Origin of the sequence: Streptomyces sp. SCSIO 75703, from assembly GCF_036607905.1 — a bacterium.
Taxonomy (GTDB): Bacteria; Actinomycetota; Actinomycetes; order Streptomycetales; family Streptomycetaceae; genus Streptomyces.
In genome coordinates this window covers 114,301-227,291 of record NZ_CP144555.1, presented here as the reverse complement: position 1 = coordinate 227,291, position 112,991 = coordinate 114,301, and the positions used below count along the sequence as shown (strand labels likewise).

The window sequence follows — 112,991 nt, the reverse complement described above, 5'->3', positions numbered from 1 at the left end:
AGCGCGCAGCGCCGCGACACCGGGTCGTAGACCGCGTACAGGCAGGTGGCACCGGTCTCGCCCGCGCCGTCCTCGCCGCTCTCCTCGGAGAGCCGGACCACCAGGTCGTCGAGGTGGGTGAGCAACTCGTCCGGGGTGAGGTCGATGTCGGCCAGGGTGCGCACGGCGGTGCGCAGCCGGCCCATGGTCGCGGACGCCTGGATGCCGTGGCCGACGACGTCCCCGACGACCATGGCGACCCGCATCCCGGAGAGCGGGATGACGTCGAACCAGTCGCCGCCGACCCCGGAGCGGGCCGCCGGCAGGTAGCGGGAGGCGGTCTCGACGGCGGGGCTGGCCGGGAGCGTCCGGGGGAGCAGGCTGCGCTGGAGCGTCAGCGTGGTCTCCCGCTCGCGGGAGTAGCGGCGGGCGTTGTCGATGCAGACGGCGGCGCGGGCGGTGACCTCCTCCGCCAGCAGGGCGTCGTCGTGGGTGAAGGCGCAGGGGTGGCGGTAGCGGGCGAAGACGGCGATGCCGAGGGTGGTGCCGCGGGCCTGGAGCGGTACGGACATCGTCGAGTGGATGCCGTACTCCTCGATGCGCGAGACGCGGACCGGGTCCCAGGCCCGCCACCGGTCGAGGTCGCCGGAGGGCACCGCGGAGACGACGGTGCGGCCGGTGAGCAGCGACTCGGCCTGCGGGGAGCCGGCCGGGTAGTGGTCCAGGCGGCCCGGCAGCGCCACCGCCTCGGGGCACCCCGGGGTGATGGACCGGTGGGCGGCGCGGCGCAGCGGGACCGGTGGTCCGGGCAGCCGGGCCGGTTCGCCGCCGTGCTCCTGGGCGTCGAGGAGGTCGACGCTGACGAAGTCGGCGAGCGTGGGCACGCACACGTCGGCCAGCTCCTGGGCCGTGCGGGTGACGTCGAGGGTGCTGCCGATGCGCACGCTGGCCTGGTTGACCAGTTGCAGCCGTTCTCGGGCGAGGTGCTGCTCGGTGACGTCGTGGGCGCTCACGCAGACCCCGCGCACCCGGCCGGCGGAGTCGGTGAGCGGGGAGACGCGGGCCTGCCAGGCGTGGGCGCGGGTCTCGCCGGGCGCCTGGTAGGAGGTCTGCAGGTCGGCCGGGCGCCCGGAGGCGAGGACCTCCCGCATCCGCTCCTCCAGCTCGGCGTTCTGCGGCGGTCCGCCGATGTCGGTGGGGCGCAGCCCGCGCAGGCGGTCGGGCGGCAGCTCGGTCAGCCGGGCCATCGCGTCGTTGATGCCGCGCAGCCTGAGCGACTCGTCGAAGATCATGGTGGCGCAGGGCGACTGCGTCAGCGCGGCCCGCACGAGGGGGTCGTCGGGCCGTTCGGGGCCCTGGTCCAGGGGGGAGACGACGAGCCAGTCGCCCGGGTCGCCCTGGTCGGGAGGTCTGCGGTGGGCCAGCAGCCACACCGGGACCCGGTGCCCGTCGCGGTGGCGCAGCTCCAGCGTGCCGTTCCAGCGGTCCTCGCCGGGCGGCGGGGGAGCGGCGGCGGGACCGCCGGCCAGCAGGGCCGCGGCGGGGCCGCCGACGACCTCGGCGGCGGTGTGGCCCAGCAGCAGCCGGGCGCCCTCGTTCCACTCGCGCAGGGTGCCGGAGGCGTCGACGACGGCCCGCGCCGCGGTGGCGTCGTCGAACGGGTTGACCGGGCTCATCCTCGCCACTCCATTGCGCACACTCACAGTGAACAGGCGCGTCACTCGGGTTTCCAGCGTAGGGCCTTTCTCCCGGATCCCGCGGCGGGCCGCGGCGGTTCCGGGCCCCCGGGCGGACCCGGGCGGCGCCCGTGACAAGGCGCGGAGGCCGCCCACCGGGCACCCGAGGGGGCGGGAACCGGCCGCCCCGGGAGGGTGACACGTCCGGTCCGCACCGTTGACGTCATGTCATGTCTGCTACAAACATGGGCCTTCCTGTCTTTGGGAGCGCTCCCATCGACTCGCGGAGTTCCCGGAGCGCCACCCGCATCTCCCCCGAGGAGCCCGGACGTGAAACGACGCAGAACCACGCTCGTCTGCCTGACGGCCCTGCTGGCCGCGGCCGTCACCGCACTGCCCGCCGCCCCGGCCGGCGCCGACGAGACCGAACAGATCAGGAACGGCACCTTCGACGGCGGCACCGACCCCTGGTGGTCCACGCCCAACGTCACCGCGGGACCGGACGGCGGCCGGCTCTGCGCCGACGTCCCCGGCGGCACCGGGCAGCGCTGGGACGCGGCCGTCGGCCAGAACGACCTCACCCTCGTCGCGGGGCAGTCCTACCGCCTCTCCTTCACCGCCGACGGCACCCCCGCCGGCCACGCGGTGCGCGCGGTGGTCGGCCTGGCCGTCGAGCCGTACGACACCTACCACGAGGTCAGCCCGCAGCTCAGCGTCTCCGGCGACACCTACGCGTACACCTTCACCGCGCCCGCGGACACCACCCGGGGCCAGGTCGCCTTCCAGCTCGGCGGCAGCGCCGAGCCCTGGCGGTTCTGCCTCGACGACGTCTCCCTGCTGGGCGGCGTGGCCCCCGAGCCGTACGTGCCCGACACCGGCCCCCGGGTCCGCGTCAACCAGGTCGGCTACCTGCCCGCCGGACCGAAGAACGCCACCCTCGTCACCGACGCCACCGCCCCGCTGCGCTGGCGGCTGCTGGACGCCCGGGGCCGGTCGGTCGCCGAGGGCCGCAGCGTGCCGCGCGGCACCGACGCCTCCTCGGGGCAGAACGTGCACTCCGTCGACTTCGGCTCCGTCACCCGCCGCGGCGAGGGCTACACCCTGGTCGCCGACGGGGAGACCAGCCACCCCTTCGACATCGGCACCGCCGCCTACGAGCGGCTGCGCCTCGACGCGGCGAAGTACTACTACACGCAGCGCAGCGGCACCCCCGTCCGCGACGACCTGCGGCCCGGCTACGGGCGCCCCGCCGGCCACGTGGGCGTCGCCCCCAACCAGGGCGACACCGAGGTGCCCTGCCGGCCCGGCGAGTGCGACTACGCCCTCGACGTCTCCGGCGGCTGGTACGACGCCGGCGACCACGGCAAGTACGTCGTCAACGGCGGCATCTCCACCTGGGAGCTGCTGAGCACCTACGAGCGCGCGCTGCACGCCCCCACCGGCCGTCCGGCCGGGCTCGGCGACAACACCCTCGCCATCCCCGAGAGCGGCAACAAGGTCCCGGACCTCCTCGACGAGGCCCGCTGGGAGCTGGAGTTCCTGCTGAAGATGCAGGTCCCCGCCGGACAGCCGCTGGCCGGCATGGCCCACCACAAGATCCACGACGAGCAGTGGACCGGACTGCCGCTGCTGCCCAGCGCCGACCCGCAGCCCCGGCGGCTCCACCCGCCGACCACCGCCGCCACCCTCAACCTGGCCGCCACCGCGGCCCAGGCGGCCCGCCTCTACCGGCCTTACGACCGCGCCTTCGCCGCCAGGGCCCTCGCCGCGGCCCGCACCGCCTGGTCGGCCGCGCTCGCCCACCCGGACCTGCTCGCCGACGAGAACGACGGCGTCGGCGGCGGCGCCTACCCCGACGACCGGGTCGAGGACGAGTTCTACTGGGCCGCGGCCGAGCTGTACCTGACCACCGGCGAGAAGTCCTTCGAGACCCACCTGCTGAACTCCCCCGTGCACACGGCGGACATCTTCGGCCCGCTCGGCTTCGACTGGGCCCGCACCGCCGCCGCCGGACGCCTGGACCTCGCCACCGTGCCCAACTCCCTGCCCGGCCGCGACGCCGTGCGCCGCTCCGTCGTCCAGGGCGCCGACCGCTACCTCGCCACCCTGAAGGCCCACCCCTACGGCCTGCCCTACGCCCCCGACGGCAACGTCTACGACTGGGGCTCCAGCGCCCAGGTCCTCAACAACGGCGTGGTCCTCGCCACCGCCCACGACCTCACCGGCAAGGCCGCCTACCGCGACGGCGCCCTCCAGACCATGGACTACCTCCTCGGCCGCAACGCGCTGAACATCTCCTACGTCACCGGCTACGGAGAGGTGAACGCCCACCACCAGCACAGCCGCTGGTACGCCCGTCAGCTCGACCCGTCCCTGCCCGCCCCGCCGAACGGCACCCTGGCCGGCGGGCCCAACTCGGGCATCCAGGACCCCGTGGCGCAGCGCCTCCTGCAAGGCTGCGTCGGCCAGTTCTGCTACGTCGACGACATCGAGTCCTGGGCGACCAACGAACACACCGTCAACTGGAACGCGGCCCTGGTCCGCCTGGCCTCCTACGTGGCGGACCAGGGCTGACCGGAGCGGCCCGCACACCCCTCGCGGTACCGTCGCGCCAAGGCTGTGACCTGCGCGTATTTACGGTCCAGTACCCAGGCGGTACCGTGGGGGCATGCCAGCTCTGAACGTGGAGTTCAGCGACCGCGAACTCGAAGACCTGCGGCAGATCGCCAAGGAGCGGGGAACGTCCATGAAGGCCCTGGTGCGCGAGGCCGCCGCCGCCGACATAGCCCGGCACCGGGCGCTCCAGGAGGGCGCGGAGGAGTTCCGCCGGTTCTTCTCCGCGCACGCCGAGGAGTTCGCCGCCGCCTTCCCCGACGACGAACCGCCCCCCGCCCGGGGCGAGGGACGGGCCGCCTGACCCATGCCGCCCCCCGCCCTCCACATCGACGTCCCCTGGCTGCTCCAGCGGCACGAGGAAGTGCTGCCGGAGCAGCCGGCGATCAACGACTTCTCGGCGCTGGTCGCCGCCGTCGCCCGGCACCGCGTCGACCCGCCCCGGCTCGGCGTCGACTCCGACCCCGCCTGGCGGGCCGCCGCCCTGCTGCACACCCTCGCGCTGCTGCGCCCGCTGCCCGCGGCCAACGCGCGCTTCGCCTGCGCCACGGCCGTCGCCTACATGTTCGCCAGCGGCGCCGGCATCGACCCGCCCTACGGCGCCCTGGTCGACCTCGCACGCGATCTGATGGCGGCCGACGCCGACGTGTACGCGGCGGCCGACCGGCTGCGCTCCTGGCAGATCTGACCCCGCGCCGGCCGCCTCCCGGCCGCGCCCGCGGAGCACGGCCGGATTCCGGCGGGACGCCCGCGCGAACGGGCCGGGCGGACCGGCCCGCCCGGCGCGGCAGCACATCGGCGCCCTTGTCCGGACACGGGTCCTGACCCTCATTCAAAGCCCGGACCGGGCCTTCTGGTCGCCTTGTTGACCAGGAGTGGTTTGTGCGAGAGTGAAGCTCTCGTGCGGGGGGATGAAGAACGGGTCTCGCACGGGCCCCCACGGACCGGGTCCGGTGCCGCCGCGGCGCCCGCCCCCTCCCCTCACCACGCCCAGAACGTGAAACCGCTCCGGACGCCCGTGTGGCGCACCGGACTCTCCGTGCCCCCGCGCGTGGGAAGGAACCCGCTCAGTGCCCACCCCCCAGCCCCCTCGTCCCGCCGGACCGCCCCCGGGCGTGCTCCCCGGCGAATCCGACGAGTTCCTGGCCGCCCTGCTCCGGGACGGTCCGGAGAGCGAGGCCGCCCGTGCCGCCGCGCTGCTGATGGCGCGGCACTGGCAGCCGGCCCACGACTACGCCGCCGTGTGCCTCGCCGGCTCCGGACGCGTCACCGCCATGGTCACCGCCGCCGCCTGGCACCGCGTCCTGGACTCCCTCGCCCGCGGCGAGCCGGCCATCGCGCTGCGCCCCCGGCTGCTGGTGACGGTGCGTGACACGGTCCGCCAGTGGGCCGCCGACGACCGGACCACCGCCGTCCTGCCCCAGGTGCTCAAGCCCGCGGGGGGACGCGGGATGCGCGCGGCCGCCACCCTCACGCCGGACGACCGCGCGCTCGCCGGCCGCGCCTTCGCCGCCCTGCCCGGCACCGCCCGCGCCCTGCTCTGGCACACCGAGGTCGAGGGCGAACCCCTCGACGTCCCGGCCCGGTCGCTCGGCATGGACGCCGACACGGCGGCGGCCACTCTGGAACAGGCGCGGGAGAAGTTCCGCGAGGCGTGTGTCCAGGCCCACCTGCAGCACGCGCCCACCCGGGACTGCCGCTACCACAACCGTCTCCTCGACGTCCCCATCCGCCGCGGCGGCACCCTGCTGCCCGAGGTGCGCGAGCACCTCGCCGACTGCCGCCACTGCCGCCACGCCGCCGACCAGCTCGGCCACTTCGAGAACCGGCTGGGCACGCTGATCGCCGAGTCCGTCCTCGGCTGGGGCGCCCGCCGCTACCTCGACTCCCGCCCCGGCCGCGCCGGCCAGGCCGGCGCCGGGAGCCGCGGACGCTCCCGGGCCCGCCGCTCCGGGCTGCTCGCCCGCTTCCCCCTGCCGCTGCCCCGCGCCACGGCGGGCCGCTCCCCGCGGTCGGCGCTGCGCGGGCTGGGCGCCGCCTCGGCCGGGGTGCTGGCCGTCGTCCTCGTCGTCACCGTCTGGTCGTACGACGGCGGTGCCGCCGACCCGGCCGCCTCCACCAGCGCCGCCGGCGGCGGCACCACCTCGGCGACGAGCCGGCCCAGGCCGCCCGGCGCCGCCAGGCTGCCCGCCGCGGCCGACCGCAGCCGCCTGCGCAACGTCGCCGCCGGCCTCTGCCTCGACCTGCGGGGCGAACCCGAGGCCGGTGCGGGCGCCCGGCTGGCCCCCTGCTCCGAGGCGTGGACGCAGCAGTGGACGTACGAGGAGGACGGGCTGCTGCGCAGCGTCGCCGACCCCGGACTGTGCCTGGACTCCCAGGCCGACGCCGGGGTCGTCATCCTCGGCGCCTGCGTCGAGCCGGGCGGCGAACGCGGTGACGACGTGCGCTACGACGTCTCCGCCCAGGGTGAGTTCGTACCGCGCCGGCGGAGCGGACTGGCCCTCGCCGCGAGCGCGCCCACCACCGAGGCCGACGTGGTCGTCGGCGTCCGCGACGGCGGCGACGGACAGCTCTGGCGGATCGAGCCCGCGCCGGCGGGGGAGGGGCCGCTGTCCTTCTCCGAACACGTCCTCCCGGCCGGCCGGGCCGCCGGGCTCCCGGTCGCCTGACCCTCCGCCCCGGGGGCCCTCCAGGCGGGCCGCTCCGTCACGCCGTCGGGTCCGGGGCCCCGCACCGGTGTGCCCCGGTGGCCCGCCGCCGTCCGCCGCCCCGCGACGCCCGGTCCACGCGGGGTGTTTCCGGCCGATCGGTGAACGCGCCGATCGCGCCATCCGGCCGCCCCTCGTGATCAAGAACCCCGCCGTTGCGGCCCCGGGACGCCCCGCATTGGTGACTTCACGCCACTGATTCAATACACAAGGTTACCGAAACCCATGGGGCCGGGATGAGTTCCGGCGGCGGACTCGGCAGACTCGCGCTCGCCGGCCCGGCACCCGACCGGGCCGGGCCGGCACCCCCGTCACGAGCGGAAGGAAGCACACCATGCGGAACACCGCGCGCTGGGCAGCGACTCTGGGCCTGACGGCCACCGCCGTCTGCGGGCCCCTCGCCGGAGCGGCACCCGCCTCCCCGGACACCGCCCCCGCGTCGCTCCACGCCCCCTCGGCCCTCGTGCTGACCGTCGGGCACGGAGAGAGCGCTGCCACCACCGTCCCGGTCCGCGCGGTCACCCTCGTCTGCGCCCCGAGGACCTCCGGAACCCATCCCGACGCCGCCCGCGCCTGCGCCGAACTGCGGGGCGCGGGCGGCGACGTCGACGCCCTCGGGGACGGCGGCGCCTTCTGCACCCAGGAGTACGCGCCCCTCGTCGTCACCCTCGACGGGGTCTGGGAGGGCCGCCGCGTCTCCGTGGAGCGGACCTTCCCCAACGACTGCGTCAAGGACGCCCGCGGCGCGGGCGTCCTCGCCTTCTAGCGCCACCCGCCGGGGCGCGCGGCAGCGCCCCGCCACAGACCGGGACCGCCGCCACCGCGCCGCACGACGGCCGCTCGCCGCTGGGGAGGGCGAGCGCCGCGGCGCGAGGCCGTGGGTCCCGCACCGGGGGCGGCGGACGGAGTGGGGCCGTCCGCCGCCCCCGGAACCCCGCCGGGCCCCGGTCGGCTCAGTCTCCGGGCTCCCGGGGGCCCGGTCCGCCCTCGGCACGGGCGCGGTGACTGGTGTCGCACCACGGGAAGCGGCGGCTGCGCCGGCAGGTGCACAGGGCGACCCGGAACCGGTCGGAGGACACGGTCGTCCCGTCCTCCAACTCGATCTCCACCGGGCCCTCCACCAGCAGCGGGCCACGGCGCCGGACGGTGATGCGGCGCGGGGCGCCGTCAGACGGGGAGTTCGGCACGGACCACCACCAGCTCTTCCTCGGTCTCGGAAGGGGACAGCAGACCCCGCTGCCGCAGCCAGTGCGCCCGGCCGTCCAGCACGGGCCCGAACGCGATGCGCCGCCGCCGGGTCACCGCCGACTTCAGCCCCGCCTCGCGCAGGTGGTCCACGGTCCGCCCCGGATCGCTCAGCCCCGACTGCACGAGCAGCAGCACGCCTCCGGGGCGCAGCAGCACCGGCGCCTGCCGGCAGATCCGGTCCAGGACCAGCCGGCCGTCGTGCCCGGCGTCCCAGGCCCGCGCGGCGCCGCGCGGCGGCCGGGAGCCGTCCGGGGCGGGGACGTAGGGCGGGTTGGTGAGGACGAGGTCGAAGCGCTCGCCCCGCACCGGGGTGAAGAGGTTGCCGTGACGGACCCGTACCCGGTGACCGGACCGGACCGCGTTGAGCCGCGTCACGCACACCGCGCGCCACGACAGGTCCACCGCCGTCACCCGGGCGCCGCGCCGCGCGGCGGCCAGCGCGAGGGCGCCCGAACCGGTGCCCACGTCGAGGACGGCCGCGCCGGGCGGCAGCGGCTCGTCGGACAGGGCCCGCTCCAGCAGGGCGGTGTCGTCCTGGGGGGCGTAGACGCCCCAAGCCGTCGTGAAGTGCACGGGGCACCAAGTACCCCCCTCACCGCGTCCCATGGGCGCCGATGCGCGGCGCTCACGAGGCGGGATGCCCGGGGGCGGGCGGCAGCGGGGTCCGCAGGGCGGAGCGGCCGGCCCGCCAGTCGGCCAGCAGCCGGGCGGAGAACCGGTCCTCCACGTGACCGGTGGCGTCGACGCCGAAGGCCACGTCGGCGGCGAGGTCCGGCTCCTCCTCCAGCAGGCCGCCGATCACCTCGTGGCGCACGATCTGCTCGTGGACCGCGTCGGCCTCCACGTGCTCGTCGTAGAAGTGCTCGGCGGCCGGGCCGGCGCCGGTGCGGCGCATGGCCTCGGCGAGCCGCCGCGAACCGGGCGAGGAGGTGATCTCGACCGCCGCGAAATGGCCCACCAGGGCGCCGCGCAGGGCCCGGTGCAGGCCGAACAGGGACATCAGGTTCACCGTCGCCAGGCACGCGGCCGGGGCGGCGTCCAGGTGGCGGCCGTACGCGGTGTCCAGGCCGAGGTCGGCCATCAGGCCGGCGAACAGGCGCGCGTGCACCCGGTCGGCCCGGCCGCCGCCGTACTCGTCGAACTCCACCGCCGCCATCGCCGCCTTCGCCCGCCCCCGCAGCCGGGGCAGCACCCAGGCGTGGGGGTCCGCCTCCTTCAGGTGGTAGAGGGAGCGCTGGGCCGCGTACTCGCGCAGGTGCCACAGCTCGCCCTCGTCGCGCAGGAAGTGGCTCACGCCCTGGCCGTCGACGGGTTCGACCAGGAGTTCCCCGACGGCCCCGGCCACGTCGTCGCGGGCCGGGACGCCGGCGCGCAGCGCGGCCAGGAAACGCCGCTCCAGCCCCGCGCGGGCGCGCAGCAGCTCCGGGTCCCACTCGCGTTCGGCGGGGACCCCGGCGAACCCCCGGTAGTGCGTCTCGTAGCAGAGGTACAGGGCGAGCTGGAGGTCGTCGCCGTACGGATCGGCGGCGTCGGCGGCGCCCGGCGGGGGCGGCGGCCCGGTCCCGCGCAGCCGGGCGGCGACGGCCGCGGAGAGCGGGCCCCGGGCCGGGGGCAGGTGCGGTCCTTCGCGCTCGTGTTCCATGGACGGCGAGTACCCGGCCCGCGCCGTGGCACCCCCGGAGCGGCCGGGGCGCGCTCACTCGCGCCCGGCGTCCTCCTGCGCCCCGGGGCCGGGCGAGAGGGCGTCGCCGGCCTCGCCGCGCTGGCGCCGCTCCCGCGCGGACTCCGGGTCCCGGGTCTCGGCGTCCTCGACCTCGCCCAGCACCTCCTCGACGGCCGTCCCGGGTTTCTTCCCCTCGGGGTCACCGTGGTGGGACACGGCCCGCTCCTCTCCTCGCCCGCGCGGGTACGGCCCCGCGGGCACCCGTCCGCGTGCCGCTCAGGCGAGCTGGCGGCGCACCAGTTCGTGCAGCCTGCCACCGGTGTCCGCCAGGAGGCGGTCCGGCGGGCCCTGCTGGACGATCCGGCCCTCCTCCATCACGATCACCCGGTCGGCGTCCGTCACGGTCGACAGCCGGTGCGCGATGACGATCCGGGTGGCGTCGAGCGCCCTTGTCGACTCGATCACCGTGCGCTGCGTCGCGTTGTCCAGGGCGCTGGTCGCCTCGTCGAAGAAGAGCACCCGCGGCCTGCGGATCAGCGCCTGCGCGATCATCAGCCGCTGCCGCTGGCCCCCGGAGACGGCCCCGCCGCCCGAGACGATGGTGTGCAGCCCCATCGGCATCCGCGCGATGTCCTCCGCGAGCCCCGCCATCTCGGCCGCCGCCATCACCTCCTCCGGCGTGTACGGCTCGGTGCCGCGGATGACGTCCAGGATCGAGCCGGTGAACGGCTGGGCGTGCTGGAGCACCACCCCGCACTGCCGGCGCACCGCCGTCGGGTCGAGCGCCGCCAGGTCCTGGCCGTCGTACAGGACGCTGCCCGACAGCGGCCGGTCGAAGCCGATCAGCAGCCGCAGCAGCGTCGACTTGCCGCAGCCGCTCGGCCCCACCACGGCGACGAACTCGCCCGGCCGCACCGCGAACGACACGTCGTCCAGGACCAGCGGCCCGTCGTCGGTGTAGCGGAACGACAGCCGCCGCGCCTCCACGGCCCCCGACAGCGGCCCCGGCCGGGTGCTCCCCGCCCGCACCTCCGGCCGGGCCCGCAGCACCGGACGGATCTCCTCCAGCAGCGGCAGCGCCGCCACCGCCGACACGAACGCGCCGGTCACCTGGGTGACGGAGGTCAGCAGCATCGTCACCGAGGTGTTGAACGCGAGGAACGCCGACGCGGACATCGTGCCGCGCGCCGGACCGGCCAGCAGCATGAACATCAGCAGCGTGCACAGCGGCAGGTAGACCGCGCCCAGCACCGCGTTGAGGTTCTTCACCCGGCCCGCCCGCTGCTGGAGCCCGCGGCTGTGCGCGAAGCGCTCCGCCCAGGCCGCGTACGCGTAGTTCTCGGCGGCGGCGACCCGCAGCTTGGGCAGCCCGCGCAGGGTCTGGAACGCCTGGTTGTTGAGGGTGTTGGTGAGCTTCACCAGCCGCCGCTGCCAGCGCACCTGCCACAGGCCCAGCGCGAGGAAGACCGCGGCGACCACGGCCAGCATCGCCAGCGCGGCCAGCGCCATCGGCACGCTGAACCACAGCAGCAGCCCCAGGTTCACCCCGGCCACCGTCACCGACTGCGCCACCGTCGGGCCGACGCCCGCCAGCAGCCGCCGGATCGCGCTGACGCCCATCGCCGCGCTGGCCAGCTCGCCGGTGGAGCGCTCGGCGAAGAACCGCGTCGGCAGCCGGAGCAGCCGGTCCCACACCGCCGGCTGGAGGGCCGCCTCGATCCGTCCCTCCAGCCGCAGGATGGAGAGGTTCTGCAGGAGGGTGAAGGCCGCCGCGACCACGCCGCTCACCATGACCGCCAGGCACACCCGGGCGATGGGCCCCGTCTGGGCCCGCGGCACGTACTCGCCCAGCACCCGGCCCGTCGCCAGCGGCACGAGCGCGCCGACCGCCACCGTCACCAGGCCGCTGAGCAGCAGCCGGGCCAGGTCCGCGCGGGTGCCCCGCAGGCAGAACCGCAGCAGTCCCAGCGGGCCGAGCCCCCGCTCGGGCAACGGACGGTAGAACATCACCCCGCGCGGCTCGAACTCCCCGGCGTTCGCCTTCTCCACCGGCGTCTCCCGCCCGGTCGCCGGATGCACGGCCACGTAGCCGCCGCGCCGCCACAGCAGTGCCACCGGCGCCCCCGACAGGGCCCGGTGCCCGACCAGCGGGCCGACGTCCTCGCGCCACCAGCGGCCCTCCAGCCGCACCGCGCGGGTCCGCACCCCGGCGGCCAGCGCGACACGCTCCACCGGGTCGAGCCGCTCGCTCTCCGGCCCCTCCCGGGCGGGCTCGGCGAGCGTGATCCCGGCCGCCCGGGCCACCAGCACACAGGCCGCGTGGGTGGCGTCGGCGTCGGCCGCCGTCGTCCCCCGGCCCGGACGCCGCCCGATCGACGCGAGCAGTGCCCGGTCCGCCCGTGCCCGCACCGCCTCCCCGGCCTCGATGCCGGCCGCGGTGCGCGTCTCGTGGCTGCTCTCCCGTTGCTCGATCCACCGGTCCAGCGTGGTCAGCAGCCGGTACTGCTGGTCGACCATGCTCTGCCACAGCGCCGGGTCCATCAGCAGGTCGGCCGCGGCCTCCTCGCCGTACAGCGCCCCGTACCGGACGCTGCCCGGCGGGACCTGCATCCAGAACACCTCGTCGTCGGCGCTCGCCCCGGCCCGTTCCCCGGCCGTCGGCGCCTGCACCAGCACGGAGAGCCCGCGGCCGACGCCCAGGGCGAGCGCGTACTCCAGCGGACTGCTCTGCGGCGGCAGGTACTGCGGGGTGCCGTGCTCGTCGTACGACCAGGTCTGGGTGCTCGCCGGCCGGTACAGCTCGCGCAGCCCGATCCGGCGCACCACCGCCTCCCGCAGCGGCCGGGCGACCAGGGTGTGCCGGGGCCCGGAGACCGGCCCGAGCAGCGCCGCGCCCGCCCCCAGCCGGCCCAGATGGTGCCAGAGCCCCTGCTCGGCGGCGTCGACCGCGAACAGGTCCACCGCGCCGGAGACCACCAGCCACAGCACCTGCGGCCCCTCCAGGTCCAGCCGCCCGGACCCGGGGCCCGCGACCGGCGCGCCCAGCGCGGCCAGCGCCCCGAGGACGAGGTCGTCCCGTCCCTCGTGCACGTCGGTCGTCATCTCACCGCTCCCTGACCAGCGCCGCGTACGCACCGCCGCGGGCCACCAGTTCCTCGTGCCGTCCGCGCTCCACGACCGTGCCGTGCCGCAGGACGACGATCTCGTCGCTGTCGCGCACGGTGCTCAGCCGGTGCGCGATCACCACGCAGGCACAGCCGCGCCGGCGCAGGTTGTCCATCACCACCCGCTCGGTCTCCGCGTCCAGGGCGCTGGTGACCTCGTCGAGGACGAGGATGCTCGGCCGGCGCACCAGGGCCCGCGCGATCTCCAGCCGCTGACGCTGCCCGCCGGAGAAGTTGCGGCCGTCCTGCTCGACCCGGCTGTGGATGCCGCCCGGCCGGCGCATGACCACGTCGTCCAGCACCGCGTCCCGCAGCGCCTCCACCACGGCCTCGTCCGGGATCGAGGGGTCCCACAGCGCCACGTTGTCGCGGACGGTGCCCTCGAAGAGGAAGACGTCCTGGTCGACGAAGGAGACGGAGGCCGCCAGCGCCCCGCGCGGGATGTCCTCCAGCCGCCGCCCGTCGATGCGGATCACGCCCTCCCACGGCGCGTACAGCCCCGAGATCAGCCGCGACACCGTGGACTTGCCGCTGCCCGACCCGCCCACCAGCGCCACCTGCCGGCCCGGGCCGACGCTCAGGTCGAAGCCGGTCAGCAGCGGCTGGTCGAGCGGGCTGTACCCGAAGGAGACGTTCTCCAGTTCGACGTGGCCGCGCAGGCGGCGGGTGGAGTCGCCCTCGCGCCGGTCGTAGAGCGGGTCCGCGCGGAAGTTCTCCACGTCCTTGAGCCGGGCCACGTCCGCCGCGAAGTCCTGGATGCGCCCGGCGACGCCGTTCAGCCGGGTCAGCGGGGCGGTGAAGCGGGTCACCAGCGCCTGGAAGGCGACCAGCAGACCCACCGACAGATGTCCCTCCACCGCGCGCAGGCCGCCGATCCACAGGATCAGCGCGCTGTTGAAGGTGGCGAGGGCCGGCGCCACCACACCGAGCCAGGCGCTCGGCACGCCCAGCCGCTGCTGCTCCTCCAGCGTGGTGGCGTGCTGCCCGGCCCAGGTGCGGAAGTAGCCGTCCTCGCCGCCGGTCGCCTTCAGCGTCTCGATCAACTGCAGTCCCGTGTACGCGGTGTTGGTCAGCCGCGCGGTGTCGGCGCGCAGCTTCGCCGTGCGGGTCGCGCGCAGCCGGATCACCACCCGCATCGCCACGATGTTGAGCAGCGCCACGCCGATGCCGACGAAGGTGAGCTGCGGGTCGTAGGTGTAGAGCAGCAGCGCGTACAGCACGACCACCACCGCGTCGACGCCGGCCGCGGCCAGGTCGCGGGCCAGGGTCTCGGCGACGGCGTCGTTGGACTGCAGCCGCTGCACCAGGTCGGCCGGACTGCGCTGGGAGAAGAAGGTCACCGGCAGCCGCAGCAGGTGCCGCAGGAAGCGGGCGCTGGACAGCGTGGAGGAGATGATCCGTCCGTGCAGCAGATTGGCCTGTTGCAGCCAGGTCAGCACCAGCGTTAGCAGGACGCACGCCGCCATCGACGCGAAGAGCACGCCGAGCAGCGAACTCTGGCCGCCGATCAGGAACGTGTCGATGTAGGTGCGGCTGAGCGCGGGCACCGCCGCGCCGACCGCCACCAGCAGCAGGCTCGCCAGCACCGCCGCGGGCAGCGCGCCCGCGGTGCCCCGCAGCCGGGCCGGCATCGCCCCGAGCACGCCGGGCCGGCGCCCGCCCCGGGTGAAGTCCTCGCCGGGCTCCATGGTGAGCACGACCCCGGTGAAGCTGCCGTCGAACTCCTCCAGCGAGACGAAGCGGCGCCCCTTGGCGGGGTCGTTGACGAACACGCCGCGGCGGCCGAACCGGCGGCCCATGCCGTCGTAGACGACGTAGTGGTTGAACTCCCAGAACAGGATGGCCGGCGCCCGCACCTCGGCGAGGGCGGCCAGGTCCATCTGCATGCCCTTGGCGGTCAGCCCGTGACTGCGGGCCGCCTTCAGCAGGTTGCTCGCCCGCGATCCGTCGCGGGAGACGCCGCAGGCGATGCGCAGTTCCTCCAGCGGCACGTGCCGTCCGTGGTGGCCGAGGACCATGGCGAGGGAGGCGGCGCCGCACTCCACGGCCTCCATCTGGAGCACGGTGGGGGAGCGGACCGCCTTCACCCGGCCCGCGGGCACCCGGCGCCGGGGCGGGGCGGCCCGGCGCCTGCCGCGTTCGCCGCTCACGGCAGCAGCCAGTCGAGGGGACGCCGCTCGGCCAGCCGGATCGACGCGGTGGCCTGGGTCATGGAGGTCAGGGTGAACGGGGGCCCGGCCGTGGACGACCAGGCGTAGCCGCTCTCGGTGGCCGGGGAGGTCTCCAGCCGGACCGTCACGGCCACCGGACGGCCGCCCGCGGTGTACTGCTCGCCGAGCCGGGCGTCCCCGAGGAACGCGCCGATGGACTGGGCCGTCTGCGCCGCGCGGTCGACCGAGTCCACCCGGCCGCGCAGCACCCCGTACTCCTGGGCGGGCACCGACTGGACCGTGAGGTCGACGACGGCCCGCGCGGGGATGCCGGCGGCGCTCTCGGCCGGCACGTACACCGTCGCGTAAAGCGGGTCGCCGGGGTGCGCGACCTTCTCCACCGAGGCGATGTCGGCCCCGGTGGTCACGATCTGGCCGACGGTGGCGCCGAGGGCGCTGACCCGGCCCGCGTCGACGGCGCGCACCACGGACTCGCCCTCGGCGGTGCGCACGCGGAGCACCTCGGCGCCCGCGTCCAGCCGTTCGCCCTGCCGGGCGAGGACCGCGGTGACCTGGCCGGCGACCGGGCTCTGGAGGAGGTAACTGCCCTGTCCGTGGGTGAGGACGGCGGGCGCGGAGACCGTCGGCGTCACCCGGCCGGTCACCGCCCACACGGACGCGGCGGCCATGGCGAGGACGGTCACGGACAGCACCAGCCAGCCCTGGGGACGGGCGAGGCGCACCGGGAGGTCGAGCTCCTCGGGCGACTGGAGCTTGGTGAGGGCCTGACGGCGGAACTGCACGGCGGACGATCCTGGAGTCTTTCCTCGGAGCGGACGGCCGAAGAGTCCCGGAGCCGGTGGGGCGGCTCCGGGACTCTTCGGCACGAGGACGCGGTCAGAGACCGGCGACCAGGTTGGTGACCGGGGCGGTGTTGAGACCGGTCACGCCCTCGACGGTGCCGACGCCGGTGTTGACCAGACCCGAGACCGGGGCGACGCCGTCCACCATGCCGGTGACGGTGCCGACGGCGTTCACGCTCAGGCCGCCGGAGACGTTGTCCAGCTCGGCGTCGGAGATCTCGGCGGTCTCGACCCGGGGGGTGGAGTTCATGGGGGAACTTCCCTTCATAGAGCTACTTCACAAGGGGGGGAACGGCCGCTCTGCGGACAGGGCACGGCCGCGGACGCGGACCCGGCGAACCCGGTTCAGGAGCTCGCCGCGGGCCCCGCGACGCGATGGATCAAAGCACGCACCGCATCCGCCGTTCCACTTAAACCCGGCCCCCACCTGGGAACTTACGAACTCCAGGCGACCAAGAGTGCAGGTCTGGCGACGGCGTCACGGCGAGTTCTTCACACCCTGCGCGCCCTCGGCACGCGCCGTCCCTTGCCCGTGCCGACGCGGATCGGGCACACCCGCACCAAAGGTGCCCACGTCCCTGCGGAGTTGTGTGAATCCTCCAACGACGGTGAGCGCCCTGGGTGCGGGATGTGCAGATTCACTGAAGCGGGGATTCCGCTCCGCGGCGGTGACGGAAGGTCCCCGGGCGGACGCGGAGCGTGCCGTCGGCGCGGCATTGAACGGTCCGTCAGGACGGTGCGTACCAACAGCCGTCCAGGCGCCCCGCGAAGCCGCCGGCCGGCGGCACGGACCCCGTCCCCCAGGAGGTCGAGAAGGTTGAGTCACCAGCGAATGCCGAAGCGCAAGGCCGCGATCGCGGCGGGAGGCGTGCTCGCGCTCGGCGCGGCGGCACTCCTGCTGCCGAACGCCGGCGCCTCGCAGGACGCCGCTCCGCAGGCCGGGGCGGCGGCGCCGCGCACCCTGAAGGCGGCGGACGCGACGGACCTGGCAGGCCGGGCCGCCGGACTCCTCGGCGAGTCCTTCGCCGGCTCCTACTACGACGCCGACGAGCAGCGGCTCGTCGTCAACGTGGCGCCCGGCGCCGACCGCGGCGCCGCCGACCGGGCCCGGCGGGCGGGCGCGGCCGTCCGCGAGGTCGGCAACAGCATCGCCGAACTGCGGGGCGGCGCGCGGACCCTGACGTCCGAGGCGAGCATCCCGGGCACGTCCTGGGCCATCGACCCGCGCACCAACAAGATCCTCGTCACCGCCGACAGCACCGTCACCGGCGACCGCTGGGACCGGCTGGAGTCCACCGTCGAACGGCTCGGCCCCGGCATGGCCACCCTGACGAAGTCGGCCGGCGCCTTCACGACGTTCGCCTCCGGCGGCGACGCGATATTCGGCGGCGGCGCCCGCTGCTCGCTCGGCTTCAACGTCACCGCGGGCGACGGCGCTCCCGCCTTCCTGACGGCTGGTCACTGCGGCGTCGGCGCCGCCCGGTGGTCCGACGCCCAGGGCGGCCGGCCGATCGGCACCGTCGACCAGGCGGTCTTCCCCGGCGCGGGCGACTTCGCGCTCGTCACCTACGACGACCCGGCGGCCGACGCGCCCGGCGAGGTCGACCTCGGCGACCAGACCCTGGCGATCGGCGCCGCCGCCGAGGCCACCGTCGGTCAGGAGGTCTTCCGGATGGGCAGCACCACCGGGCTCTCCGACGGCCGCGTGCTCGGTCTGGAAGCCACCGTGAACTACCCCGAGGGCACGGTGAGCGGCCTCGTCCAGACCGACGTCTGCGCCGAGCCCGGCGACAGCGGCGGCCCCCTCTTCACCCGCGACGGCCTGGCGATCGGCCTGACCTCGGGCGGCAGCGGCGACTGCACGGCCGGCGGCCAGACCTTCTTCCAGCCCGTCACCACCGCCCTGGAGGCGGTCGGCGCCACCCTCGGCGCGGACGGCGCGGCCTCCGGCACCGGTACCGGAGCGGACGGCACCGGCGACGCCCGCCAGGGCGCCGGACGGCACGGCGTCCCGCGAGCCGGCCACTGAGGTCCGGACGACCCCGCCCGGGGCGCGCCCGTGCGCTCCCCGGGCACGGCCCAGGACACCCGCTCAGCCGGTGGTGCGCAGCAGCAGCAGGGCGATGTCGTCACCGCGCTCGTCCGCGCCCGCGTACTCCCGGACGAGCCGGTCGGCCACCTCGTCCAGCGGCAGGTGCCCGACCTCGCCGAGCCGGCGCCCCAGGGCGGCCAGCGCGTCCTCCAGGTCGACGCCCGGCGACTCCACCAGCCCGTCGGTGTAGAGGGCCAGCAGACAACCGGGGCCCAGCTCCACCTCCGTGCCGGGGTACGTGGCCGAGGCGGTGATGCCGAGCAGCGGACCGCCCGCCAGGTCGAGCACCCGGACGTGCCCGTCCGGGCGGCGCAGCAGCGGCGGCGGATGGCCCGCCCGGGACATCACGGCCCGGCCCCGGGCCGGATCGAGCCGCAGGTAGAGACAGCTCGCGAACAGTTCGGTGCCCAGGTCGATCAGCAGCCGGTTGGAGCTGCGCATGACCTCCTCGGGCGCCTGGCCGACCGCCGTGTAGGCGCGCACGGCGGTGCGGATCTGGCCCATCAGCCCGGCCGCCGTGACGTTGTGGCCCTGGACGTCCCCGATCACCGCCACCGACGTGTCGCCGGCCGGCGCCAGGTCGTAGAAGTCGCCGCCGATCTGCATGCCCCGCGTCGCGGGCAGGTACCGCGCGGCGCTCTCCACGCCCGGCACCGACGGCAGCGACCGCGGCAGCAGCGCCTGCTGGAGCCCGTGCGCCAGCCGGTGCTTGGCGTCGTAGACCAGGGCGCGGTCCAGGGCCTGCGCGACCAGACCGGCCAGGCTGGTCAGCACCGCCCGCTCCTCCGTGGTGAAGGTGTGCGGCCGGGAGTAGGCCAGCACACAGGTGCCCACCGGCCGCCCGGACGCGATCAGGGGCAGGAACGCCCAGGCCGCGTGGCCGTCGCTCATCCCGCCGTGGGACGGGTACAGGCGGCGCAGTTCCTCGAAGGACTCGAAGAAGGCCGGCACCCCGGTCCGCAGCACCTGCGTCCCCGGCAGCGGCGTGGACAGCGGGACCCCGTCGAACAGCTCCACGATCCGCGGGTCGGCGTACCCGTGGTGGCCGAGCACGTCCAGCCGCCCGGCCCGGGAGCCGAGGACGACCAGCGCCTGGCTGCCCACGGTGGGGGCGATCTCGTCCGCGATGAGCTGGATGACGTCCTGCACGCCGACCGCCTCGGCCAGCGCACCGGTCAGGCTCACCACCCGCGAGAGGGTGACCAGCCGCGACGGGGTCTCCTCCCGGACGGCCGCGCCCTCGCCCCGCTCCGCCACCTCCCGGGCCCGGCTGATGCGCACGCTGAGCCCGCCGGTGCCCGGGTAGAGACGGAACGACAGCCAGTCGCCCGGCGGGCGCAGCGCGACGAAGGAGGTGGTGTGCCGGCTGATCAGCGCGGCCCGGTAACGGTCCTCGTAGACGGGGTCGTCGAGCCAGGGGGCCGCGCGCCAGAACGGGGTGCCCACCAGACCGGCCGCCGGGACGCCCAGCAGTTCGGCCGCGGCCGGGTTGGCGTAACCGATCCGCCCGTGCAGGTCGAGCGAGCACAGCCCGTACGGCAGCCGGGACAGCATCCGCACCGCCTCGGTGGCGCCGACGGTGCCCGGGGTGCCGCCGACCAGCGGACCGGCGAGCAGGTCCGGTTCCGGGCCCAGCGGCACGTTCGCCCGCTCCGCCCGCTCCAGCGCGCCGGCGAGCCGGGCGCAGGCGTCCAGGAGGCGGTCGCGGTCCTGCCGGGCCAGGTCCGGTGTGCCGGCCCCGGGCCAGGTCAGGAAGACCGCCCCGTAGGTGCCGTTCGCGGTGGCCAGCGGGAGCGCGAGCAGGGCGAACGGGTAGGGGAGCACGACCGCGATCCGCGGGTAGCGCCGGGCCATCTCCTGGCTGTCGCGGACCCACACCGGGCGCCGCTCGCGCACCGTGTCGGCCACCGGGACCCGCGCGTGCAGCGAGATCCGCTCCCACGGCGCCGCGAAGGTCCGCGGCAGCCCCGCCATCACCGCCATCTCCAGCACCGGCGGATCGGAGCCCAGCAGGTAGACGGCGCCGGCCTGCGCGTGCGCCTCGTCCATCATCGCGGCGAGCGCCGGCGACAGGACGGGCACGGGCGACGCCCCGGTGGCGGGGCCGGTCCCAGGGGCCGGCGAAGCCTCGGACACCACCGACCACCTCCTCACCCGGCCACACGCGTCGTCCCCTCTTCCCAATCTCCCTCTCGACGTCCGCCCCCGCACGGCGGGGGCGTCCTCCGCCACGCCCGGCGACAGGGCGCGCGCGGTGCGTTTCGGGGCGGACCCGCCGGGGACCCGGGTGGCCACGGATCATCCCCGTGCCCGGCAGGAAGAAGATGATGCCCCGTGACCACCGACCTTCCCGAGGAGGCGGCCGTCCGCCGCCCGGAACCCGCCCCGAGCCCCCCGGAGACCGGCTGGTCGCAGGCGCGCGCCCGGCGAGGCCACGGAGCGCCGCGCACCTGGCTGCCCGCCGTCGACGACGGCACCTGGACACCGGCCGCCGACGACGACCGGCTGCGCGTGACGCTCCCCGGCGCCGAGTCGCACATCGTCCGCGGCGAGGACTGAGAGGACTGACCCGGGCCTCCGCGCGCCCCGCGGCGGCGTCCGGCGGTGCCGTCAGCCCGTGGTCTCCTCCTCGTCCCATGCCTGGATCATGGTCTGTTCGGCGATCTTCCCGTCCCGCAGCGACAGCATCGACTCCGCGAGGACCCGCACGCCGTCGGGGTACGCGCACGCCTCGCAGAAGGCGACCCGGTCGCCCTGCACCACGCACTCCTCCACCGTGTGGGTCATGTCGCGGCTGTACACGTCCTCCAGCATCGCGGCGATCTCGTCGCGGCCGTACAGCACCTTGGGGTTGCTGGGCTGGGTGTGGCGGTCGACGACGCGGATGCGCGCGTCGTCGGTGTAGAGCGACACGAGAGTCTGCGGGTCGCCTTCCTCGATGCCCCGGCGCAGTGCTTCGGTGTCGAAGCCGGGTGTTGTGGCGGTGCCCATGGTGACCTCCTCCGAGAGCCGGGGCCTCGGCCCGAGGGGCACGGGCCGACGGGCCCTCTCCTTCGAGGTTGCTCCGCCGGCGCGCGGGGGGCAAGGCGGTCGCCCGACTGCTCCTGACGGGTGAGGGCGGCGGCCGGGCCGTGTCCGGCGGCGGGCCCGCCGCGTTGGCGATTACATGATCTCAACTCGACGTATCGCCGCCGCCGTCGGTCTCGCCGCCGGTGTCGCCGGTCTCGCCGCGCCCGTGGCCGGCGCGGCCGAAGCGGGCCCGCGGAACTCCGGCGGGCTCAGCCCGCTCTCCGCGCTCGACTCGCTCGCCGTGGGCGAGGTGCCCACCGAGCACCGGGCCGGGCTGCCCCGGCCGTCCGAACAGATCGGCAAGCTCAACGACCTCAACCAGCTCGGTCAGGTCACGGGTCTGGTCTCCCCGGTCTTCGGCGTCGTGCCCGCCATCCAGACCTGACGCCCCGGCCGTCCCCCGCGCGAGGCGGGCCGCCCCGGACCGGGCGCGGCCCGCCTCGCGCGTCACGCCCCGGGCGCGCGGCACGACCCGCGCGGCGGCGGGCCGCGGACCGGCGGTCCGTACGCCGCCCGCGCGGGCGGACCACCGCGGGCGCGGACCGGCCGCCGCCGATCGGAACCCGCCCGCCACCTTGCCCTTCGCCGATCGGTTCGGCGTAGGGTCGGGGTGAACCACGACGGTTTTGAAGAAGGGGCCAGCACCATGGCGCAGGAAGTACGCGGCGTGATCGCACCGGGCAAGGACGAGCCGGTGCGCATCGAGACGATCGTCGTGCCCGATCCCGGACCCGGCGAGGCCGTGGTGCGCGTCCAGGCGTGCGGGGTCTGCCACACCGACCTGCACTACAAGCAGGGCGGCATCAGCGACGAGTTCCCCTTCCTGCTGGGCCACGAGGCCGCGGGCGTCGTGGAGTCGGTCGGCGCCGGGGTCACCGACGTCGCCCCCGGTGACTTCGTGGTCCTCAACTGGCGTGCGGTGTGCGGCAAGTGCCGCGCCTGTCTGCGCGGACGCCCCTGGTACTGCTTCGACACCCACAACGCCGAGCAGAAGATGACGCTGGCCTCCACCGGACAGGAGCTCTCCCCGGCGCTCGGCATCGGCGCCTTCGCGGAGAAGACGCTCGTCGCCGCCGGCCAGTGCACCAAGGTCGACCCGGCCGTCGCCCCCGAGGTGGCCGGGCTGCTCGGCTGCGGCGTGATGGCCGGCATCGGCGCCGCCATCAACACCGGCGAGGTGGGCCGCGGCGACACGGTCGCCGTCATCGGCTGCGGCGGCGTCGGCGACGCGGCCATCGCCGGCTCCCGCCTGGCGGGCGCGGCGAAGATCATCGCCGTGGACATCGACGACCGCAAGCTGGAGACCGCCCGCGGTATGGGCGCCACCCACACCGTCAACTCCCGCGAGAACGACCCCGTCGAGGCGATCCGCGAACTGACCGGCGGCTTCGGCGCCGACGTCGTCATCGAGGCCGTCGGCCGCCCGGAGACCTACCGGCAGGCGTTCTACGCCCGCGACCTGGCCGGCACCGTCGTCCTGGTCGGCGTCCCGACCCCGGAGATGAAGCTCGAACTGCCGCTGCTGGACGTCTTCGGACGCGGCGGCTCGCTCAAGTCGTCCTGGTACGGGGACTGCCTGCCCTCGCGGGACTTCCCGATGCTCGTCGACCTGCACCTTCAGGGCCGCCTGGACCTGTCCACGTTCGTCACGGAGACGATCCGGCTCGACGAGGTGGAGAAGGCGTTCGCGCGGATGCACTCCGGCGACGTCCTGCGCTCGGTGGTGGTGCTCTGATGGCCGCCCGCATCGAACGCCTCGTCACCTCCGGCCAGTTCAGCCTGGACGGCGGCACCTGGGACGTCGACAACAACGTCTGGATCGTCGGCGACGACCACGAGGTCGTCGTCATCGACGCCGCGCACGACGCGGACGCCATCGCCGAGGCCGTCGGCGACCGCCGGCTCACCGCGATCGTGTGCACCCACGCGCACAACGACCACGTGAACGCCGCCCCCGCGCTCGCCGAGCGCACCGGCGCCGTCATCTGGCTGCACCGCGACGACCTCCCCCTGTGGCGGATGACCCACCCCGAGCGGGAGCCGGACGCCTGGCTCACCGACGGCCAGGTGATCGAGGCCGCCGGCGCCGATCTGACGGTCCTGCACACGCCCGGCCACGCACCGGGCGCCGTCTGCCTGTACGACCCCGCGCTCGGCGCCGTCTTCACCGGGGACACCCTCTTCCAGGGCGGCCCCGGCGCCACCGGGCGTTCGTACTCCAGTTTCCCGACGATCATCGACTCGATCCGGGACCGGCTGCTCACGCTCCCGGGCGAGACGAGGGTCCTCACCGGCCACGGCGACGAGACCACGATCGGCGCCGAGGCCCCGAACCTGGAGGAATGGATCACGCGCGGGCACTGACCCGGCACGGATCCCGCCCGCCGCGGAAAAGGCGACAGAGGATGTCCGGTTTCCCGGGCACTCTCGATCACGGGACACCACGTGGACGAGAGGAACGGGAGACCGGACATGCACGAGGAAGCGCGGCGGGCGGGGACGCTGACGGGCAAGGTCGCACTGGTCGCCGGGGCGACACGGGGCGCCGGACGCGGCATCGCCGTCGAACTGGGCGCGGCCGGCGCCACCGTCTACGTCACCGGCCGCAGCACCCGGGCCCGCCGCTCGGAGTACGACCGGCCGGAGACGATCGAGGACACCGCCGACCTCGTCACCGCCGCCGGCGGCCACGGCATCGCCGTCCCCGCCGACCACCTCGACCCGGACCGGGTGCGCGCGGTGGTCGACCGGGTCGCCCGTGAACAGGGCCGGCTCGACCTGCTCGTCAACGACATCTGGGGCGGCGAACACCTCTTCTCCTGGGACCGCCCCCTGTGGGAGCACGACCTCGACGACGGACTGCGGCTCCTGCGGCTGGCCGTCGAGACCCACGTCGTCACCAGCCACCACGCCCTGCCGCTGCTGCTGCGCCGTCCCGGCGGACTGGTCGTCGAGATGACCGACGGCACGGCCGAGTACAACCGCGACCACTACCGCGTCTCCTTCTTCTACGACCTCGCCAAGACGTCCGTCCTGCGCATGGCCTTCGCCCTCGGCCGGGAACTCGGCCCGCGCGGGGCCACCGCGCTCGCACTCACGCCCGGCTGGATGCGCTCGGAGATCATGCTCGACCACTTCGGCGTGACCGAGGCCACCTGGCGCGACGCCCTGCCCGGCGAACCGCACTTCGCCATCTCCGAGACGCCCCGCTACACCGGCCGCGCCGTCGCCGCGCTCGCCGCCGACCCCGACGTGGCCCGCTTCAACGGGCGCTCGCTCTCCAGCGGCGCCCTGGCCCGGGAGTACGGCTTCACCGACCTGGACGGCAGCCGGCCCGACGCCTGGCGCTACCTGACCGAGGTCCAGGAGGCGGGCCGGCCCGCGGACACCACCGGGTACCGGTGACGCACGGCCCCTGCCCGGCCGGGCACGGCGGCGGTAGCGTCGCTGCCCATGACGGAGACGACGCGGACAGGGCGTTTCACGGACCACGGGGCGCTCGTCACGGGCGCGGCACGCGGCATTGGCGCCGCCATCGCCCGCAGGCTCGCCGCGGAGGGGGCCCGCGTGCTGCTGACCGACGCGGACCTGCCGGCCGCGCGCCGCACGGCGGCCGGCCTGCGGGCCGAGGGGCTGGCCGTCGAGGCGTTCGCCTGCGACGTCGCCGACCGGGACTCCGTGGCGGCTGCCGTCGCGCACGCCGCGGACGCCCTCGGCACCCTGGACGTGCTGGTCAACAACGCCTACTCCTGCGCGCCCGACGCCCCGCTCGTCGAGGAGGAGGCGGAGGAGACCTGGGCGCGGGACCTGGACGTGACCCTGACCGGCGCCTACCGGTGCAGCCGGGCCGCCCTGCCCCACCTGGCGGCCTCCGGGCGCGGCGCGATCGTGAGCATCGGCTCGGTCAACGGCATCCAGGACTTCGGCAACCACGCCTACAGCGCGGCCAAGGCCGGTCTCGCCTCGCTGACCCGCACTCTCGCCGGTCACGGCGCCCCGCGCGGGGTGCGGGCCAACCTCGTCGCGCCGGGAACGGTGCGCACCACGGCCTGGGAGGGGCGGGACGCGGCACTGGAGGCGGTGCGGCCGCTGTATCCGCTGGGGCGGGTGGGGGAGCCGGCGGACATCGCGGCGGCCGTCGCCTTCCTCGCCTCGCGCGACGCGTCCTGGATCACCGGCACGACCCTGGTCGTGGACGGCGGGCTCACGGCGGTGCACGCCGGGTTCCGCGCCGCGATGGGGACGGTGGACGACGGTGACCCGCGGTGACCGCCGGGTGACGGGAGCGGCGGGGCGGCCGGGGTTTGCGCACAGCGCGTCCGGGCGCGCGTTCGCGGAGAGCGTGGTGCGAACTTGCTGCCAGATCTTGACAGATGAGGGAATGGACGTGATCAGCAACACGGTCTGAAATGTCCGTTTGGGTGGTGGTTGCTCACCCGGCCTTCACGTCCGGACCCGTATGCTTCACACCATGTCCACCACTGTTGAACCGTCTTCCGAGCGATCGGCTGCCGAGGTCAACGAGGAGATCCGCGCTCTGTGGCACCGATCGGGCGGGACACTGAGCGTCGAGCAGCGCGAGGAGTACCAGCGGCTCGTCCTGGAGTGGGCCGCCGCGGTCCCCGAGCGGGCGAAGGCCGCCTGACCGGCCCCTCCCCGTTCTCGGCGTTCTCGTCGTTCTCCTGTTTCTCCCGGTCCCCCGGGTTTTCCGGGTTCTCCGGAACGTCCTTCCGGCACCTCCCGCTCCTTCCGTGCCGGCCCGCCTCCGCCGGGCCGGCCCCTCGTCGGTGCCGGGTGCTCAGCCCCACAGCGCCGAGTACTGCCTGCGGTACGCCTTGCGGTCCTGCTGCGCGCGCAGCCACCGCGTCGCCACCAGCGTCGCGAGACTCCCCCCGATGACCAGCAGGCCCGGTCCGACGGCCCGCCGGCCGGCCAGGCGCGACAGCGGCGCCGGCCCCGCGACCCCGTCCGGCGCGGCCGACGCCCCGGGCGAGGTGTCCGCCGCGGCGGCGCCCCGCGCGTCGGCCGACGGCGCCGGGCCGGCCTCCTGCCGGGACCCGTCCGGCGCCGTGACGACCATGCCGACGCCGAGCGAGGCCAGCGCCTCCGTGACCGGCTGGAAGAACGTCGTGCCGCCCCGTGCGCAGTCGCCGCTGCCGCCCGAGGTCACCCCCAGGGCGATCCCCTCCGAGAACATCGGCCCGCCGCTGTCCCCGGGCTCGGCGCACACGTCCGTCTCGATCAGCCCGGACACCGTGCCCTCCGGGTAGTTCACCGTCGCGTCCAGCGCCGTCACCCGGCCGTCGCGCAGCCCGCTGGTACTGCCGCTGCGGAACACCCGCTGCCCCACCACCGCGTCCCCCGCCCCGGTGATGTGCACGCCCTTGCCGTCGCCGACCGCGACCACGTCGGCGCCGTCGCCCGCCGCGCCGTCCGCGTACTCCACCAGCGAGAAGTCGTCGCCCGGGAAGCTCACCGCGACGGTCCGGCCGACCTGCCCGCCGGTCCCGTCGCCGCCGAACCACACCGACCCGGTGGGCCCGCAGTGCCCGGCGGTCAGGATGAAGTCGCTCTTCCCGTCGGACACGTTGAACCCCGCCGAGCAGCGGCCCGCCGTGGACAGGATCGGCCGCGCGCCGTTGACGCGGGTCGTGAAGGTGCCCTCGGTGCGCTCCATGCGGACGAAGCCGCCGATCTCCCGCGCCACGTCCGTGAGCCGGGCCCAGTCGGCACCCGAGACGGTGCTGTCGCCGCGCACCACCACCTCGTTGGCCGCGTAGTCGAGCGCCCACGAGGTGCCGGCCACCCGGGGCGCGGCCCGCAACACCGCGACCGCCGACCGCAGTTCGCCCAGACCGTGCCGGACCGTCTTCGCCTCGGCGCCCGCGCCGCGCACCTCCTTCGCCGCCGCCCCGTCGGTGACCGCGACGACCGTGCGGCCCTCGGGGTCCACCCAGTGCCCTCCCGTACGGGAGGTACCCAGCCGCTCCACCAGCGCCGCGCCCGTGGCGGAGGCGGACGCCGCGGCGGGGGCCCGCGCGGCCCGCGCGCCGGACGGCTCGCTCGCCACGGCCCGGGTGACCATCGTCCCCCCGAGCAGCAGTCCGCCGACCGCCGCCAGCCGTGCCACCCGCCGGACGATCCGTCGTCGTGCGTGCCCCATGCCTGCGCTCCCGAACCCGACGCGCGGCGCCACCGCCGCGAAGGCGCCTCGTTCGTCGGCGCCCCCGCCTCCATACGGAACGGGGCGCCGCGCCGTTCACCCGCCGGCGCGATCCGCCCGGGAACGGACCCCCGAGGCGCCCTCGTCGCAGCGCGTGAGCGGGCCTACACTCCGGCAGCATGGACGAGGACACGACGCTGGCCCGGCTCGGCACCGGGTCCTATCTGCTGCTCACGAGCTTCCGCGGGAACGGCACCCCCGTCGCCACCCCGGTCTGGGTGGTGCGGGACGGGGACACGCTCGGGGTCTGGACGGCGGCTGCCTCCGGGAAGGTACGGCGGCTGCGCGCCCGGTCCGGCGTCCTGGTCGGCCCCTGCGACGTGCGCGGCCATCCGACCGGCGACCAGATCCCGGCGACCGCGCGGATCGCCGACGCGGACACCACCGCCCGCTACCGGCGCCTCATCGCCCGCAAGTACGGCGTCCTCGGACGGCTGACCCTGCTGGGCAGCCGGCTGCGCCGGGGGACCGCCGGCACGGTCGGCGTCACCGTCACGCTCACGCCCGACGGCCCCTGACCGGGCCTCAGGTCCAGGCGCGGTAGGGCTCGTCGACCAACTGGAAGACCGGTTCGCCGCGGACCGGGTCCTTCGCCGTGGAGAGCCGTACCCGGTCCCCGCTGTGGATGCCGATCAGCGGGCCCACGACCCGGCCGCGCAGCACGAAGCCCTCCGCCATCTCGATCAGGGACACATTGCGCGCGGCGGGGGTGTTGCGGTGCACCACCGTGGCGTGCCGCACCGTTCCCAGGCCCTCGCTGCGCTCGGTGCGCAGGTCGCTGCCGCGGCAGACGGGACAGATCAGGCGGTGGTACATCGCGGTGCGGCACCAGGCGCACCGCTGGAAGACGAGGGACTCGGAGTCGGGGGCGGCGGAGTCGAGAAGGCCCGTCATCGAGCCGGCGGTCTGTCGGACGACGCTTCCTGAGGGGTGGTACACGCTGGTCAACTCCCTGCACTCGGGCCGGACATCCCCGGCGCGAACGGCCGGGACACGCGGGTGCGCGGCTCGCGCCACCGTGCTGCACCCCGTCAGCGTATGGCACGCAGTGTCACCCGTAAAGGCACTCCGTATCACCTTCCCGCGGGCCGCGGCCCCTGACGGGCCCTCGGCCGGTGCCGCCGAGCGCCGCCCCGACCTCCCCGCACGGCCCACCGCGCCGCCGCCGCGCACCACGCCGCCCGGCGTGGCACCCGGTGCCGCGCGGCGGGGCCACGCCCCCTCCCGGCAGGGTCCGGCCCTCGCGTACGATCCCCTCCCGCACGTATCCAGGAGCCGCCATGACCGCCGTCCGCCCCCGCGTCCTCTACGTCACCGACCTGGCCTATCCGGCGCGGGGGCGGCGCTACTGCGACGAGGACATCCTCCTCACCTCCCGGCTGCGCTCCCACGCCGACGTCGCCCTGTGCCACCCGCGGGACGCGGCGGCCCTCCTGGACGCCTTCGACGCCGTCGTGGTCCGCAACTCCGGCCCCGTCCTCGGCTATCCCGAGGCGTACGAGGAGTTCCGCGCGCGGGCCCTCGCCACCGGCGCCCGCGTCTACAACCAGCTCACCGGCCGCGGGGACATGGCCGGCAAGCAGTACCTCCTGGACCTCACCGCGGCCGGGTACCCGGTCATACCGACCGTCGACCGCGCGGCGGACCTCGGACGGCTGCCCGAGGCCGCCGAGTACGCCGTCAAGCCGAAGCTGGGAGCCGACTCCGAGGGCCTGCGCTTCGTCCCCGCCGACGCGCTGGAGCGGGAGCTGTCCGGCGGGTCCGGGGACCTCCTCGTCCAGCCGCGCGTCGACTTCGCCTACGAGGTCTCCTTCTACTTCGTCGACCACGACTTCCAGTACGCCCTGTACGCGCCCGACCCGCACCGGCGCTGGGCGCTGGAGCCCTACGAGGCCGACGCCGACGACCTCGCCTTCGCCCGCCGGTTCGTCGAGTGGAACACCCTCGGCCACGGCATCCAGCGCGTCGACGCCTGCCGCGCACCCGACGGCGCACTGCTGCTGGTCGAACTGGAGGACCTCAACCCCTACCTGTCGCTGGACGCCCTCTCCGAGAGGCAGAAGGACGCCTTCGTCGACGCCCTGGTGGCGGCCCTGCGGCGGCTGCTCGCGGCGTAACCGTCCCGGCCGGGCCCGACCGGGCCCGCGACCTGCGGCGAGATCCGGGGAGGGGCCCTAGCTGTATTGACCCGCAGCGTTGTTGACACGGCTGATGGGCGGGTGTCCGTCCAGTGCGGTGTGGCAGCGGTGGTGGTTGTAGGTGTGGAGGAAGTCTGCCAGGGCTTCGGTCCGTTCGGTGTTTGAGGTGTAGGGCCGCAGGTAGGCCCATTCGTCGAGCAGGGTGCGGTTGAAGCGTTCGACCTTGCCGTTGGTCTGCGGCCGGTAGGCCCGGGTCAGCTTGCCGGTCGCGCCGAGCTCGGCCAGGACTGCCTTCCAGGCCAGGCCCTTGCGGTAGGCCCAGGCGTTGTCGGTCAGCACCCGCTCGATCCGGGTGATGCCCTGGCTGTGGAAGAACGTGGCCGCGCGGGTGAGGAAGCCCGCGCAGGTCGCGGTCTTCTCGTCGCCGTGGATCTCGCTGTAGGCGAGGCGGGTGTGGTCGTCGACGGCGGAGTGGACGTAGTCGAAGCCCATGTTGTTGCGGGTGGCCCGGCCGGCCTGGCGGCCCAGCGCTTTGTGACCGCCGCCGTCGGGGATCCGGCCGAGTTTCTTCACGTCGACGTGGATGAGTTCCCCGGGACGCTCGCGTTCGTAGCGGCGGATCAGCGTGCCGGTGGGGCGGTCGAGCCAGGCCAGGCGGTTGAGCCGGTGGCGGGTCAGGATCCGGTGGACGGTCGAGGCGGGCAGGCCCAGGATCGGGCCGATCCTGGCCGGCCCGAGCTTGCGGCTCTGTCGCAGGTCGCAGACGCGGGTTTCGACCGAGGCCGCGGTCCGGTGCGGCGTCGTGTGAGGCCGGCTCGACCGGTCGTGCAGGCCCGCCTCGCCTTCAGCCCGCCACCTGCGGATCCATTTGTGAGCCGTGGCCCGGGAGATACCCATCTCGGCGGCCACGTGAGCGACCGGACGGCCTGAGCAGACACGTTCGACCAGCAGTCTTCTACCGAAGACGGTCAGCCGGGCATTACGGTGGGGCACGAAGACCTCCGTGCGGTGAGTTCCTAGACAGCTCCCACCACACCGGAGGTCTTCGCCATGTTCAAGATCCAGCAGTGTCAACAACGCTCGTGATCAATACACCTAGCATGACCGGATGGACGCCTTCCTGCACCGTCTCGACCCCGAGATGGTCGTCGTCACCGCCACCGGGGGCGGGGAACGGGCGGGCTGCCTGGTCGGCTTCTCCTCCCAGTGCTCCATGGAGCCGGTGCGGTTCGTGGTGTGGCTGTCCGAGGTGAACCGGACCTACCGGGTGGCCCGCGACGCCGACCTGCTCGCCGTCCACCTGCTCGCCCGTCACCAGCACGCCCTCGCCGAGGTCTTCGGCGGCGAGACGGGCGACGAGGTCGACAAGTTCCGCCGGGTGCGCTGGCGTCCGGGGCGCGGCGGGGCGGCCGTGCTGGAGGACGCCGAGGCGTGGTTCGTCGGGCGGATCGCCGGGCGGGTGCCCGGCGGCGACCACGTGGGCTTCGTCCTCGACCCGGTGGAGTGGGGCGGACGCGAGCCGTCCGGGACGCCGCCGCTGCGGCTCGGCGACGCCCGTGCCATCCGGCCCGGCCATCCGGTCGAGCCGCCGGGCGGCTGAGCGGTCCCGCCGTCCCCGGCGGGGTCAGCGCGTCGCCGTGCGCTGGGCGGCCAGGGCCTCGGTGACCGCCCGCACACTGCGCGCGATGTGCTGCAACTGCCGCATCTCCGCCGCGTAGAGCTTGATCGTGTGCTCGATGACCGCCTCGGTCAGCCCCATCCGGGGCAGGTCGGCCCGCGCGGTCTGCAGCGCGGTGCGCGCGACCCGGATCTCCTGCTGGACCTGGAGCTGGGCGTGCCGGGCGAGCAGCACGGGATGGCGCATCAGCGCCGGATAGCCGCCGTAGCGGGCCGGCACCAGATCGCGCAGCCATCTGATCGCCGAGCGCTCCCAGTCGTGGCTGCCGGGGGTCTTGACCTGGCACGGCCAGTCCGGGCCGGTGCGGGTGGACATCACGGGCATGTTCATCGCCTTCGGGTGTGCGGCGTCGTGGTGTGCGGCGTCGTCGGGGGTGGTGCGACGGGTGAGGCGGCCCGGCCCAGGGGACGGCCGGGACCAGCGCGGGCGCTCGCGCAGGCGATGCCCGACCCGAACAGCCCCGGGGTGCCGGATCGGGTGGGAATCGGCGGTCGGGGATGTTCGCGCAGGTGCGGGCGCGATCCGTAGGCGGGGGACGCGGCCCGTGAGCAGTATTTATATATGCGTTGCGGTTGGCAAGGCGGATGAAAACATTCATCCCTGCCGGGTCCGGGGCGCCTGCCCGGCCCGTTCCGGCCCTTCCCGGGCCGCTTCCGCCCGCGGTGGCGCACCGGGTCAGTCGCGCAGGAAGAACTGGTGCCGCTCGGCGGCCCGCTCGTAGTCCTCCAGTCGGGCCCGGGTCCGCTCCGGATCGGCGTCGGCCATCGCCTGGAGCAGCGCCGCGCACATGACGCCGGGGGCCGCGTACGAGTCGAACACCAGCCGGGAGCCGGTGCCGGTGGCGAAGGCGACGTCGGCCTCGTCGGCCACCGGGCCGAGCGCCAGGTCGGTGACGAGGACGACCTTCAGCCCGGCGCCACGCGCCATCCGGACCGCCTCCAGCGTCTCGTGGGCGTGGCGCGGCATGGAGAACGCCAGCACCCAGGTGCCGCCGGCCTCGCGGGACTGGAGCAGCGCGTCGTAGGCGACGCTGCCGCCCCGGGTCACCAGCCGCACGTCCGGGTGGACCCGCCGGGCGGCGTACGCGAAGTACTCGGCGAGCGAGACGGAGATGCGCAGGCCGAGCACGGTCAGCGGGGTGGACCCGGCGAGCGCGCGGCCGGCCCCGATGACCCGGTCGGGATCGGCGAGGTCGCGGCGCAGCTCCTCCAGGTTGGCCATCTCGGCGTCGACGGCGGCCTGGAGCTCGTTGCCGCGGTGTTCCTCGGGGCCGGCGGCGGACCGGCCGCCCAGGGCCATCGCCTGGAGCCGCTCCCGCAGCGCCGGGTACCCCGTGAAACCGACCGCCGAGGCGAACCGGGTCACCGACGGCTGGCTCACCCCGACCCGGTCGGCGAGATCCGTGATCGACAGGAACGCGGCCTCGGTGAGGTGCGCGATCAGGTACTGCGCGATGCGCCGCTGGCCGGGGGAGAGGCGGGGCCGGTCGAACAGCGCCCTGAGCTGGGACGTGGCGGAGGGCTCCGCCTCCGTCGCCCGTCCCGAGGTGATGGCCGACGCCTCGGCGCGGGCCCGCTGCGACGACGGCACCGGCACGCCTGCTCTTTCTCCCACGCGGGTCAACATAACTCACCGCCCCCGCACACCCGGCCGCCCGCACGGAGCTGGCCGGCGCCCGCGGACCCGCACCGCGCCGCCCGCGGGGGATAGCCCGGCGCGGTGCGGGAACCCGCCGCCACGTGGGAACGCCCACGACGCGACCGCACGAGGAGCATCCGCCATGACCGTCCCGGAAGAGAACCGGCCGAAGACCGAGACCACCGACGAGGTGCTCGGACGGCGCGAGCAGGAGGAACCCCGCCCGGCGGGCGGCACAGGCCGGACCCTGCGCGAGGCACTGGAGGAGGCGCGCGTCACCCCGGACGACTTCGAGGAGAGGTGACCCGGACGCCCCGGCACACCGGCCGCTCCCCCTCCCGCACCCCAGGCCCCCGGCCGTGAGACGGCAGGCCCTGCCGGGAGGCCGAGGGCCCACGCCGGGACACGGGGCCGCGCCGGTACCGGCGACGCGCGCCGCCCGAGTCACCGCCCCGGCAAGAGCCGCGACCCCGCCGGGCCACCGGGCCCGCACCGGGAGACCCGCACCCCACCCCCGCCCGACGATCCCCGACCCCCGGCAGGTGATGACGCATGGGCGCCCTCAGCGCTCTGGAGAAGGCCCTCGAAGCCCGATGGGAGGCGCTGTGGGCGCGGCTGCGCGACCGGGACCCCGTCGAACTGCTCGACGCGCTGCGCGGCGAGTGCGACGGCAACGCCGTCGTCGCCCCCGGCGGCCGGGTCCTGGTCCCCAACGCCTACGACGTCGCGCTCGCCCGCGCCGTCCACGAGGAGCTGGGCCGCCGCGCCGGCCGCGTGGGCCAGATGCTCACCGACAGCCTCGCCCGCCACGCCGAGCGGCACGGCTACGAGTGGGCGGGTCCGCTCACCGTGCACGTCGGCACCTGCGAGGACCTGCCCAACGGCCGTTACCGGGTGGCGAGCCGGGTGATGCCGCACGTGAGCGCCGACGCGTTCCCGCACGCGGCGCCCCCGCCCGGCCCCGCCGGGCTCACCCCGTGACCACGACCAGGTCGGCGCGGTCCTCGGTGGCCGCGACCAGCGCGGCGTTGCGCCGGTCGGTGCCGAGCGCCCAGGCGACGGCGTCCGCGTGCGCCTTGCCGAACTCCTCGTGCCGCGCCACCAGGCGGCGCAGCCGCTCCCGCTCGTCGAGGCGGCAGAACCACACCTCGTCCAGGTGGGCCCGCACCCGCGCCCAGGCGCCGGTCCCGAGCAGCAGGTAGTTGCCCTCGGTCACGATCAGCCGGGCCTCCGGCGGCACGGGGACGGCACCGGCCAGGGGCTGCTCCAGCTCCCGTTCGAAACCGGGCGCGTACACCGTCTCCCCGTCGGCCTCCTCCCGCAGCCGCCGCAGCAGGGCCGCGTACCCGGCCGCGTCGAAGGTGTCGGGCGCCCCCTTGCGCCCGCGCCGGCCGAGCCGGTCCAGCTCCGCGTCGGCCAGGTGGAAGCCGTCCATGGGCACGTGCGCCGCCCAGGTGCCGCCGGCCCCGTTCAGCTCCCGTACCAGGCGGGCGGCGAGGGTCGACTTGCCCGAGCCGGGCGAACCGGCGATGCCGAGGACGGCGCGGCGCCCGCCCCGGGGAAGGCGGCGGGCGCGGGCGAGGAGGTCGTCGAAGGGCACGGACACACCGCCGAGTGTGCCACCCGCCGCACGGTGCCCCACTCGCGCCGCACGGTGCCCCACTCGCGCCGCAGGTGCCCCGGCCGTGCCGCGCGGTGCCCCGGCCCCCCGCGGTGGCGGGCGGCCGGACGCGGCGAATCCCGTGAATCGGTGGATTCCGTGACGTATGCCACCGATGGGAAGCGCTCCGGCGGGGAACTGGTCCGGGTATGACGACGCAGCTCGGTCTTCCCGACGACATCCAGGCGTGCCTCTTCGACCTCGACGGGGTCGTCACCCGGACCGCCGTGGTCCACGCCGCCGCCTGGAAGGAGACGTTCGACGCCTTCCTGCGGGCGCGCGACGGAGACGGCTTCCGCCCCTTCACCGACGCCGACTACGACGCGTACGTCGACGGCCGCCCCCGCGCCGACGGCGTGCGCTCCTTCCTCGCCTCACGCGGCGTCCACCTGCCCGAGGGCGACCCCGGCGACCCCCCGGACGCCCCCACCGTCAACGGGGTGGGCAACCGGAAGAACGCGCTGCTGCTGGAGCGGATCCGCACCGACGGCGTGGAGCCCTACGAGGGCACGCTGCGCTACATCGACGCCGTCCGCGCCGCCGGACTGCGCACCGCCATCGTCTCCTCCAGCGCCAACACCGCCGACGTGCTGCGCTCCATCGACGCCGAGCGGCTCTTCGACGTGCGCATCGACGGGGTCGTGGCCCGCGAGCGCGGCCTGCCGGGCAAACCCCGCCCGGACACCTTCCTCGCCGCCGCCCGCGACCTCGGCGTCGAGGCGTCCCGGGCCGCCGTCTTCGAGGACGCCCTCGCCGGGATGGACGCCGGCCGCTCCGGCGGCTTCGGCTACGTCGTCGGCGTCGACCGGGTCGGCCAGACGGACGCCCTCTACGCCCACGGCGCCGACCGCGTGGTCGGGGACCTCGCCGAACTCGGAGGACACGCGTGATCACCAACCGGACGTACGCCGTCGAGCCCTGGTCCGTACGCGAGACCGCGCTCAGCCTCGACCTGCTCGCCCAGAGCGAGTCCGTCTTCGCCCTGTCCAACGGGCACGTCGGCTGGCGCGGCAACCTCGACGAGGGCGAACCCCACGGACTGCCGGGCAGCTACCTGAACGGCGTCCACGAACTCCACCCCCTGCCCTACGCCGAGGCCGGCTACGGCTACCCCGAGTCCGGGCAGACCGTCATCAACGTCACCAACGGCAAACTGCTGCGGCTCCTCGTCGACGACGAGCCCTTCGACCTGCGCTACGGACGCCTGCGCGGCCACGAACGCGTCCTGGACCTGCGCCGCGGGGTGCTGGAGCGAAGCTGCGAGTGGACCTCCCCGGCCGGCACGACCATCCGGGTGCGCTCCACGCGCCTGGTCTCCCTCACCCAGCGGGCCATCGCCGCCGTCGAGTACCGGATCGAGCCCGTGGACAGCCGGACCCGGGTCGTCATCCAGTCGGAGCTGGTCGCCAACGAGAGCCTGCCCGATCCCGACGGCGACCCCCGCGCCGCCCAGGCCCTCCAGTCCCCGCTGGAGCCGGAGGAGCACTCCGCGCACGGGCTGCGGCTGCGCCTGGTCCACCGCACCCGGCGCAGCGGCCTGCGGGTCGCCGTCGCCGCCGACCACGTCGTCGACGGACCCGGGCACACCACCACCGCCGCCGAGAGCGACGCGGACGTGGCCCGGCTGACGGTCACCTCCGTGCTCGACCCCGGGCAGTCGCTGCGGGTGCAGAAGACCGTCGCCCACGGCTGGTCCGGCGCCCGTTCCCGGCCCGCCATGAGCGACCAGGTCGAGGCCGCGCTCGCCGCCGCCGCGCACGGCGGATGGGACGGGCTGGTCAGTGAACAGCGCGCCTACCTGGACGATTTCTGGGCCCGCGCCGACGTCGAGGTGCACGGCGACGAGGAGATCCAGCAGGCCGTCCGCTTCGCCCTCTTCCACGTGCTGCAGGCCGGCGCCCGCGCCGAGCAGCGGGCGCTGCCCGCCAAGGGCCTGACCGGCTCCGGCTACGACGGGCACGCCTTCTGGGACACCGAGATGTTCGTGCTCCCCGTCCTCACGTACACCGAGCCGACGGCCGTCGCCGAGGCGCTGCGCTGGCGCCAGGACACCCTGCCCGCCGCCCGCGACCGCGCCGCCCAGCTCGGCCTCGCCGGCGCCGCGTTCCCCTGGCGGACCATCGACGGCTCGGAGGGCTCCGCGTACTGGCCCGCCGGCACCGCCGCCTTCCACGTCGGCGCCGACATCGCGCACGCCGCGGTCCGCTACACCGCCGCCACCGGCGACACCGACTTCGAACGCGACACCGGACTGGAACTCCTGGTGGAGACCGCCCGGCTGTGGCGCTCCCTGGGCCACCACGACCACCACGGCGTCTTCCACATCGACGGGGTCACCGGACCGGACGAGTACAGCGCCGTCGTCGACGACAACACGTACACCAACCTCATGGCCCGCGCGAACCTCATCGCCGCCGCCGACGTGTGCGAACGCCATCCCGACCGGGCCGAACGGCTCGGCGTCGACGACGAGGAGGCCGCCGCCTGGCGGGACGCCGCCGAGTCCGTGCACATCCCCTACGACGAGGAGGCCGGCGTCCACGAACAGCACTCCGGCTTCACCCGCCACCAGCGCTGGGACTTCGCCGGCACCCGCGCCGACCAGTACCCGCTGCTGCTGCACTTCCCCTACTTCGACCTGTACCGCAAGCAGGTCGTCAAACAGGCCGACCTGGTCCTCGCCATGTACACCTGCGGGAACTGGTTCGACGCCACCTGCGACGAGGAACAACTCGCCCGCAACTTCGCCTACTACGAGCCGCTGACCGTACGGGACTCCTCCCTCTCCGCCTGCTGCCAGGCCGTCGTCGCCGCCCAGACCGGCCACCTGCGCCTCGCCTACGACTACGCCGCCGAGGCCGCCCTCATGGACCTGGCCGACCTGGAGCACAACACCCGCGACGGCCTGCACATCGCCTCGCTGGCCGGCACCTGGATGGCGCTGGTCGCCGGCTTCGGCGGCACCCGACGCGAGGGCGAGAGCCTCGCCTTCACCCCGCGCTTGCCGGAGAAGTTCAGCCGCCTCGCCTTCCGGCTCCAGTTCCGCGGCCGGTGCGTGCGGGTGGAGGTCGTCGCCGACAAGGCGACGTACACGCTGCTCAACGGCGAACCGCTCACCATCCGGCACCACGGCGTCCCCGTGCCGTTGGACGACGCCACCCCCGTCACCCTCGCCGTACCGGAGCCCAAGCGCCGGATCACGCCCGAACAGCCGCCCCACCGCGTCCCCGGCACCGGCGGCTGAAACCCCGCCGGGCGGGCGCACGAAGGGGGCGGATGGCGGAAACCAGCCTCTGCGCCCGCGCGCCGCGCGGGTTAGCTTGACCGTGATCCGCCCGCCTCCCGCCCACCGCGGGCGGGCCCGACCGAACGGCCCCGCCCCGGCGGGGGTGAGGGGCGACCATGGCCGACGGCGCACACGCGATGCTCGCCGGCCGCCGCCGCGCCCCGGCGCCCGGCGCCGGCCGCCCCTGGCACGACCGGGTCGACGCGCCGCTCGCCGCGGTGGCCGCCGTGTTCACCCTCGCCCAACTCCTCCTGGTCGGGCCCGCGTTCGGCCTCGGCTGGGACGAGACCGTCTACGTCAGCCAGGTCACCGCCCACCACCCGGCCGCCTTCTTCAGCGCGCCCCGCTCCCGCGGCGTCTCCCTCCTGGTGGCGCCGGTCGCCTCCTGGTCCACCTCCACCGTCCTGCTCCGCGTCTACCTGGCCGTCCTCGCGGGGCTCGCCCTCTACCTGGCGCTGCGCGCCTGGCGGGGCCTCTTCCCGGCCCGGGTGCGGGCCACGGCCGCCGCCTTCTTCGCCACCCTCTGGGTCACCCTCTTCTACGGCCCCCAGGCCATGCCCAACTACTGGGTGGCGATCGGCGCCCTCGTCGCCACCGGCTGCTTCACCCGCCTCCACCTGCGCCGCCACACCGGCCGCGCCACCCTTTGGGGCGTGGTCGCCGGGGCCGCGCTGATGGCGTGGATGCGGCCCACCGACGCCGTCTGGGTGAGCGTGCCGCTCCTCGTCCTCGCCCTGGTCCGCCGCCGCGGCGCGCTGCTCCTCGCCCTGGCGGGCGGGCTCGTGGCCGGGGCGGGGGAGTGGGTGGTGGAGGCGTACGCCTGGTACGGGGGGCTCGGCGAGCGGCTCGCGGAGGCCTCCCGCGTCCAGGGTGGCCTGGGCTGGCACCTCGCCGTCACCGACCAGCTCCGCAGCCTCGGCGGTCGTGCCCTGTGCCGCCCGTGCACCGGGCCGATGCCGCACCCGGTCGTCACCCTGTGGTGGTACCTCCTGCCCCTCGTCGCCGGCCTCGGACTGGTCCTCGCCGTCCGGGCCCGGCGCACCGCCCGCACTCTGATTCCCCTCACCTGCGCGTTGACGGCGGCGGTGCCGTACCTCTTCCTCATCGGCTACGCCGCGCCGCGCTTCCTCCAGCCCGCCTACGCGCTGCTCGCCCTCCCGGTCGCCGACGCGCTGTGGTACCTCGCCCGGTCGTCACGCGGCCGGTGGCGGCCGGCCGGCGCCCCGCTCGTCGCGCTCGCCCTCGCCGGTCACCTGGCCGTACAGCTCGCCGTCCTCGCGCACACCGTCGGCAACGGCACCGAGGCCCGCCGCGCCTGGGCCCGCACGGCCGCGGAACTGCACGGCCTCGGGGTCCGCCCACCCTGCCTGCTCACCGGCTACGAGGCCATCCCCATCGGCTACTACACGGGCTGCTCCTCCGGCGCCACCAGCGGCAACAACGAGAACACCACCCCCGAGAAGATCACCGGCACCGCCCGCGAGCGTCCCGTCGCCGTACTGCTCGGCCCGGGGCAGGCCGCACCGGAGTACGCCCGCACCTGGACCCCGTACCGGGTGGGCGAGCTGACCGCCCGTGTCGCACCCCCGCCGGCCGGGCCGGCGGGGGACGGCGACGAGTAGGCCGGAGCGGCGCCGCGGGCCTCCGGACGCGGCCGGCGGCGCGCGGTGCGGCGGGGGCCGGCGCGCGGTGCGGCGGAGGTTAAGGGGCGCGGATCGGGAAACGCGACAGCGGTCACCGTATCGGCCGCGCCGGCCGAACCACCGCAGCGAGAGGGAGGCAGCGATGGGCACCGACCCGATGGCCGACGACGCCTACCAGCCCACCGAGGGCAACGAGGAGCAGCAGGACGCCGCGCCCCTCGACCTGGAGGACGCCGTCGACGAGCGCGACTACGACGCGACCCTGGACGAGGGCTACTCCCCGCCGGAGAAGCCCCTCGGCGTCACCCGGCACGGCACGACCGCCGAGGAGCAGCACGACGGCGAGAGCCTGGACGCACGCCTGGAGCAGGAGGTGCCCGACGTCGCGGCCCCGGACGGCGACGGGGTGGGCGACGCCCCGGGCGGCGAGGGCGAGCCGGTCGACCCCGAGGCCGGCGACGCCCGCTCCGGCCGCCTGGTCGCCCCCGACGAAGGGGTCCGCCCGGACACCACCAAGGAGACCGTCGCGGACGACGTGGGCATCGACGCGGGCGCCGCGGGCGCCGAGGAGGCCGCCGTGCACGTGGTGGAGGACCCCACCGAGCGGCCCTGAGCGACCGGCGCGGCACGGCCGCACGCCGCCCCGGCCGCTCCCATGGGAGCGGCCGGGGCGGCGTGCGGGGGTCAGGGCAGCAGCTTGTCGAGGGCCGCGGGGCCCTCGTCGGCCAGCTTGCGCCGGGCCCATTCGAGGTTGCGGGGGGTGATGTCCCGGCCTGTCGCGAGGACCAGGTCCTCGGGGGAGACGTCGGTGCCGTTGCGGGCGTGGAGCCGGTCGTCCGGGGTGGCGCGGTCCTCGCTCGCGCGGGCGTCGGAGGGCTGGGAGGCGTCGGGCTGTGGCGTCGACATGATGGCTGCTCCTCTGTTGCCGGATCGCCGCTCGGGCCGTGCGGTGGTCGCTGTTCGTGCGCGTACGGGTCGGTTCGTGGCTTCGCTCCCGATTATCCCGAAACACCCTTTCTTAACACTATTCCGCTCAGGGGCGGGGAGCGCCAGAGGGGCCGGGGGCGAGGCCGGGCTCAGTCGTGCGGCGGGGGCGAGGGCGTGAGCACCAGCAGGCTGACGTCGTCGCGCACCGTCGGGCCGAAGGCCCGCAGATCGGCCCAGACCCGCCGCACGAGCGTGTCCGGGTCCCCGTCACCGCCCGCCAGGGCGGCCACCCGCCCGGCCAGCGGATAGAACTCCCCCGCCCGGTCGCGGGCCTCCAGCACGCCGTCGGAGGCCAGCAGCAGCCGGTCGCCGGGCAGCAGCGGCACCGTCCGCGTCTCGATGCCGGCCGGGTCGGCGAGGCCGAGCCCGAGCGGGGTCCAGGGCGGCGCCTCCAGGCCCGTGACGGCGGTCCCGCGTAGCAGCAACGGGGGCGGACTGCCGCAGAGCGCCACCCGCGCCTGCCGGGCGTCCGCCGAGAACTCCAGCAGCGCCGCCGTGGCGAAGAGGTCGTCGAGCCGGGCGTCCGCCGCGTCCACCAGGAGCCGGCGGTCGAGGCGCGCGGCGACCGAGGCGAGGTCCCGCTCGTCGAGCACCGCCTCCCGGAACGCCCCCAGCAGCGAGGCGACGGTGGCCACCGCCGCCAGGCCGTGGCCCTGCACGTCGCCCATCACGACCCGCACCCCGAAGGGTCCCTCGCGCACGTCGAAGAAGTCGCCGCCGACCAGGGTGCCGCGCTGCGCCGCCCGGTACAGCCCCGCGCAGCGCACCGGCCCGACCCGCTCGGGCAGCGGGGAGAGCACGGCGAGCTGGGCGGCCTCGGCGACGGTGCTGGCCAGGTCGAGCTGCGCGTCGCGGCGGCTGCGCACGAAGGAGACGAAGACGCTGAGCACGGCGACGAAGGTGACGGTCAGCAGATCGGTGTTGCCCGGCCGGTCCAGCCGCAGGTCCGGGATGTTCAGCAGGACGACGGCGGTGGCGCCGAGGGCCGCGGTCGCCAGCGGGCTGTACGACAGCACGGCCATCGGCGGGATGGCCCCGAGCAGGAAGCCGATGTCGAGCGGACCGGGGCTGAGCAGCGTCGACACGCAGATCGCGGCGACCATGGCGAGCGGCAGGACGCGGACCCAGCGGGGCGGCGGCGCCCCTCGCAGCCACCCGCGCCGGTCCTCGTCCCGGCGTGGCGGCACGACGGACACCTTCGGGAGCACATCCCCACGCTCCTACGGTGCCGCGCCGCCCGCACTCCGGGCCGCCGCTCAGAGGGGGGAGAGGGTCAGCCGGAAGCCGGTGGGGGCGGTGTCCTGGACGTAGGAGGCGAAGTCGGCCACGTCGTCGAAGGCGAAGCCGTAGGCCCGGCCGTCCTCGGTGGCCGCGTGCACCGCCTTGGCGTAGTGGTTGGTCAGGGCGGTGCCGTAGAACGTGGCGGGGTCGGTCGTCGGCTGCCGGCTGGAGGAGAGCAGCGTCGCGCGGTTGAAACCGGCGCCGAGGACGGCGGCGACCGGTCCGGTGGTGCCGTCGTTGGGCGCGGCGAGGTTCCCGTCGCAGAAGAGCACGTCCCGGGTGGACGGCTTGGCGAAGGAGACCTGGGCGGGGCCTTCGAAGGTGAGGCGGTCGCCGCGGACCCGGCCGGTGAAGGTGCCGGCGTTGGTGGTGACGACGAGGTCCTTGCCGGTGTAGGTGCTCCACACCTCGTCGATGTACGGGGCGAGGTAGTCCTTCGGGAACAGGCCGGCGTCCAGGCCGTGGCCGGGGGCGATGACACGGGTGTCGTCCACGACCAGCGGCGCGAACTCCTCGATCTCGCGCAGCGCGGCGAAGGCGGCAGCCCGGCCGCCGGGACGCACGGTGCCGGTGGTCTGGTCCTGCGAGCCGGTCAGCCGGATGCTCAGCGGCACGCTGAACATGTCGACCATGGTGGTGTTGCAGAACATGCCGTCGGCGTTGTAGGTGAACTCGGCGCTGTCGTGCAGCACCCCGTAGCTCGGGTCGGAGGTGACCCAGCCCGCCGGGTACTGGAGGGCGGCGTCGCCGTTGCCGTCCGCGACCGCCTTGAACCGCAGCTTCCCGCCGAGCGCCACGTAGATGCGGCCGGACATGTGGGGCAGGGTGAGCCGGGTCTCGGTGCCGGTCAGGCCGAGGGCGTAGTCGGTGAAGCCGTCGGGGCCGTTGTCGGAGAGGGAGATGGGGGCGAGGGTGCCCTCCGGGGTGAGCCGGACCTGCCGCCCGCCCTCGTTGCCGACGACGTAGACGTGGATGTCGTCGTTCCCGAAGGAGCCAGTGTTGTTGACCAGGGTGACGGGCAGGGCGCCGTCGGCCTTGGCCGAGGGGCCGCCGTCGCCGCCGGAGGCGGTCTCCGCGAGGGCGTGGGGGGCGATCGCGGCGATGGCGGGGACGGCGACGGCCGCGCCGCCGAGGGCGTACAGCAGCTTGCGGCGGCCGAGGTTCCGCTGGTGACGAGGAGTCATGTGGGGGGCCTCCTGAATGAACGAGACATGACAGCCTGAGAGCGCTCTCAGGCCGTGGCCCGATGCTACGCGGGACGGGTGGCGCGGCCAACAGTCCGGACCCCTCCGCAAGGCGCCGCACCCGCCTGTCCTCGGTGAACCGGACGGGCCCCGGGCGGCCTTAACCGGCCCTTAAGGTCTGGTTAAGCCGCTCCCCGGACCGGCCGCGGGGTCCGGACGCGACCGGCGCGCGCCGGCGCGAACGCTTTGCGCCCGTACCGGACGTGGCGTCAGATGAGTTGTGGGGCAAGGCCGTTGGGATCTTGTTACCCGGGGCCCCTGGTTCTGCTGATGACCTGGTACTTACGATGTACTCTCAGTCAGGCCAGACCAGTTGGCGCGATACGGAGCTGGGGGAATGATGCAAGCCGACAAGCAGCTGTCCACGGAGATCGACGCCAACGTGCCGACCGCCGCGCGTATGTACGACTTCTACCTGGGCGGCAAGGACAACTACGCGGCGGACCGGGCGGCGGTCGGGGAGCTGGACAAGGTCGTCCCCAGCACGCGCCGGCTGGCGCTCAACAACCGCCGCTTCCTCCAGCGTGTGGTCCGCACCCTCGCCGAGGACTACGGGATACGCCAGTTCCTCGACCACGGCTCCGGCCTGCCCACCCAGGACAACGTGCACCAGGTCGCCCAGCGCGTCGCCCCCGACTCGCGCGTGATCTACGTCGACAACGACCCGATGGTGCTCGTGCACGGCAGGGCGCTGCTCGACCAGAACGACCGCACCGCCGTGATACACGCCGACATGCGGTCCACCGAGGAGATCTTCTCCCACCCGGACACCCGGCGCCTGATCGACTTCACGCAGCCGGTGGCCGTGCTCTTCAACTCGGTCTTCCACTGCATCCCCGACAGCGACACCGACGGGCCCATGGCCGTGGTGCGCCGCGTCACCGAGCGGATGGCCCCCGGCAGTTACGCCGTGATGTGCCAGCTCGTCAGCGAGGACGCGGAGGTGCGCCGCTCGGTGACGGAGTTCATGGACCAGGCGACCCAGGGCCACTGGGGCCGCGTGCGCGAACCCCGGGACGTCGAGGAGTGGTTCGAGGGCATGGACGTCCTGGAGCCGGGCCTCGTGGAGGTCTCCACCTGGCGCCCGGACAACGAGGTGGCGCCGCGCCAGCTCACCCAGGAGTGGATCGAGTTCGGCGGCGTCGGCCGGCTGCGCTGACGCGAACGGCCCCGGGCCCGCGCCCGGCGGGAGCCGGAGCGCGGCCCGGGGCCGTCGGCCCTACGGTCGTGACGCGGACCCGGCTCCCGGGGCCGCGTGCTCAGCCGGCGGGGTAGCGCCGCGCCATCGTCTCGCGCAGTATCCGCACGGACTCCCGGGGCGTCAGCGCCTCGTCGGCCAGCCGGTCCAGCGCGACCCGGTACTCCTCGGTCTCGTCCTGGTCCTCCAGGAAGTTGGCGCTCCGGATGTGCTCCAGATAGACCACGTCGGGCAGGTCCACACCGCCGAAGCGCAGGTAGGTGACCGGGATCGCGGGCGCCGACGCGTTCGTCACGTCCAGCGGCACGATCTGGAGCGTCACGTGGGGCCGCTCCGCCATCACCACCAGGTGTTCCAGTTGCTCGCGCATGACCTCGCGGCTGCCCAGCACGCGCAGCAGGACCGACTCGTCGATGATCGCCCACAGTTGCGGTGCGCCGGTCCGGTGCAGCAGCTCCGCCCGGCGCATCCGCAGCTCGACCCGGCGTTCCACCTCGGCGGCGGGCGCGTTGGGCAGGCCCCGCTCGACCACGGCACGGGTGTACGCGGCGGTCTGGAGCAGACCCGGCACGTACTGGATCTCGAAGGTGCGGATGGTCTCCGCGGCCTCCTGGAGGCCGACCAGGCGCTCGAACCACTCCGGCATCAGACGCTTGTCGTACCGCTGCCACCAGCCGGGCTCACCGGCCCTGCCTAGCAGCTTGACCAGCACCGACGCCTCGTAGGCGTCCGTGCCGTAGAGCTTGAGGAGGGCGCGGACGTCCTTCTCCGTCGGGGGCCTGCGGCCTTTGCCCGACTCGATGCGGGAGAGCTTGGCGCCGCTGAAGCCCAGTTTGCGCGCCGCCTGGTCCTGGGAGAGGCCCGCGTCCTCACGGAAACCGGCCAACTGCACGCCGACGAGCATCTTCAGCAGAGTGGGAGCCGGCTCGACCCGGTCGAGGTAGGGTTCGAGACGGGAGATGCGTGGCGATGTGGTGGACATCCGTTGCTCCCAGCAGACCGGCAGACTTGAGAATCACACTATCTCACTCCGCCGGTCCGCAGCGCATCAGCCCGTAGGAATCGGCTAGTTGGGCTCCGCTTGCCTCGGTGGCAAGCCGGGTGGCACCCGTGCGGCGCGCGTCTACAGCAGATAGTCGAACTCCCCGTCCTTCGCGCCGGCGACGAAGGCGGCGACCTCCGCGGAGGTGTAGACGAGGGCGGGGCCGTCGGGATCGCGGGAGTTGCGCATGGCTATGCCCCCGTCGACGAGGGCGACCTCGACACAGTTGCCCTCGGCGTTGCTGTACCGGCTCTTCATCCAGCAGGCGTCCAGTGAACTCGCCTGCACTCCGTTGCGCAGTGGTGGCACCGCAGTTCTCCTTGCCGTTCGGGGAAGCGGGCCGTACCGCGTCGGCCCTCGCACGCTCCCAGCCGATTTTTTTCGCGCAATTTCTCGTGCAATTGCACGCGAGCGCTGTCAGCGTGGATAATAGCCGTGGCGTCAACCCCTGGTTCGACGCCCCGTCCTGACGTCGTATCAGGGAGTTGTCGTGTCGTCACCTGCGCACCGAACGCTCCGGTCACCCGGCGAACCCGCTTCGGGGACGGGTGTGGCCGGCCGGTTCGGTGGCCCTCCGCACACGGTGCGGCCCGGCGCGTGGCCGTCCCCCGATCACTGTGCGAAGCACCGCCCGTCCGCCGCGCGGCCCGCCTCGGCGGCGCTGCGCATCACCTGCACCAGGGAGGGATTCGCCCGCGCCAGGGCCTTCACCCGGGACACCTTGCGCGCCTGGTCGCTGGAGCACCGCGGCGACGACGCCGTCCTGGTCCTCACCGAACTCGCCACCAACGCCGTCGCGCACGCCGGCCCCCCGGCGGGCTCGGCCGGGACCCCCGAGGTCCGGCTCGGCCTCGCCCTCGACCCGGGCTACCTGACGCTGACCGTCTCGGACCCCGGCGAGGACGCGCCCGTGTTCCTGCCCTCCGACGAGTCGGCCCTGCGGGAGCACGGCCGCGGGCTGGGCATCGTCGACGCCCTGTCGGAGGTGTGGGGCTGGACCCCGAGGACTCCGGCCGGCAAGACCGTCTGGGCCAAGCTGCCCACTCGTCCCCTGACTTGACCCGACTGCCGCGGAAGGGCCCCACACCATGCGCAGCGCTCAGACACCACGGCCGAGCACCGAGCGCACCGGCCGCACCACAGCACCGACCGGACCGGCCCGGACCGCGCCCCTGACCGGGCTGGACCGGGTCCCCTGGAACGACATCAAGGACTCCAGCGGTTCCGCCGCCGCCATCCCGCGCCTCCTGCAGAAAGTGGCCGCAGGGGACCCGGAGACCGCCGGCGCCGCCCTCCGCGATCTGCGGAAGCGCATCTGCCAGTACGGGTTCGTGGTCGAGCAGGCGACCGCCGCGACCGTGCCCTTCCTCTGGGAACTCGCGCAGCGGCCGCATGTGAGCTGCCGGGCGCAGATCATCCGGCTCCTGAAGAACATCGCCGACGCCCGGCAGTGGGAGACCACCGCGAGCGTCTATCCCAAGCTCCTCAACCACCGGGACAACCCGGTGGCCTGGGAGCGCGCGGCGCGGCAGGCGGTCCGCGCCCGCCGCGAGGCGCTGCCGCGGCTCCTGGCGGACGGCGACAGCGAGATCAGCCGCGCCACGACGGAGCTGGCCCGCACGATCGGAGACTGACCCGCGCCCTCCACGGGGGAGAAGGCGCGGGTCTTCCGCCCGCCGTCGCGGACGGTGGGCGAAGGGGGAGCGGTCCGTCGGGGCGGGGCACGGGTGCCCGCCGTCCCGGCGGACCGCGCGGCCGTGCCCGCGGGCCGCTTCGCCGTCCTTCTGTCAAGGGGGTGCCGCGCGCCGGGGAGCGGGTGTGCAGGGCGTCCGTGGCCGGTCGGTCTGTCCGTTGATCGGACTCTGGAATTCCGCCTATTCTCCGCCAGTTTGCCGGGTTATTCCGCTGTTGTCCGGTCAAAAAGCGGCAGCTTTTGGTCAATTGTGAGCAGTGGCGTGCATGGTGTGAATGTTTCCGCCGGGTTCGGGCATACGCAGCGCAAATCGAGAGAGGGGCGCTTCGTGCTCGAACCGGACCCGAAGGTCGTCAGGGAGTTGCTGACGCGGTACGCGTCACTGCGCATCGCTCAGGCGGAGAGGGAGCGGCCGGCCGCGGCCCGCGAACTGGCGGACGTCAGCTACACGCTCTGCGTGATGATGGCGACGACAGGCATCCACGACGCGGTGGCCAAGGCCGACGCGCTGCTGGCCAAGGGACGTCCGCCGACCGCCTCCGACGCGGCGGGCGCGGACGGGGAGAGCGACCTGTCACTGGCGGTCTGAGACCGCCGCACCGGATCGGCGGTGGGGGGAGACGCGCCGCGCGCGTCTCCCCCCACCGCCGTCCGGCCACCCCGGACCCCGGAAAACTCGGTGGCGCCGGCGGACGCGCGGCCGTCAGCATGGCCCGCATGAGCGACCGACCCGAGCGATGGACCGAGGCCACCGTCCACCCCGACATGTGGACCGACCCTGACAAGGACCCCCGCGACAACGAGGGCCCCGGCCCCGACGGCGAACTCGCCACCCTCCTGGAGTGCCTGGCCAACTACCGGCTGACCCTGCGCATGAAGTGCGAGGGCCTGGACCCCGGACAGCTGGCCCGCCGCTCGGTCCCGCCGTCGACCATGTCCCTGCTCGGCCTCCTCCGCCACCTCGCGGAGGTCGAGCGCGACTGGCGCAACTGGATCGGCGCCGGCGACCCCCTGCCCAAGCTGTACGGGGCGCGGGACGCCGACTTCCACGGAGCCGTCGCCGAACAGGCCGTCGTCGACTCGGCCTACGCCGACCTGGAGCGCGAGCAGGCAGCCACCGACGCCGCGCTGGCCGCCCACGCGGACCTGGGGGCCCGGATCGGCGAGCAGGGCATCGCCGTCCGCGAACTGCACGTGCACCGCATCGACGAGTACGCCCGCCACTGCGGCCACGCCGACCTGCTGCGCGAGTGCGTCGACGGCCGCGTGGGCCAGTGACACGCCCCGGCGCCGCCCCGGCCCGCGCGCCGGACCGGCGCCACGTGGCCGGGACGCAGGGACGCGGCCCTGGCGGGATCCCGGCGGAAGCTGTCGCTCTGGCCCCTGGGACGGGCGCGGGGCGTTTCCTGGCCCGGTCGCGGCGACGTCGGGCGCACCGTCCCACGGGGGCACCGCCCGCCGGCCGGCCCGCCCCGCCGTGCGCGCGGACCGCCCGCCTCGGCGGAATGGGCGCGACCGCTCAGCGGGGCGCCTAGACTGCTCAGTCGCGCCCCGAGCGGGGGCGAACGACACGAAAGGCGCGTTGACGGGTGTTCCAGGATTCCCCCATCTACGACCGACTCGTCGCCGAATGCGGCGACGTGCCCACGCAGGTGCGCCGGGAGGCCGAGCGAGTGCACCGGGAACTGGAGGTCGTCCTGCGATCACCGCACGCCCCCGGCCACCTGCCCGGCACCGAGCGCCCTCCCTCCCCGGGCGCCGGCTGGCAGCGCACCGCCCTGTTGCCCGGACCGCGTCCCGCCTGACCGGCGGCGGACGGCGGTGCCGCCCGGGGTAGCGCCCCGGGTCAGCACGCCGTCGTCCGGGTGCGGGGGGCGGTCGCCGGCCGCTCCGCACCCGGACGCGCCAGCCACTCGGCGATCGTGCGGGCGATCGGCTGGCCCGTGTCCACCTCCACGAAACCGAACTGTCCCGACTGGTTGCACTCCAGGAACCACCAGGTGCCCTCTCCGTCCTCGGCGAAGTCGAAGGCCCCGTAGGCCAGTCGCGCCTCGCGCAGATAGGCGCGGACCCCGTCGGCCGCGTACCGGGGCACCGCGGTGGGCCGCCACGGTTCGCGCGACGCGGCGAACCGGACGTCCACCTCCTGATCGCCCGGCGACAGGACGGACGTGCGGGCCGCGAACAGCCGCCCGCCGACCGCGGTCAGCCGGATGTCCGCCCGCTTGACCACCCGGCGCTGCAGCAGCGTCGGACCGTGGGCGACGGCGGAGAAGTCCGCCCCCGGCGGCACCCTGCTCGTCGGCACCGCCCTCGGCGGGTCCTGCGGATGCGCCCCGGAGACCGGCTTGACCACGAGGTCCGGATAGCGGTCGGCGAACTCCCGCGCCGCCCCCGGGAACGTCGTGATCAGCGTGGCCGGCACCGGCAGCCCGCAGCGCTGGGCCAGCCGCAACTGCCAGGGCTTGTACCGGGCCCGGTGCGCTGCGTCCGGATCGTTCATCCAGCGGGCACCGGTGCCCCGGAGCACCCCGTACAGCGCCTGTGAGGACTCCTCGGTCAGCCACGCGGAGGGGTGGGCGGCGCCGCTCGCCGCGCCGCCCGGCCGCCGCACCCACACCGAGCGCAGCGCCGCCAGGTCCACCAGCCGTCCGTCCGTGGCGAGACGGCCCCGCAGGGAGCCGTGCCCGAACTCGGCGGAGAGCCCCACGGAGCGGGTCAGGTCGGCCGGGTCCAGCCGCACCACCGGTACGCCCGAGGCGTTCAGACGGACCACCACCATGTCGGCGGTGACGTCCTCTTCACAGGTGAGGATCAACACGGTCATCGTGCGCGGTCCGTGGTCAGTCGTCGAAGTGGGTCTTCGACCCGGCGGTGGAGGTCGTGGTGCCCAGCTCCCGCAGCAGCGCGTGGTCGCGGGCCGCGACCCGGCCGTCACACAGCAGGTTCAACTGCATCCCGCGGTCGTAGAGGTACGGAGGGGTGGTGTCCGACTCCACCGCCGGTCGTGCGTAGTTGAGCGCGAACGGTTGCATCGTCTCTCCCTTGTCGGTGCCGGGCCGAGCAAGCGATGGTCCCTGGTGCGCCGTCGCCTGGCGCGCCGACGTGCTTCGGCTCCCAGAGACTTATACGAATCGAACGGGTGATTGGTTTCCTCACGGAGCGTAGTCGTGGGGCGGTTCCGTGCCGGTCCTCCCGCCGACGTCCCCGCCGCCGGACGCGGCGCGCTCGCGTGCGCCGAGGGATCCGCGCATCGAACGCAGGGCGAGCAACAGCACCCCGACATCGTCCAGATAGACCGGATCGGGCAGCAGGTCGGCGGGGAGGAGGAGATAGAGCACGGCACCCCAGAACACCCAGCGGGGGCCGGTGGGCAGCCCGGCCCGCAGGAGGTCGCGCCGGGTGCGGACCAGCCGCACCAGCACGGCCACAGCCGCCGCCAGGGCCGTCGCGGCGAGCACCACCGCGACCGCGATCACCACTGTGGTCGTCTCCACCCCACCCCTCCTCACGGTGCCGGGCACACGCGCGTCATCCGGCGGATTCCCGCTGCGGCCCGCGTCATGGGTGCGTGGCGAGTCTCTCATCCGCCCGGCCCCTCCCGGCTGGCGCGCGGCGCCGGACACGCCCGTAATGGGCCACGCAAGGCGTGTCGCGCATCGGGGACGCAGGAGCGGCCGCAGGTTCCCATCCCACGGAGAGCACATGACCACCGGCTCGACAGCCACCCACCACACCGGAAGCCTCGCGGCGCGGGACGACGCGCCGCCCTCCGGGGCCACCGCCGCGGGCACCGGCACCCACCCGCTGCCGCCCCCGGGACCCGATCCCGAGGGCGACGCCGGACCACGGGATACCGCCGGTCCGCGGACCTGGCGGGTACCGGGCGCGGACGGTGCCCGCCAGGCCGTCCGGGCCGTGGCGGCCCTCGCCGCGTGCGGAGTGGCCCACTTCCCGCTGCACCGGCACGGCATGTCGGTGCGCGCCTACGCCGTCGTCCTGGCACTGTCCGCGCTCTGCCTGGCCCTCGCGCTGCTGCTGACCGGCCGCCCCTCCGGCCCCCTGCTCGGCCTCGCGGCCCTGCTCCCGGCGGCGCCCGCCGCGGCCGGACTGTACGGGAACGCCCACCCCTCGGGGTCGGTGGCCCGCGCGCTGGAGCTGACGCTCGCGCCCGCCTGGGCGGCCTCGGCGCTCGCCGCCACGGCCTCGCTGACCGCGCTCGCCGCCCTGTGGGCCCGTACGGCCCGCCCCGCGGACCGGCACTGACACCGGGTCGCGCCGGGCCCCGCACACGAGGCGGCCCGGCGCGGACGCGCCCTCACACGCCCAGCGTCCCCGGGGCGTGCGCGTGGTCGAGCAGACCGGTGAGGACCCGGTCGGGGGTGAGCGGCAGTTCCCGGAAGCGGACGCCGGTGGCGTGGTGGACGGCGTTGCCGACGGCCGCCGCCGAGCCGACGATGCCGATCTCGCCGATCCCCTTGCTGCCCATCGGGTTGAGGTGCGGATCGTCCTCCTCGATCCAGTGCGCCTCCACCGACGGCACGTCGGCGTGCGCCGGCACGTGGTACGAGGCCAGGTCCGACTCGACGAATCCGCCGAACGCCGGGTCCATCGTGCTGCCCTCGGTCAGCGCCATGCCGAGCCCCATCGTCATCCCGCCGACGAACTGCGACCGCGCCGTACGGGGGTTGAGGACGCGGCCCGCGGCGAAGACGCCCAGCAGGCGCGTCACCCGCACCTCCCCGGTGACCGTGTCGACCGCCACCTCGGCGAAGTGCGCGCCGAACGCGTGCCGCGACCAGGGGCTCGCCGCGCCCGCCGCGTCCGAGGTGTCGGCGCTCGCCTCGACCCCCTCCTCCGGCAGGACGCCGGTGTGCGCGGCGAGCCGCTCCGTGAGCCGGGCGCACGCCTCGTGCACCGCCCAGCCCCAGGACGCCGTGCCCGCGGAGCCCCCGGCCATCGGCGCGAACCCGATGCGGCTGTCGCCGATCTCGATGCGCACCCGCTCCGCGGGCACGCCCAGCGCGTCCGCGGCGACCTGCGCGCAGACCGTCCGGGCCCCCGTGCCGATGTCGGTGGCGTTGACCCGCACCAGGAAGCCCCCGTCGGGCAGCGCCCGCGCCGACGCCACGCACGGCGACACCAGCACCGGGTACGTCGCCGCCGCCACCCCGGTGCCCACCAGCAGCGGCCCGGCGGCACCCGAGCGCGGGCGCGGGTCCCGGCCGGCCCATCCGAAGCGGCGGGCCCCCTCCCGCAGGCATTCCACCAGGTGCCGGCTGCTGAACGGCTTCCCGCTGTCCGGCTCGGTCTCCGGCTCGTTGCGCACCCGCAGTTCCACCGGGTCCACGCCCGTCGCGCAGGCCAGCTCGTCGAGGGCCGACTCCAGCGCGAACATGCCCGGTGCCTCGCCCGGCGCGCGCATCCAGGACGGCGTGGGCACGTCCAGCCGCACCACCCGGTGCCGGGTCCGGCTGTCCGGCGCCGCGTACATCACCCGGGCGGGCACCGCGGCCTGCTCCACGAACTCCTTCACCCGCGAGCTGCACGTCGTCACCTCGTGCGTCAGCGCGGAGATCCGGCCCTCGGTATCGGCGCCCAGCCGCACCCGGTGCAGGGTCGTCGCCCGGTGCCCCACCACGGCCGGCAGGGTGCGGCGCGGCAGCGCCAGCGTCACCGGCCGGCCGGTGTGCCGGGCGGCCATCGCCGCCAGCACCACGTCGCACCGGGGCGTGCCCTTGGAGCCGAAGCCGCCGCCCACGTGCTCGGCCAGGACCGTGATCCGCTCCTCGGGCAGCGCGAACAGCCGGGCCAGCTCGGCGCGGACGGCGCTGGTGCCCTGGCTGGAGGTGTACGCCGTCAGCCGGCCGTCGTCCCAGCGGGCGGTGGTGGTGTGCGGCTCCATCGGGTGGTTGTGCAGCGGCGGCACCCGGTACGCGCACTCCAGCCGGGTCGCCGACGCGGCGAACGCGCCGTCCGGGTCGCCGTGCTCGGTGACGGCCGGATACCCGCCGTTCGCCGTCTCGGGCACGTACGCCTCCGGGTCGGCGGCGGACAGCGTCACGTGGTGCTCCGCCGCCTCGTAGAGCACCCGCACCGCCGCGGCCCCGTCCCGCGCCGCCTCCAGCGTCTCGGCGACGACCAGCGCGACGAACCAGCCCCGGTGCGGCACCCGCGGGTCCTGGAGCACGGACAGGGTGGGATCGTCCGGCTCGCCCAGCCGCGGCGCGTTCTCGTGGGTGAGCACCGCGAGCACGCCCGGCAGGGCGAGCGCGGGCCGGGCGTCGACGGCGGTCACACGGCCGCGGGCGACCGTCGCCGGCACCGGCCACGCCAGGGCCCGGCCCGGATGGTCGTACTCGGCGGCGTAGCGGGCGGCGCCGGTGACCTTCTCGCGCCCCTCCCGGCGCTCGGCGGGCGCGCCCAGCACGGTCTCGGTACCGGTCATGGGTCCTCCTCGGGGACGCCGCTGTGGGGCGGGTCGGGTCAGTTCGTGGCGGGCGGGGCCAGCCGGCCCAGGACGTCCAGGGCGAGCCGCCGGGCCAGCGGCACCTTGTAGGCGTTGTCCCGCAGCGGTTCCGCGTCCGCCAGCTCCAGTTCGAGGGCGTGCTCGAACGCGGCCCGGGTGGGCGCGGCGCCCCGCAGCGCCGCCTCCGCCCGCCGGGCCCGCCAGGGCCGGTGCGCGAGCGCCCCGAAGGCGAGGCCCACCCGCTCCACCACTCCGTCGGACAGCTCCAGCACGGCGGCGACGGAGGCCAGCGCGAAGGCGTACGACGCCCGGTCACGCGCCTTGCGGTAGGCCGAGGGCAGCCCCGCCGTGCCGGCCGGCAGCAGCACGCCCGTCACCAGCTCGCCGGGGCGGATCTCGGTGTCCCACTCCGGATGGTTGCCGGGCAGCCGGTGGAACTCCGCGGCGGGCACGGTGCGGGCGCCCCCGCTGCCGTACAGCTCCACGCGGGCGTCGAGGGCGGCCAGCGCGACGGCCATGTCGGAGGGGTGGGTGGCGATGCAACTCCCCGAGTAGCCGAGCACGGCGTGGTCGCGGTGGACGCCCTCCAGCGCGCCGCAGCCGCTGCCGGGCACCCGCTTGTTGCACGGCATGGACGGGTCCTGGAAGTACGGGCACCGGGTGCGCTGGAGCAGGTTCCCGCCGGTGGTGGCCGCGTTGCGCAACTGCCCCGAGGCGCCCGCCAGCAGCGCCTGGGACAGCACCGGGTAGCGGTCGCGGACGGCGGGGTGGGCGGCGAGGTCGCTGTTGCGGACCATCGCCCCGACGCGCAGCGCCCCGTCGGGCAGCTCCTCCACCGACCTGAGCGGGAGCCGGGTGACGTCGACGAGCGCGGCGGGCGACTCCACGCCGAGCTTCATCAGGTCCACCAGGTTGGTGCCGCCGCCCAGGTAGCGGGCGCCGGGGTGGGCGGCGTACGCGTCGGTGGCCTCCTCGACGCTGCCCGCCCGTACGTAGGCGAAGGGCTTCACGGGATCACGTCCTCGATGGCGTCGGCGATGCGCGGGTAGGCGCCACAGCGGCACAGGTTGCCGCTCATCCGCTCCCGGATCTCCGCGCGGTCCAGCGGCACGGGTTCGCCGGAGGGCGCGGCCGGATCGGTGACGTGCGAGGGGTGCCCGGCGGCGGCCTCGGCGAGCGCGCCGACGGCGGAGCAGATCTGGCCGGGGGTGCAGTAGCCGCACTGGAAGGCGTCGCGGTCCAGGAACGACCGCTGCAACGGGTGCAGATCCTCGCCGTCCGCGCCGAGCCCCTCGACGGTGGTGACCTCGCTGCCGTCCAGGGCCACGGCGAGCTGGAGGCAGCCGTTGACGCGGCGGCCGTCGACCAGGACCGTGCAGGCGCCGCACTGGCCGTGGTCGCAGCCCTCCTTGGCACCGATCAGCCCCAGGTCCTCGCGCAGGAGGTCCAGCAGGACGCGTCGGTGGTCGACGGTGAGCGTGTGCGGTTTGCCGTCGACCCGCAGGGTGACCTCCGAGTGCGGGGCCTCGGCGGGGCGGGGCGCGGGTGCGGCGCTGTCGTGCTGGCTGTCCATGGCGTCGGTGACCTCCCGGGACGGGCCGTGCGGCTGTGCCGTCCGCGTATCCACCGAGCCCCGGCTGACACGTGAGGGTGCCCTCAGCGGGGGCCCGGCCGCTCCGCCCTCGGGCGGGGCCCGGGGCCCGCGAGCCGGGAGGGGCGGCCTGCCGCGGTCCGTGCGGCCAGGCCCCGGGCGGGCCTCGCGGGGGCGTCAGCCGGCCGAGGTGTCCCGCTCGCCCGGCTCGTCCCGCTCGCCGCGGCCGGGCGCCGTGTCCCGGGTGGCCCGCGTGTCCGGCTCTTCACCGCGGGCGGGCGCCCCGCCCAGGGCGTCTGGTTCGTTCGGTTCATTCGGTTCGTTCGGTTCGCCCGGCTCGGCGGGCGTGGCAGGGAGCCGCGCGGGGGCCGGGCGGGCCGCCTTGCCGGGCATCCGGAAGCGCTCCAGGGCACGGCCGAGCTGTTTGAACGGCGACCCGGCGGGCGGCGCCGGCCTCCGCGCGCCGCCGGGGGCGACCCCGGCGGACTCCCGGTAGGCCGCCAGGGCCTCGCCCGCGCTCTCGGCCGCCTCCCGGTACAGGTCCCGAGACCGCGTCATGGCCTCCAGCGCCTCCGCGTACATGGCCACCAGCCTGCGCTCGCGGGCCAGTTCCTCCTCCAGCGTCAGCAGCCGCCAGTCCTCCCGGAGCCCGGTCAGGGCCGTCCCCACGTCCCCGGTCAGGGGCCGGGGCAACGCGGCGAACGCCGACACCGCCGCGATCAGCTCGGCGGGCTCGGTGCCGTCCAGGAAGACGCTGCGCACCCGGAAACCGGGGGCGGCGTACCCCTCGGGCGCGGGGGAGCCGGGCAGGACGGCGGCGCCGCCGCGCGGCACCTCGACGCCGAGGTCGTCCAGGGCCCAGTTGACCACCCGCAACTGCTGCGGGGCGGCGCGGTGCTCGACCACGAGGTGGCGCAGGCTCGCCGGCAGCCACCCGGCCAGCGGCACCCGGCCCCGGTGGTCGGGGGTCATCGCCTCGTGCACGACCACGTGGATGTTCCATGGGCTGCGCGCGGCGTCCTTGAGCAGCCGCCGGGCGGTCTTGTCGTCCTCGGGGAGGTTGTTGATCCCGCGCAGCCGCAGCCCCGTCGCGGTGTCCCGGTCCCAGGTGACGTCCGGGTCGTCCGGCCAGAACATCGTCGCGGGCGACGGCCACCCGAGGTCCCAGGGCTCCTCGGCCTCCGCGAGGAGCGTCCACACCTGACCGCCCGCCGAGGCCGGTTCCAGCAGGAGCCGGGCCCGTACGGTGACGTCCCCAGGGGCCCGCCAGCGGGCCTCGAAGACGCGGGGGCCGGGACCGCCGTCCTGCCGGGGCTCCTCGGGCAGCTCCGTGAAGTCGTCGAGCGCGCGGCTCTCCCTGAGCCGTTCCAGGGTGTGCCGGACGGTGTCCTCCGCGGCCGATCCGACATGGCGGCCGCGAGCCGTCCACAGCGTGGGCGGAGTCGTGGGGCGGGCGGTACGAGAGGTGGGCATGAGTCCAAGGGGAGGCAGGGGCAGGGTGAATGTCCAGTATCGTCGCCGCTGATCAGCGTCCCCCACGCGGGGGGCTGCCACCCGGGCGTGTCGCGACCCCGTTCCCCGGCCGCCCTCGCGTCCCGCCCACCCCGGTGACCTGCGCTCGCCAGGCCCGCCCGGCCCGGGGCACGGCGGACCGCCACCGAGCCCCACGCCCGCGGGGCTCCCCCGGACGGGCGAACGCCCCGCCCGCCGGACCCGTCCTCAGCGGCCGCCGGCCCGGCGGGTGGAGGGGCGGTCCGGACGGCCGCCCACGATGTCCGTGACACCGGACTCGTCGGCCGTGTCCTCGCCCGCCCGGGGCGTACCGCCGCCGCCGGGCTGCCCTCCGCCGGTGGAGCCGTAGCCGCCGGGCACGCCCGGCACCCGTTCCGCGTCGGCTCGCGCCCGGCTCACCCGGCGCGTGGCCCGCACGCCCGCGCGGCGTTGCGGATACCGGTACGTGAAGGGGCGGGACGCCGCGCGCTCCCGCTCGCGGCGCTCCATGGGCGGGGTGTCGTCCCGGCCGTCCCGGCTCTCGCGGTGTTCCCGGTCGTCCCGTGGTTCAGGGGTCTTGCCAGTCATGACCGCCGAGTACCCCCGCCCGTACCGCCCATGTGGCACCAGGCGCCCCGGGACCGGCCGGGCCGGGCCTCGCCGAGCCGGGGCCGGAGCCCGCGCCGTCGCCCGACGCCGCCGCGCGCCCCGGGCGCACGGGGGCGTTCCGCGCGCCCGGGGTGTGCGGCGCCCACCCGAGGCCGTTCCCGTCCGCCCGTCATCCGCCCTGGGGCGAGCCCGTCCGCACCGGGCGGCCCCCCGCCCGCGATTCCCCGGGAACCGGCCGATACGCGGCCGAAATCCGCCAGTATGGCGCATCGCACGCACGTTCCTCTGGAAAATGCCAAAGGACTCACCGCGCTCGGACACTTTCCGTAGTGTCGCAGTCACGTTCGCGGTACAGCCGTGACAGGGGAGGGGGAATCCGGCGTGCCCGGAATCGACGAGAGCCTGCTGGAAGCCATGCGACTGCCCGGCGCACGGGGCGCGTCCCTGGTGGACTGGATCAGCGGTCTCGCCCTCGGCGCCGTGGGGGAGGCGCCGGGCGGCGACGCGGAGGCGACGGCCGCCGAGACCGCCGAGCTGGCCCGCCAGGTCGCCGAGAGCGGATCGCTGGCCGTCGGCGCGGACGGTGCCGTGCCCGAGGCGGAACCTCCGGTGGAGGACCTGATCGTCACCACACCGGACGCGTACCACCTGCTCCGGTACGTGAGCACGCCCTTCGACAGCACCGTCTTCCTCCATCTGTGGCTGGACCGTCACGACGGGAACCTGGCCCTGGCCCGCATCCGGCTGGCCGAGCTGGCGGACCGCCTGGTGCTCGGATGACCCGGGTGAGCACCGCCTGGACCGCGCACGGGACCACCTCGGACGCCCTCGGCGCACTGGCCCGCGAGGGCGCGACCGGCGCCCTCTCCGGCGAGCGGGGCGTCGTCCACCTCGCCGCCGGCCGGGTCGTGCACGTGGAGTCGGCCTTCACCCCGGACCTCGGCGCGCTGCTCACCCGGAGCGGCGCCCTCACGCCGGACGGCTGGTGGGACGCGGTCGACGAGGGCGGGGCCCGGCACCGGGCCGGTCACCACCTCGTGGACAGCGGGCGGCTCGCCGCGGGCGCGCTCGAGGTCTGCCACCTGGGGGCGCTGTTCGACGCCGCGTACTTCGTCCTCGCCCACGACAGCCGGGCGCACCGCTTCCGGTCCGGCGCGGCGCACTGGCTCGGCGCGGTCCGCTCCGTGCCGGTCGACAGCGTCGTACGGGAATCCCGGCGCCGCCGCGACCTGCTGGAGCGCATCTGGCCGGACCCCGCCCTGGACACCGTGCCGCTCACCCGGGTGCCCGAGGCGGACCCCGCCGACCTCCCGGCCCGGCGCGGCCGGACCCTGACCCAGGTCGACGGCGTCCGCACCGCCGCGGACATCGCGGCGGCGCTCGGCTGCCACACGTACCACACGCTCGTCGAACTGCGTCGACTCGCCGCCGCGGGGCTCGTCACCGCCGCTCCGCCGCCTCCCGCGCCGGCCCCGCCGGGCCCCGGCACGCCGCCCGCCGTATGGGACGACCCGGACGCGGCCCTGCTGCGACGGCTACGAGACGCCTTGGAGGCCCTGTGATCCGCGCGCGTCGCCAGCGTGCCGAAAGGAGACTGCTCATCATGGCCGTCGAGAGCGACGTCCTGGAGGAACTGCACCGACTGCGCAGCCGCGTGCCCCAGCTCACCGGCTCGCTCGCGGCCACCGTCGACGGGCTCGTCGTGGCCGCCGACGCGCCCGGCACCGAACCGGAGGGGCTCGCCGCGCTCACGGCCGCCGCGCTCGGTGTCTCCCACCGGATGGCGGAGGCCACCGCGCGTGGCGGATTTTGCGAACTGCTGCTGCGCGGGGCCGACGGCTACGTCGCGACCTACGCCGCCGGCCCGGCCGCCGTGCTCACCCTGCTCGCCGAGGGCCGGGTCAACGTGGGCCGTCTCCACCTGGAGGGCCGGCGCAGCGGTGCCCGCATCGGCGAACTCGTCGCGGCCCGCCTCGCCCCCGAACGCGGCCCGGCCCCCGCACGCCGGTCACCCCCTGCGCACGGCAACGGCGCGGCCCTGCCCGCGGACCCCGCCCGGCCCATCGGCACCCTGCCGGTGCGCACCCCGGCGCACCCCGCCCACCAGCCCGTCCCCCAGGCCGACGGCCACCGTCGGCCGACCTGAACCGTCCCCGACGCGCCTCGGCGGAGTGGGCTCAGCACGCCCCTCGCCGATCACGCACCGTCATGTACTGATCACTCATCGATCACGTCAGGAAAGGAAGAGCACGCATGGCCAACCTGGAGACCTCGCTCAAGGAATGCCTCAGCTCCATCGACGGCGCCACCGCCGCCGCCCTGGTCGACTACACCAGTGGCATGGCGCTCGGCACCCTCGGCGGCGGCAAGGAGTTCAACCTGGAGGTCGCCGCCGCCGGCAACACCGACGTCGTGCGCTCCAAGCTGCGCACCATGGAGCACCTCGGCCTGAAGGAGGAGATCGAGGACATCCTCATCACCCTCAGCAACCAGTACCACCTGATCCGCCTGCTCAAGGGCCGCGGCGGCAACGGCCTCTTCCTGTATCTGGTGCTCGACTCCCACCGCGCCAACCTGGCGATGGCCCGCCACCAGATGCGGCGGATCGAGAGCGAGCTGGAGATCTGAGCCCACCCGGCGCCAGGACGGCCGGGGGCCCGGCGGGATCTCTCCCACCGGGCCCCGGCCGGTGCCGTCGCGGTCGCGCCGGTGCCTCAGGCGCCGCTCTCGCGCAGCATGTCCTCGCGCTCGACGAGCTTCACGCGGGCCCGGCCGTGCGGCTCGCCCAGCGCCTTCTCCGCGGCGTCCAGCCGGTACCAGCCGTCCCAGGTGGTGAAGCGGACGTTCCGCTCGGCCAGGAAGGCGTCCACGGCCTCCGGGGCGGGCGAGGCGGGCGTCAGCAGCCGCTCGTGGGCGTAGTCGTCGAGCAGGCTGGCGACCGTCTCGTTGGCGTCGCCCTTGGTGTGCCCGATCAGGCCCACCGGACCGCGCCGGATCCAGCCGGTGACGTACGTCGACCGCAGGTGCTCGCCGGTCTCCTCGATGACGCGCCCGCCCTCGTCCGGGACGGTGCCCGAGTCGAGGTCCCAGGGCAGCTTGGGCAGCGGGTCGGAGAGGTAGCCGACGGCGCGGTAGACGGCGCTGACGTCCCAGTCCTTGAAGGTGCCGGTGCCCTTGACGTTGCCCGTGCCGTCCAGCTCCGTGCGCTCGGTGCGCAGGCCCACGACCCTCCCGTCCTCGCCGAGGATCTCGGTCGGGGACTCGAAGAAGTGCAGGTACAGCTTGTGCGGCCGGTCGCCGGCGTCGCGGATCGCCCAGTTCTCCAGGGTCTTGGCGACCATGTCGGCCTGCTTGTTGCCGCGCCGGGTCGCGATCGAGCCCTCGTCGTAGTCGATGTCCTCGGGGTCGACGATCACCTCGATGCTGGGGGAGTGGTCCAGCTCCCGCAGCTCCATCGGGCTGAACTTCGCCTGCGCCGGACCGCGCCGCCCGAAGACGTGGATCTCCCGCGCCCGGTTCGCCTTCAGGCCCTCGTACACGTTGCCCGGGATCTCGGTGGGCAGCAGCTCGTCGGCGGTCTTGGCGAGCACGCGGGCCACGTCCAGGGCGACGTTGCCGACGCCGAGCACGGCGACCTTCTCCGCCTCCAGCGGCCAGGTGCGCGGCACGTCCGGGTGGCCGTCGTACCAGGAGACGAAGTCGGCCGCGCCGTACGAGCCGTCCAGGTCGATGCCCGGCACGGACAGCGCGCGGTCGGCCATGGCGCCGGTGGCGAAGATCACACCGTCGTAGAAGGCCCGGAGGTCGTCCAGGCTGATGTCGGTCGGATAGTCGACGTTGCCGAAGAGCCGGATCTGCGGCTTGTCGAGCACCTGGTGCAGGGCGGTGATGATGCCCTTGATCCGGGGGTGGTCGGGGGCGACGCCGTAGCGGATGAGCCCGAACGGGGCGGGCATGCGCTCGAAGATGTCGATGGAAACACCGGGTTCGGCGGCCACCTCGGACTTGAGCAGGGCGTCGGCGGCGTAGATCCCGGCCGGGCCGGAGCCCACGATGGCTACCCGCAGAGGGCGGGGCATGGTCAGGTTCCCTTCGAGCGATGACAGTGCGATCGATGACAGAGCGATCTCGGAGGAAATCTTAAACTAAGGCAAGCCTAAGTCGGTACGCGGGTCCGGTCTATGGCCCCATAAGGCAGCCTTATGGGTCCTCTCAGTCCGGCTTTGGTGTTTGAAGCGGCGGCACCGGGTGACGCAGCCGTGAGGCGCGGGTGGCCGCGCCGGCGGCGGCGAAGGGAGTCCCCGTGAACCTCGGCACCCGGGCGGGCGGACGCGGGCGCGGCCAGGTGCCGCACGGGGAAGGCCCCGATCCGAACCGCTGGCGGGCCCTGTGGGTGACCCTGGTCGCCGGGTTCATGATCCTCCTCGACGTCACCATCGTCGCCGTCGCGCTGCCCTCCATGCAACGCGAGCTGCACGCCTCGGCCGCCGCCGTCCAGTGGGTCGTCTCCGGCTACGCCCTGGCCTTCGCCCTGATCCTGGTCACCGCCGGCCGGGTCGGCGACGCCTTCGGCAGGCGCCGGGTCTTCCTGCTCGCCCTCGCCGCCTTCGTGGTGTGCAGCGCCGGCGCGGGCGCCGCCCCCACCATCGGACTCCTCGTCGTCGCCCGCCTCGCCCAGGGCGTCGCCGCCGGCTGCCTCGCCCCGCAGAACTCCGCCCTGATCCAGCAGCTCTTCCAGGGCGAGGAACGCGGCCGGGCCTTCGGTCTCTTCGGTGCCACCGTCGGCGTCTCCAGCGCCGTCGGCCCGGTCGTCGGCGGCCTCATCCTCGCCCTGGCCCACGGCGCCCACGGCTGGCGGTGGATCTTCTACGTCAACGTCCCCATCGGCGTCGTCGCGCTCCTGCTCGGCGCCCGCCTGCTGCCCCGCGTCGCCCCCGGCGGCCGGGGACGCCTGGACCCCGTCGGCGTCTGCCTCCTCGGCACCGGCATCCTCGCCCTGATGCTGCCGCTGGTCCTCGCCGACGCGGGCGGCGTGCGGCGCCTGTGGTGGCTCTTCCCGGCCGGAGTGCTGGTGCTGTTCCTCTTCGCCGGCTGGGAGCGGCGGACCGTGCGGCGCGGCGGAGCGCCCCTGCTGGACCCCGGACTCCTGACCGAGACCCGCGGCTACGCGACCGGCGCGGGACTGGGCGCCCTCTACTTCGTCGGCTTCAGCGGCGTCTGGCTGGTCTTCGCCCTCTTCTTCCAGAACGGGCTGGGCTTCTCGCCGCTCATGTCGGGCCTCGCGGTGACGCCCTTCGCCGTCGGCTCCGCCGTCGCCGCCGCCGTCGCCGGGCGGCTGGTGGAGCGCTTCGGGCGGCTCCTCACGGTGTGCGGACTCGTCGCCGTCATGGCCGGGCTCGGCGCCACCGCCGTGGTGCTCTGGCTCGCCCCCGCGGACCGGGCCGCCTGGTACGCCGCCCCGGCCCTGCTCGTCGGCGGCCTCGGCAGCGGCTGCGTGATCTCCCCGAACGTCACCATGACCCTGCGCGACGTGCCGGTACGCATGGCGGGCGCGGCGGGCGGCGCGCTCCAGACGGGGCAGCGGCTCGGCGGCGCCGTGGGCACGGCGGCCCTGCCGGGGCTCTTCTACCTGACGCTGAGCGCGACGAGCGACGACTACCACGGGGCCGTGGCGCTGGCCATCGGCTGCGGGCTGGCGGCCATGGGGTGCGCGTTCGCCGTCGCCGTCCTCGACTGGCGCCGGGACCGCGCCGCCGGCCACCGGCACTGCCCGCCGGAGACCTCCCACAGCCACACCCACGCCGGTCACGGCTAGGCCCTTTCGTCGGGATCACGCCGGGCTCGCGGGGCCCGGCATGTTTGAGCGGGCCGGAGCTGGTGACCCGCACGCCGTCAAACGAAGCCAACACCGAGAGGTGAGCGACTGTGGCCGGCAACGAGAAGTCCAAGTCCCGGATGGAACAGGCCAAGGGCAAGGCCAAGGAAGCCGCCGGCCGTGCCGTCGGCAACGAGCGCATGGAGGCCGAGGGCCGCGCCGAGCAGGCGAAGGGCGACGCCCGCCAGGCCAAGGAGAAGGGCAAGGACACGTTCCGGCACTGACCCTCCCCCGGAGAGGGGCGACGGAACACGCCCGCGGGCCGCGGGACCGGCAGGCGACCGGTCCGCGGCCCGCGCCGTGTCGCCCCGCGCCGTGTGGGCCCGTGCCGTGCGGGCCCGTGCCGTGTCGGCGCACGCCGGCCGGGAGCCGCGGCGGGGGGCGCCGTCCGGGGTGCCGCCAGGCCGGTCAGCCGATGCGGTACCTGTCGCCGTAGACCCGCGCAGACCAGGGTGAGCAGGGCGCGGCGCGGGCCGTCCGCGGGGCGTGCCGGACCGGGGGACGGGTGGCGCACGGGGTCTCCAAGCTGCCGGGCGGGCGAGGTGCCGGGGGCGGACGGGAGGGGCGCCCCGTGGGAGAGGGGCTACCCGACCGCGCCGCGGGCAATCCGGGCGAGGTCGGACACGTGCGGATATCGCAGGCTCCGCCGCGGGCCTGGAGGCGTACGCGCGCCGGAGCCGGCCGACCGCACGGGCCCCGCCCCGCCCGCGAGCCCCCGGCGTACGGGACCCCGCACCCGCTCAGGGCAGCGGCTGCTCGGCCCAGATGACCTTGCCGGCCGGCGTGTAACGGGTGCCCCAGCGCTCGGAGAGCTGCGCGACCAGGAACAGCCCGCGCCCGCCCTCGTCGGTCATCGCCGCGTACCGCAGGTGCGGCGAGGTGCTGCTGCTGTCGAACACCTCACAGATGAGGCTCGTGTCCCGCACCACCCGGACGTGCACCGACTCCCCGCCGTACCGGATCGCGTTGGTGACCAGCTCGCTCAGGATCAGCTCCGTGGTGAACACCAGCTCGTCCAGCCCCCACGCGGTCAGCCGCCGCGTCACCCGGGAACGCACCTCGGCGACCGCCGCCGGATCGGACGGCACGCCCCACTCGGCGACCCGGTCGGCGCCGAGCACCCGGGTCCGGGCGACCAGCAGGGCGATGTCGTCCGTCGGCCGCTCCGGCAACTGTGCCTCCAGGACGGCCCGGCAGGTCTCCTCGGGCGAGTCGCCGGACTCCTCCAGGGCCCGGCGCACCCGCGCCAGACCCACGTCGAGGTCGTGCTCCCGGTCCTCCAGCAGCCCGTCCGTGTAGAGCACCAGCCGGCTGCCCGCCGCGAGCCGCAGCTCGGCGGACTCGAACGGCAGGCCGCCCACGCCCAGCGGCACGCCGGCCGGCACCTCGGGGAAGTCCACGACGCCGTCGGGCCCGACCACGACCGGCGGCGGATGCCCGGCCCGTGCCACCTCGCAGGTCCCGGCGACCGGATCGTAGACCGCGTACAGGCAGGTCGCCCCGGTGACCGGGGAGCCGGTGGGGTCGCCGTTCTCCTGCTGGTCGATGCGGGCGACGAGTTCGTCGAGGAGGCCGAGCAACTCGTCGGGGGGCAGGTCCAGCGCGGAGAAGTTGTGCACCGCGGTCCGCAGCCGCCCCATGGTGGCCGCGGCGTGCAGCCCGTGCCCCACCACGTCGCCCACCACCAGGGCGACGCGCGCGCCGGACAGCGGCAGCACGTCAAACCAGTCGCCGCCCACCCCCGCCTGCGCCGGCAGGTACCGGTAGGCGATGTCCAGCGCGTTCTGCTCGGGCAGGCTGCGCGGCAGCAGGCTGCGCTGGAGGGCGACCGCCATGCTGTGCTCGCGGGTGTAGCGGCGCGCGTTGTCGATGGAGACGGCGGCCCGCGCGACCAGTTCCTCGGCGAGGGCCAGGTCGTCGGTGTCGAACGGCTCGGGTTGGCGCGACCGCCAGAAACTCACCACCCCGAGTATCAGGGAGCCCGCCCGCAGCGGCACCGTGATCAGCGAGTGGACGCCGTACCCCACCACCCGCGCGGCCCGCTCCGCGTCCTGCTCGTGCCAGCCGGGGGCCAGGTCGAGGCGGGGTTCGAGGACGGCACGGCCGGTGCGCAGCGACTCGCCCTGCGGGGAGACGTCCACGAAGCGGATCTGCCGGCCCACCGGGTAGAGGGGCGCGTCGCGGTGGACGCCGTCGCGCGCGGTGCGGCGCAGCGGCGTGACCGACTCGGGCCGGCCGCCGTCGAGGACGGAGTCGTAGAGGTCGACGGTGGTGTAGTCCGCGAACCGGGGGGTGGTGAGCCGGGTCAGCTCCTCGGCGGTGCGGGTCACGTCGAGGCTGGTGCCGATGCCCACGCCCGCGTCGTACAGCATGTCGAGGCGTTCCCGTGCGGTGTCGGCCCGGCCGGAGAGGGCGCGCAGTTCCGTGGAGTCGCGCAGGGTGGCGACGCTGCCGGGCGGCCCGCCGCGGGCGCCGGTGGAGCGCTGGTTGACGGCGAGCAGCCGCTCCCGGACCAGGTGCACCTCGTCGGTGGCGGCCCGCCCGGACTCCAGCAGTCCGGCGATGTCCTCCGGCAGGCCCAGTTCGCGCACGTGGCGGCCCTCGGCGTCCTCGGGCAGGTCCAGCAGGCGGCGGGCCTCGTCGTTGGCGAGCAGCAGCCGGCCCTCGCCGCCGACGATGAGGACGCCTTCGCGGACGGCGTGCAGGACCGCGTCGTGGTGCTCGTACATCCGGGTCATCTCGTGCGGACCGAGCCCGTGCGTCTGGCGGAGCAGGCGCCGGCTGACCAGGGCGGTCCCGGCGGTGGCCAGGACGAGGCCGACGCCGGCGGCGATCAGCACCAGGGGCAGTTGCCGCTCGGCGGCGCCGCCGACGTTCTCCGTGGTGATGCCGGCCGACACCATGGCGACCACCCTGCCGTCGGGCGCCTGCACGGGCACGATGGCCTGCACGAGCCGTCCGATGGTCCCGTCGACCTCCTCGGTGACGGTCCGCCCGGCGAGCGCGGGCCCGATGTCGCCCACGAAGCGTTTGCCGATGCGGTCGGGCTTGGGGTGGGTGTAGCGGATGCCCCGCGGATCGAGGACGACGACGAAGTCCACGTCGGTGGCCTTGCGCACCGCCTCGGCGCGCGGCTGGAGCACCGACGAGGGGTCGGGGGCGTCGAGCGCCTCCCGCAGGCCGGGGGAGTTGGCCAAGGACGAGGCGACGGCGAGGGACCGGTTGCGGGCGTCGGCGGTGCTGTCGCGGCGCACCTGGAGCAGCAGGGACACGGCCGCCGCGACGACGAGCAGCAGCACGATGGCGATGTTGAGTACGAAGACCTGCCCGGCCACGCTGCGTCTGCCGAGCACCCGGCGCAGTGCGGCGGCACGTCCCGGCCGCCCCGCGGTCCCAGTCCGCCGTGGCCGGTCCTCATCCCACCGCTCCCGAGCGCGCGAACCGCTGGGACGACGGGACGACCGATCTCCCGATCGACCCCTCAGTCGGACCATGAGCACATGTCTACACCGCCGCGCCGCGTGGGGCGAGAGGCGCTCACGGGAAGGGGGTGCCGCGGGGGAGCCCCTGCCGCGGAGGCCCGTCCGGCCCCCGCGCGGTGTCCGGCGGGCGTCCGCGCGGTGTCGGGCGGGCCGGTTTCCGTACCGGTGTGCGTCCGTTCGAGTGGTGGGTTGTCGTGTCACGGAGGTGCCGGATGCTCCCGCATCTCGTGTTTCCTGGCCGGCCGCCCGGCTCGAAAGTTTCGCCACCGCTCCCCGCGATCTTCCCTCCTTCGTCACCGTGGTCGCCCGCCGGACGGGCATTATCGGCCACGCTGTCACGGCCGTTGACCTCCGAGGTGGGAGTCCGTAACCTCCTCCGCGACATTCCGAAACATCCCCGAAAGTTTCGCGCTCCCCGTCCTTCCATAGCACCCCGTGGGGTACAACGAGGAAAGGAATGACATGGGCATGACTGGAATGGTCCGGAGGCGGCTGGCGAGGGCCGTCACGGCCGGCTTCGTCGCCGCGACCGCGCTGACGGCCGCCGCGCACAGCGCCGAGGCCGCCGACACGCTCGGCTCGGCGGCGGCCGGCAAGGGGCTCTACTTCGGCACCGCCGTCGCCGCGAACCACCTCGGCGAGTCCGCGTACGCGGCCACCCTGGACCGCGAGTTCTCCTCCGTGACGCCGGAGAACGAGATGAAGTGGGACGCGATCGAGCCGAGCCGGAACACCTTCACCTTCGGCTCCGCCGACCAGATCGTCACCCACGCCCGTGGCCAGGGCATGCAGGTGCGCGGCCACACCCTGGTCTGGCACTCCCAACTGCCCTCCTGGGTGGGCGGCCTGGGAGCCTCCGAGCTGCGCTCGGCGATGAACAACCACATCGCCCGGCTCATGGACCACTACAAGGGCCGGATCCACAGTTGGGACGTCGTCAACGAGGCGTTCCAGGACGGCGGGAGCGGCGCCCGCCGCAGCTCGCCCTTCCAGGACAAGCTGGGCGACGGCTTCATCGAGGAGGCGTTCCGCGCCGCCCGCACCGCCGACCCGGCGGCCAAGCTCTGCTACAACGACTACAACACCGACGGCGTCAACGCGAAGAGCAACGCCGTCTACGCCATGGTCAAGGACTTCAAGGCCCGCGGCGTGCCCATCGACTGCGTCGGCTTCCAGTCCCACTTCAACCCCGCCTCCCCGGTCCCGGCGGACTACCAGGCCAACCTCCAGCGCTTCGCCGACCTCGGCGTCGACGTGCAGATCACCGAGCTGGACATCGAGGGCTCCGGCAGCGCCCAGGCCGCCAACTACGCCACCGTGGTCAAGGCGTGCATGGCCGTCAGCCGCTGCACGGGCCTGACGGTGTGGGGCGTCACCGACAAGTACTCCTGGCGCAGCGGCGGCACCCCGCTCCTCTTCGACGGCAACTACACGAAGAAGCCCGCCTACGACGCCGTACTCGCCGCCCTCGGCGGCGCCCCCGGCGGCGGTGACGGCGGCACCCCGGGCGACGGTACGGCCACCTGCAAGGCCACGTACACCCGGACCGCGGACTGGGACGGCGGCTACAACGGCGAGGTCACCATCACCGCCGGCGACCGCGCGATCAGCTCCTGGCAGACCACCGTCACCCTGACCCCGCCGCAGAAGACCCAGTCCGTCTGGAACGGCTCGCCCGCCTGGGACGCCGGCGGCGACGTCATGACGGTCCGGCCGGCCTGGAACGGCTCCCTCGCCGCCGGGGCCTCGACCAGCTTCGGGTTCACCGTCGGCAAGAACGGCAGCAACGCCGCCCCCGTCGTCGGGGCCTGCACCGCCTCCTGACCCGCCCGCCGTCCGGCCGGCCCGCGCTCCCGACGCGCGCGCTGCCGGCCGGACCCGTGCGAGGCTCCCGGCCCCGCGTCCGTCCGCCCCCAAGGCACGGGCACGGGGCCGGGTCCATGGCGTCCGAAACGTCCTCGCGGTCCGGGCCGGGCGTCCGGGCCGGGCGGTCCGCGGTGTCCGAACGGGGCGCTGCCCGGCGGACGTCGGGGCAGGGCCGGGGCGGGGGCCGCCGCGGTGCGCAGGGCGAGGTGCCGCGGGGCGGCCCTCGCACACCCGGCCCCGTACCGGACGGTGAGGCTCTGTACGACTCCGGCGTACGACTCCGGCGCACGGACCCGGCGCCACGGACACCACCGTGACCACGGTGGTGGAGTCCGGTGGAGGTAGGACGGTGATCCGGGGTGGCGGGAGATCGGCGCCGTCCGGGTCCACCAGGGCGAGGACACGCCGCACCGGCTCACGGAGCGCGGCCGGCCGCAACCGGACACCGCGCTCCGTCGCGGCCCGGTGAGCGGATGGCGGCACGTCGATCCCGCGGGAGTCGAGGAAGAACGCCTCGCCGCAGTCGATCACCGTGCCCGGCGCCGAGCCCACCGAGGGGAGCGGCACGTCCCGGAGCCGGCCGCAGCCGTCGAGGCCGGCCTCCCCGGCGGGACGACCGGGCGGAAGCCGTCGTCCGTCGTGCCGCGGGTGACCGGCAGCCGCTCCGGCGACGCCGCCCGCCCCGAGCCCGCCCCGCTTCCCCCGCCCCCGCCGCCCGCCGGGCCCGCGCGCCGCCGGGTCGACAGCGTACGGACCTGCGGGCCCGCCGGGGCCCCTGTGGACAAGGCGCCGGCACGGCCCGGGACGGCTCGACGCGCGGGATCGCCGAGGGCTGTCTAGTCTCGTTTTGTGTGGCACACACATTCGAGGAGCTCGTGCACAAGCGTCGCGCGGCGGACCAGGCGTACCACCGGGTCGAGGAGCTGCGCGACTCCTACGGGCCCCCCACCCAGCAGCAGTGGACCGCACGGCAGTCGCACACGTACGAGACCGCCCTCCGGGCCTGGCGCGACCTGGACCGGGACGTGCGGACGGCGATGACCGAGTACGTGAAGGAAGAGGAGGAGGACGGCTCCCGCCAGAGCATCGAGTCGATCGAGCAGGAGGTCGGCAGGGCCGCCGGGGGTACCGGACCGGGCGCCTGACCCGTCGGTTCCCGCCCCGGACGAGGGCGAGGACGGTCACGAGGGCGGGCGGGTACGGGTGCGAGCACGCGGCCCGGTCCCCGCCCGTGCCCCCGGCCGCGAGGCACCGCCCCCGGGCGCCCGCCCCGGGCCCGTCCGGCGAGATGCCGGTTGGCTCCGGGGCCCGGCCCCGGGCGTCGGGGTTCAGGCCCCGCCGAGGGCCGCGGCCTCGTCCATCAGCGCGCGCACCCCGTCCAGCGCGGCGGCCCGGTCCTCGGGCACCAGCCCGATCCGGGTCCGCCGGTCCAGCAGGTCGGCCTCGTCCAGCGCCCCTTCGTGGCGCAGTGCCCACAGCACCTCCGCCCCGGTCACCGGGTGGCCCGGCAGCACCGGCTCGGCGAGCCGGGGGTCGCGGACCGCCGGCGCGTGCACGGCGGGCGCCTCGGTGCCGTAGCGGCCCACCAGCCGGCGCGGTGCCCGCAGCGCGGCCAGCGCGCGCGGGGCGGCGGCGCCGACCAGGGGCAGCGCGGCGGTGCGGGAGGGGCCGGCCGCCAGCGCGCGGGCGGCGACGGCGGCGTCCACGGCGTCCTCGGCCATCCGGCGGTAGGTGGTGAGCTTGCCGCCGACCACCGTGACCACCCCCTGGGACGAGGTGAGCACGGCGTGCCGCCGGGAGACGTCGGCCGTGCGCGGCGCGGTGCCCCCGTCCTCGGCCCCGGAGGTGTCCAGCAGGGGGCGCAGTCCGGCGAAGGCGCCCACCACGTCCTCCCGGCGCGGCGCCGCGTCCAGCACCGAGCCGAGGACGTCGAGGAGGAAGCCGATGTCCGTCTCGGGTGCTTCGGGCACGTCCGGAACCTCGTCCACCGGCTCGTCGGTGAGCCCCACGTAGACCCGGCCGTCGCCCTGGGGCAGCACCAGGACGAAGCGGTTGGTCTCCCCGGGGACCGGCACGTGCACTCCCGCGGGCAGCCGGCCCAGGGACTCGGAGCGCAGCACCAGGTGGGTGCCGCGCGAGGGGCGGACCCGGATGCCGTCCACCAGGCCGCCCGCCCACACCCCGGAGGCGTTGATCACCGCGCGGGCCCGGATCTCGCCCTCCTCCCCGGTCAGCTCGTCCCGCACCCGCGCGCCCGACCCGGTCAGCTCCAGCGCCCGCACCCGGGTCAGCACCCGCGCCCCGTGCCCGGCGGCCGTGCGGGCCAGCGCGGTCACCAGGCGGGCGTCGTCGGTGAGCCGCCCGTCCCAGGAGAGCAGCCCGCCGCGCAGCCGGTCCGGGCGCAGCGCCGGGGCGAGGTGGCGGGCCTCCACCGCGGAGAGCCGGCGCGGCGCGGGCAGCGTGCTCCGGGGCGTGCGCGCCGCGAGCCGCAGCGCGTCCCCGGCCCGGAAGCCGGCCCAGGCCAGCGCGGCCTGCCCTCGCGAGACGAGCGGCGTCAGCGGCAGCACGAACGGCTGGGCGCGCACCAGGTGCGGCGCGGTGCGCCCCATCAGCACCCCGCGCTCCACCGCGCTCTCGTGGGCGACGTCGAACTGGGCGGAGGCCAGGTAGCGCAGCCCGCCGTGGACCAGTTTGGAACTCCAGCGCGAGGTGCCGAAGGCGAGGTCGTGGGCGTCCACGGCGACGACGTCCAGCCCGCGCGCGGCGGCGTCCAGGGCGGCGCCCGCGCCGGTCGCGCCGAGGCCCACCACCAGGACGTCCACGACGGGGCCGCCGACGGTCCGGGACAGCTCGCGCGCGCGCCGGGCGGCCGAGAGGGAGAAGCGTCCGGGGGCGGTGGAGGCGGGGCTCATGGGGCGAGGGTCCTCTCCAGGATGGTCCGCAGTTCCCCGAGGAGGGCCGCGGAGGTCAGGTCGGTGTCGTCCTCGTCGGCCATGGTCCGCAGCGACAGGGCGAAGGACTGGACGACCAGCAGCACGGACCGCGCCTGCCGCTCGGGGTGCGCGGCGCGCACCGACCCGTCGGCGTGGCCCTCCCGCAGCGTGTCGGCCAGCAGCGCCAGCACCGCGTCCTGGCTGGCCCCGCGCCGGTCGAGCACGTAGGGCAGGAGCAGTTCGGGGTCGACGTCGACGATCTTCCGGAACAGCGGGTGGGCGCGGAACGCCTCCACCCCCCGGGTCAGCCCCTCGACGATCCGCGTGCGGGTGGCGGTGCCCGGCCGGGGGCCGGGAACGGCCCCGGTGGCCACCGCGATCCACTCCCGGGTCATGAGGTCGCCGACCAGCGACCGCACGTCCGGCCAGCGCCGGTACAGCGTCATGCGCGAGACGCCCGCGCGGCGGGCCACGTCGGTCAGGGTCGTGCGGCGGACGCCGACGGCGAGGACGCAGTCGCGTACGGCGTCGAGGACCGTGTCGTTGTCGGCGGGCCCGGGGCGGCCACTGTAGTTGTGACGGTTAGGCGTCATGTGTAACAGTGTAACGCCCGTGAGGCCGTGCAGACGGCACCGCCCGCGGCGACGGTGAGGACGACAGGCCATGGACATGCTGTGGAACGGCTGGGGCGACCCGGACCGGGCGGCACCGCTGCCCGACACGGTGACCGGACTGCTGCGCGACCTGCTCGGCGTCACCCCCCGCGAGACCCCCTCCGTCCGCCCGGACGACGCCGCCCCGCCCGCCTCCCCCCTCGCCGCACCGGCCCTGAGCGCGCTGCGCTCCGCCGTCGGCGACCGCGCGGACCGGGTGCGCACCGACGCCGACGCCCGGCTGCGCCACACCCGGGGCAAGTCCACCCCCGACCTGCTGCGGATGCGGGCCGGCGACACGGCCGACGCCCCGGCCGCCGTCGTCCTGCCGGAGAGCCACGACGAGGTCCTGGCCGTCCTGCGCGCCTGCGCCGCACACGGCGTGGCCCTCGTGCCCTTCGGCGGCGGCACCTCCGTCGTCGGCGGACTCGCCCCCGAGGACCGCCGCCCCTTCGCCGCCCTGGACCTGCGGCACATGAACCGCCTGCTGGCGCTCGACCCCGTCTCCCGCACCGCCACCCTGCAGGCGGGCCTGCGGGCCCCCGACGCCGAGGCGCTGCTCGCCGCCGAGGGGTACACCCTCGGGCACTTCCCGCAGTCCTACGAGTGGGCCACCCTCGGCGGATTCGCCGCGACCCGCTCCAGCGGACAGGCGTCCGCCGGGTACGGCCGCTTCGACGAGATGGTCCTCGGCCTCACCCTCGCCACCCCCGAGGGCACCCTGGACACCGGCCGCGCGCCCCGCTCCGCCGCCGGCCCGGACCTGCGCCAGCTCCTGCTCGGCTCGGAGGGCGCCTTCGGTGTCATCACCTCCGTCACCGTCCGCGTCCGGCCCCGCCCCCGCGTCCGCCGATACGAGGGCTGGCGCTTCGACTCCTTCGAGGCCGGCGCCGCCGCGCTGCGCCGGCTCGCCCAGGACGGACCCCGGCCGACCGTGCTGCGGCTGTCCGACGAGACCGAGACGCTCGTCGGCCTCGCCCAGCCCGACGCCATCGGCGCCTCCCTCGACCGGCCCGACGCCGGCTGCCTGGCCGTCGTCGGCTTCGAGGGCACCGAGGAGGGCACCGCCCGGCGCCGCGAGGACGCCGCCGCCGTGCTCCGCGAGGCGGGCGGCACCTCGGCCGGGGACGAACCGGGGGAGCGCTGGGCACGGGGCCGCTTCGACGCGCCCTACCTGCGGGACGCGCTGCTCGACGCCGGGGCGCTCGCCGAGACGCTGGAGACCGCCGCCTACTGGTCCCGGCTGCCCGGCCTGTACGCGGCCGTCCGCGACGCGCTCACCCGCACGCTCACCGAGGCGGGCACCCCGCCGCTGGTCATGTGCCACATCTCGCACGTCTACGAGAACGGCGCCTCCCTCTACTTCACCGTCGTCAGCGCCCAGGGCGAGGACCCCGTCGCCCACTGGACGCGGGCCAAGCACGCCGCCAACGAGGCCATCCTCACCGCCGGCGGCACCATCACCCACCACCACGCCGTCGGCACCGACCACCGCGACTGGTACGTCCGCGAGGCCGGCGCCCTCGGCATCGAGGCCCTGCGCGCCGTCAAGCGCCGACTCGACCCGGCCGGCCTCCTCAACCCGGGCGTCCTCCTGCCGGCCGGCGAGGTCCCGGTCGCCGACAGCGCCCCCGCCGACGGCCCGCCGGGCGAGGCACCGGCCCCCGCGGCCGGGGAGGACGCCGGCTTTGGCGACCTGGCCGACCGGCGTCCCCCCGCCCCGTGAGACCCCAGCCCGGCACCGCCCGCCAGCCCGGAGGCACCCCGATGCGACAGTTCACCGCCGTCGTCAACCCCACCGCGGGCGGCGCCACCGCGGCCGCCGCCCTGCTCCGCGTGGCCCGGCCGCTGCGCGAGGCCGGCGCCGGACTGGAGACCGAGTACAGCCGCAGCCTCGACCACGCCCGGGACATCGCCCGGCGGGCCGGCGCCCGCGGCCGGATCGTGCTCGCCGTCGGCGGGGACGGCATGGCCGGCGGGATCGGCGGCGCCCTCAGCGGCACCGGCACCCCGCTCGGCCTCGTCCCCGCCGGCCGGGGCAACGACTTCGCCCGCGCCCTCGGACTCCCCGCCGACCCGGCCGGCCTCGCCGCGGTCCTGCTGCGCGCCGAACCGCGCCCCGTCGACACCATCGAGGTCACCTCGGCCGTCCACGACCGCACCGTCGTCCTCGGCAGCGTCTACGCCGGAGTCGACGCGCTCGCCAACCACCACGCCAACCGGTCCCGCCTGCTGCGCGGCACCGCCTCCTACTACGCCGGCGCGCTGCGCGCGGTCACCACCTGGCGCACCACCCGCTACCGGGTCACCGTCGACGGGGAGGAGCACGCCTTCGCCGGCTACACCGTCGTGGCCGCCAACTCCGGCTACTACGGCTCCGACCGCCACATCGCCCCCGCCGCCCGGGTCGACGACGGGCTGCTGGAGGTCGTGATGATCCACCACGCCCCGCGCCGGCTGTTCTTCGCCCTGATGAACGAACTGGGCACCGGCGCCCACGTGAACCGGCCGCAGGTGCGGGTGGTGCGCGGACGACGGGTGCGGATCGAGGCCGACCGGCCGATACCGTACGGCGCCGACGGCGAGGTCGAGGCCGCCGTCCCCGTCACGGCGCGGATCCTGCCCGGGGCGCTGCGCGTCCTGTACTGAGCACCGCGCCGCCCGCGCACGGGAGCCGGACACACCGCCGGACCGGACACCACCGCCTCGTGGCGTCCGGTCCGGGCGGCGCCGGAGTCAGGCCGTGAACCGCTCCCACACCCGGTGCACGCTCATCAGCTCCGCGACCCGGCTCAGCGCCGAGGTGCCGGAGTCGGCGACGACCACCCCGGGAGCGTCGGCGGGGACTGCCGCCCCGGCGAGGGCCGCCTCGCCGCCCGCCCAGACGCCGATCGCCTTGCCGTGCCGGAACGCCTCCGACACCAGCAGCCCCACCCGCGGGTCGACCTCCGCCGTACCGGTCGGCCCCGGCGTCGACTTGGCGTCCCGCGCCGTGTACGCGTCGGCCCCCGGGCCCGGCGTGCCGGCCAGCAGGACCGCGTCGAACTCCACGGACCGCGCGGTGGCGTAGGTCCGCTGCACCGTCAGCGCCTCCGCGCCCGCGCCCAGGGTGCCGCCGGCGGGGGCGACGACCAGCGGGACCATGCCCGCGTCGAGCACCGCCTCCCGTACCGCCCGCACCCCGGCCAGGTCGCCGTCCGCGCCGGTGACGATGCCGACCACGCGCCCGTCGGCGGGCCAGGAGCGGCCGAGCTGGGACAGGGCCGGGCTCGGCGTGACGTCGGCGAGCGGCTCGGTCGGTCCCGGGGCGGGCAGGCCCAGCCCCTCGGCGACGGCCGCGCACAACTCGGGGTCGATGTTGGCCAGCACCTGCAGCCCGCGCTCCTTGACGGCCTGTTCGTAGCACTTGCCCAGCTCGAAGGTGTACGCGCCGATGATGTGCTCGCGCTCCACCCGGGTCATGCTCAGCCAGAACCGGCGCGGCTGGCTGAAGTGGTCCGCGAACGACTCCGGCGCCTCACGGACCTTGGGCGCCTCCGGCACCCGCACCGGCGTCTCGACGAACGCACCGGTGTCCGCGCCCGCCGTGAACGGGCAGCCCCCGTCCAGCGAGTTGGGCCGGTACGGCGCGACGCCGCGGTGCACGGCCGTCTGGTGCATGCCGTCCCGCAGCATGTCGTTGACCGGCGCGTGCGGCCGGTTGATCGGCAACTGCGGGAAGTTGGGCCCGCCCAGTCGCGTGATCTGCGTGTCCAGGTAGGAGAAGAGCCGCCCGGCGAGCAGTGGGTCGTCGGTGATGTCGACGCCCGGCACCAGGTGCCCGGCGTGGAAGGCGACCTGCTCGGTCTCGGCGAAGTAGTTCGACGGGTTCCGGTTCAGCGTCAGCAGGCCGACCGGCTGCACCGGCGCCAGTTCCTCCGGCACGATGTTGGTCGGGTCCAGCAGGTCGATGCCCTCGAAGGTCTGCTCCGGGGTGTCGGGGAAGGTCTGGATGCCCAGCTCCCACTGCGGGTACGCGCCCGCCTCGATGGCGTCCGCGAGGTCCCGGCGGTGGAAGTCGGGGTCGACGCCGTTGATGATCTGCGCCTCCTCCCAGACCAGCGAGTGCACGCCCAGCCGGGGCTTCCAGTGGAACTTCACCAGCGTCGTCCCGCCCCCGGCGTCGACCAGCCGGAAGGTGTGGACGCCGAAGCCCTCCATCATCCGGTAGGAGCGCGGGATGCCCCGGTCGGACATGTTCCACAGGGTGTGGTGGGTCGCCTCCGTGTGGAGCGTCACGAAGTCCCAGAAGGTGTCGTGCGCGCTCTGCGCCTGCGGGATCTCCCGGTCCGGATGCGGCTTCCCGGCGTGGATCACGTCCGGGAACTTGATCGCGTCCTGGATGAAGAAGACCGGGATGTTGTTGCCCACCAGGTCGAAGACGCCCTCGCTGGTGTAGAACTTGGTGGCGAAACCGCGGGTGTCGCGCACCGTGTCCGAGGAGCCGCGCGACCCCAGCACCGTGGAGAACCGCACGAAGACCGGCGTCTCCTCGTCCTCCGCGAGGAAGGCCGCCTTGGTCACCGAGGCCGCCGTGCCGTAGCTGCGGAACACCCCGTGCGCCGCCGCGCCGCGCGCGTGGACGACCCGCTCGGGGATGCGCTCGTGGTCGAAGTGCATGACCTTCTCGCGCAGATGGTGGTCCTGGAGCAGTACCGGCCCGCGCGGCCCGGCCTTCAGCGAGTGGTCGGTGTCGTACAGGCGGACGCCCTGCGCGGTCGTCAGATAGCTCCCGGACTGGGCCACCCGGGCCTGCTCGGCCCCGGTCGGCTGCCCGGTCGGCGACACGGTGGCCGGGCCGGTCTGGTCGGGCTTCGGGGGCAGCGGTTCCCGGGGGTCGGTGGGTTCGGCCACCGGCGGGGACTCGGGGGAGGGCTTGCCGGGGATGCCCTCCGCCGGTCCGGCGTCGCCGCCTCGCAGTTCCTCGGCGACCTTGCGGGCCGCCCGCTTGAGGGGATTGTCCTCGCTCATCTGCCTTGTCTCCGTTCTGCGCGGGCCGCTGCGCGCGGCCGGATGGGGTCGGGTACCGGCTGCCGTCGTCCGGGCCGTGTCCGCGTACCCGGGTGCCGGACGTCGAGGCATGCGCGAGCGGGCCGGCGTCGGCGGGGACGGGCAGCCGGGAGGTCGGGGGCGGGGCGGGCGTGCCGGCGGGGGTGCTTCAGCAGGCCGTCCCTCCGTCGGGGGCCGGTTGCGGGCGGGGCGCCGCGAGGGCGCCCCCGGGGCGGGCGGGGCCGGCCGGGGCCGCGGCGCGCGGCGGCAGGGGCATGACCGGGCTCCTTCTCACGGGTGCGGTACCAGCCTCACCGGGCCGGGAACGGGACGCCACCGGAGAAGGGCGCACGGGGGAGCGCCCGGTCGCAGGGCACGCCGGGGCACGGCGACCGGCGCCGGGGCCCTTCGGGCCCCCGGACCACCCGCGGTCGCTCCGCCGCGGAGGGCCGGACCCTCGCGTCGTGCCGGACGCCGGAAGCCGGGGCCCGGCGCGCGGTCTCGGGGAGCGCGAGGCAGGCCGGCGCCCGTCGTTGCCCCGCGTGCCGGCCGGGTGCGGGGTGAGCAACACGTTCTCGCACTTCCGCCAGCCGGGGGTCCGGCCACCGCGGACGGCTCGGCGGCGGCACCTCGGGGCCGGTCACGTCCGGCACGGTACGGACCCGGCCCGCCACGCCGCGCGGCGTGCGCTGCCGGCGGGGGCCGGCGCGGGCGGGACGACGGGAGCGGGCGCCCTCCACCGGACCCGTGTGCCGGTCAGCGGGCTCACGGCGAGGGCCTGCTCGCCGACCGGCGCGGCCTCGGCCGGGAGAGGGTGTCGGCCGCCGCGGCGGCGGACGCCTCGGCGCCCCGGTCCCCGCAGGCGTCGGCGACAGGGCCGCGGACGCTGCCCGCCGTGCACCACCGCACGCTGCCGGGGCGCCGCCGCGTCGGCCGTCGGCGGCGGGCGGCCCCGGTCGGCGACCAGCCGGCACCTGCCGGCAGCGACCGGGCGCGTGGTGCGGAGAGGCCGCCCAGCGCCGGGAGCGGGGCCAGGCCGCGACTCGGGCGGAAGTCCTCCGGCGCCGGGCCGCCGAGCACGGCGCGGGCGGCGTCCGGGGCGTGGTGACGACGGACCGGGGCCCGCGGCCGGACCCTGGGCCAAAGTGAACGAGGGGAGTTCCCGGGCCTGTTGAACACACACGCCGCCGCGCCCGTATGGAGCCGGGGGCATTCCGTGCCCCGAGTCCGTCACGACGTAGGAGCACGCCTTGGGACACAACCGGCGCAGACGCCCGACCGGGGCGCGGCGCGCGACCTTCGGAGCGTTCGCCCTCATCCTGGGAGGCGGCGGCCTGGTCGCCGCGAACGTCATCGCCTCCGCGACCGAGACCTCGAACGCGGCCGTACCCCTGGGCGGTTCCGGCATCGCCGCCACCGTCGACTGCCCCGACCTCGGCGAGCGGCTGACGACGGTGCCCGACGGGGCCAGGGCCGACGTGGACACCGAACTCGCCCGCATGGACGAGCAGATCGCCGCCGCCTACCGAGGGCTGCAGGAAGCCGCCCGCACCGCGGACGACGGCACCCTCGACGAGGCCGCCGTGCTCGGCCCGCTGAACGAGGAGCGCACCGCCGCCATCGCACGTGTCACCGCCGCCATGGACGCGGCCGGGGAACGTCCCGAGGGGCTGGAGGCACTGGCGCGGTGCACCCTGCTGCGCACCGAGGTCACCCCGGCGGCGAGCGACGGCGCGGACGGCGGCCGGGACGCCGGCCAGGACGGTGCCGGACAGGGCGAGGGCGCCCCGCAGGAGCCCGGCAACGGCGGCCAGGCGGGCAACGGCCCGGTCGCCGCCGACTTCGCCGACATCATGTCCGTCGAGCCCACCGTCAAGGCGGCCCCGGGCGAGAACGCCTCGCGCGGCACCTTCGCCGGCAGTTGCGGCGTCAACGCCGAGGGGCTCTACAACTCGGACAACATCATCGTCGCCCCCGGTGTCGGCAACGGTGCCCACCACTTCCACGACTACATCGGCAACCAGGCCAACAACGCCTTCGCCGGCGACGACGACCTGGCCGCCGCCGCCACGAGCTGCGCCGACCAGGGCGACAAGTCCTCCTACTACTGGCCCGTGCTGCGCCTGCAGGACGGCACCACCGAGCGGGACGCCGCATCCCCCGGCGGCGGCATCGAGGGCAACGCCGGCCGGATCGTCACCGCCAAGGAGGTCACCCTGACCTTCGTCGGCAACGAGCGCGGCAAGGTCACCGAGATGCCCCGGCTGCTGCGCATCATCACCGGCGACGCCAAGGCGTTCGTCAACGGCGACACCAACGCCAACGCCTCCTGGAGCTGCACCGGCCTGGAGGACCGCCGGCTCGCGGACCGGTATCCGCTCTGCCCGCGGGGCAGCGACGTGGTGCGCACCTTCACGTTCCAGAGCTGCTGGGACGGCCGGAACACCGACAGCGCCAACCACCGCACCCACGTGGCCTTCCCCGGCGCCGACGGCACCTGTCCCGACGGCTTCCAGCCCATCCCGCGCCTCGTGCAGCGCATCGTCTACGACGTCGACGCGCCGAGCCTGGCCGACGGGGGCAAGACCACGCCGCTGTTCGCGGTGGACTCCTTCCCCGAGCAGCTCCACAAGCCGGTCACCGACCACGGCGACTTCATCAACCTCTTCGACGAGGGTCTGATGCGCGAGGTGGTCGACTGCATCAACAGCGGCCGCACCTGCGGCGCCGGCGCCCCGCCCGCCGGGGAGCCGGGCCAGGGCGGTGACGGGGGCCCGAAGGAGCAGCCGACCGAGCGGCCCGGGACCACCCCGCCCCCGGCCGACGGCGGCGAGGACGGCAAGGACGGCAAGGGCCAGGACGGCAAGGGCCAGGACGGCAAGGACCCGGGTGGCGACGCCACGGCCGCGCCCTCCGACGCCGCCTCCGCACCCGCCGAACAGGACCGGGACGGCGGGAAGCGGGACGCCGAGGCCACCGCACCCGCCGGCCGGGACGGTGCCCCCGTCTCCCCGGAGGCCGAGCCCCGCGCCGCCACCACGGCGCCGGACGCCTCCGGCGCCGTCGGCAGCGCCGTCGCCACGCCCGAGGCGGACCGCACCGCCCCGGGCGCCGTCGCCGCCGGCACGGCGCCCCGGGCACAGGGCGCGCGGGGCGGCCTCGCCGAGACCGGCGCGGGCCTCGGCCTGTGGCCCGCGGCGGCGGGCGGCGTCCTCTTCGCCGCCGGATGCGCGCTGCTGATCCGCACCAGGCGGCAGGCCGGCTGAGGCCGGCGCGTGGCCCGGTACCGGTACGACGACGGGCGGGCGGGAACCCGAGGTTCCCGCCCGCCCGTTCGCGTGCGCGAAGCGCCGCTCAGACGTTGACGCCGAACTCGGCGGCGATCCCGGCGAGGCCGGAGGCGTACCCCTGGCCGACCGCGCGGAACTTCCACTCGGCGCCGTGCCGGTACAGCTCGCCGAAGATCATGGCGGTCTCGGTGGCCGCGTCCTCGGAGAGGTCGTAGCGGGCGATCTCCTGGTTGTCCGCCTGGTTGACGACCCGGATGAAGGCGTTGCGGACCTGGCCGAAGCTCTGGCCCCGGTTCTCCGCGTCGTGGATCGACACCGGGAAGACGATCTTGTCGATGTCGGCGGGGACGGCGGACAGGTCGACCTTGATGGACTCGTCGTCACCCTCGCCCTCGCCGGTGAGGTTGTCACCGGTGTGGTGGACCGAGCCGTCCGGGCTGGTGAGGTTGTTGTAGAAGACGAAGTGGCTGTCGCCGGGCACCTTGCCGCCGGCGTTCAGGAGCAGCGCGGAGGCGTCCAGGTCGTAGTCGGTGCCGGTGGTGGTGCGCACGTCCCAGCCGAGGCCGATCAGCACCGCGGTCAGACCGGGCGCCGCCTTGCTGAGCGAGACGTTGCCGCCCTTGGACAGGGAAACTCCCACTGCGTACTCCTTCGTCGGGACTGCGCTGCGGGCCCGCCCCTCGCGGACCCCTTCACAATCTACAACACTGTAGAAGTTCGCTCCGGGGTGCCGTACGGCTCCGGTGCGGCGCCGCCGGTCACGCCGTCAGCCCGGCCGCGAGGGTCGCCCCCAGCTCCCAGCACGCCTCCAGGTCCGCCTTGGCGGGCTCCCCGGTGACGCTCACCGCGGGGGCCGCCCGCTGCCAGCCGAGCCCGGTGGTGACCGTCTCCACGGCCCGCAGCGCGCCGGTCGTGTCGTTGCCCCCGTGCACCCAGGAGCCGAAGGGCCGCCCGCGCGTCTCGTCCAGACACGGGTAGTAGACCTGGTCGAAGAAGTGCTTGAGGGCGCCGGACATGTAGCCCAGGTTGGCGGGGGTGCCGAGGAGGTAGCCGTCGGCCTCCAGCACGTCGACGGCGGTCGCGGCGAGCGCCGCCCGCCGCACCACCCGTACGCCCTCGATCTCGGGCGTGGTGGCCCCGTCCACGACGGCTTCGAGCAGCGCCTGGCAGTTCGGGGACGGGGTGTGATGCACGATCAGCAAAGTGGCCACACCGAAGAGCCTGCCGTCCGCTCCCGCCGGCCGCAACCAAGCGGCGGGCCGCGAGGACGCGGACACGGCGAAGGGACCGCCCCCGAAACGGGGGGCGGCCCCTTGTGACCACGCCGTGGGACGCCGTGGCGCCGTCAGGCGACCGGTGCCACCGAGTCCCGGCCGGCGGCCGGGCCGGCGCCGTCGGCCACCTGCGCGGCGGCCGACTCCTCGGCGAGGCGTTCCATGCCGCTGGTGGTCTTCAGCGGCTTCTCCTTGAGGAACACCACGGCGACGAGCGCGAGCAGCGCGAACGGCGTGGCGATCAGGAAGAGGTCGGCGGTGGCGACCCCGTAGGCGTGCTCGACCAGGGCCCGCATCGGCGCGGGCAGCGTCGACATGTCGGGCACCCGTGTCTCCCCGGCCCCGTCCGGGGCGGTGATGCCGGCCTCCCGCAGGCCGCGGGCCATCTCGTCGGCGACCCGGTTGGCGAGGATCGCGCCGAGGACGCTGGTGCCGATGGTGCCGCCCATGCTGCGGAAGAAGGACAGCACCGAGGTCGCGGTGCCCAGTTCGGCGGCCGGCACGTCGTTCTGCGCGGCCAGCACCAGGTTCTGCATCAGCATGCCGACGCCGATGCCGAGGATGGCCATGAACAGGCTCAGCACGGCGAAGTCCGTACCGGCGTCGATGGTGGAGAGCAGCCCCAGGCCGACGGCCATGACGACCGCGCCCGCCACGAGGTACCGCTTCCACCGGCCGGTCCGGCTGATGACCTGCCCGGCGACGGTGGAGGAGACCAGCAGGCCGAGGATCATCGGCAGGCTCATCAGACCCGCCACGGTCGGCGACTTGCCCAGGGAGATCTGGAAGTACTGCGAGAGGAAGACGGTCCCGCCGAACATGGCGACACCGACGAAGAGGCTCGCCACGGTGGTCAGCGTCACCGTGCGGTTGCGGAAGATGCCGAGCGGGATGACCGGCTCCGCGGCCCGCGACTCGACGAAGACCGCGCCGGCCAGCAGCACGACACCGCCCCCGGCGAGGGCCGAGGTCTGCCAGGACATCCAGTCGAACTCGTTGCCGGCCAGCGAGACCCAGATGAGCAGCGCGCAGACGCCGGCCACGATCAGGAAGGCGCCGAGCCAGTCGATGCGCACCTCGCGCTTGACCGTGGGCAGCCGCAGCGTGCGCTGGAGCAGCGCGATGGCCAGCAGCGCGAACGGCACGCCGATGAAGAAGCACCAGCGCCAGCCCAGCCACGAGGTGTCGACGAGCACGCCGCCCACCAGCGGGCCGGCCACGGTGCCCACGGCGAAGACGGCGCCGAAGATGCCGGCGTACTTGCCGAGCCGGCGGGGCGGGATCACGGAGGCCATCACGACCTGTGCGAGGGCGGTGAGACCACCCGCGCCGATGCCCTGCACGACCCGGCTGAAGATCAGCAGTTCGACGCCGTGCGAGAAACCCGCCAGCAGCGAGCCGACCACGAAGAGGCCCAGCGAGAGTTGGAGCAGCAGCTTCTTGTTGAAGAGGTCGGACAGCTTGCCCCACAGGGGCACCGTCGCGGTCATGGCCAGCAGTTCGGAGGTGACGACCCACGTGTAGGACGACTGGCTGGCGCCCAGGTCGGCGATGATCGTCGGCAGGGCGTTGGAGACCACCGTGCCGGCCAGGATCGCGACGAACATGCCGGCCATCAGGCCGGACATGGCCTGGAGTATCTGCCGATGGGTCATGGAGGTGGGAGGCGCGTCGGCGGGCGCCTGGGCTGCGGTCACGGGCGTTCTTCGTCTCTCTCGGTGATGGTCGGCTGGTGCGCGCGTCCTGGGCGCCGACCGGCGTCGGCGGGCCCGGGGCGGGGCAGGCGAGGGGTGGGGCGGGTGGTGCCGGTGGAGCGGGGACCGCGGGGCCGGGCGGCCGGTCCGGGGCGGGGTCAGGCGGAGGGCGCCGGGAGGCCGGCGGCCAGGAGGGCGAACACCTCCCGGAAGACGTCCGGGAAGGCCGTCTCCTCCTGACGGGCGCACCAGTGTTCGACGCTGACCCGCACCGCGGTGCCCGCCAGCGCGGCCAGCAGCCGCGGGTACAGCTCCAGGGCCCGGCGCCGCTCCTCGTCGCTCGCGTCCGGCGCGGTGGCCGGTTCGCCGGGGCGCAGGCGCGCGGCGACGGCCTCGGCGAGCGCGGTCTCGTCGGCCATGTGGGCGCCGAGGTTGCGGACCAGGAGGTGCGGGGAGGCGTTCAGCACGTCGGCGTGCAGCCGCCACAGCTCCTGTTGCTGCTCCGCCTCGGCCAGCTCGACGATGATCGCCTCGCACAGCGCCTCCGTCGGGGAGAGCCGCGCGGGGGCGTCGAGCAGGGCCTGCCGGATGCGGGCGCCCGCGTCCGCGTCGATCACCACGAAGGCGTCGTCGCGGCTGTCGAAGTAGTTGAAGAAGGTGCGGACGGAGACACCGGCCGCGGCGCTGATGGCCTCGACGGTGACCTTCTCCGCCCCGTGCTCGGCGGCGAGCCTGATCGCGGATTCGGCGAGAGCGGCCCTGGTGGCGCGCTTCTTCCGCTCGCGCAGGCCACCCCGCGCGACACCGTTCTCCGACATGGGTTGCATGGTATGCAAAGATGCACGCCCTGCAAAATGAAATATCCCGGCCACCCGCCGGTGGGCGGGTGGCCGGGACAGGGGGGTGTCCGCCGTACGTGGGCGCCGTGCGCCGGGGGTCAGGCCGCGAGCCGGACCAGGGTCTCCTCGAAGGAGGGCGCGCCCTGGGCGGGCCGGTTGTTGTGCGGCAGCTTGGCCAGGGCGACCGCCATGCCGCAGTGGCCGGTGACGCCGGAGAAGATCAGGCCCCCGCCGATCGCGGCGGAGAGCCAGTGCGCCGGACGCCAGAACCGGCCGGCCACGAAGCCCGCGGCGACCAGCGAGCCGGCCGCGAACCGGACCTGGCGGTCCATGGGCCAGACCGTGCGGCCCTGCCGCTCGCGCTCGACCGGGTGCCCGGCCCCGGCCCAGGCGCCGGTGCCGCCCTCCAGCCCGGCGGCCTCGATCCCGAGGGCGGCGAGCCGGTCGCAGCCCGTGGCGGAGCGGTTGCCGGAGGCGCAGACGAGGAGCAGCGGACGGCGCGCGGCGGCGGCCGTCAGGGCCACGGCGGCCTCGTCCAGCCGGTCCAGCGGCACGTTGTGGGCGCCGGGGAGGTGGCCGCCGGCGTACTCGCCGGGGGAGCGCACGTCCACGACGGTGAACTCGCCGAGCCGGGCCGCGGCCTCGTCGGCGGTCAGGGCGGCGGGCGTTGCGGTGGTGCTGGTCACGGAACCGAACCTTTCTCAGGGATGCTCAGTACGGGTCACCCCCGCACGGTATGATACCCGCGGGGGTATATGGAGGAGGATGTGTGGAACTCGACATGTCGGCCGCCGAGCTGAAGTCGGCGCTCAACCGGTTGCGGCGTGCTCAGGGGCAGCTCGCGGGGGTCGTCCGGATGATCGAGGAGGGGCGGGACTGCGAAGAGGTGGTCACCCAGCTCGCCGCCGTCTCCCGGGCCCTGGACCGCGCCGGGTTCTCGATCATCGCCACCGGCCTGCAACAGTGCATGACCAGCGAGGACCCCGAGATGCGGGACTCGGCGCAGATGCGGGCCCGGCTGGAGAAGCTCTTCCTTTCCCTGGCCTGACCCGCCCGGCCGGTCACGGCAGCGCCGTGGCGGCCATCGCCACGGCGACGGCCAGCAGCAGGGAGCCGAAGATCCGCCGCAGCGTGGCGGCGGAGACCTTCGCCGCCAGCCTGCGCCCGTCCCAGGCGCCGAGGACCGCCGCCGCGAGGAACGGCAGCAGCAGCGCCAGGTCCACGTGCGCGGCGGTGCCCGCCCGTGCCCCGAGCGCCACCAGGGCGTTGGCGAGGACCACCAGCAGACTGGTGCCGACCGCCGCGCCCATCGGCACGGCCAGGACCGACACCAGCGCCGGTACCGCCAGGAAACCGCCGCCGACCCCGAGGAAACCGGTCACCGCGCCGAGCCCGGCCCCGGCGCCCGCGGCCCGTGGGGCCGACACCGTGGTGCCCTCGCGGGGCGCGCGCCGGCGCAGCATGGCGAGGGCGGCGGCCCCCGCCAGCACCGCGAACATCAGCGTCAGCACCCGGTCCGGGACCCGGGCCGACAGGACGCCGGCCACGGCGGCGGGCACCAGCCCGGCCGCCGCGAACAGCAGTCCGGACCGCCAGCGCACCGTGCCCGCGCGGGCGTGGCCCACCAGCGCGGTGACCGAGGTGACGATCACCACGACCAGGCTCGCGGTGGTCGCCGCGGCCGGGGTGAAGCCGAGCAGGTAGATCAGTGCCGGCACGGTGAGGATGCTGCCGCCGGCGCCCAGCGCGCCGAGGGCCACCCCGGCCACCGCGCCGGCCGCCAGGGCGAGAAGGAGGGCGGTCATACGGCGCCGACGCCCGCCCGCGAGCCCGCCGGACGGCCGGTCCGGGGGTCCCTCTCCTCGGCGACGCCCGGGAGGACGGCCGTGAGACCGGCCCCGGACGCCGCCGCGAAGCCGTCGTCCACGGCCACCACGTCCCGCCCGGCGGCGTCCAGCACGGAGGCGGCGATCGCCGCCCGCATCCCGCCGGCGCAGTGCACCCACACCCTGCCCGGCGGCACCTCGTCCAGGCGGCCGCGGATCTCGTGCACCGGCAGGTGCACGCTGCCCTCGGCCCAGCCGTCGGACACGCGCTCGTTCTCCCGGCGCACGTCGACCACGACCACGTCCTCGCCGCGCGCCCGCGCCGCGGCCAGGTCGGCGAAGGCGGCCCGCGGGAAGGAGGCGGGCGCGGTCCCCTCGGGGAGCCAGTCGGCCGGGGAGCCCACCGACGCCGCGGCCGGCCGGTCCTCCCGCTGGGCGCGGGGGAGGTCCTCGGCGCTGCCCGCGAGCAGCGTCACCGGCCTGTCCCACGGGATCATCCGGGCCAGGTAGGTGGCGAGCTGCCCCTCGACCTCGAAGTTCAGCGACCCGGCGACGTGCCCGGCGGCGGCGATCACGCGGTCGATGTCCCGAGGCGGGTCCACCACGACGGCCGAGCGGGCGCCTCCGGCCGGGTGGCTGCGGTTGCCCAGCCCCGCGGTCTCCAGGACGTCGACAAAGAACACGGATCACTCTCCTCTCGGAATTACGCCCGGGGGTATCTCTGTGGTCAGCGTAGCAAAGATACCCAGGGGGGTATCACGGCGCCTGGCCGGCACCCCGGAACCGGCCCCGGGTCGCGGGGCGGCGGCGCGGGCGCACGGAGCGCGAGCCGCGGCGCGGCGGCGCCCGACGCGCGGGGGAGCGGGCCCCGGGGGGAACCCACCCGCCCGACGCGCGGGGGAGCGGGCCCCGGGCAACCCGCCCCCTTTCGGCACCGCGGGTGACCCGAACGGCCCTGCCGGGTACCCGGCAGGGCCGCGCAGGGTGGTGGGATGGCCACCGGGAGCCGTCCCGCCCCGGCACCGACCCGGAAAGGACCGAGATGTCCGTCGACACGCAGCAGGCGCCCCCCGGTCTCACCGACGAGGAACTGGCCGGCCTGGACGCCCACTGGCGCGCGGCGAACTACCTCTCCGCCGGGCAGATCTACCTCCTGGCCAACCCGCTGCTGACGGAACCGCTCCGCCCCGAGCACGTCAAACCCCGGCTGCTCGGCCACTGGGGCACGGTGCCCGGCCTCAACCTGGTCCACACCCACCTCAACCGGGTGATCAAGGCCCGTGACCTGGACGCGCTGTGCGTGTGGGGACCCGGCCACGGCGGACCCGCCGTCCTCGCCAACTCCTGGCTCGACGGCTCGTACACGCGCACCTATCCGGACATCACCCGGGACGCGGCCGGCATGGCCCGGCTCTTTGGGCAGTTCTCGTTCCCCGGCGGTGTGCCGAGCCACGTGGCCCCCGAGACGCCGGGGTCCGTCCACGAGGGCGGCGAACTCGGCTACTCCCTCGCCCACGCCTACGGCGCCGCCTTCGACCACCCGGACCTGCTGGTCGCCTGCGTGATCGGCGACGGGGAGGCGGAGACCGGCCCGCTGGCCGCCTCCTGGCACTCCAACAAGTTCCTCGACCCCGTCCACGACGGCGCCGTCCTGCCCGTCCTGCACCTCAACGGGTACAAGATCGCCAACCCGGCGGTCCTAGCCCGGCTCCCCGAGACCGAACTCGACGACCTGCTGCGCGGCTACGGACACGACCCGATCCACGTCGCCGGCGACGACCCCCCGGCCGTGCACCGCGCCATGGCGTACGCCCTGGACACCGCCCTCGACCGGATCGCGGCGATCCAGCGCGCCGCCCGCGAGGAGGGCGCCGACGGCCGGCCCCGCTGGCCCGCGATCGTGCTGCGCACCCCCAAGGGCTGGACCGGCCCCGACGAGGTCGACGGCGTCCCCGTCGAGGGCACCTGGCGAGCCCACCAGGTGCCCCTGTCCGGCGTCCGGACCGACCCCGCCCACCTGCGACGGCTGGAGGAGTGGCTGCGCTCCTACCGGCCCGCCGAACTGTTCGACGCCCAGGGCGCCCCGCGCCCCGCCGTCCTGGAGTGCGTCCCCGAGGGCGACCGCCGCCTCGGCGCCACCCCCTACGCCAACGGCGGCCTCCTGCTCCGCGAACTGCCCCTGCCGCCGCTGGAGGAGTACGCCGTCCCCGTCGAACGCCCCGGCACCACCCTGCACGAACCGACCCGCGTCCTCGGCGGCCTGCTGCGCGACGTCATGGCCGCCACCGCGGACCGCCGCGACTTCCGCCTCGTCGGCCCCGACGAGACCGCCTCCAACCGGCTCCAGGCCGTCTACGCCGCCAGCGGCAAGGCGTGGCAGGAGCGCACCCTCCCCGTCGACGAGGACCTCGACCGGCACGGCCGCGTCATGGAGATCCTCTCCGAACACACCTGCCAGGGCTGGCTGGAGGGCTACCTCCTCACCGGCCGCCACGGACTCTTCTCCTGCTACGAGGCGTTCGTCCACATCGTCGACTCGATGGTCAACCAGCACATCAAGTGGCTGCGCGTCACCCGCCGGCTGCCCTGGCGGGCCCCCATCGCCTCCCTCAACTACCTGCTCACCTCACACGTCTGGCGCCAGGACCACAACGGCTTCTCCCACCAGGACCCCGGCTTCGTCGACCACATCCTCAACAAGAGCCCCGAGGCGGTCCGCGTCTACCTGCCGCCGGACGCCAACACCCTGCTCTGCGTCGCCGACCACACCCTGCGCAGCCGCGACTACGTCAACGTCGTCGTCGCCGGCAAACAGCCCTGCTTCGACTGGCTCACCCTGGAGGAGGCCCGCACCCACTGCGCGCGCGGCGCCGGCGTCTGGGACTGGGCAGGCACCGAGGACGGCACCCGCGAGCCCGACGTGGTCCTCGCCTGCGCCGGCGACGTCCCCACCCAGGAGGTGCTGGCCGCGGCCCGGTTGCTCCGGCGCCACCTGCCCGCGCTCGCCGTCCGCGTCGTCAACGTCGTCGACATCGCCCGCCTGCTGCCCAGCGGCGAACACCCGCACGGCATGAGCGACTTCGAGTACGACGGCCTGTTCACCACCGACAAACCGGTGATCTTCGCCTACCACGGCTATCCCTGGCTCATCCACCGCCTCGCCTACCGCCGCACCGGCCACCCCCACCTGCACGTCCGCGGCTACAAGGAGATCGGCACCACGACCACGCCCTTCGACATGGTCGTCGGCAACGACATGGACCGCTACCGCCTGGTCATGGACGTCATCGACCGGGTGCCCGGACTCGCCGTGCGCGCCGCCGCCGTACGACAGCGGATGGAGGACACCCGGCTGCGCCACCACGACTGGGTCCGCGCACACGGGGTGGACCTGCCCGAGGTGGCCGACTGGTCCTGGGACGGCTGACCCGCCGCACCCCGCCCGGCCCGCGGAGGGAGACTCGTGACCGCAACCGCCTCGACCTGGGACTACGTCCACTACGACCCCGCGGAGGAACGGCTGCGCGAGTCCCTGTGCACCCTGGGCAACGGCTACTTCGCCACCCGCGGCGCCCTGCCCGAGTGCGCCGCCGACGACATCCACTACCCGGGCACCTACGCCGCCGGCTGCTACAACCGGCTCACCTCCGCCGTCGCCGGGCGCGAGGTGGAGAACGAGGACATGGTCAACCTGCCCAACTGGCTGCCGCTGCGCTTTTGCCTGCCCGGCGAGGAGTGGCTCACCCCCGACACCGGCAAGGTCCTCGACCACCGCCAGACCGTGCACCTCGACGCGGGCGTACTGGAGCGCCGCACCCGCTACGGACTGAGCGCCGGCCGGGTGCTGTCCGTGCGCCAGCTCCGCCTCGTCCACATGGGCGACCCCCACCTCGCCGCCCTGCGCACCGAGTTCACCGTCTCCGAGGGCGTCGTCGACCTCGACGTGGAGGCCGCCCTGGACGGCGCGGTCACCAACTCCGGCGTGCCCCGCTACCGGGAGCTGGCGGGCCGCCACCTGACCCACGTGCACACCGGCGGCGACGGCGACGGGACGGTGTGGCTGCGCTGCCGCACCCGCACCTCCGACATCCGCGTCGGCATGGCCTCCCGCACCACCGGCGACGGCGCGCCCCTCACCCCGCGCCGCGAGCCCCGCCGCGTCTCCCAGCACACCACCCTGCGCCTGGAGCCGGGCCGCACCACCACCCTCGACAAGATCGTGGCCCTGCACACCTCCCACGACCCGGCGATCAGCGACCCCCTCCAGGCCGCCGTCGACCGGGTGGCCGCCGCACCCGGCTTCGGGGAACTGCTCGCCGGCCACCGCACCGCCTGGGGCCAGCTCTGGCGCCGGGCCGGACTGGAGGTGCCCGGCGAGGCCGGCGCCATCCTGCGCCTGCACCTCTTCCACGTCCTGCAGACCCTCTCCCCGCACACCGCCGAACTCGACGTGGGCGTACCCGCCCGCGGCCTGCACGGCGAGGCGTACCGGGGCCACGTCTTCTGGGACGAGCTGTTCGTCCTGCCGTACCTCAACCTGCACTTCCCCGAGGTGTCCCGGGCCCTGCTGCACTACCGCCACCGCCGGCTGGAACGGGCCCGCGCCTCCGCCCGCGCGATCGGCCGGCGCGGCGCCCTGTACCCGTGGCAGAGCGGCAGCGACGGCCGCGAGGAGAGCCAGCGGCTCCACCTCAACCCCCGCTCCGGCCGCTGGCTGCCCGACCACACCCACCTCCAGTGGCACGTCGGCTCGGCCGTCGCCTACAACGTGGTGCAGTACTGCGAGGCCGGCGGCGACGCCGAGTTCCTGCACACCAAGGGCGCCGAGATGCTGCTCCAGATCGCCCGCTTCTGGGCCGACGCGGCCACCTGGGACGAGCGCCTGGGCCGCCACCGCATCCGCGGCGTGGTCGGCCCCGACGAGTACCACGACGCCTACCCGGGCGCCGCCGCCCCCGGCCTCGACGACAACGCGTACACCAACGTCACCGCCGCCTGGGTGCTCCAGCGCACCCTGGAGGTGCTGCGCGCCCTGCCCGGCCCCCGCCGCCGCGAACTCGTCGAGCGCACCGCCCTGGACGACAGCGAACTCGAACAGTGGGAGGACGTCTCCCGCACCCTGCACGTGCCCTTCCACGCGGGCGTGATCAGCCAGTTCGAGGGGTACGGGGACCTCGCCGAGCTGGACTGGGAGGGCTACCGCGCCCGCTACGACGACATCCGGCGGCTCGACCGCATCCTGGAGGCCGAGGGCGACAGCGTCAACGACTACCAGGCGTCCAAGCAGGCCGACGTCCTCATGCTCGGCCACCTCTTCTCGCCCGCGGAACTGCGCCGCCTCTTCGAGAGGCTCGGGTACCGGCTGGACGAGGACACCTGGCGCCGCACCGTCGACTACTACCTCGCCCGCACCAGCCACGGCTCCACGCTCAGCGGACTCGTCCACGGCCGCATCCTGGCCCGCGCCCGCCGCGCCGAGGCGTGGGCGTACTGCCAGGAGGCCCTGAAGGGCGACGTCGCCGACCTCCAGGGCGGCACCACGGGGGAGGGCATCCACCTCGGCGCGATGGCGGGCACCCTCGACCTGGTCCAGCGCGGGCTGACCGGGCTGGAGACCCGCGAGGGCGCCCTGTGGCTCGACCCGGTACCACTGCCGGAGCTGTCCTCGTACGGCTTCTCCATCCGCTACCAGGGCCACTGGGGCGTGCGGTTCCGGCTGGAACACGGGCGGCTGGAGATCGCCGTGCCCGCCTCCGACCTGCCGCCGATCGAGGTGCGGCTGCCCGACCGCACCCTGGCCCTCCAGCCCGGCGACACCTGCCGGCTGGTCCTCCCGGAGTGAGCGGACCGCCGGGGCCGGACAGCGGTCCGCCCCCGGCCGGGGCCGGGGGCGGAGGCCGACGGGGGCGAGGCGCCTCAGCCGGGCAGGGGGAAGGTCACCACGGGTGGGGAGCCGTCCGGGCGGCCGTCGGTGTACGTGAGGCTCAGCCGGGTGAACCGGACCTGGCCCGCGTCCTGTTCCGCGGCGCGCGCCCGGTCCAGCCGCACGACGACGGGGTACGGGCGGAAGGTGCCCGCCGCGCAGTCGGGGACGCAGTCGTTGACGTCGTTGATGCCGGTGGCCACCGCCGCGCGCGCGTCCCAGCGCGACCACTGCAGCGAGGTCAGGACGCTGTTGGCGTCGCCGCAGGCGACGATGAACGACCCGGGGCGGACCTCGGGCTGCTGCGCGCAGTCGATCAGCACGGGTTGTGGGGCGCGGTGTCGGGGGGTGTGGTCCCGGTCCGCCGACGGGGCGGCGGACGCGGTGCCCAGGGGCGCTGCGAGCGCGGCGGCGGCGCACAGGGTGACCGCCGTCCTCGCCAGGTGTCCGACCATGTCTGCTCCCAGCCGTCTCGAGAACATCCGTCTGTGCCGTCCTTTGACGTACCGACCGTACGACCGTGTCCCGGATCGCACCACTCGTACGGAGTGTCCCCCTGGTCACCGACGGTGGTGGCGGGACGTCCGCGGACTGCGTTATGATCATCATGCAAGGAGCCGCCCGGTACCGGGTCCGGCCCCACGCGTTGGTGGTCCAAGGCAAGACGCCCCGCTTCCTGCGGGGAGATGCAGGTGCGAGGCCTGCCCAGCGCTCGGAAGAAGGGCCCCGTCCCCGCGGAAGCGGAGACGGGGCCCTTCGCGTGCCCCGCGGGCGGCCGGATGCCGTGCCCCGATGTGGGTAAGCGGTCCATCACCGTTGCCACGTACGGCGGTTCGTCCGATAACGCGCCGATTGCATCCACCGTGTGGTCCTGCCGTCCAGGCCGCAACTCCGACCCCCGGGCGGGTGTCTCATAAGCGCCAGGAACCGCTCCCCCCGAGCGAAGGACAGCGGTATGCACACCATGACGACCCCGAGCGTCCCCTCGGCCGCCCTCCCCGGCGGCGGGTACGGACCGTACAACCCGTACCACCCGTACGAACCCGACACCGACGGCGACTTCCTGCTCCGGCCGCCCCATCCGGTCGAACGCGTCCCCTGCCGGATCGACCCCGTCGACCTGCGCAGACTGGACCTGCACGCGCTGCTGACCGCGGCGGGCATCGCACCCTCCCCGGGCGATCTGGAGGCCATCGAGCAGATCAGCCGGCTGCCCGGGAACGTCCACGCGGCCCTGCGCCGCTGGCTGGAACAGGCCTGCGAGGGACCGGGCCTCACCTGATCCGGCGGTCGCACCGCCCCGCCCCCGGTGCCGACGCCCGGCCCGGGGCTCAGCCGCTCAGGGCGAGGTAGGGCGCGACCGCCAGCAGGGTCACGATCAGCGCCCAGGTGAGATGCCGGGCCGGCAGGGCGTGCGCGAGCCGCCAGCCGAGCAGCACCCCGGCCAGTTCGGGCACGCCGACCAGGGCGGCCAGCGGCCAGTCGACGGCGCCCTGGGCCACGTAGCCGAGCGTCCCCACGGCGGACACCACCACGGACTGCGCCTGCGCCGCGGCCAGCGACTCCAGCACCGGCACGCCCAGCGCGACCAGCAGCGGCACGGTGAGCATCGGCCCGCCGATGCCGACCAGCCCCGAGGCGACGGCCACCGCGAACCCCAGGACGGCCACCACCGGCACCGGCGGATGCGACCGCGCCGCGGGCGTGCGCCGCCGCTCGCGGTGCCAGACCAGCGCCGCCACCCCCGCGACGAACACCCCCAGCACCAGCCCGAACGCCCGCTGGGACACGGCCGAGTTGACGAGGACGCCCAGCGGCGTGCCGACGACCGCGGTCGCGGCCAGGACGAGCGCCGTACGCCGGGTGGCGGGCTCCCGCAACTGCCCCGACCGGGTGTAGGCGGCGGTGCCCAGCGCCCCGGTGGCGACGTGGGTGACGATCGCCGTCCCCGCCACCTCCGCCGGGGTCAGCCCGGTCAGGGCGAACAGGCCGATCGTCGGCAGCACCCCGCCCGGCCCGACCGCGGTGATGCCGATGCCGCCGGCGAGCCCCAGCAGGCCCAGGGCGAACAGGACGGGCAGGCCGAGGCCGGACATCGGCGGACTCCTTCGCTGAGGTGGCTGTCTCGTCGGGGAACTGCTCGCGGGAAAACGGCTCGTGGGGGACGGCTCGATGGGGGACGGCTCGTGGGGACGACTCGTGCGGCGCCCCCTGAGGGCTCAGGCGCCGGGGGACGGCGCGGCGCCGCGGTACAGGGTGGCGCGCAGGGTCATCCGGTCGGCGCGGATCCGGATCGACTCGACGTCCACCGGACGTCCGTCCGGCAGCCGGGTCAGCCGCTCCAGCGCGAAGACCGCCGCCCCCGCCTCGACGCCCAGCAGCGCCGCCGTGTCCGGGTCGGCGCCCACCGCGTGCACGGCCACCTCCGCCCGGCCGAGCGGCCCGCCCGCCGCCTCCTCGATCAGCGCGAAGACGTCCCGGCCCACCAGGTCGCCGGCGATCACCGCCCGGCCGAGGGGGAGCGTCAGGTAGCTGGTGTCCAGCGACAGCGGCAGCCCGTCGAGCCACCGCAGCCGCTCCACGTACACGCCGCCCGCCGCGGCGGGCACCCCCAGCCGGGCGGCGATGGCGGTGGGCAGCACCGCCACCTCCTCGGCGGCCCGGACCTCGTTGGTCACGGTGCCGTGGCCGGTCAGCTCCTCGGCGAGCCCGGTCAGCCGGTCCAGGCCGTGCCCGTACTTCGCCAGCACCACCGTGGTCCCCACCCCGCGCCGCCGGATGAGGAGGCCCTCCCGGCCGAGCAGCGCCAGCGCCTCGCGGACCGCGTTGCGGGAGGCGCCGAACTGCCGGCCGAGATCGCGCTCGTCGGGCAGCCGGCCCCCGTCGTACCGGCCGTCGGTGATCTGCTGCCGCAGGACGTCGGCCATCCGCCGGGCCCGCTCGGCGCGGGGACGCCCCGCCTCGTGCTCCATGCCGCACACGGTAGTGCGCCCCAGGTTTCGCCGGTGTTACGCCACCCTCGCTGACCTGCCAAAACGCCTGACCTGCGGGGTCGTACGCGGGTGCGGGAGCTGCGCCACCCCCGCCCCGCCGAACGGTCTCAGGCGCCGGTGCGCAGGTCGACGCCGCGCCGGGCCAGGGCGAGCACCCCGACGACGACCAGCACCACGCCGAGCAACTGGGGCAGCACCCACCAGTCGGTCCGGACGCGCTCCTGGTAGAGGACCACGCCGAGCAGCAGGCTCACCGTCGCGTCGCCGAGGGTGAGGGCGGGTTGGGAGGCGACCAGCGGACCGCCCTGCATCGCGTGCTCCAGCAGGAGCACCGCGCAGACCCCGGCCGCCGCGAACCCGTACGTCTGCCAGGTGGTGAGGAAGCCGGTCACCCCGTCCTCGCCGAGGACGCGCATCGTGTCCTTCATCAGCCCGGCGGTCAGCGCGAAGCACACCGCGGTGGCCGCGCCCAGGCAGCCGGCGCGGGCCTTGCCCACGGGGCGTCTCAGGCCGGCCGCGGCCAGCAGCACGGCGGCTCCGCCGCAGGCGCCGAGCGCGGGCAGCCAGCGGTCCATGGAGACCTGGGCGTGCCCGCTGCTCGGCGAGGCCGCCGCCAGCGCGATCCCGAGCCCCACCACCACGCCGGCCACGGCGAGCCACAGGCCCTCGGGCATCCGGTTGCCGGTGAAGAGGGAGGCCAGCAGCAGGGCGAGGGGGAGTTCCAGCACGAACAGCGGCTGGACGAGCGAGAGCGGACCGGTGGCCAGCGCCGCCGCCTGCCCGACCCCCGCGACGACGACCGCCAGCATGCCGCCGAGCCAGACCGGACGCCGCAGCAGGTCGAGGATGATGCCGGGGCGGAACCCCCGCGCCTGGGGGACGGTCAGCGCGGCCCGCCGTTGCAGCACCGTGGCCAGGGCGTTGCTGAACGCGGCGAGGAGGGCGAAGAGCACCGGCAGCAGGACGGTCATGAGCCGATCGTCCCCCCGGGCCCGGCCGCCCGCGCGCCGCCCTCGTCGTCGTAGACGAGGAGGCCGTCCGGCCGCAGCCGCAGCCCCGGGGTGGGGGAGTGGGGCGTGAGCCGGCCGTCGTGCCAGAGGTGCACGGCGGGTACCCCGCGGGCGACGACGGCGAAATCCGCGATGATGCGGCGGTGGCAGCGCCACCACAGCGACTCCGCGCACATCACCGCCGTGCGTTCGCCCGCCGCCCGCTCCAGCAGCTCGTCCATCGCGGCCAGGAACTCGGGGGTGCGGGTGTGGGCGGCGTAGGCCCGGAAGGAGGCGTTGCGCCACACGGTGTCCGGGGAGTCCGGCGGCGTCCGCCGGAATCCGCCCAGTCGCGGCTCCCACCGGTAGGCGATGCCCTCGTCCGGCATCCACCGGGCGAGCCGGTCCCGCAGCAGATCGGCGTCGCGGCGGCTGCCGGGCGCGGTGCGCACGTCGGTCACGGCCGCGACACCGGCCTCGCGCAGCAGCGCGGCCAGGGCCGCGCGGTCCGCGCTGCCGTGCCCGACGGTGACCAGAGGGGGCTGGGCCATGCCGTCCAGGTCCCCGCGCCGGCCCGGCCCATGCCCCGGGGGCGCCGCGCGGCGGGGACGCCGGCCCGCCGCCCGGCGCCGCGCCGGGTCCGGGCCGCGGGGTCTCTGGAGCAGCTGGTCACAGGGCCCGTACGGCACGGGTGTGGCGGGATCTCGTCGTTCTCCGGCGATCGCGTCACGCACGCTGAGTCCCCGCGCGCCCGAAACACGCCAACAGGAAAAAGGCATTTGCCTAAAGGGTGTAGGGGTGCGCATCATCGGTGTCGGTAGGGAAACGAGGGAGGACGACGATGGCGCGTGTGGGACTGACCCCCGAACGTCTGGTCCGGGCGGGCGCGGAACTGGCCGACGAGGTCGGCTTCGACCAGGTGACCGTCTCCGCGCTGGCCCGGCGCTTCGACGTCAAGCCCGCCAGCCTCTACTCCCACCTGCGTGGCTCCGAGGACCTCAAGACCCGCATCGCCCTGCTCGCCCTCGCCGAACTCGCCGACCGGGGCGCCCTCGCGCTCGCCGGCCGCTCCGGCAAGGACGCCCTCGCCGCCTTCGCCGACGTCCACCGTGACTACGCGCGCGAGCACCCGGGCCGTTACGCCGCCGCCCGGCACCGGCTCGACCCCGCCACCGCCGCCGCCAGCGCCGGCGTCCGGCACGCGCGGATGACCCGCGCCCTCCTGCGCGGCTACGACCTGGCCGAACCCGACCAGACCCACGCCGTACGGCTCCTCGGCAGCGTCTTCCACGGCTACGCGAGCCTCGAACTGTCCGGCGGCTTCGACCACAGCGCCCCCGACAGCGACACCAGTTGGGCCCGCGTCGTCGACGCCCTGGACGCCCTCCTGCGCAACTGGCCCGCACCCTGACGACGGCGCTCCCCCCCCGACCGACACCCCGCACCCCGCACCCCGCACGGAGACGCCATGCGCGACGACGACCACTGGACCACCACCCCCCTCACCGCCGGGCTGCTGCGCGGCGCCCTCGACCTGGAGGTCACCGCACGCGGTGTCCTCCCGCACCGGCTGCCCGCCCGCGCCCGCGCCCAGAACACCGACGGACAGCTCGCCATGGCCGAGTCCCAGCCCAGCGGCGTACGCCTGGCCTTCCGCACCCGGGCCACCGCCCTCGCGCTGGACACCCTGCCCACCAAGCGGGTCTACCCCGGTGCCCCGCCCCGCCCCGACGGCGTCTACGAACTGCTCGTCGACGGCCGCCCGGCCGGCCGGGGCAGCGTGACGGGCGGCGACACCCTCACCCTGGACCTGGCCACCGGCAGCGCCACCGTCACCCCCGGACCGGTCGGCACCCTGCGCTTCGACGGCCTCCCCGGGCGCGACAAGGACGTCGAGATCTGGCTGCCGCACAACGAGACCACCGAACTCGTCGCCCTGCGCACCGACGCCCCCGTCGAACCCGCCCCCGACCGCGGCGCGCGGGTCTGGCTGCACCACGGCAGCTCCATCAGCCACGGCTCCGACGCCGCGACCCCCACCACCATCTGGCCCGCCCTCGCCGCCTCGCGCGGCGGCGTCGGCCTCGTCAACCTCGGCTTCGGCGGCGGCGCCCTGCTGGACCCGTTCACCGCCCGCGCCCTGCGCGACACCCCCGCCGACCTGATCAGCGTCAAGCTGGGCATCAACCTGGTCAACGCCGACGTGATGCGCCTGCGCGCCTTCGGGCCCGCCGTGCACGGCTTCCTCGACACGATCAGGGAGGGCCACCCGACCACACCGCTGCTGGTCGTCTCCCCGATCCTGTGCCCCCTGCACGAGGACACGCCCGGTCCCAGCGCCCCCGACCTCGACGGTCTCGCCGACGGAAGGCTGCGCTTCGTGGCCCTCGGCGACCCCGCGGAACGCGCGAGCGGAAAGCTCACCCTGAACGTCATCCGGGAGGAACTGGCCCGCATCGTCGAGCGGCGCCGCGCCGACGACCCCCACCTGCACCACCTCGACGGCCGCGCACTGTACGGCCCGGACGACGCCGCCGAACTCCCCCTGCCCGACGGCCTCCACCCGGACGCCGCCACCCACCGCCGCATCGGCGAGCGCTTCGCCCGGCTGGCCTTCACCGGCGAGGGAGCCTTCGCGGCCTGAGCCCGGTCCGGATCCGGTCCGGAGCCGTCCGGAGCCGGCCCCGCCCCGCCCCGCTCACGCCCGCGCCCGGCCCGCCCTCCGGCCGCTACGGTCCTCCGCCCGCCGGACGAGGACGGGTACTTCGGAGAGAGCGTCGCCGCACACCACGACGAGACGCACGCGGACCGGCCGGGGCCGGCGGCGGTGGGCCCGGCGACCGACCCGCCCGCCGCGCCGGCCGGTGACGGCCCGCGCTCGAACCGGGCGTCGGCACCGGCCGCACCGCACCGCCGCCGGCCTCCGGGGTGTCCCGGTGCGCGGTGTCGACCCGTCCCGGGCCACGACCGGGCGCCGGACCCCGGGTCCGGGGGGAACCGGCCGGCCGGGCCCGGACCGGAGGGGCGGCCCGGCTCAGCGGCGGGAGAGGTACACGCCGAGCGCGCGGTGCAGCAGCCGGTTGAGCGGGTACTCCCACTCGCCCAGGTACTCGACGGCCTCGCCGCCCGCCCCGATCTTGAAGCGGAGCAGCCCCAGCAGCGGGTCGTCCGCGTCGAGCCCGTCCCCGACGCCGCGGAAGTCGTAGACGGACGCACCCAGTTCGTGCGCGTCGGACATCATCCGCCACTGCAGGGCGTTGCTCGGCCGCACCTCGCGTCCCCGGCTCGTGGAGGCCCCGTAGGAGTACCAGACGTGGTCGCCGACGGTCAGCATCGTCGCCGCGGCCAGCACGTCCCCGTCGTGGTGGGCGAGGTAGAGGCGCATGCGGTCCGGGTGCTCGGCCGTCAGCGCCGTCCACATCCGCCGGAAGTACGAGAGCGGACGCGCTGTGAAGCGGTCCCGCTCCGCGGTCTCGACGTACAGCTCGTGGAAGACGCGCAGGTCCTCCCGGTCGCCGCGCACCACCTTGACCCCGGCCCGCTCGGCCTTCTTGATGTTGCGCCGCCACTGCTGGTTGAAGCCGCCCTGCACGTCCTCCAGCGACCGTCCGGCCAGCGGCACCCGGCACACGTAACGGGGCTGGCCGGACGCGAAGCCGTCCCCGCCGCCGTCCCCCGGCCGGCGCCAGCCCAGGGCCCGCAGCCGGCCGGCGATCCGGGCCGCGCCCGGGTCCTTCGCCGTGGGAACGACGTCGCCCAGCCGGCGGACCCGCGGATCGGCGATGGCCGCCTTGACCGTCTCGGCGCGCCAGCACCGCGCCACCACCGGGGGCCCCATCCGCACCGCGAACGCCCCCCGCGTCCTCAGGTACGCGAGCATCGGCCGCAGCAGGCCGGCCAGGTCCACCGTGTTCCAGTCGAGGTCCGGCCCCTCGGGCAGGTAGGCGAGGTACCGCTTCGGGCCGGGCAGCGGCAGCGGGCGCAGCAGCACCAGTCCGGCGCCGGTGAGGCGGCCCGCACGGTCGAACCAGCCGAGGCTCTCCGCCTGCCACTCCGGTTTGACCTCGCCCCAGGCCGGGACCTGGAGGGGGCTGACGGAGGGCCGGTCCGCGACGAAGCGCAGGTGCTCCTCGCGGGTGATCGCCTTCAGCTCGTGGCTCATACGTGGTGCCCTCCGTGTCCGGTGCCGCCCGATCCGCCTGATGGCCGGGACGGACCCACCGCCCCGCACCCCCACCAGGGAATACCGGCCGCGGCGAAACCGCGCGGGCTACCGGCTGTTCGAGGGGGCCGTCCGGCCGAAGGCCCCCGGACGGCCCCCTCGACGGCGGGCGAGAGGGACCCGCACCGGGTCAGCGGGCGTCGAGCATGCCCTCGCGCAGGCGGCGCAGCAGCCGCGAGATCAGCCGGGACACGTGCATCTGGGAGACGCCGAGCCGTTCGCCGATCTCCTTCTGGGTGAGTTCCTCGACGAACCGCCAGTGGATGATCCGCCGGTCCCGTTCACCCAGTTCGGCGATCATCGGGGCGAGCGCGTGGAAGTCGTCGACCAGCGCGAGCGCGGCGTCGTCGGCGCCGATGAAGTCCGCGAGGACCGACTCGCCGTCCTCGCTTCCGCCGATGGCCGCGTCCAGCGACGAGGAGTTGTAGCCGTTGGCCGCCAGCCGGGCCTCCACGACCTCGTCCTCCGGCAGGCTCATCAGCTCGGAGAGCTCCCGGGTGGTGGGGTTGCGGCCCAGCCGGGAGCGGAGCTCCTCGGTGGCGCGGGCGAGCTGCACCCGGGCCTCCTGGAGCCGGCGCGGCACGTGCACCGCCCAGGAGGTGTCCCGGAAGAACCGCTTGATCTCGCCCACGATGTACGGCACCGCGAAGGAGGTGAACTCCACCTCGCGGGACAGCTCGAACCGGTCGATGGCCTTGATCAGGCCGATCATGCCGACCTGGACGATGTCCTCCATCTCCTCCGGGCCGCGGCTGCGGAAGCGGCCGGCTGCGAAGCGGACCAGGGACATGTTCATCTCGATCAGCGTGTTGCGCACGTACTGGTACTCGGCCGTGCCCTCCTCCAGCACCGCCAGCCGGTCGAAGAACCGCCGGGACAGCGCGCGGGCGTCCGCGGGCGCCACCTTCGACGGATCGGCGATCTCGGGTACTGCGGTGGTCTCCGGGGCGGTCACCTCGGTGTGGGCCTGCACGGTCGTCGCCATCGTCTTCCCTCCCGATCCCGTCGGCGCTGTCGCTGTCACTGGCCGCCGACGAGACGGCGTCTACCCCGGCTCGCCCCGGACATGCCCGGCCCCATTCCGCCCCGGGCCGGTGCGGACCCACCGAAGTGAGGGGCAAAGCGGGGGATAGAGGGACGAAATTCGGGCAAAAGGGGGAACCTTAAGAGGGAGCGCGCGTTCCGAGAAGGGAAGACGAGACATGTTCGAGGCTGACAACATCCGCGAGTGGCGTGGACACGACGTCGTCGACAGCGAGGGCAAGAAGATCGGCAGCCTGGAGTCCATCTACGTCGACACGGTGACCGACCGGCCCGCGTTCGCCGCGGTCACCATCGGTATGCCGACCCGCCGCCGGCTGGTCTTCGTCCCCCTGGACCGGTCCACCGTCGGACCGGGCTACCTGAAGGTGACCTATGACCGGTCCCGGGTCAAGGACGCCCCCGGCATCGACATCGACGGAGAACTCTTCGCCGAGGCCGAGCGGGACGTCTTCACCCACTACGACCTGCCCTACGAGCAGGGCAGCCGGGGCGAACGACGGCTCGCCCGCCGCTGACCCCGGCCGCACCGCCCCGCCGGGCGGTACACCCACCGCCCGGCAGGAAAGGCGGACCCGCGGACACCCGCGGACCCGCCGGCCTGCGGCCTACGCCACCTTCGCGTCCCGGCGCGCGACCCGCTCCAGCGCCCGGGCTGCCCGACCGGCAGGTCCTCCGGCGCCGGGGCGATCTCGCCCAGCGTCCTTCACCGCGTCCCGCACGCCCCGGACGACCCCGGTGTACACCAGGTCCAGCGCGCCCCGGTGGGCGACGGCGTCGGCCCGGCCGGCGGAGGAGCCGTCCCAGGGCCGCTCCGCGCCCGGCGCCGGGCGTGCCCGGCGCCATCCCGCCCGGCGCCGCGATGCGCTCGGCGACGTCGTCGGCCCTCTCGCGCACCCGGCCGACCCGGGGGCCGATCATCGCGTGCACCGCGGCGAAGTACGGTCCCACCACGCTCCCGTGGACGTGCTCGAGGGCGAGGCGCGGGCCGTTGAGGGCGTGCGGGCGCAGGCGCGGCACGCCGATCAGCCGCCCGGCGGCCTCGCGCTCGAGGCCGGGCACCGTGTGGGCCGGGGCCGGACCCCGCGTCATCGCCGACTCGGCTCCCGAAGGCCGCGTACGGTCTCGCACCCTCACGCGTGCCCCGGTTCACCGAGGTCAGGCCCGTGCGGACCCGTGTGCGCCGACGGCAAACGACCGACCCGGGCCGCCCCGCCCGTCACACCCCGGCAACGACCAGCGCCCCGTCGCTGCCACACGCCGCCCCTGACCCGGCGCCGTGCGACGGGCATCCTGGACGGCATGGCCCGCCTCCAGCACACCGTCACGCTCGCGTCCCTGCCCCGGCCCTGGTTCGCCTCGCTGGTGGCCGCCTTCCACGACGTCGCCGAGACCCTCGACGCGGACGGGGGCCGACTGCGGCTGCCCGACGGGCGTCCGGCCGACCTGCTGCTGACCGAGGGCCGGCACCTGATCCCCGGCGCCCGGTACCGGGCCCCGGGCGAGGAGGGCGCCCGCCCGGACGGCGGCGACCCGGTCGTCACCCTGACCGCCTGGGACCGCCGCCGCGCGACCGCGGTGGAGGCCGTCGCCGTGGAGGAAGAGGGCGGGCGCCGCACCGTGATCGCCGTGGCGGCCGGGCTCCGCGCCGCCGACCGGCCCCGGGAACTGTGGTGCTCCGGGACCCTCCGGTCGAGCGGCAGGGGAGCCCGGTACCTGGGCGGCGGGGGAGAGGCGCGCGTCGACCTCGACCGGTGGTGGTCGGCGGCGGCCGGCCGCGGCCTGCTCCCCGGCGGCCCGCCGCTGCGCGGGACCCTCACCCACGCGCTCGCCCGCGCCACCGTCACCGCCGTGCCGCGCCCGGCCGCCGACGGGGACTGGAACGTCACCGTCCGGGTCCGCTTCCGGGGCCGCTCCTTCGCCCGCCCGCTGCTGCCGCTCGGCATGCTCTTCCTCGGCCGCCGCCTGCGCACGGCCTTCGCCGCCCGGCTCGACGACGCCGCCCGGGAGTGGAACGCACAGGTGCCCGCACTGGTCCGGCGGGACGCCGCGCGGCTCCGCGCCGACATCGCCGACGGACTCGTCCCCGAGGCCGCCGCCGGGGCCGCCGGAGCGGCCGGGCCCGTCGAAGCCGCCGGGCCCGCCGGGAACGGCTCCGACCAGGGAGGGGACCAGCGCGCGAGGGGCGCACATGACAAGTAAGTGAGCCCTGTACGCGCCCCCTCGGCGGTACGGACAATGCGTCGAGACCGAGATCACCAGGCGGGACTCGTCGTCGTCCACCCGCCGGCTCCGGGGGAAAGCAGGTCGATCGCCGTGCTGTTGCGTCTGCCCACGTCCGTGACGGAGGCTCAGGAGTGCCTGGCCGAGGGCGCGGTGCCCATCGGCGGAGCCACCCTGGTGTGGGCCACGTGGCAACGCGACGGCTTCCCGGAGCGGGCCGTTTCCCTGCGCGGCGTCCCCGAGGCCACCGTCGTCGAGGCGGACTCGCTCGGCGGCGCCGTCGTCCTGCACCGCGTCGACGACCGCGTACCGGAGGTGCTGCGGCGCGCGGCGGCCTCCGTCGGCACCGGCGCCGTGCGCCGGACCGCGACCGTCGGCGGCAACATCGTCGGCAGCACCCTGCGCTGCCTGCTCCCCGCCGCCCTCGTGCTGGACGCCCGCCCCACCGTCCTCGCCCAGGACCGCGCCTACGAGACCGACCTGGCCGAACTCCTCGCGAAACGCCATCTGTTGCTCGGCCTGCGCTGGCGCACCCCCCTGGCCAGCGGCTACCGCAAGGAGCCCGCAGAGGCCGGCGGGCCGCCGCCCCTGGTCGTCGCCACCGCCGTGCGCGAGGGCCCCGGAGGGGAGCGGGAACTGAGGGTCGCCGTGCGCGAGGGCTACGACGTCGTCGGCGGCGCCGCCCCGTGCGAGGAGGGCGCGGACCAGGCCCTCGACGCCCTCGCGCGCACCGACGTCGGCGCGCTGCCCGCCGCCGCCCGGGACGTGGTCCGCGGACAGGTCCGCGACGTCCTGGCGGGGCTCACCGGCCGCTGACACACCGGCCGGTGAGCCCCGCCAGGAGGCCTCCGGTCAGCCGTTCGCCAACTGGACCACTCGGTCCAGCGCCCCGTTGAACCGGTCGTGGTCCCCGACCGTGGGGCCCGACGAGGTGTACTGCCACATCGTGTGGAAGGACCAGCCCGCGGGCAGCGGGCCCACCGTCGAGGCGTACCGGGCGATCCACAGCGGGTTCTTGTCGCCGAAGCCGCTGTAGTCCCCGGTGCACTGCTGCCACCAGTTGGTGGAGGTGTAGATCACCGCGTCCCGGCCGGTACGCGCCTTGTACCGGTCGAGGAACGCGCGGATCCAGTCCACCATCTGACCGGTCGTGCGTCCGTAGCAGGTCGCGCCGTACGGGTTGTACTCGATGTCCAGGACACCCGGCAGGGTCCTGCCGTCCTTGGACCAGCCGCCGCCGTTGTCGACGAAGTAGTCGGCCTGGGCGGCGCCGCCGGCGGTGTCCGGGGTGGCGAAGTGGTACGCACCCCGGATCATGCCGACGTCGTACGAGCCGTTGTACTGCTGGGCGTAGTAGGGATTGCGGTAGGACGTCCCCTCGGTGGCCTTCACATAGGCCCACTTGACCCCGCTGTTCCACAGGGTCGGCCAGGCGACGTTGCCCTGGTGGCTGGAGACGTCGACACCCTCGGTCTGGGCCACCCGGGTGCCGGCGGCGGGGCGGTCCCGCTCGCCCTCGTGGGCCAGGACACCCCCGCCCATCGAGGCGGTACCGCGTACCGACGGCCCGTCGTCACCGGCGGCCGACACCGGAGCGGCGGCCAGGGACGGCAGGAGCAGCGACGCGGCGAGAACGATGCCTGCCCTGAGCAGGCGTGAGTGGCTCTTGGCCACGGCTATGGGTCTGCGCATGCCCTCATGCATGCCGCCGCCCGGCACCCGCGCACCGCCCGGTCCCCCGGACGGACGCACACGTCTGCCCGAAAGGGGGAGGAGAACACCCCGAACGGGATGTTCCGCATCGCGCCCGCCGTAGGCGCGCACCGCCGCGTCGATGCCAGAACGCCTGTATCACATCGGTGAGTTCGAGTAGTCGAATTCGAGGGAAATTCGCTCCTGCGCGGGGTCTCCGGCTGGTCCGGCCTCCAGGCTGGGAGCGAGAACTAGCATGAGCCGCATCCCCCCGCCGGAGTGATCACCACACGCCCGGCGGACGGCTCCGACCCGCGGCCGACGTCCGTCGGCCGGCCCCCTTTCCCGCTCTCAAGGACCCAGAGGGACCGCGGAATGTCAGTCTCTGCACCGCCCAGCCCACCCCGGACCACCCGGCCGCGCCGGCCGGCCCCGGCGCTCCCGCTCGCCGTGCCGGTCATCGCCGCCGCGGCGGCCGGCGCCGCCTGGGCGGTGGCGCCCGAGCCGGCCCGGGGCTGGACCGCGGCCGTCGCCCTGACCGCCTGGGTCTGCGTCACCACCGCCGTCGTCACCGGCCACCTCCTGGTCCGCCGGGCCCGCCGCGCCGCCGCCGAACAGGCCGCCGAGACCGGCGCCCTGCGCGCCCGCCTGGCCCACGAGAACGCCGCCTGCCTCCACCTGGTCAACGTCGTCCTCCCCGACATCGCCCGCCGGCTGCGCGACGGCGCCGGCGTCGAGGAGGCGGTGGCCGACGCCGCCCCCGTCGCCGGCTCCCACCTGCACCAGGCCGCCCGCGGCTTCGCCGCCCAGCTCGACGAGGCCGTACGCCACGCCGCCGACGCCGAGGCCCGCCACCAGCGCGGCCAGCGCGAACTGCACCTCCTCCACACCGGCCTGGACCAGCTCGGCGGCACCGTCCTGCCCACCGCCGTCGGCCGCCTGGGCGAGGGCACCTCCGCCGACCTCGTCCTCGCCGAACTGGAGTGGCCCGAGAGCCCGCCGCTGCGCGCCCTCGGAGAACGCTTCGTCCGCGAACTCGCCCACAGCGAGCGCCGCACCGCCGCCGCCCAGGCCGCCTCCGCCAAATCCCTCAGCCGCGTCCAGGCCAAGGCCGTGCGGATGCTCGCCGACCTGCGGGAGATGCAGGACCGCCACGGCGAGGACGTCCTCGGCGACCTGCTGCGCCTGGACCACGCCACCTCCCAGCTCGGCCTCATCACCGACCGGCTCGCCCTCCTCATGGGCGGACGCTCCAGCCGCGCCTGGAACAAGCCGATCGTCATGGAGAGCATCCTGCGCGGCGCGGTCGGCCGCATCGCCGCCTACCAGCGGGTGCGCATGCACTGCTCCACCACCGCCGCCATCTCCGGCTACGCGGCCGAGGGCGTCATGCACCTGCTCGCCGAACTCATGGACAACGCCGCCAACTTCTCGCCCCCGATCGACGAGGTCCACGTGTACGTGGAGGAACGTACCGCCGGGATCGTCGTCACCATCGAGGACAGCGGACTCAAGATGGCCGACGCCGCCATGCGCCACGCCGAGGAGGCCGTCTCCGGACGCAGCACCGACCTCGCCCTCCTCCAGGGCACCCGCCTCGGCCTCGCCGTGGTCGGACGCCTGGCCGCCAAGTACCGCATCGGCGTGAGCTACCGGCCCTCCTCCCGCGGCGGCACCGGCGTCGTCGTCCTGCTGCCGCCCCAACTCCTCGCCCAGCAGCGCGAACCGGTCCCGCACACCGGAGCCCTGCGCCCCGCGACGGTCCCCGCCGCGCCCGTCGCCGGGCCCGCCGAGCCCGCCGCCGAGCCCCCCGCCCTCTCCCGGCGCATCCCGGAGGCCCGGCACGCCCCGCGCCCCGAACCGGCCGAGCGCCCCGTCCGGCGCGCGGCGGCGGCCACCGCGAACGGCCTGCCCGTCCGCGCCCCCGGCCGCACCATGGCCCAGGCCGAACGCGAACGCCACGACCAGCACCTCTCCCGCACCGACGGGCCGACGACACAGGAGCCCGCCGCGCCCCGCGACGCCGGAGCCAGCTTCGGGGCCTTCCACCGCGGCCGCCGCACCGGAGCGGCCGGCCCCGGCGCCGGCGGGGCCGCGGACACCGATCCGCCGGCCCCCGCGTAGGGCACCGCCGGCACGACGCATCCCCCACGGCGCCCGTGCCCCGGCGCCCCTCGCCCTTCCCGCTCGTGAGATTGGAGGAATGGGCCGGTGACCACAGACCCGGGAGCCACCGGCCCACCACCCGCCATGCAGACCACCGACAACAGCCTCACCTGGCTCCTGCAGAACCTCCTGGACCGCACCCCCGGCACCCGCCACGCCCTGGTCCTCTCCCGCGACGGCCTCAAACTGTGCTGGACCGAACACCTCACCCTGGACCGGGCCGACCAGCTCTCCGCCATCTGCTCCGGCATCCAGGCCCTCGCCCAGGGCGCCTCCGTCGAGTTCGGCAACGGCTCCGGGGGCGTGCGGCACTCGATGACCGAGTTCCACGGCGGACTCCTCTTCATCATCGAGGCCGGCCAGGGCGCCCACCTCGCCGTCGTGGCCGCCGAGGACTCCGACCCCGGCGTCGTCGGCCACCAGATGACCGAGATGGTCGAGCAGATCGGCGAACACCTGCGGGCCGAACCTCGCCACGCCGCCGCCCCCGGGAGCACCACGTCGTGACACGCAAGCCCGTGGACACCGGCGCCCCCGACCGGCTCTACACCGTCACGGGCGGACGCAGTCGCGCCGACGACGCGTTCGACCTGGTCACCCTCGTGGTCAGCGAGTGCGAGCCGACAACCGGGATGCAGTCGGAACACGTCAGGATCCTCGACCTGTGCCGCCACCCCACGGCCGTCGTCGAACTCGCCGCGGAGCTGGCCCTGCCCATCACCGTGGTCCGCATCCTCCTCGGCGACCTGCACGCCACCGGCAGGATCACCGCCCGCCACCCCCAGCTCGGGCAGTCCGCCGCCGCGCACCCCGATACCGCCCTTCTCCAGGAGGTGCTCCATGGGCTCCGCAACCTCTGAAGCCTCCGCGCTGCCCGCCACCCGCACGCCCTTGGGCGACACCGCCGAGACCGGACTCAAGATCGTCGTCGTGGGCGGCTTCGGCGTCGGCAAGACCACCCTGGTCCGCTCGGTCAGCGAGATCCGGCCGCTCAACACCGAAGAGGTGATGACGCAGGCCGGCATCGGCGTCGACGACACCGGCGGGGTCGCCGCGAAGACCACCACCACCGTCGCCTTCGACTTCGGGCGGATCAGCCTCAACGAGCGCCTGGTGCTCTACCTGTTCGGCGCCCCCGGCCAGGAGCGGTTCTGGTTCCTGTGGGACCGGCTCTTCACCGGCACGCTCGGCGCCGTCGTCCTCGTCGACACCCGGCGCATGGACGACTCCTGGTACGCGATAGACCGCCTCGAACACCACGGCACGCCGTTCGTGGTCGCCGTCAACCGGTTCGACGAGGACACCGCCGCCCACTCCCTGGACGAGATCCGCCAGGCGCTCGCGCTGCCCGAACGGGTCCCGCTGATCGACTGCGACGCCCGGGTGCGGACTTCGGGCAAGCAGGTCCTGGTCACCCTCGTGGACCACCTCTACCAAATGGCTCTGGCCCAGGAGAGCGCATCGTGACCGACATCGACCCCGCCCCGGGCACCCTCGCCGCGCCGGGCTGCCCCGTGGACCCCGACGCCGTGCCGCTGGCCGGACTGGAGTACCAGCAGACACCGTCCGAGCTGTACCGCAGCCTGCGCCGGCGGCACGGCCCCGTCGCCCCGGTACTGCTCGACGGGGACATCCCGGCCTGGCTGGTCCTCGGCTACACCGAGGTCACCTACGTCACCAGCCACGACGACCTCTTCGCCCGGGACTCCCGGCGCTGGAACCAGTGGCACGCCATCCCCGCCGACTGGCCGCTCCTGCCCTACGTCGGGTACCAGCCCTCCGTCCTGTTCGCCGAGGGCGAGGAGCACCGGCGCCGGGCCGGGGTCATCACCCAGGCGCTCGCCGGCGTCGACCAGTTCGAACTGGCCCGGGACTGCCGCCGGCTCGCCGGCCGGCTCATCGCCGGCTTCGCCGGCAGCGGCCGGGCCGAGCTGATGAGCGGGTACGCGCACGCCCTGCCGATGCGCGCCGCGGTCCGCTTCTGCGGCATGCCGGACGGCAGCCCCGAGACCCAGGGCCTCGTCGAGGACCTGCGGATCTCCCTCGACGCGGCGGAGGGCGACGACCCGGTCGCCGCGTACACCCGGGTCGGCGAGCGCATCCACCGGCTGGTCCGGGAGAAGCGGGAGCGGCCCGGACCGGACGTCACCTCGCACATGCTCACCCACCCGGCCGGACTGACCGACGAGGAGACCGTCCAGGACCTCATCTCCGTCATCGCCGCCGCCCAGCAGCCGACCGCGAACTGGATCGGCAACACGCTGCGGCTCCTGCTCACCGACGAACGCTTCGCCGTGAACGTCTCCGGCGGACGGCTCAGCGTCGGCGAGGCCCTGAACGAGGTGCTGTGGCTCGACACCCCCACCCAGAACTTCATCGGACGCTGGGCCGTGCACGACACCCAGCTCGGCGGCCGTCAGATCCGGGCCGGCGACTGCCTGGTCCTCGGCCTGGCCGCGGCCAACACCGACCCGCAGATCTGGCCCGAGGCACACGTCGGCGCCGAGAACTCGGCCCACCTCTCCTTCAGTAACGGCGAGCACCGCTGCCCGTACCCGGCGCCGCTGCTCGCCGACGTCATCGCCCGCACCGCCGTCGAGACGCTGCTGGAGCGGCTGCCCGACCTGGTCCTGGAGGGGGAGCCCGGCGAGCTGACCTGGCGGCCCTCCATCTGGATGCGCGGACTGAACGACCTGCCGGTCCTCTTCACCCCGGTGGCGCCCTGACGGCCGCCGCGCGCCGGATCAGGCGACCGGGGTGAAGCGCACCGGCAGGGACCGCGGTCCCCGGGTGAACACGCCCTCCTCCACCGGGTCGAAGCCGTCGGCGGGCCGCAGGCCGGGCATGGCGTCCAGGAGCTGTCCGACACCGATCTCCACCTCCGCCTTGGCCAGCAGCGCGCCGACGCAGAAGTGGCGGCCGAGCGCGAAGGCCAGGTGGTCGGCGGCGGCCGAGAAGGCGGTCGCCGTGGTCAGGTCGTCACGGAAGATGTCGAAGCGGTCCGGGTCCCGGTAGCGGTTCTCGTCCCGGTTGGCCGCCCCGATCAGGCAGGTGACGGTGGCACCGGCGGGTATCGTGCCGCCGCTCAGCGGCACGTCGACGGCCGACTGACGCATGATCATGTGGACCGGCGGCGTGTACCGCAGGGTCTCGGCGAAGGCGCGGGCGATCAGCGAGCGGTCCTCCCGCACGGCCGCCAGTTGCCCCGGGTGGGCCAGCAGGTTGGCGAAGATGCCGGCGATGGCCTTGTCGGTGGTCTCGCCGCCCGCCGCGAGCAGCAGACTGCAGAACGCCTTGATGTCCTCGTCGCTCATCCGCACCCCGTCCACCTCGGCGGCGCAGAGCGTGGACAGCAGGTCGTCGCCCGGGTTCTCCCGGCGTTCCCGGATGATCGGGATCATGTACGCGGCGAACTCCTCCCGGGTGCGCGCACCGTCCTCGGCGACCACCGGATCGCCCGAGAGGTTGCCGAGGAAGGCGATTACCGACGTGTACCAGCGGTGGAAGCGGTCGTGGTCGGCCTTGTCCAGGCCCAGCATGTCCGCGATGACGTCGACCGGGAGGCGGGTGGCGAAGTCGGCCACCAGCTCGGCGCGGCCGGTGTGCCGGAACGCGTCGATCAGCTCCCGCGCGTTGCGCTCGATCACCGGGAGGAACTTCTCCCGCAGGTCCGCGCCGCGGAAGGCGGGGGCGACCAGCGCCCGCCGCACCGCGTGCTCCCGCCCGCTCATCTGGAGGATCGTCCGGCCGTGCACCGGCTCGATCTGCCAGTCGTAGTTGTCGGTGGTGAACTGCCCCTCCCGGTCCTTGAAGACGCGCTCCACGTCCTCGTAGCGGGAGACGATCCAGCTCCGCGTGGCCTCGTGCCAGAAGAGCGGGGCGGTCTCCCGCATCAGCCGGTAGGCCGGGTAGGGGTCGGCGGCGAACTCGGGGGAGAGGATGTCGGGGACCTGCTGCGCAGTGGACATGGGGCTCCTCGGTCGGCAACGTCCTTTCCGGCCAAGGCTATTGACGATCCGTCGAACCCGACAGACCCCGCCCCCGAGGGCGCTCAGCCGCGGCTGTCGAACTCCGCCCGCACCGTGAGCAGCTCCGAGACGTCCGCGCCGGGGGCCAGCTCGCGCGGCTCCTCGCCCCGGCGGAACAGCCGGGCCGGCAGCTCCCCGCCGAGTCCGGCGCGGCCGTCGGCGACCCGCAGCCAGGTCCCCTCGCGCAGACCGAGCACGGGCACGTCGTTCTCCTCCAGGAACTCCGTCAGCCGCTCCTCGCGCGTCTCTCCCTTGTGGGTGGAGTCGGGGTCCGGGTCGAGGTAGTGCGGGTTGATCTGGAAGGGGACCAGCCCGAGCGCCGCGAAGGACGGCGGCTGCACGATCGGCATGTCGTTGGTGGTGCGCAGGGAGGGAGCCGCCATGTTGGTGCCCGCGCTCGCGCCCATGTACGGCAGTCCGCCCCGCACCGCCTCGGCCAGCGCCTCCCGCAGGCCGGTGCGGTACAGCGCGGAGAGCAGCCGGAAGGAGTTGCCGCCGCCGACGAACACGGCGTCCGCCGCGCCGAGCGCGGCGAGCGGGTCGCCGCCCTCGTGCACGCCCCGCACCTCGATGCCGGCGGCGGCGAGCGCCCCGCGCACCCGGGCCGTGTAGGTGTCGTGGTCGGCGAGCGCGTACGGCACGAAGGCCAGCCGCGCCCCCTCGGGCAGGAAGCCGGTCACGGTGTCGAGGGCGTGTGCCAGGTAGCCGCGGCCGTACTGGGTGGAGTTGGACAGGAGCAGCAGTCTCACGGGGTGGTCCTCTTCGGTGGGTCGGTGCGTCAGGCCGTGCGGGAGCGGGGGCGGCGGTGGTGCTGCGGCGGCTGGGTCAGGCGCTGCTCCAGCAGGCGGACGGCGCGGCGCAGCACGTCCAGCCGGTCCTCGGCGCCCTGGGGGAAGCGCTCCCCGGGCCCGCCCAGGCTGAGGCTGCCGTACGGCTCGGAGCCGAGGAAGACGGGCATCGCCACGGTGCCGATCCCGGCGTCGTACTCGCCGACCGTCCAGGCGTAGCCGCGCGCCCGCACCGTGCGGAACTCGCGCTCCAGCTCGTCGGGGTCGGTGACGGTCCGCTCGGTGAAGCGGGCCATCGGCCGGCCGCGGAAGAGCCGGTGCCGCTGGTCGTCGGGGAGGAAGGCGTAGAACGACTTGCTGGTCGCCCCGGCGTGCGCCGGGTACAGCTCGCCGACCAGGGGGTAGTACCGCAGGGGCCCCTCCTCGCCCTCGACCGCCGCCACGCAGCGCATGTGGAAGCTGTCGGGCAGGCAGAACAGCACCGTGTCGCCGGTGGCCGCGCGCAGTTCCTGGAGGACCGGTTCGGCCAGCATCTCCAGGGTGCCGGAGCGCTCCCAGAGCCGGCCCAGGCGCAGCGCGGCCGGGCCGATGCGGTACCGGCGGGTCGCCGGGTCGGAGACCAGGAAGCCGCGGCCCGCGAGGGTCGACAGCAGCCGCTGGGCGACCGAGGTGTCCCAGCCGAACTCGCCGGCGATCTCCGTCACGCCCCAGTCGGGCCGCGAGCGCTCGAACGCCAGCAGGACCAGCAGGGCGCGGTCGACGGTCTGCAGGGCCCCCGCCGGGGTCCTGCGGTCCGCGGGATGCGCGGTCATGGTGGCTCCTTCCGTCCCGGACGTACACCACTGCCCCGTCCATCTCGCCATGCAGACATGAATTGCAGATAGCGGGAAACAGTTGCGCTGCACCTTAACGGGTCCCGAACCTGCTGTCAGCACCGCCCCCGGTGCGGATCAGGAGAACTGCCCCATGTTGAAGTACGTCCTGGACCTCGTGGATCTGCTCGACGATCCCGATGTCGACGGCAAGCGTGTCGCCGCCCACCTCGACACCCTGGCGGGGCCGGAGGGCTC

General features: G+C 75.2%; 107 protein-coding genes and 2 pseudogenes (2 of these 109 only partly in view). 55 read left to right on the top strand and 54 right to left on the bottom strand.

The window, feature by feature from the left end:
• Positions 1-1,655: the 5' portion of a SpoIIE family protein phosphatase gene (locus VM636_RS01065; protein WP_338482947.1), read on the bottom strand. The gene continues 754 nt to the left of window position 1, outside the view; only the first 1,655 of its 2,409 coding nucleotides appear in the window; the start codon lies at positions 1,653-1,655; the stop codon falls past the left edge of the window.
• Positions 1,656-1,985: 330 nt separating this feature from the next.
• On the opposite strand from VM636_RS01065, the gene VM636_RS01060 reads away from it, so the two are divergent.
• The 5 genes from VM636_RS01060 (at position 1,986) to VM636_RS01040 (ending at position 7,742) form a co-directional block, all read left to right on the top strand.
• Positions 1,986-4,229, top strand: a complete 2,244-nt coding sequence (locus VM636_RS01060) for a glycoside hydrolase family 9 protein (protein WP_338482946.1) — start codon at positions 1,986-1,988, stop codon at positions 4,227-4,229.
• Between the two features lie 94 nt (positions 4,230-4,323).
• On the top strand, positions 4,324-4,572 hold the full coding sequence (locus tag VM636_RS01055; protein WP_030420429.1) for a hypothetical protein: 249 nt from the start codon (positions 4,324-4,326) through the stop codon (positions 4,570-4,572).
• Positions 4,573-4,575: 3 nt separating this feature from the next.
• A complete protein-coding gene (locus tag VM636_RS01050) occupies positions 4,576-4,956 on the top strand; it encodes a hypothetical protein (RefSeq protein ID WP_030420430.1) in 381 nt (126 codons plus the stop codon).
• Between the two features lie 382 nt (positions 4,957-5,338).
• Entirely contained in the window at positions 5,339-6,937 is a 1,599-nt protein-coding gene (locus tag VM636_RS01045; RefSeq protein ID WP_338482945.1) for a ricin-type beta-trefoil lectin domain protein, read from the top strand.
• Positions 6,938-7,310: 373 nt separating this feature from the next.
• Positions 7,311-7,742, top strand: coding sequence for a subtilase-type protease inhibitor (locus VM636_RS01040; protein ID WP_030420432.1), 432 nt, complete (start codon positions 7,311-7,313; stop codon positions 7,740-7,742).
• Positions 7,743-7,929: 187 nt separating this feature from the next.
• Here VM636_RS01040 and VM636_RS01035 read toward each other — a convergent pair whose 3' ends face one another.
• The 8 genes from VM636_RS01035 to VM636_RS01000 form a co-directional block, all read right to left on the bottom strand.
• A complete protein-coding gene (locus tag VM636_RS01035) occupies positions 7,930-8,163 on the bottom strand; it encodes a CDGSH iron-sulfur domain-containing protein (RefSeq protein WP_030420433.1) in 234 nt (77 codons plus the stop codon).
• Positions 8,144-8,797 carry a HemK2/MTQ2 family protein methyltransferase gene (locus VM636_RS01030; protein ID WP_234340358.1) on the bottom strand — a complete coding sequence of 218 codons (654 nt, stop codon included), beginning with the start codon at positions 8,795-8,797 and terminating at the stop codon, positions 8,144-8,146. The genes VM636_RS01035 and VM636_RS01030 overlap by 20 nt, the downstream gene beginning before the upstream one ends.
• Before the next feature lie 52 nt (positions 8,798-8,849).
• Positions 8,850-9,866, bottom strand: a complete 1,017-nt coding sequence (locus tag VM636_RS01025) for an iron-containing redox enzyme family protein (protein WP_053912751.1) — start codon at positions 9,864-9,866, stop codon at positions 8,850-8,852.
• A gap of 54 nt (positions 9,867-9,920) precedes the next feature.
• Entirely contained in the window at positions 9,921-10,103 is a 183-nt protein-coding gene (locus tag VM636_RS01020; RefSeq protein WP_030420436.1) for a hypothetical protein, read from the bottom strand.
• Between the two features lie 60 nt (positions 10,104-10,163).
• Complete coding sequence (locus tag VM636_RS01015) at positions 10,164-12,989, bottom strand: NHLP bacteriocin export ABC transporter permease/ATPase subunit (RefSeq protein ID WP_338482943.1); 2,826 nt, start codon at positions 12,987-12,989, stop codon at positions 10,164-10,166.
• 1 nt (position 12,990) lies between these two features.
• Positions 12,991-15,201, bottom strand: coding sequence for an NHLP family bacteriocin export ABC transporter peptidase/permease/ATPase subunit (locus VM636_RS01010; RefSeq protein WP_338482942.1), 2,211 nt, complete (start codon positions 15,199-15,201; stop codon positions 12,991-12,993).
• Complete coding sequence (locus tag VM636_RS01005; RefSeq protein WP_338482941.1) at positions 15,198-16,004, bottom strand: HlyD family efflux transporter periplasmic adaptor subunit; 807 nt, start codon at positions 16,002-16,004, stop codon at positions 15,198-15,200. The genes VM636_RS01010 and VM636_RS01005 overlap by 4 nt, the downstream gene beginning before the upstream one ends.
• Positions 16,005-16,098: 94 nt before the next feature.
• Positions 16,099-16,314 (bottom strand): hypothetical protein, encoded by a 216-nt coding sequence (locus tag VM636_RS01000; protein WP_030420440.1) that lies wholly within the window; start codon positions 16,312-16,314, stop codon positions 16,099-16,101.
• 567 nt (positions 16,315-16,881) lie between these two features.
• Here VM636_RS01000 and VM636_RS00995 point away from each other — a divergent pair.
• Complete coding sequence (locus tag VM636_RS00995; protein ID WP_338482940.1) at positions 16,882-18,093, top strand: S1 family peptidase; 1,212 nt, start codon at positions 16,882-16,884, stop codon at positions 18,091-18,093.
• Positions 18,094-18,156: 63 nt separating this feature from the next.
• Here the strand turns inward: VM636_RS00995 and VM636_RS00990 are convergent, their stop codons facing one another.
• Complete coding sequence (locus tag VM636_RS00990; protein WP_078855945.1) at positions 18,157-20,208, bottom strand: SpoIIE family protein phosphatase; 2,052 nt, start codon at positions 20,206-20,208, stop codon at positions 18,157-18,159.
• A gap of 282 nt (positions 20,209-20,490) precedes the next feature.
• Here VM636_RS00990 and VM636_RS00985 point away from each other — a divergent pair, with 282 nt between their 5' ends.
• The gene (locus tag VM636_RS00985; protein ID WP_030420443.1) at positions 20,491-20,715 is read left to right on the top strand and encodes a hypothetical protein; all 225 of its coding nucleotides are present in this window, start codon (positions 20,491-20,493) and stop codon (positions 20,713-20,715) included.
• Between the two features lie 51 nt (positions 20,716-20,766).
• Here the strand turns inward: VM636_RS00985 and VM636_RS00980 are convergent, their stop codons facing one another.
• Entirely contained in the window at positions 20,767-21,147 is a 381-nt protein-coding gene (locus VM636_RS00980; protein ID WP_030420444.1) for a nuclear transport factor 2 family protein, read from the bottom strand.
• A gap of 175 nt (positions 21,148-21,322) precedes the next feature.
• Here VM636_RS00980 and VM636_RS00975 point away from each other — a divergent pair, with 175 nt between their 5' ends.
• The 6 genes from VM636_RS00975 to VM636_RS00950 all read left to right on the top strand — a co-directional run bounded on the left by VM636_RS00975 (position 21,323) and on the right by VM636_RS00950 (position 25,870).
• Positions 21,323-21,610 (top strand): hypothetical protein, encoded by a 288-nt coding sequence (locus VM636_RS00975; RefSeq protein ID WP_030420445.1) that lies wholly within the window; start codon positions 21,323-21,325, stop codon positions 21,608-21,610.
• Positions 21,611-21,871: 261 nt separating this feature from the next.
• On the top strand, positions 21,872-22,960 hold the full coding sequence (locus tag VM636_RS00970) for an S-(hydroxymethyl)mycothiol dehydrogenase (protein WP_030420446.1): 1,089 nt from the start codon (positions 21,872-21,874) through the stop codon (positions 22,958-22,960).
• The gene (locus VM636_RS00965) at positions 22,960-23,589 is read left to right on the top strand and encodes an MBL fold metallo-hydrolase (RefSeq protein WP_030420447.1); all 630 of its coding nucleotides are present in this window, start codon (positions 22,960-22,962) and stop codon (positions 23,587-23,589) included. The genes VM636_RS00970 and VM636_RS00965 overlap by 1 nt, the downstream gene beginning before the upstream one ends.
• A 108-nt stretch (positions 23,590-23,697) precedes the next feature.
• Positions 23,698-24,630, top strand: coding sequence for an SDR family oxidoreductase (locus VM636_RS00960; RefSeq protein ID WP_030420448.1), 933 nt, complete (start codon positions 23,698-23,700; stop codon positions 24,628-24,630).
• A gap of 48 nt (positions 24,631-24,678) precedes the next feature.
• On the top strand, positions 24,679-25,494 hold the full coding sequence (locus VM636_RS00955) for an SDR family NAD(P)-dependent oxidoreductase (RefSeq protein WP_338482937.1): 816 nt from the start codon (positions 24,679-24,681) through the stop codon (positions 25,492-25,494).
• Positions 25,495-25,684: 190 nt separating this feature from the next.
• Positions 25,685-25,870, top strand: a complete 186-nt coding sequence (locus VM636_RS00950; RefSeq protein WP_030420450.1) for a hypothetical protein — start codon at positions 25,685-25,687, stop codon at positions 25,868-25,870.
• Positions 25,871-26,023: 153 nt separating this feature from the next.
• Here the strand turns inward: VM636_RS00950 and VM636_RS00945 are convergent, their stop codons facing one another.
• Positions 26,024-27,388, bottom strand: coding sequence for a S1 family peptidase (locus VM636_RS00945; RefSeq protein ID WP_338482935.1), 1,365 nt, complete (start codon positions 27,386-27,388; stop codon positions 26,024-26,026).
• Between the two features lie 179 nt (positions 27,389-27,567).
• On the opposite strand from VM636_RS00945, the gene VM636_RS00940 reads away from it, so the two are divergent.
• Positions 27,568-27,966 carry a PPOX class F420-dependent oxidoreductase gene (locus VM636_RS00940; protein WP_030420452.1) on the top strand — a complete coding sequence of 133 codons (399 nt, stop codon included), beginning with the start codon at positions 27,568-27,570 and terminating at the stop codon, positions 27,964-27,966.
• 7 nt (positions 27,967-27,973) lie between these two features.
• On the opposite strand, the gene VM636_RS00935 is transcribed toward VM636_RS00940, so the two are convergent.
• Positions 27,974-28,387, bottom strand: coding sequence for a zinc ribbon domain-containing protein (locus VM636_RS00935; RefSeq protein ID WP_030420453.1), 414 nt, complete (start codon positions 28,385-28,387; stop codon positions 27,974-27,976).
• Positions 28,388-28,728: 341 nt separating this feature from the next.
• Here VM636_RS00935 and VM636_RS00930 point away from each other — a divergent pair, with 341 nt between their 5' ends.
• Positions 28,729-29,565: a hypothetical protein gene (locus tag VM636_RS00930; RefSeq protein ID WP_030420454.1), complete on the top strand. Its 837-nt coding sequence runs from the start codon at positions 28,729-28,731 to the stop codon at positions 29,563-29,565.
• Between the two features lie 57 nt (positions 29,566-29,622).
• Here the strand turns inward: VM636_RS00930 and VM636_RS00925 are convergent, their stop codons facing one another.
• On the bottom strand, positions 29,623-30,579 hold the full coding sequence (locus VM636_RS00925; protein ID WP_338482932.1) for an IS481 family transposase: 957 nt from the start codon (positions 30,577-30,579) through the stop codon (positions 29,623-29,625).
• A 115-nt stretch (positions 30,580-30,694) separates the two neighbouring features.
• On the opposite strand from VM636_RS00925, the gene VM636_RS00920 reads away from it, so the two are divergent.
• On the top strand, positions 30,695-31,186 hold the full coding sequence (locus VM636_RS00920) for a flavin reductase family protein (RefSeq protein ID WP_053912748.1): 492 nt from the start codon (positions 30,695-30,697) through the stop codon (positions 31,184-31,186).
• Between the two features lie 24 nt (positions 31,187-31,210).
• Here the strand turns inward: VM636_RS00920 and VM636_RS00915 are convergent, their stop codons facing one another.
• Together VM636_RS00915 and VM636_RS00910 are read right to left on the bottom strand one after the other, a co-directional pair.
• The gene (locus tag VM636_RS00915; protein WP_030420456.1) at positions 31,211-31,594 is read right to left on the bottom strand and encodes a hypothetical protein; all 384 of its coding nucleotides are present in this window, start codon (positions 31,592-31,594) and stop codon (positions 31,211-31,213) included.
• A 345-nt stretch (positions 31,595-31,939) separates the two neighbouring features.
• The gene (locus tag VM636_RS00910) at positions 31,940-32,854 is read right to left on the bottom strand and encodes a MurR/RpiR family transcriptional regulator (RefSeq protein ID WP_030420457.1); all 915 of its coding nucleotides are present in this window, start codon (positions 32,852-32,854) and stop codon (positions 31,940-31,942) included.
• 190 nt (positions 32,855-33,044) lie between these two features.
• On the opposite strand from VM636_RS00910, the gene VM636_RS00905 reads away from it, so the two are divergent.
• Together VM636_RS00905 and VM636_RS00900 are read left to right on the top strand one after the other, a co-directional pair.
• Positions 33,045-33,206: a hypothetical protein gene (locus VM636_RS00905; RefSeq protein WP_199809384.1), complete on the top strand. Its 162-nt coding sequence runs from the start codon at positions 33,045-33,047 to the stop codon at positions 33,204-33,206.
• Positions 33,207-33,454: 248 nt separating this feature from the next.
• Entirely contained in the window at positions 33,455-33,883 is a 429-nt protein-coding gene (locus VM636_RS00900; protein ID WP_030420458.1) for a DUF3662 domain-containing protein, read from the top strand.
• On the opposite strand, the gene VM636_RS00895 is transcribed toward VM636_RS00900, so the two are convergent.
• Positions 33,873-34,508, bottom strand: coding sequence for a nucleoside/nucleotide kinase family protein (locus VM636_RS00895; protein WP_030420459.1), 636 nt, complete (start codon positions 34,506-34,508; stop codon positions 33,873-33,875). The genes VM636_RS00900 and VM636_RS00895 overlap by 11 nt on opposite strands.
• Positions 34,509-34,711: 203 nt before the next feature.
• On the opposite strand from VM636_RS00895, the gene VM636_RS00890 reads away from it, so the two are divergent.
• From VM636_RS00890 to VM636_RS00875, 4 genes are all read left to right on the top strand, one after another.
• Complete coding sequence (locus tag VM636_RS00890; protein WP_030420460.1) at positions 34,712-35,452, top strand: beta-phosphoglucomutase family hydrolase; 741 nt, start codon at positions 34,712-34,714, stop codon at positions 35,450-35,452.
• On the top strand, positions 35,449-37,806 hold the full coding sequence (locus tag VM636_RS00885) for a glycosyl hydrolase family 65 protein (RefSeq protein WP_030420461.1): 2,358 nt from the start codon (positions 35,449-35,451) through the stop codon (positions 37,804-37,806). Before VM636_RS00890 ends, VM636_RS00885 begins: the two co-directional genes overlap by 4 nt.
• 158 nt (positions 37,807-37,964) lie before the next feature.
• Entirely contained in the window at positions 37,965-39,470 is a 1,506-nt protein-coding gene (locus VM636_RS00880) for a hypothetical protein (protein ID WP_053912746.1), read from the top strand.
• 163 nt (positions 39,471-39,633) lie between these two features.
• The gene (locus VM636_RS00875) at positions 39,634-40,104 is read left to right on the top strand and encodes a DUF5709 domain-containing protein (RefSeq protein WP_030420463.1); all 471 of its coding nucleotides are present in this window, start codon (positions 39,634-39,636) and stop codon (positions 40,102-40,104) included.
• A 71-nt stretch (positions 40,105-40,175) separates the two neighbouring features.
• Here the strand turns inward: VM636_RS00875 and VM636_RS00870 are convergent, their stop codons facing one another.
• The 3 genes from VM636_RS00870 to VM636_RS00860 all read right to left on the bottom strand — a co-directional run bounded on the left by VM636_RS00870 (position 40,176) and on the right by VM636_RS00860 (position 42,943).
• Positions 40,176-40,397 carry a hypothetical protein gene (locus VM636_RS00870; protein WP_053912744.1) on the bottom strand — a complete coding sequence of 74 codons (222 nt, stop codon included), beginning with the start codon at positions 40,395-40,397 and terminating at the stop codon, positions 40,176-40,178.
• A gap of 170 nt (positions 40,398-40,567) precedes the next feature.
• Positions 40,568-41,665, bottom strand: coding sequence for a PP2C family protein-serine/threonine phosphatase (locus tag VM636_RS00865; RefSeq protein WP_338482927.1), 1,098 nt, complete (start codon positions 41,663-41,665; stop codon positions 40,568-40,570).
• Between the two features lie 69 nt (positions 41,666-41,734).
• Positions 41,735-42,943, bottom strand: coding sequence for a beta-1,3-glucanase family protein (locus VM636_RS00860; protein ID WP_030420466.1), 1,209 nt, complete (start codon positions 42,941-42,943; stop codon positions 41,735-41,737).
• Positions 42,944-43,343: 400 nt separating this feature from the next.
• Here VM636_RS00860 and VM636_RS00855 point away from each other — a divergent pair, with 400 nt between their 5' ends.
• A complete protein-coding gene (locus VM636_RS00855) occupies positions 43,344-44,162 on the top strand; it encodes an SAM-dependent methyltransferase (protein ID WP_030420467.1) in 819 nt (272 codons plus the stop codon).
• A gap of 100 nt (positions 44,163-44,262) precedes the next feature.
• On the opposite strand, the gene VM636_RS00850 is transcribed toward VM636_RS00855, so the two are convergent.
• Together VM636_RS00850 and VM636_RS00845 are read right to left on the bottom strand one after the other, a co-directional pair.
• Positions 44,263-45,183, bottom strand: coding sequence for a helix-turn-helix transcriptional regulator (locus VM636_RS00850; protein ID WP_030420468.1), 921 nt, complete (start codon positions 45,181-45,183; stop codon positions 44,263-44,265).
• Positions 45,184-45,324: 141 nt separating this feature from the next.
• Positions 45,325-45,552 (bottom strand): DUF397 domain-containing protein, encoded by a 228-nt coding sequence (locus tag VM636_RS00845; RefSeq protein WP_030420469.1) that lies wholly within the window; start codon positions 45,550-45,552, stop codon positions 45,325-45,327.
• Positions 45,553-45,733: 181 nt separating this feature from the next.
• Here VM636_RS00845 and VM636_RS00840 point away from each other — a divergent pair, with 181 nt between their 5' ends.
• From VM636_RS00840 to VM636_RS00820, 5 genes are all read left to right on the top strand, one after another.
• Positions 45,734-46,303, top strand: a complete 570-nt coding sequence (locus VM636_RS00840; RefSeq protein ID WP_030420470.1) for an ATP-binding protein — start codon at positions 45,734-45,736, stop codon at positions 46,301-46,303.
• Positions 46,304-46,331: 28 nt separating this feature from the next.
• Entirely contained in the window at positions 46,332-46,877 is a 546-nt protein-coding gene (locus VM636_RS00835) for a hypothetical protein (RefSeq protein WP_030420471.1), read from the top strand.
• Between the two features lie 387 nt (positions 46,878-47,264).
• The gene (locus tag VM636_RS00830) at positions 47,265-47,525 is read left to right on the top strand and encodes a DUF5133 domain-containing protein (RefSeq protein ID WP_030420472.1); all 261 of its coding nucleotides are present in this window, start codon (positions 47,265-47,267) and stop codon (positions 47,523-47,525) included.
• A gap of 119 nt (positions 47,526-47,644) precedes the next feature.
• Positions 47,645-48,214 (top strand): DUF664 domain-containing protein, encoded by a 570-nt coding sequence (locus tag VM636_RS00825; RefSeq protein ID WP_030420473.1) that lies wholly within the window; start codon positions 47,645-47,647, stop codon positions 48,212-48,214.
• Between the two features lie 311 nt (positions 48,215-48,525).
• Positions 48,526-48,741 (top strand): hypothetical protein, encoded by a 216-nt coding sequence (locus tag VM636_RS00820; protein ID WP_030420474.1) that lies wholly within the window; start codon positions 48,526-48,528, stop codon positions 48,739-48,741.
• A 41-nt stretch (positions 48,742-48,782) separates the two neighbouring features.
• Here the strand turns inward: VM636_RS00820 and tgmB are convergent, their stop codons facing one another.
• The 3 genes from tgmB to VM636_RS00805 all read right to left on the bottom strand — a co-directional run bounded on the left by tgmB (position 48,783) and on the right by VM636_RS00805 (position 50,433).
• A complete protein-coding gene (gene tgmB / locus VM636_RS00815) occupies positions 48,783-49,763 on the bottom strand; it encodes an ATP-grasp ribosomal peptide maturase (protein ID WP_338482925.1) in 981 nt (326 codons plus the stop codon).
• A gap of 16 nt (positions 49,764-49,779) precedes the next feature.
• A complete protein-coding gene (gene tgmA, locus VM636_RS00810; protein ID WP_030420476.1) occupies positions 49,780-49,971 on the bottom strand; it encodes a putative ATP-grasp-modified RiPP in 192 nt (63 codons plus the stop codon).
• Positions 49,972-50,091: 120 nt separating this feature from the next.
• On the bottom strand, positions 50,092-50,433 hold the full coding sequence (locus VM636_RS00805; RefSeq protein WP_037858257.1) for a DUF1232 domain-containing protein: 342 nt from the start codon (positions 50,431-50,433) through the stop codon (positions 50,092-50,094).
• Positions 50,434-50,641: 208 nt separating this feature from the next.
• Here VM636_RS00805 and VM636_RS00800 point away from each other — a divergent pair, with 208 nt between their 5' ends.
• Entirely contained in the window at positions 50,642-51,202 is a 561-nt protein-coding gene (locus tag VM636_RS00800) for a hypothetical protein (RefSeq protein ID WP_030420478.1), read from the top strand.
• A gap of 52 nt (positions 51,203-51,254) precedes the next feature.
• On the opposite strand, the gene VM636_RS00795 is transcribed toward VM636_RS00800, so the two are convergent.
• From VM636_RS00795 to VM636_RS00775, 5 genes are all read right to left on the bottom strand, one after another.
• Positions 51,255-53,384, bottom strand: a complete 2,130-nt coding sequence (locus VM636_RS00795; protein WP_030420479.1) for a xanthine dehydrogenase family protein molybdopterin-binding subunit — start codon at positions 53,382-53,384, stop codon at positions 51,255-51,257.
• A gap of 38 nt (positions 53,385-53,422) precedes the next feature.
• Positions 53,423-54,415 (bottom strand): xanthine dehydrogenase family protein subunit M, encoded by a 993-nt coding sequence (locus tag VM636_RS00790; RefSeq protein WP_030420480.1) that lies wholly within the window; start codon positions 54,413-54,415, stop codon positions 53,423-53,425.
• Positions 54,412-54,978: a 2Fe-2S iron-sulfur cluster-binding protein gene (locus VM636_RS00785; RefSeq protein ID WP_338482923.1), complete on the bottom strand. Its 567-nt coding sequence runs from the start codon at positions 54,976-54,978 to the stop codon at positions 54,412-54,414. Before VM636_RS00785 ends, VM636_RS00790 begins: the two co-directional genes overlap by 4 nt.
• 195 nt (positions 54,979-55,173) lie before the next feature.
• Entirely contained in the window at positions 55,174-56,469 is a 1,296-nt protein-coding gene (locus tag VM636_RS00780; protein WP_234312595.1) for a hypothetical protein, read from the bottom strand.
• A gap of 246 nt (positions 56,470-56,715) precedes the next feature.
• Complete coding sequence (locus tag VM636_RS00775) at positions 56,716-57,075, bottom strand: hypothetical protein (protein ID WP_037858260.1); 360 nt, start codon at positions 57,073-57,075, stop codon at positions 56,716-56,718.
• A 402-nt stretch (positions 57,076-57,477) separates the two neighbouring features.
• Here VM636_RS00775 and VM636_RS00770 point away from each other — a divergent pair, with 402 nt between their 5' ends.
• From VM636_RS00770 to VM636_RS00755, 4 genes are all read left to right on the top strand, one after another.
• The gene (locus VM636_RS00770; RefSeq protein WP_030420484.1) at positions 57,478-57,876 is read left to right on the top strand and encodes a hypothetical protein; all 399 of its coding nucleotides are present in this window, start codon (positions 57,478-57,480) and stop codon (positions 57,874-57,876) included.
• The gene (locus VM636_RS00765) at positions 57,873-58,658 is read left to right on the top strand and encodes a hypothetical protein (protein ID WP_030420485.1); all 786 of its coding nucleotides are present in this window, start codon (positions 57,873-57,875) and stop codon (positions 58,656-58,658) included. The genes VM636_RS00770 and VM636_RS00765 overlap by 4 nt, the downstream gene beginning before the upstream one ends.
• 41 nt (positions 58,659-58,699) lie before the next feature.
• Complete coding sequence (locus VM636_RS00760) at positions 58,700-59,242, top strand: roadblock/LC7 domain-containing protein (protein ID WP_030420486.1); 543 nt, start codon at positions 58,700-58,702, stop codon at positions 59,240-59,242.
• 107 nt (positions 59,243-59,349) lie between these two features.
• Complete coding sequence (locus tag VM636_RS00755; protein WP_030420487.1) at positions 59,350-59,724, top strand: hypothetical protein; 375 nt, start codon at positions 59,350-59,352, stop codon at positions 59,722-59,724.
• An 86-nt stretch (positions 59,725-59,810) separates the two neighbouring features.
• On the opposite strand, the gene VM636_RS00750 is transcribed toward VM636_RS00755, so the two are convergent.
• Complete coding sequence (locus tag VM636_RS00750; protein WP_030420488.1) at positions 59,811-61,175, bottom strand: FAD-dependent oxidoreductase; 1,365 nt, start codon at positions 61,173-61,175, stop codon at positions 59,811-59,813.
• 224 nt (positions 61,176-61,399) lie between these two features.
• On the opposite strand from VM636_RS00750, the gene VM636_RS00745 reads away from it, so the two are divergent.
• Together VM636_RS00745 and VM636_RS00740 are read left to right on the top strand one after the other, a co-directional pair.
• Positions 61,400-62,911 carry an MFS transporter gene (locus VM636_RS00745; RefSeq protein WP_030420489.1) on the top strand — a complete coding sequence of 504 codons (1,512 nt, stop codon included), beginning with the start codon at positions 61,400-61,402 and terminating at the stop codon, positions 62,909-62,911.
• A 110-nt stretch (positions 62,912-63,021) separates the two neighbouring features.
• Complete coding sequence (locus VM636_RS00740) at positions 63,022-63,195, top strand: CsbD family protein (RefSeq protein ID WP_078855938.1); 174 nt, start codon at positions 63,022-63,024, stop codon at positions 63,193-63,195.
• 516 nt (positions 63,196-63,711) lie between these two features.
• Here VM636_RS00740 and VM636_RS00735 read toward each other — a convergent pair.
• On the bottom strand, positions 63,712-66,465 hold the full coding sequence (locus tag VM636_RS00735) for a SpoIIE family protein phosphatase (RefSeq protein WP_338482916.1): 2,754 nt from the start codon (positions 66,463-66,465) through the stop codon (positions 63,712-63,714).
• Positions 66,466-66,921: 456 nt separating this feature from the next.
• Here VM636_RS00735 and VM636_RS00730 point away from each other — a divergent pair, with 456 nt between their 5' ends.
• On the top strand, positions 66,922-68,277 hold the full coding sequence (locus tag VM636_RS00730; protein WP_338482914.1) for an endo-1,4-beta-xylanase: 1,356 nt from the start codon (positions 66,922-66,924) through the stop codon (positions 68,275-68,277).
• Positions 68,278-69,170: 893 nt separating this feature from the next.
• Positions 69,171-69,464, top strand: coding sequence for a hypothetical protein (locus tag VM636_RS00725; protein WP_030420492.1), 294 nt, complete (start codon positions 69,171-69,173; stop codon positions 69,462-69,464).
• Positions 69,465-69,647: 183 nt separating this feature from the next.
• Here VM636_RS00725 and VM636_RS00720 read toward each other — a convergent pair whose 3' ends face one another.
• Together VM636_RS00720 and VM636_RS00715 are read right to left on the bottom strand one after the other, a co-directional pair.
• Complete coding sequence (locus tag VM636_RS00720; protein WP_030420493.1) at positions 69,648-71,231, bottom strand: glycerol-3-phosphate dehydrogenase/oxidase; 1,584 nt, start codon at positions 71,229-71,231, stop codon at positions 69,648-69,650.
• Positions 71,228-71,845, bottom strand: coding sequence for a TetR/AcrR family transcriptional regulator (locus VM636_RS00715; RefSeq protein WP_030420494.1), 618 nt, complete (start codon positions 71,843-71,845; stop codon positions 71,228-71,230). The genes VM636_RS00720 and VM636_RS00715 overlap by 4 nt, the downstream gene beginning before the upstream one ends.
• Before the next feature lie 70 nt (positions 71,846-71,915).
• On the opposite strand from VM636_RS00715, the gene VM636_RS00710 reads away from it, so the two are divergent.
• Both VM636_RS00710 and VM636_RS00705 read left to right on the top strand, forming a co-directional pair.
• Positions 71,916-73,631, top strand: coding sequence for an FAD-binding oxidoreductase (locus VM636_RS00710; RefSeq protein WP_338482913.1), 1,716 nt, complete (start codon positions 71,916-71,918; stop codon positions 73,629-73,631).
• A gap of 41 nt (positions 73,632-73,672) precedes the next feature.
• Positions 73,673-74,554: a YegS/Rv2252/BmrU family lipid kinase gene (locus VM636_RS00705; protein WP_030420496.1), complete on the top strand. Its 882-nt coding sequence runs from the start codon at positions 73,673-73,675 to the stop codon at positions 74,552-74,554.
• Positions 74,555-74,641: 87 nt separating this feature from the next.
• On the opposite strand, the gene VM636_RS00700 is transcribed toward VM636_RS00705, so the two are convergent.
• Positions 74,642-76,915, bottom strand: coding sequence for a catalase (locus VM636_RS00700; RefSeq protein WP_053912737.1), 2,274 nt, complete (start codon positions 76,913-76,915; stop codon positions 74,642-74,644).
• Positions 76,916-78,183: 1,268 nt separating this feature from the next.
• Between VM636_RS00700 and VM636_RS00695 the strand changes: the two genes are divergently transcribed.
• Positions 78,184-80,199: a DUF1996 domain-containing protein gene (locus tag VM636_RS00695; protein WP_338482909.1), complete on the top strand. Its 2,016-nt coding sequence runs from the start codon at positions 78,184-78,186 to the stop codon at positions 80,197-80,199.
• Positions 80,200-80,287: 88 nt separating this feature from the next.
• On the opposite strand, the gene VM636_RS00690 is transcribed toward VM636_RS00695, so the two are convergent.
• The 5 genes from VM636_RS00690 to VM636_RS00670 form a co-directional block, all read right to left on the bottom strand.
• Complete coding sequence (locus VM636_RS00690) at positions 80,288-80,863, bottom strand: TerD family protein (RefSeq protein ID WP_338482907.1); 576 nt, start codon at positions 80,861-80,863, stop codon at positions 80,288-80,290.
• Positions 80,864-80,981: 118 nt separating this feature from the next.
• Positions 80,982-81,434 carry an NAD(P)H-dependent oxidoreductase gene (locus tag VM636_RS00685; protein ID WP_030420500.1) on the bottom strand — a complete coding sequence of 151 codons (453 nt, stop codon included), beginning with the start codon at positions 81,432-81,434 and terminating at the stop codon, positions 80,982-80,984.
• A gap of 134 nt (positions 81,435-81,568) precedes the next feature.
• Positions 81,569-83,194: an MDR family MFS transporter gene (locus VM636_RS00680; RefSeq protein WP_030420501.1), complete on the bottom strand. Its 1,626-nt coding sequence runs from the start codon at positions 83,192-83,194 to the stop codon at positions 81,569-81,571.
• 155 nt (positions 83,195-83,349) lie between these two features.
• The gene (locus tag VM636_RS00675) at positions 83,350-84,018 is read right to left on the bottom strand and encodes a TetR family transcriptional regulator (protein ID WP_030420502.1); all 669 of its coding nucleotides are present in this window, start codon (positions 84,016-84,018) and stop codon (positions 83,350-83,352) included.
• A gap of 110 nt (positions 84,019-84,128) precedes the next feature.
• Complete coding sequence (locus tag VM636_RS00670; RefSeq protein ID WP_053912736.1) at positions 84,129-84,716, bottom strand: rhodanese-like domain-containing protein; 588 nt, start codon at positions 84,714-84,716, stop codon at positions 84,129-84,131.
• Between the two features lie 83 nt (positions 84,717-84,799).
• Here VM636_RS00670 and VM636_RS00665 point away from each other — a divergent pair, with 83 nt between their 5' ends.
• The gene (locus VM636_RS00665; RefSeq protein WP_030420504.1) at positions 84,800-85,078 is read left to right on the top strand and encodes a metal-sensitive transcriptional regulator; all 279 of its coding nucleotides are present in this window, start codon (positions 84,800-84,802) and stop codon (positions 85,076-85,078) included.
• Positions 85,079-85,091: 13 nt separating this feature from the next.
• Here the strand turns inward: VM636_RS00665 and VM636_RS00660 are convergent, their stop codons facing one another.
• Positions 85,092-85,835 (bottom strand): sulfite exporter TauE/SafE family protein, encoded by a 744-nt coding sequence (locus tag VM636_RS00660; protein WP_030420505.1) that lies wholly within the window; start codon positions 85,833-85,835, stop codon positions 85,092-85,094.
• Positions 85,832-86,437: pseudogene (locus VM636_RS00655) on the bottom strand (rhodanese-like domain-containing protein); the annotation flags it as partial. The pseudogene VM636_RS00655 and the gene VM636_RS00660, both read right to left, overlap by 4 nt.
• 461 nt (positions 86,438-86,898) lie before the next feature.
• Here VM636_RS00655 and VM636_RS00650 point away from each other — a divergent pair.
• Together VM636_RS00650 and VM636_RS00645 are read left to right on the top strand one after the other, a co-directional pair.
• On the top strand, positions 86,899-89,283 hold the full coding sequence (locus tag VM636_RS00650) for a phosphoketolase family protein (RefSeq protein ID WP_030420507.1): 2,385 nt from the start codon (positions 86,899-86,901) through the stop codon (positions 89,281-89,283).
• Positions 89,284-89,319: 36 nt separating this feature from the next.
• Positions 89,320-91,698, top strand: coding sequence for a glycosyl hydrolase family 65 protein (locus VM636_RS00645; RefSeq protein ID WP_338482904.1), 2,379 nt, complete (start codon positions 89,320-89,322; stop codon positions 91,696-91,698).
• A gap of 74 nt (positions 91,699-91,772) precedes the next feature.
• On the opposite strand, the gene VM636_RS00640 is transcribed toward VM636_RS00645, so the two are convergent.
• Complete coding sequence (locus VM636_RS00640; RefSeq protein WP_030420509.1) at positions 91,773-92,234, bottom strand: hypothetical protein; 462 nt, start codon at positions 92,232-92,234, stop codon at positions 91,773-91,775.
• A 500-nt stretch (positions 92,235-92,734) separates the two neighbouring features.
• On the opposite strand from VM636_RS00640, the gene VM636_RS00635 reads away from it, so the two are divergent.
• On the top strand, positions 92,735-93,061 hold the full coding sequence (locus VM636_RS00635; protein WP_078855940.1) for a hypothetical protein: 327 nt from the start codon (positions 92,735-92,737) through the stop codon (positions 93,059-93,061).
• Between the two features lie 49 nt (positions 93,062-93,110).
• Here VM636_RS00635 and VM636_RS00630 read toward each other — a convergent pair whose 3' ends face one another.
• The 4 genes from VM636_RS00630 to VM636_RS00615 all read right to left on the bottom strand — a co-directional run bounded on the left by VM636_RS00630 (position 93,111) and on the right by VM636_RS00615 (position 96,312).
• Positions 93,111-93,875, bottom strand: coding sequence for a sulfite exporter TauE/SafE family protein (locus tag VM636_RS00630; RefSeq protein ID WP_030420511.1), 765 nt, complete (start codon positions 93,873-93,875; stop codon positions 93,111-93,113).
• Between the two features lie 123 nt (positions 93,876-93,998).
• The gene (locus tag VM636_RS00625) at positions 93,999-94,751 is read right to left on the bottom strand and encodes a GntR family transcriptional regulator (protein WP_234340356.1); all 753 of its coding nucleotides are present in this window, start codon (positions 94,749-94,751) and stop codon (positions 93,999-94,001) included.
• Between the two features lie 128 nt (positions 94,752-94,879).
• Positions 94,880-95,743, bottom strand: coding sequence for a DMT family transporter (locus VM636_RS00620; protein ID WP_338482901.1), 864 nt, complete (start codon positions 95,741-95,743; stop codon positions 94,880-94,882).
• Complete coding sequence (locus VM636_RS00615; RefSeq protein ID WP_030420514.1) at positions 95,740-96,312, bottom strand: DUF488 domain-containing protein; 573 nt, start codon at positions 96,310-96,312, stop codon at positions 95,740-95,742. Before VM636_RS00615 ends, VM636_RS00620 begins: the two co-directional genes overlap by 4 nt.
• A 290-nt stretch (positions 96,313-96,602) precedes the next feature.
• Here VM636_RS00615 and VM636_RS00610 point away from each other — a divergent pair, with 290 nt between their 5' ends.
• Entirely contained in the window at positions 96,603-97,172 is a 570-nt protein-coding gene (locus tag VM636_RS00610) for a TetR/AcrR family transcriptional regulator (RefSeq protein ID WP_053912734.1), read from the top strand.
• Positions 97,173-97,229: 57 nt separating this feature from the next.
• Positions 97,230-98,405 (top strand): GDSL-type esterase/lipase family protein, encoded by a 1,176-nt coding sequence (locus tag VM636_RS00605; RefSeq protein ID WP_053912733.1) that lies wholly within the window; start codon positions 97,230-97,232, stop codon positions 98,403-98,405.
• 390 nt (positions 98,406-98,795) lie between these two features.
• Here VM636_RS00605 and VM636_RS00600 read toward each other — a convergent pair whose 3' ends face one another.
• Positions 98,796-99,923: a peptidoglycan bridge formation glycyltransferase FemA/FemB family protein gene (locus VM636_RS00600; protein WP_030420517.1), complete on the bottom strand. Its 1,128-nt coding sequence runs from the start codon at positions 99,921-99,923 to the stop codon at positions 98,796-98,798.
• A gap of 190 nt (positions 99,924-100,113) precedes the next feature.
• Positions 100,114-100,968: a SigB/SigF/SigG family RNA polymerase sigma factor gene (locus VM636_RS00595; RefSeq protein ID WP_051821346.1), complete on the bottom strand. Its 855-nt coding sequence runs from the start codon at positions 100,966-100,968 to the stop codon at positions 100,114-100,116.
• Between the two features lie 217 nt (positions 100,969-101,185).
• Here VM636_RS00595 and VM636_RS00590 point away from each other — a divergent pair, with 217 nt between their 5' ends.
• Positions 101,186-101,542, top strand: coding sequence for a PRC-barrel domain-containing protein (locus VM636_RS00590; RefSeq protein WP_030420519.1), 357 nt, complete (start codon positions 101,186-101,188; stop codon positions 101,540-101,542).
• A 137-nt stretch (positions 101,543-101,679) separates the two neighbouring features.
• Here the strand turns inward: VM636_RS00590 and VM636_RS00585 are convergent.
• A pseudogene (locus VM636_RS00585) lies at positions 101,680-102,116 on the bottom strand (DNA starvation/stationary phase protection protein); the annotation flags it as partial.
• A gap of 210 nt (positions 102,117-102,326) precedes the next feature.
• Between VM636_RS00585 and VM636_RS00580 the strand changes: the two are divergent.
• Entirely contained in the window at positions 102,327-103,226 is a 900-nt protein-coding gene (locus tag VM636_RS00580) for a hypothetical protein (RefSeq protein WP_199825442.1), read from the top strand.
• A 114-nt stretch (positions 103,227-103,340) separates the two neighbouring features.
• Complete coding sequence (locus VM636_RS00575) at positions 103,341-104,063, top strand: FAD binding domain-containing protein (RefSeq protein WP_053912732.1); 723 nt, start codon at positions 103,341-103,343, stop codon at positions 104,061-104,063.
• A 36-nt stretch (positions 104,064-104,099) separates the two neighbouring features.
• Here VM636_RS00575 and VM636_RS00570 read toward each other — a convergent pair whose 3' ends face one another.
• A complete protein-coding gene (locus VM636_RS00570) occupies positions 104,100-104,939 on the bottom strand; it encodes a lysozyme (protein ID WP_053912731.1) in 840 nt (279 codons plus the stop codon).
• A gap of 375 nt (positions 104,940-105,314) precedes the next feature.
• Between VM636_RS00570 and VM636_RS00565 the strand changes: the two genes are divergently transcribed.
• From VM636_RS00565 to VM636_RS00545, 5 genes are all read left to right on the top strand, one after another.
• Positions 105,315-107,063: an ATP-binding protein gene (locus tag VM636_RS00565; RefSeq protein ID WP_037858267.1), complete on the top strand. Its 1,749-nt coding sequence runs from the start codon at positions 105,315-105,317 to the stop codon at positions 107,061-107,063.
• A 126-nt stretch (positions 107,064-107,189) separates the two neighbouring features.
• Positions 107,190-107,612 (top strand): roadblock/LC7 domain-containing protein, encoded by a 423-nt coding sequence (locus tag VM636_RS00560; protein WP_107091287.1) that lies wholly within the window; start codon positions 107,190-107,192, stop codon positions 107,610-107,612.
• Positions 107,609-107,965: a DUF742 domain-containing protein gene (locus VM636_RS00555; protein ID WP_030420525.1), complete on the top strand. Its 357-nt coding sequence runs from the start codon at positions 107,609-107,611 to the stop codon at positions 107,963-107,965. Before VM636_RS00560 ends, VM636_RS00555 begins: the two co-directional genes overlap by 4 nt.
• Positions 107,946-108,572, top strand: coding sequence for an ATP/GTP-binding protein (locus VM636_RS00550; protein WP_030420526.1), 627 nt, complete (start codon positions 107,946-107,948; stop codon positions 108,570-108,572). Before VM636_RS00555 ends, VM636_RS00550 begins: the two co-directional genes overlap by 20 nt.
• Positions 108,569-109,831, top strand: a complete 1,263-nt coding sequence (locus VM636_RS00545) for a cytochrome P450 (protein WP_037858269.1) — start codon at positions 108,569-108,571, stop codon at positions 109,829-109,831. Before VM636_RS00550 ends, VM636_RS00545 begins: the two co-directional genes overlap by 4 nt.
• Before the next feature lie 18 nt (positions 109,832-109,849).
• Here the strand turns inward: VM636_RS00545 and VM636_RS00540 are convergent, their stop codons facing one another.
• The 3 genes from VM636_RS00540 to VM636_RS00530 all read right to left on the bottom strand — a co-directional run bounded on the left by VM636_RS00540 (position 109,850) and on the right by VM636_RS00530 (position 112,733).
• Positions 109,850-111,073, bottom strand: coding sequence for a cytochrome P450 (locus VM636_RS00540; RefSeq protein WP_030420528.1), 1,224 nt, complete (start codon positions 111,071-111,073; stop codon positions 109,850-109,852).
• An 83-nt stretch (positions 111,074-111,156) separates the two neighbouring features.
• A complete protein-coding gene (gene pepE / locus VM636_RS00535; RefSeq protein WP_030420529.1) occupies positions 111,157-111,882 on the bottom strand; it encodes a dipeptidase PepE in 726 nt (241 codons plus the stop codon).
• Between the two features lie 29 nt (positions 111,883-111,911).
• On the bottom strand, positions 111,912-112,733 hold the full coding sequence (locus tag VM636_RS00530; RefSeq protein WP_030420530.1) for an IclR family transcriptional regulator: 822 nt from the start codon (positions 112,731-112,733) through the stop codon (positions 111,912-111,914).
• Between the two features lie 154 nt (positions 112,734-112,887).
• On the opposite strand from VM636_RS00530, the gene VM636_RS00525 reads away from it, so the two are divergent.
• Positions 112,888-112,991 carry the beginning of a DUF1177 domain-containing protein gene (locus VM636_RS00525; protein WP_053912730.1) on the top strand. The gene runs 850 nt beyond the window's last position, so only the first 104 of its 954 coding nucleotides appear in the window; it begins with the start codon at positions 112,888-112,890; its stop codon lies off the right edge, out of view.

Coding starts and splice junctions, on each gene's coding strand:
- VM636_RS00710 (WP_338482913.1), top strand. CDS start 71,916: ATGGACATGCTGTGGAACGGCTGGGGCGACCCGGACCGGGCGGCACCG.
- tgmB (WP_338482925.1), bottom strand. CDS start 49,763: ATGACCGTGTTGATCCTCACCTGTGAAGAGGACGTCACCGCCGACATG.
- VM636_RS00605 (WP_053912733.1), top strand. CDS start 97,230: ATGCGCGACGACGACCACTGGACCACCACCCCCCTCACCGCCGGGCTG.
- VM636_RS00915 (WP_030420456.1), bottom strand. CDS start 31,594: ATGAACATGCCCGTGATGTCCACCCGCACCGGCCCGGACTGGCCGTGC.
- VM636_RS00640 (WP_030420509.1), bottom strand. CDS start 92,234: ATGGTCGGACACCTGGCGAGGACGGCGGTCACCCTGTGCGCCGCCGCC.
- VM636_RS01025 (WP_053912751.1), bottom strand. CDS start 9,866: ATGGAACACGAGCGCGAAGGACCGCACCTGCCCCCGGCCCGGGGCCCG.
- VM636_RS00735 (WP_338482916.1), bottom strand. CDS start 66,465: ATGGTCCGACTGAGGGGTCGATCGGGAGATCGGTCGTCCCGTCGTCCC.
- VM636_RS00550 (WP_030420526.1), top strand. CDS start 107,946: ATGGGCTCCGCAACCTCTGAAGCCTCCGCGCTGCCCGCCACCCGCACG.
- VM636_RS00930 (WP_030420454.1), top strand. CDS start 28,729: ATGACCGCCGTCCGCCCCCGCGTCCTCTACGTCACCGACCTGGCCTAT.
- VM636_RS00570 (WP_053912731.1), bottom strand. CDS start 104,939: ATGCGCAGACCCATAGCCGTGGCCAAGAGCCACTCACGCCTGCTCAGG.
- VM636_RS00720 (WP_030420493.1), bottom strand. CDS start 71,231: ATGAGCCCCGCCTCCACCGCCCCCGGACGCTTCTCCCTCTCGGCCGCC.
- VM636_RS00875 (WP_030420463.1), top strand. CDS start 39,634: ATGGGCACCGACCCGATGGCCGACGACGCCTACCAGCCCACCGAGGGC.
- VM636_RS00860 (WP_030420466.1), bottom strand. CDS start 42,943: ATGACTCCTCGTCACCAGCGGAACCTCGGCCGCCGCAAGCTGCTGTAC.
- VM636_RS00765 (WP_030420485.1), top strand. CDS start 57,873: ATGACCCGGGTGAGCACCGCCTGGACCGCGCACGGGACCACCTCGGAC.
- VM636_RS01000 (WP_030420440.1), bottom strand. CDS start 16,314: ATGAACTCCACCCCCCGGGTCGAGACCGCCGAGATCTCCGACGCCGAG.
- VM636_RS00620 (WP_338482901.1), bottom strand. CDS start 95,743: ATGACCGTCCTGCTGCCGGTGCTCTTCGCCCTCCTCGCCGCGTTCAGC.
- VM636_RS00530 (WP_030420530.1), bottom strand. CDS start 112,733: ATGACCGCGCATCCCGCGGACCGCAGGACCCCGGCGGGGGCCCTGCAG.
- VM636_RS01015 (WP_338482943.1), bottom strand. CDS start 12,989: ATGACGACCGACGTGCACGAGGGACGGGACGACCTCGTCCTCGGGGCG.
- VM636_RS00565 (WP_037858267.1), top strand. CDS start 105,315: ATGTCAGTCTCTGCACCGCCCAGCCCACCCCGGACCACCCGGCCGCGC.
- VM636_RS00660 (WP_030420505.1), bottom strand. CDS start 85,835: ATGACCGCCCTCCTTCTCGCCCTGGCGGCCGGCGCGGTGGCCGGGGTG.
- VM636_RS00855 (WP_030420467.1), top strand. CDS start 43,344: ATGCAAGCCGACAAGCAGCTGTCCACGGAGATCGACGCCAACGTGCCG.
- VM636_RS00750 (WP_030420488.1), bottom strand. CDS start 61,175: ATGCCCCGCCCTCTGCGGGTAGCCATCGTGGGCTCCGGCCCGGCCGGG.
- VM636_RS00615 (WP_030420514.1), bottom strand. CDS start 96,312: ATGGCCCAGCCCCCTCTGGTCACCGTCGGGCACGGCAGCGCGGACCGC.
- VM636_RS00880 (WP_053912746.1), top strand. CDS start 37,965: ATGGCCGACGGCGCACACGCGATGCTCGCCGGCCGCCGCCGCGCCCCG.
- VM636_RS00835 (WP_030420471.1), top strand. CDS start 46,332: ATGCGCAGCGCTCAGACACCACGGCCGAGCACCGAGCGCACCGGCCGC.
- VM636_RS00965 (WP_030420447.1), top strand. CDS start 22,960: ATGGCCGCCCGCATCGAACGCCTCGTCACCTCCGGCCAGTTCAGCCTG.
- VM636_RS00715 (WP_030420494.1), bottom strand. CDS start 71,845: ATGACGCCTAACCGTCACAACTACAGTGGCCGCCCCGGGCCCGCCGAC.
- VM636_RS00990 (WP_078855945.1), bottom strand. CDS start 20,208: ATGATGGACGAGGCGCACGCGCAGGCCGGCGCCGTCTACCTGCTGGGC.
- tgmA (WP_030420476.1), bottom strand. CDS start 49,971: ATGCAACCGTTCGCGCTCAACTACGCACGACCGGCGGTGGAGTCGGAC.
- VM636_RS00650 (WP_030420507.1), top strand. CDS start 86,899: ATGTCCGTCGACACGCAGCAGGCGCCCCCCGGTCTCACCGACGAGGAA.
- VM636_RS00540 (WP_030420528.1), bottom strand. CDS start 111,073: ATGTCCACTGCGCAGCAGGTCCCCGACATCCTCTCCCCCGAGTTCGCC.
- VM636_RS00870 (WP_053912744.1), bottom strand. CDS start 40,397: ATGTCGACGCCACAGCCCGACGCCTCCCAGCCCTCCGACGCCCGCGCG.
- VM636_RS01050 (WP_030420430.1), top strand. CDS start 4,576: ATGCCGCCCCCCGCCCTCCACATCGACGTCCCCTGGCTGCTCCAGCGG.
- VM636_RS00560 (WP_107091287.1), top strand. CDS start 107,190: ATGCAGACCACCGACAACAGCCTCACCTGGCTCCTGCAGAACCTCCTG.
- VM636_RS01055 (WP_030420429.1), top strand. CDS start 4,324: ATGCCAGCTCTGAACGTGGAGTTCAGCGACCGCGAACTCGAAGACCTG.
- VM636_RS00960 (WP_030420448.1), top strand. CDS start 23,698: ATGCACGAGGAAGCGCGGCGGGCGGGGACGCTGACGGGCAAGGTCGCA.
- VM636_RS00795 (WP_030420479.1), bottom strand. CDS start 53,384: ATGACCGGTACCGAGACCGTGCTGGGCGCGCCCGCCGAGCGCCGGGAG.
- VM636_RS00760 (WP_030420486.1), top strand. CDS start 58,700: ATGGCCGTCGAGAGCGACGTCCTGGAGGAACTGCACCGACTGCGCAGC.
- VM636_RS00900 (WP_030420458.1), top strand. CDS start 33,455: ATGGGCGCCCTCAGCGCTCTGGAGAAGGCCCTCGAAGCCCGATGGGAG.
- VM636_RS00890 (WP_030420460.1), top strand. CDS start 34,712: ATGACGACGCAGCTCGGTCTTCCCGACGACATCCAGGCGTGCCTCTTC.
- VM636_RS00705 (WP_030420496.1), top strand. CDS start 73,673: ATGCGACAGTTCACCGCCGTCGTCAACCCCACCGCGGGCGGCGCCACC.
- VM636_RS00600 (WP_030420517.1), bottom strand. CDS start 99,923: ATGAGCCACGAGCTGAAGGCGATCACCCGCGAGGAGCACCTGCGCTTC.
- VM636_RS00980 (WP_030420444.1), bottom strand. CDS start 21,147: ATGGGCACCGCCACAACACCCGGCTTCGACACCGAAGCACTGCGCCGG.
- VM636_RS00850 (WP_030420468.1), bottom strand. CDS start 45,183: ATGTCCACCACATCGCCACGCATCTCCCGTCTCGAACCCTACCTCGAC.
- VM636_RS00955 (WP_338482937.1), top strand. CDS start 24,679: ATGACGGAGACGACGCGGACAGGGCGTTTCACGGACCACGGGGCGCTC.
- VM636_RS00800 (WP_030420478.1), top strand. CDS start 50,642: ATGACCACCGGCTCGACAGCCACCCACCACACCGGAAGCCTCGCGGCG.
- VM636_RS00625 (WP_234340356.1), bottom strand. CDS start 94,751: ATGGAGCACGAGGCGGGGCGTCCCCGCGCCGAGCGGGCCCGGCGGATG.
- VM636_RS00610 (WP_053912734.1), top strand. CDS start 96,603: ATGGCGCGTGTGGGACTGACCCCCGAACGTCTGGTCCGGGCGGGCGCG.
- VM636_RS00675 (WP_030420502.1), bottom strand. CDS start 84,018: ATGCAACCCATGTCGGAGAACGGTGTCGCGCGGGGTGGCCTGCGCGAG.
- VM636_RS00595 (WP_051821346.1), bottom strand. CDS start 100,968: ATGGCGACGACCGTGCAGGCCCACACCGAGGTGACCGCCCCGGAGACC.
- VM636_RS00590 (WP_030420519.1), top strand. CDS start 101,186: ATGTTCGAGGCTGACAACATCCGCGAGTGGCGTGGACACGACGTCGTC.
- VM636_RS00905 (WP_199809384.1), top strand. CDS start 33,045: ATGACCGTCCCGGAAGAGAACCGGCCGAAGACCGAGACCACCGACGAG.
- VM636_RS00755 (WP_030420487.1), top strand. CDS start 59,350: ATGGCCAACCTGGAGACCTCGCTCAAGGAATGCCTCAGCTCCATCGAC.
- VM636_RS00920 (WP_053912748.1), top strand. CDS start 30,695: ATGGACGCCTTCCTGCACCGTCTCGACCCCGAGATGGTCGTCGTCACC.
- VM636_RS00775 (WP_037858260.1), bottom strand. CDS start 57,075: ATGACTGGCAAGACCCCTGAACCACGGGACGACCGGGAACACCGCGAG.
- VM636_RS00580 (WP_199825442.1), top strand. CDS start 102,327: ATGGCCCGCCTCCAGCACACCGTCACGCTCGCGTCCCTGCCCCGGCCC.
- VM636_RS00945 (WP_338482935.1), bottom strand. CDS start 27,388: ATGGGGCACGCACGACGACGGATCGTCCGGCGGGTGGCACGGCTGGCG.
- VM636_RS01040 (WP_030420432.1), top strand. CDS start 7,311: ATGCGGAACACCGCGCGCTGGGCAGCGACTCTGGGCCTGACGGCCACC.
- VM636_RS00825 (WP_030420473.1), top strand. CDS start 47,645: ATGGCCCGCATGAGCGACCGACCCGAGCGATGGACCGAGGCCACCGTC.
- VM636_RS00700 (WP_053912737.1), bottom strand. CDS start 76,915: ATGAGCGAGGACAATCCCCTCAAGCGGGCGGCCCGCAAGGTCGCCGAG.
- VM636_RS00975 (WP_030420445.1), top strand. CDS start 21,323: ATGATCTCAACTCGACGTATCGCCGCCGCCGTCGGTCTCGCCGCCGGT.
- VM636_RS00635 (WP_078855940.1), top strand. CDS start 92,735: ATGCACACCATGACGACCCCGAGCGTCCCCTCGGCCGCCCTCCCCGGC.
- VM636_RS00950 (WP_030420450.1), top strand. CDS start 25,685: ATGCTTCACACCATGTCCACCACTGTTGAACCGTCTTCCGAGCGATCG.
- VM636_RS00970 (WP_030420446.1), top strand. CDS start 21,872: ATGGCGCAGGAAGTACGCGGCGTGATCGCACCGGGCAAGGACGAGCCG.
- VM636_RS00730 (WP_338482914.1), top strand. CDS start 66,922: ATGACTGGAATGGTCCGGAGGCGGCTGGCGAGGGCCGTCACGGCCGGC.
- VM636_RS00940 (WP_030420452.1), top strand. CDS start 27,568: ATGGACGAGGACACGACGCTGGCCCGGCTCGGCACCGGGTCCTATCTG.
- VM636_RS00630 (WP_030420511.1), bottom strand. CDS start 93,875: ATGTCCGGCCTCGGCCTGCCCGTCCTGTTCGCCCTGGGCCTGCTGGGG.
- VM636_RS00785 (WP_338482923.1), bottom strand. CDS start 54,978: ATGGACAGCCAGCACGACAGCGCCGCACCCGCGCCCCGCCCCGCCGAG.
- VM636_RS00780 (WP_234312595.1), bottom strand. CDS start 56,469: ATGCCCACCTCTCGTACCGCCCGCCCCACGACTCCGCCCACGCTGTGG.